Here is a 115343-nt window from a genome sequence, read left to right as displayed (position 1 = left end):
TGAGATTAGCCAACAGAAACAAACGATCACTAATAATCAAGCTGCTCTACCGGGTCTTCAAGCTCAATTAACCCAAGCTAAGCAACAAACCGCTGGTGACGTTAATAAGTTAAACGACGCTAAAGATACCTTACAAAAGGCAACTACCACTAATCAACAAGCACAAAGTGCTTTAACTACGGCTAAACAAGATTTAGCTAATAAACAACAAGCACTCGTACAAGCCCAACAACAGCTAAAAGATGATCAAGCTAAGTTGGCTGCTTTAAAGCAACAATTAAGCGATTACCAAAATGCTGGTCCTAACTTAGCTGCCGCTAAAGATAAATTGGCAGAGGATCAAGCTAAATTAGCTGATTTGCAGAAACAAAGTGACGCTGACCAAGCTGCTTTACAACAAGCCCAAGACGCTTTGAACCAAGCTAAAGCTACTCTTGCTGACAAACAAGCTGATCTTTCAAAGGCACAAGCTGAATTAGCACAGGCAGAAAAAGCTGAAAACCAAGCTGAAGCTGACAAGGCAGCTAAAGAAGCCGCTAAGAAAGCACATGATCAAGCTATTAACCACGCAATTGATAACGCTCAACAAGGCACTCAACCACGGGCTGCTTACGGCAACCAACAAGGAACCGTTGCTACCGGTAACGTTATTCCTCAAACTTTCAAAGGTGTTAGTCAATTAAATAATGGCACTTACAGTTTTGATAACGGTAAGATTGTAGTTAATGCTAACGGTGACGTGATCAAACTTAATGGTCAAAACGTTTCTGGTTTGAAACTCTTGACTAACGGTGAAATTGTCAACGCCAATGGCAAGGTAGTTGCTACTATTGCCACTACCTCTTCCTCTAATTTTAAATTTTTAATTAATAATAAAAATTTACAAAAAAATCAAAGTATAAATAACAAAGTGTTACCACAAACTGGACAATCAGATACAACGTGGATGACAATTGTTGGATTACTAGCAACTATTATAGGAATATTTGGATTTGCAGATAACAGACGCAGATTTACAAAATAATAGCTAAATAATTATAATAAGTTTTATAATCATATTATAAATATATGGGTTCTAAATCAGTTAGTTGTGCCTAACTGTTTGGAACCCATTATTTTTGATAAAGTAAAGTTCTATTACTACTAAAAATTAATTTATCATTATACGCAATGGAATTAAAAAGGTGTTTTAACTGCTTCCATACTAGTGTATTGGAGTAAATGTAGTAAGGAGGTGATGACTATGGCCTCTAAAAACAACAAAAGACTTAGATTAACGGCATTTGAAATCAGCTTCAAATTGCCTTCTCTAAGTCTCACATTTGTCTTTAGTATTAAATAGTCAACCATAAGGAGCGATTTGCGCTCGCTCCTTACTACATTTTTAGTATAACACACTATCATCAATTACATATGGGAGGTATGACATGAAAACTAGAGAATGGAAAATTGGAAAGCACATAATCATCACGATGACACCACATCGGCCAACGTATAAAGACTGGCTCGGATTAGCCTTAATCGTCTTAATCATCGCTTTGATTATTTGGTGGCTCGTTTAACTTTAAACCAGCGCTTTACGCGCTGGTTTTTATTTATTGAAATAAGACCAACTCACATAATTATCATTTTTTACTTAAAACAATTGTATTATAAAAGTCCTTATAGTATTATCAATTATGTAAAATAATTTATAAGCAGAAAGGACTTATGTTATGAGTAAATTTATTAAGCATGATAATTGTAAGGTGTCAAAAGATGATAGTCATCAGTCGCACGTGAATCCAGTAAGGCTACATAAACGTTGGCTAAGGATTACTACTAGAAGCGCTTTAGTAGCGTCGGGAGTGTTTGCAGTGGGAGTATTCAACAATGCTGCTAGTGCAAACGTCCAGACGCAACCCACTAGTCAACAACAAAATGGCACGTCTAATGCCGTCTCAACTGATCAAAACCAGGTCAACCATGACAAGACGGCTGTAGACACCGACCAAAAGAACGTCGACTCCGACTCTCAAGCCATAAGTAATCAACAAGGCGTGGTGAATAAAGACCAAGCGGCCGTGGACAAGGCCCAAAAAGAAGCGGCCGATGCCACTCCCGAAAACATCAAAAAGACTCAGGACCAAATTAATCAGACCGATAACGACATTAAAAAGGATCAAAGTCAAGTTAATAACGATCAAAAAGCCGAAAATGACGCCCAGGCGACCGTGGAGAAAGATGAAAAGAACGCTGATAATACTCAACAGGATCAAAACCAAGCCCAAAATGACGTTAACAATGACCAGAATCAGTTAAACCACGATACTGACGCACAAAATCAGGCGCAAAGTGCCGTTGACAACAACGAACAGAGCACCAAGGATGCCCAACAAAAACAAGATCAGGCTAAGCAACAAAAAGCGGATACCCAAACCACGCTTGACAACTTAGATAAGTGGCAAGCTGCCACTAAGAAAAAGCATGACGAGGCCGAAAACAACGTTAAACACGACCAAGCTGCCGTCAACAAAACGAACCAAGCAATTAGTAACGCGCAAGATGACATTAGTTCGTGGAACTCAACTCTTAGTGACGCGCAAAGTACCTTAAACGACGAGAAACAGTCTGAGAGTGCCTTTGAGCAAAGCATTCACATTCCCGCTGGCATGACCTTACAGGGCTTTCAGCAATGGAAGCAACAACATCCAAACGAAAACGCATCCGACTGGTTCAACCAGTTTGATAATGCGGCAATGGCCGCCAACCACTACCAACCGAGTGACATTGCGAAACAGGATTATGTCCAGGTTGGGACTAACAGTAATGGCCAGGAAACCCCGCAATTCACCAATAATCAAAAACTCGAAATGGCAGAATACGTCCAATGGCTCATTAATCAAATCCACAAACAGTTTGGTACCACGGACATTGCAATCGGTGGTTATAGTATGGACTACTTTATTGACAACTTGATGAACGCTTATAACCAAGATGATTGGAACATTAGTAACAAAAATGGTTATGACGTCAACGCCATCAACAACTTGGCAGCCAAGTATGGGCTGAAAGTTTACCCCGGAGCGGACGGTTATGAAATCGTTACCCCTGGTGACATGACCTTTGACAATTACACCACCATGGATACCATCTACTCCAAACTTTACAGTATAATTATGAACTTGCTGTTTAATGACGGTAAGGCATCGGATGCCCACGAGATGAGTCTTTTAGGTCTCGACCCGCAGACCGGAAACGTCAATAATGACAAGTACCTTGGCATCGGCGTTGATAACTATGGTCAAGTTCACTTGGTCTTGATTAGCCCAAGTCAAATTCAGGATTCGACTAAGTTTAGTGTAACTGATACAGGCATCGTGACTCCCGAAACACTGGAACGCCAAATTGATGACACGCTCGAATTAATCTCAGATTGTAAAGGAGCAATCAAACGTGCCCAACAAACGCTAGAAAACTCACAAAACAAGCTGGGACGCCTGACCAACCAATTAGGTAACGATGAAAAGCAAGTTACCCAGTATAATCCAGATAAATGGTCCGCTAACATTCACAAAGCCAAGACCGAAATCAACGACTTAAACAAACAGATTGCCCAGCAGCAACAAATCATCGACCATAACAACGCTGCCCTTCCTGGCTTGCAGAACAAGTTAGCTCAGAACAAACAACGGGTCGCAAACGACGCCAACCAACTCCATAACGATCAAAACAAGTTACAAAAGGCAACTACCGCAAATGAACAGGCCCAAAATAATTTAGACAAGGCCACCCAAGACCTCATCAATAAGCAAAAAGCCCTTGAACAAGCAGAAAAGCAACTTCAAGATGACCAAGCTAAACTGGCCGCCTTACAAAAACAACTGATTAATTACCAAAATGAAGCCAATAACTTAGCTAACGCCAAGGCCAAACTTGCCAACGATCAGGCAAAGTTAGCCGACCTCGAAAAACAAGCGGCCGCCGAACAAGCCGCTCTGGACAAGGCAAAGAGTGACCTAGCAAAGGACCAAGCCGAATTGGCTCATGACGAGCAGGCTGCTAACCAAGCTCATGGTCAAAACACGACCAAAAAGGCGCACGCCCAAATCATCAACCATGCCATTGACCACGCGCAACGGACCACGAAACCACGGGCAGCTTACATCAACCGCTCGGAAACGGTTCGTCCTGAAAGCGTCCAGACGACCAATGAGTCCGGCGTAACTTCGTTAACCGAAGTTAAGTATCGCATCAGTAAACAAGCCGGTAATCATTTGACCACCTCACCGCTTGCTTATCGTCAATCTGTCAAGGTTGATAAGCTGACGAGTAAGAAGCAGGGAACTTCAAATGTGACCCTTCCTCAAACCGGTCAATCAAATACTAGTTGGTTGTCAATCGTTGGACTTCTTACAGCTCTGATGGGCATCTTTGGATTAGCTGATAAGCGCCGTAAATACCTCAAATAATCTTTCACACATTGATATCCTAATAAACCCTAGTGATCATCACTAGGGTTTATTTTTTAATCGTGCTAATTGGATTTTATTTTAAATAATCGAAATTCATGAAAAATTGCTCCCTAAAGTGCGTATCTAAATAATGAACAAACAAAAAAGGAGAGATATCATGGAACTAAATGAATTACCACTGAATCTATGTGAACCACTTAAGCGAAAGATGCGCAACGAATTCGCGGTCGACATCAACTCGATTTTACCGTCACAGGTGAACCGGAAACTAACCACCTACACCATCAATTGGAATTCGGTCCTGTTGCTCATCAATTTAAAGGACGCCCACAACCAATTTGATTCCCTCGTCGTCGACCGTGTCTCGGGTTTTACGCTCGTGAAGCAAACCACCAACGTCTTGATGAAGGAGCTGTGGCAAAAGAACCGCCTGTCCCTTGCGAAAATCAAAACGCTGGCGAGTCACTGTCAGATTAACAAGAACATCCCGTACGTCAGAAATGACGTCCAACTCCTGCGCTTAAAGCCCATTGACCACTGCAAGCGCAACACGTCGTGGATCGCCTATCACAACCTCAATCATGTGATTCGCAAGGGCGACGACCGCCTGGAACTATACTTCAACGACATCGTCACTCCGATCTATCTGGACGGCTCTTTTCCCTTTATCAAGAAACAGGAGGAGTATTCATACAAAATCAGAAGTTTGGAGGAAAAAATATCCAGACTGGTAAATAACTTGTTTGGCTGTCAAGATAAGGGAAATTCTAACTATCACGGTCCGATTTCAGGTGGATCCAGCTGGGAAGACTTAAGTAATCTATTGAAATAATTTAGTAGTCTTTAACGTATCGAAACTCACAATGATACTTGCGACCAGCTAACTTCTGTGCTAGTTGCTTATTGCGATAGAAATGACCACCCTCGTTCATGTTAACGATTGGGTTCACCCCGTTGTTCACGTACGTCAGCATGTCAACGTGGTAATCGTCGACTTTTTGGCGCCGCTCTTGGAGATAAATCCCGTCACCAGTGGATTGCGTCCAACCGTACAGATTAACGGTGGCCGCCTTTCCCTTTGGACCTGATTGCCACGGAATGTAACTCATGTTGCGTAATAACGACCAATTTTCGGTCTTTTTGATGTAACTGTTACTTAGTTTTGTGCGGTTGCCAATTTCCTTAAAATGGGGCTTATACTTGGTTTGATGGATCGTGACACGATATGTATCTGGTTTGGAATTGACATCGTAAATAGTCGCTGAACTCGTCCTTTTCGTGTTGCGGATGATGCTGTACCGATTGGTTTTAGTTGAATAGGAATACCAGTTCCCGCGGAACTTCGCTGGAAAACTAGCCATGCTCATGCCCTTACTGATCTGTTTCTTGTGATGATGGTGCAACGCAGCAAAACCCACTCCAGCTAAGACGATCACTAACAGTATTAATACTCCAGTAATGATGAAATAATTTTGCTTTTTCATGGTCCCCTCCTGATTAAAGTCAAGTAATTAATATCAAGGAATAATCATTATAGTTTAAGCATAGATCATTGCGTGGTAAGGTGCCAGATGAAATCGTTATTATCCAAATCCTTGAAGGAGGACTTATTAATGAAACTTAGAAAAGTTGGAAATAAAAGTGTAATTACGATTCCAAAACAATTTAACTATCCTGAAGGCACGGACTTTGACGTCAAAAAAGAAAGTGATGGGTCGTTAAAGTTAACACCTAAACATCGAAATCCATTTGAAGGAACATGGTATCTAGATGGACTAGATGAAAAGCAAAGGAAAGATTTTAGGCAAAAGGAAGAGTCGGGGAAAGTGATGGGAAGGGAGATAAACAATTAGGTAATATTATTACAGCAAAAAATAAATATAATTGTTGACAATGATTTCATTTATCGGATAATTTAGCTAGCAAAAATTACAAATGAATTCGAAAGATGCCCACAGTTAATTTGATTTCATCTTCGTCGATCGAATAACTGATTTTACAATCGTAAAGCAGACCAACAACATCATGATGAAAGAATTATGTAAAAAACAAATAGTTATTCCTTGCTAAACTAAAATCAAAATAAGAAGTTTGGCGTAAATGATATGCTGGCAAGTGAATAATTCGTTTGGGTATAAGAGAGACAATAGTGTTGACTATAAAACTGCAATTTCATATGGAAAAGACAAAATCTGTTACTACAGTAAACTGATTTTATCTTATGCTAATAAAAAGTCATGATATAAAAATATCATGACTTTTTAAATGGAAATTGATTATATATTTAGTAAAGTGCACCTTTAAAAGTAATAGTATCATCTCCATTAACCAAAAACTGAGAAAACTTTAATTCTTTCTTTTCCAGAAAACTGATGTTATACAACACATTATTAAAACAATCAGGGATGAAATTATACTTTCCCACTTTAATTAAATCTAGCAATTTTTCTGCAATGTCAAATTCATTAATAAAACCAATTGAATATTCTTGTTTAATTTTATCCATATTATTAACAATCGAATCAGTTTCTTCATTGTTCCAAATTAGTACATCAAGATGACCTTTAAAGTTACTAATGTCCATACCACATTTATTTTTTGGATCAAATTTATCAAGCACATCAGAAATAAATGATGAACTTTCTTTCAAAAAGCTTTCCCATCCCGATGTCTCTATATATGGATTACTTTCTTCTGAGTTTTTTTCATCCTCTTCCTCTTTATTTTTTCCGTCTTCTTCTTTTTTCTGTTTATAAAAGTTAGAAATTATACTTTTACTATTTATATCAAATAGATCAACTGAATTTACAAACAAGTCACCAGACAAACCAAAAACTAATTTAGATGGATAAAAATCATCAGAAAATCCCTTTGAATCAAATGTTTGTAAAATTTTAAAAGCGTATAAAAATTCTAACAATTGATTAGAGTTATCAATTGACATACTATCAACTTCAACCATATTAAACTTCCTCCCAACAAATTATGCTTATCACAAGCATACATCCATAAAGTATTCTGACAATTATTAATTAATTGTTTAAATATCCTCCAAACTTACATTATCTTCTCAGAATTTCAAATATTTTTTTAATACATTTCTTAGTATATAAGCTTTTACTTTATTAAGAATTTCATTGAAAGTTCGGGCTAATTATGAAATAATCGGAACATTCACAATATAACCATACGATAGTAAAATCGGCTGGAGGAATACCATTGACAAATGAGTTTTTAGAAACAATTTCTATCTTAATAACAGGTAAGAAATGTAACCCATTAATAAAAATTTATCAACTTTATATGAAAAATCCAAAAAGAGACCCATTACAATTCATAAAACTTTTAAATAAAGCCTTTGATAAATATCAATTGATTACCAATCCTAAAGATATAAATACTTACCTAGGTACAGATAGTGAAAAGAATGATTACATTGAGTTAATGGAAGAATTAGATTTGTTAAATGTAAGAATACACGTTTATTTACTACTTACCATGCTCATAAATAAAGAAGATCTTTTACAAATCAATAAATTTTTAAAAGCATTTCGTAGTTTAGCTATTATATATTTATTTTTTTCAAATAAAAATCCTAATAAACTAATGAAAGAATCACCATCTGCAAAAGATAAAGTCATTTCAATACCTGATTTAACAAATAAATTATATAATCACAAGATTTCAATTAATAATGTTATAAATGACATACATGATACAATTAAAACCATTGATGAAGAAAAACTCAAAGGGAATATTTTCAATACCAAAATTAACAATAACAACGAAATAAGAAAAATAACATGTGTTTTAATGATAATTTATAATCTTAAACTAAGAGATGCAAAATCAAATCGATACCCTTGGGAGCTTGAACATATCTTGCCTCAAAGCATTGAAGACAAACCAACCTGGATCAAATGGTTTACAAATAAAGACTCGAAATTGCAATACAAAGAATATATGCAATCTATTGGAAATCTTACAATTTTATCAAAAACTGATAATGTAAATGCTAGTAATAGTGAATTTTGTGAAAAGAAAAAGATTTATAAATCAAGTAAAATTAAAGAAAACACAGAAATTGCTAAAAATTCAAAATGGACTCCTAGAGAAATCAATAATAGATCTAAAGAGTTGTCCAATTTAATCGTTAAAACGTTTATGAAATAATATCAAAAATGCAGTAATACATGATTAAATCATGTATCATTGCATTTTTATTTTAATTAAATTTTAAGATGTATGCTTCTACTTTTTACACCAAAAGGCTGTGAAACATTATTGTGAAAATATTTATTAATTTTTTATAATCAAAGCGCTCACGTTCATTGGCAGCGATAATATTATTTAATAATCCAATAAGTTGACTTATTTTTTCTTGTTCTGATCTATATGGAAATTTAATTTTAATTTCACTCATAACATTATTCATTAATTTAGGATTTCCAACATGCGAAACAAATTTAAATGCAATTCTATTTAAAATTTCAGCCATAGCATAATTTGCTTCCCCCTTTTTTGAGATTAAAACTCCATTCACATTTGTACTGTAAAACTTTCCAGATCTATATTTTACTGTTCCTGCATTAGCACCATCAGTTGTCCAAGTTATTGCATTTTCGAATAAATATTTTGAATAATATCCTAATAAACCATTATTAGAAGTTTGCGAAGAATAAACAGGATAGATATTAGTAGAAGTTTTAAATGATGAAACTTTATTTTTAGATAATACATCTCCACGTGTAACTCTAAATATTTCATTAACCTTACGCTGCTCCCAAACTAAAGCGCATATTTGCTTTGTGTATTTAGCTTACTTTTGGGAGCAGCGTGAGCTTGGAGAATTATCAAATATTTACAGAGGTGCATCTCCACGACCGATTAAAGATAAGAAATGGTTTTCTACTGATAGTAAAGTTGGATGGTTAAGGATATCTGATGTAACTAGTCAAAACGGTTTAATTTATTTTACTTCTCAGCATTTGTCTAAAATTGGAATGGAAAAAACAAGAGTTTTAAATGATCCACATTTAATTCTGAGTATTGCTGCAAGTGTAGGGAAACCAGTAATTAATTTTATATCTATTGGAATTCATGATGGATTTATTGTATTTGAAAATCCAAGGTTTGATATTTACTTTATGTTTCAACTATTAAATGAAAATAAAGATATGTGGGTAAAATATGGTCAGCCTGGATCTCAAGTTAATTTAAATTCAGACATCGTACGTAGGCAGAAATTTTATATTCCAAAATTCTCAGAACAACAAAGAATTGCTACTTCAATGGAAAAGATTGATCATGTTATCGCTGCCAATGAACTTAAGCAAAAAAGCATTCATACTGTAAAATATGAATGCTTTTTTAAATTTTTAGCTATTTAATTTCACAATCTAGATCAAACTAGCCAAATGTTTCATGACTTTATCATTATCCTGATTTTCTAACTCCTGAATAATATGAAGATATGTTTGTTGTGTTGTCGTCATATTAGAATGTCCCAGTCTTCTTGCTACCGAAGCAACGCTAACACCAGCATACAATAACAAAGATGCATGCGTATGACGTAGTCCATGGATCGATATAACTGGAATATTAACTTTTTTACACAGTCGTTCTAACTTGTGATTAATCGTATCATTATAAACCTTGCCATGAACGAAAACTGGCTTATCTTGCGGTAAATTCTTCGTTAGCTGAGAAAATTGGATTACTGTTTGCCAATCTAAGGGTATCTTTCTGACTGAAGATCGATTTTTTGTTGGTGCATAGCCACCTTCAGCTGACTTATAATTCCATGTTTTACTTATATTAAGTGTCTGATGAGCAAAATCAAAGTCCTCTGGAGTAACTCCTAGAGCCTCAGCAAACCTTAATCCCGTCTTAGTTATCAATAGAATAAAGTAATCCCAATTAACTTCAGACCCTAAATCTAATGAGTTTAAAAGTGCCTGTAACTCATATTGATGTAAATACTTAGTCTTGTGTTTCCGTTGTTTAACACCCTTAATAATCGCCTTTCTAGTTGGATCACGATCAATGAAATCCTCTTCTAATGCATCAATCAATGATCCCTTTAAATGCCGATGAAAGTCCATCGTTGTCTGTCGTTCATGACTTTCAGCATAATCGTTTAAAAGTTGTTGATACGATAATCTACTAAGGTCTGACAACAATAGTTCTGGTGCCAGTTTTACCAACTGTTTATGAGTCATAATGTACTTTTCATAAGTAACATCCCTCACCGCATCTAACTTATACAACCTCATCCATTGATAAAAATATTCGTGAAACTTTACATCCTGTGCCATTAAAGCACCTCCATAAAAAATAAGTCGTTAGAAAGCTAACGACTTATTTTATCTTAAAGGTCTCACTCATCAGGATCGTAATTCACATTTTTTTGACATTTATACGTATTTTTTAAACAAACATGTTTTGCATCAAGTATTTCTTCAAATTTTTGAGTTCATCGATCCTACGTTCATTGGCAGCGATAAGTTTGGTAGAATACTCTAATATTTCCCCAATGTCATCCTGTTCAATTTTTTTAGGCATATTAAACTGTATGTCGTTAAATTTATCCATATCTAAATTTCGTCTAACAACACTAGCTCCCTGGATTGAAGATTCTTTATATTCGTATTGCATCTTAGGTAATTTTATTAAATATGACACAAATTTGTTTTCAGCATTTTTTATATTAAATGTTTTATATGATGGAGATACTAATCCATTCTTAAAAGAATCATTATAATTTATATTTCCTAACCATAAATTTTGCGGAGAAAGTACTATTTGACCTAACTGTAAAATTTTATAACCCTTATTAGTGCTTGAGAAACTTCTTCCATTTCTTAACTCTATCCCACTGTTTGTTGAACTAAGAATAGGATATTGATTATCTATAATAGACTTATTAACTGATTCATCTAAGACATCTTTTAACTTACGCTGCTCCCAAGGGTCAGTAAATCCCTTAAATCTCCAATTTTGACTAAAAATTCGTTGCATTAACAACTTTTTTAGTTGTTTTAGCTGCTTCAATTTACGTTCATTGGCAGCGATAAGTGAATCAATATCAGAAAGAAAAATACCGATCTTTAATTGTTCTTCTATAGTTTTTGGCATACTAGTTACTATTTTTTTTAAGTTTTTTTGACTTATTCCTTTGGCCGTTCCACCAGAAGATATTTTCATAATTTGTCGTTGGAATAAGTTAGATCTTAAGTATTGTTCAAAAAACTCATTATTCACTTTGAATTTATTTGTTTTAAATGCAATTATTCTCTGACTTAATATATATTTTTTATTATCAGGAACCAATGTGACATTTCCAGCTGGGGCTTCTGTAGTAAGAAGAACATCACCAGCATTAAGTTCTTTGTCCCCCATCCATTTTTTATAAAGATCATCATCAGCAAAATGTGCATCTACTAAGTTATCAATATATCCATTTTTTACATTTAAAGCTGAAAGAGCAAGAATATTACCATTATCACTCCATTCCAATCCAATCTTTTTTGGTGTCTTACCTCGATGATCCAAGACATCGTCTAAATTGTCATAGAATTTACGCTGCTCCCAAGGGTCAGTAAATCCCTTAAATCTAATTTTTGGAGTCATTTCTTCATTTTTCATTTAAACAGCCCCTTAATTTGCTCAAGCTGCTGTTGAGCGACAGCATCCTGACCCACAAGATCGTCTAACATCCCTGATATATCAGTTTCTAACCCACTAATTTCTTTATCAGTAGATTGAATATCTGATACTAATTTATCAACATCGACAGGAGGTTCTTCCTCAAAAGTATCAACATAACGCGGAATATTAAGGTTAAATTCATTCTCCTTAATTTCGTCTAAGTCAGCCTTATGAGCGTATTTATCTACGTCTTCGCGTTTCTTATAAGTTTCAACAATCTTATCAATGTCTTGTTGACGTAAAACATTTTGATTCTTGCCCTTTTCAAAATCACTTGAAGCGTCAATAAAGAAGATATCTTTATTACTACGATGCTTAGAGAATACCAAGACAACCGTCGGAATTGAAGTTGAATAGAAAAGTTTTGCTGGAAGCCCAACAACAGCATCTAAATAATTTTTTTCAATCAAAGTTTTTCTAATGGTACCTTCAGCTCCACCACGAAATAAAACACCATGTGGTAAAACGATCGCCATTTTACCTTCGTTGGATAAATGATAAATAGCATGCAGAACAAAAGCAAAGTCAGCTTTCGATTTAGGTGCTAAACGACCAAAATCTCTGAACCGTGGATCTTTCATCTTGCGTTCATTATTGTCCCAATTTGCAGAGTAAGGTGGATTAGCAACCACAGCATCAAAGTTTCGCGGATGATCGACACCGTCACTGTCCATTCCGTCTGGCCAATCCATTTCTAGTGTATCGGCGTTTCGTAGATCCATATTTTGATACTCCACACCATGCATCATAAGATTCATTCGTGCCAAATTATAAGTTGTCGTATTTAACTCTTGTCCAAAGAAACTAACTCGTCCTTCATAACCCTTATGTTTTAACACATCTTGAACGGTCAAAAGAAGCGAACCAGAACCCATGGCCGGATCATAAACCGTAAACTGATGATCAATTCCATTAAAGTCAGAAGTGGCTAATTCTGCTAACAATTTGGAAACTTCATGAGGAGTATAGAATTCACCAGCTTTTTTACCTGAACTACTAGCGAATTTAGCAATTAAATACTCATAAACATCCCCAAGAATATCGTGCCCATCTGCATCATTATAGTTAAATTTATTAACCATTTTAACGATATTGTTAAGAGCACGGGCTCTAGAACTCATGTTATTACCTAGACGAGAATTGTTAAGATTCATATCAGTAAAGATGCCACTGAAATCTTGGCGAGCTTCTTTATTAATTTGAGCGTTTCGGTTAAAATCATCAAACATTTCTTGAAAGTCAGTGGCAGTAATAGTGCCATCTTCAACTTTTTGATTAATCGTAGCCCAGGTATATTGAGGTGCAATGGCATATCCAAGTGAATCAGCAGCGTCTTCCAAATAATCTTTTAAACTATCATGATCTTCTTTAACAGCTTTTACATATGCGTCATTGATGGTTTCACCATCTTGTAAATCAAATAAATCAGCATTTTTTTGGTATTGTTCTTGACGTTCAGATAAATAACGGTAGAACATAAAACCCAGGATATAATTCCGGTATTCACTAGCATCCATATTCCCACGAAGTTCATTCGCCATCGCCCATAGTTCAGAAGTTATATCTTGTGCTTCTTTTGTTTGTTTTTCAGCCATTATTTAGTTCCTTCTCCATTTTTAATATTCTTGAGTTAATTTATCTGCGAATTTTTCTACCGCTTTACGTAAATTTATTCTGTATTTAATCCTTGGAAGTGACTTAACTTCTGGATCAATGGCATCTTGATGATAATAATTTTGAGCTAGATTAATGATCTTTTTTAATTCTCCATTGTTATCAAGGTCATCATTACCATAGATATGACGATCTAAGATTTTATTAAATAAATCCTTGGTCCCATCAGCATCAACAAATCCATACTTCTGGCGAAATTTTAAGATCTCACTTCGTCGTGATAGGTCTTCCTGATTATCCATTAAGTCTTTCATGTCATCACCGTTTAATGGATATGAACCAAGTTTAGATTTATCGATTTCATCATTTTTAATTGCTTCAGCAGTTCGCTTAATTTTTTGTGCATACTTCTCTTCAACTTGATCAGCAAGTTCATTTAACTTGTTATATGTTTCGACAGCACCATCTTCGTCCTCATCATTAACCTGATTGGCAAGTCGAGCCAATAGTTCTCTTAGGTAATCATAATCGACATCAATTTCATTAATGTGTTCCATTTTAAAATCAATGTCAAAATCAGGATCATCTTTTTTAAACGTATTCTTTAGTTCCCGTTGGATTTTAGTGGTTAATGCAACCTCTTGGTCCTCAGAAATTCCTAATTTGTCTAATAAATCATTTGGATGATCATAATCATATTCGTCGTATTGTTTCAGAGCTACAACATTATTATTGTAAGTTCTGAGTAACTTCAAGGTTTCCTTATCTTCATCACGGCTAGGTGAAATGTATTGAAACCCATGTGTTAGTGTATCTAGTTTATCAACTACTTCAGCTGTTTCCGAAATCTTGTCACGAAAGTCAGGTTGGATGACATCATCATCTGAATCCTGCCCAATTGGAAGTTTCGTTTGATAATTAGCAGAATCTTTGTTGGCATAAACCGCCAAAGCATCATTCATCAAATCTTCAGATAATTTCGGCCAACGATAATTAATAATTCGGCCAAACCGTTTATAGTTTGAATCCTGAATTCGGTTAGTTCGTGAATATGCTTGAATTAAATTAGCTCCGTGCAAAGTTCTATCCACATATAACGTATTTAATGTAGGAGCGTCGAATCCGGTCAAAAGTTGATCGACTACAATTACTAGGTCAAGATAATTTTTATCCGGGTTACTTCGGTTCAGCCGTGACATGACGTCTTCACGATATTCTTTAAGAGTAGTGTCATCAAAATTTGTCCCAAACGTTTGATTATATTGTTTTACTGCTTCCCGTAAATTTTTATTGGTTTCTATCATATTATCGCCATTAGAAGTATCATTGCTAAAAGTCACTGCAACTTTTAAAGGATGATCAGAATTAGCTGTTTTTTTAGTAATAGTATCATAGTACATTTTGGCCATTTTAGATGACGAAGCCATCCCACCAACATGAGTGGTCAAAATGGCACTATACTTATAATTCACAGAACGATTCTTCCATTTTAAAAGAATATCATCAACTACTTTATTAATGTGATCTTCATTATAATCATAAACACTACTTGATACCTGATCATCCATATCAGCTTGAGTTAGATTATCAATCTTATTATTAATTTTTTCTTGCGACCATTTGGGATACTTCTGTCGATAAAATTCAGGTAAATACTGGGTTCTTAAAATTGATTCTGGCAAGGTCGTGTTGAAGTCCACTTTAAATCCAAGCACATTATGGTCGGCAATTGCCTGACGAATGGTATAAGCATGAAGCAAATCACCAAAAATTTCTCGAGTCGTGGGTCCATCACTTTTACCATTTTTATCAGCAAATTTTGGTGTCCCTGTATATCCAACCCATTCAGAATGTGAAAATGCATCTTTAGCACGTTGCAACATATCACCACTAGTGGAACGATGAGCTTCATCGACGATAAACAAAATGTTTTTATCAGGTAATTTGGTTTTTCTTTGAACTAATTTATCTAGCTTTTGAATCGATGTTACAACAATTCCATTACCGTTACTTTTCAACTTTTTAGCTAAATCTCTGACGTTGGCAGTATTATCAACTACCCCATTTTTATTATTATCATCACTATCAGGATCATAAGCGGAATAACTTTCAGCCGTTTGTTGCGTTAAAGCGCGTCGGTCAACTATAAAGACTACTTTATCAACATTAGGAAGACGTGATGCTAGCCAAGCTGTTTTAAAACTACTAATAGTCTTACCCGATCCTGTGGTATGCCAAATATACCCTAATTTTTGATCTGCCTTTTCAAAGGTAGCTGTTTTTAACTTATTAATGACTCGTTTAGTGGCATAAACTTGATAGGGACGCATGACCTTAATACTTTGATGTCCCCTAGATCCGTCTAAAATCATATAATTAGTTGCCATTTCGTGCGCCATAGGAATGGATAACACCCGATTACTAAAATCACGCCAGTTTGATACTGGTTCATTATTACTTTCTTTCTCCCATTGAAAAGCAAAATCAGTATTGAAATCATCATAAGGAGTATTAGCCATGTAACGTGTTTCATTTGGTGTCATCCCAACCAAAATCTGAAGAGTTGAAAAAATATCAGTATATTGGCCCTCTTCAATGTATTTTTGCATTTGATTAAGAGCTTCTTTAGCTGGATGGTCTGCACGCTTTTCTTCAATTTGAATAATAGGTAGACCATTAATTAACATGGTTACATCAAACCTACAACTCTTCATTCCAGAAATCTTAGCAGGTCTCTCAATTTGATTAACTATTTGATAAATATTATCTCCCGCACCAATTTGATCCTGTTTAAAAACTGTCAAAATGGCTTGCTTTCCATTATCCAGATCAACACTTACTTCTGACTGGCCATTAAAACCATACAAAAAACGACCTGCCAAATATGGAGTATGGAGATCTTCAATTTGTCGTCTAACCTGAGCAAATTCGTTAGTGCTGAGCGGTTTTTCTAATTTATCTTGATTGTGCTGTTCAAGAATCGTTTTGAAATTAGTCCATAATTGGTCAGTTGTTTTTATATTTGGCTCATATTGCCACTGTTTATCGTTTCCAATTTTAGTTAAATGATCGATTAATTCGTCTTCAAATCCTAGTTCTGATTTCATAAATATAATTCCAGCCTATCCCTATTTAACTTATTACTATTAATAAGTTAATAATATCACTAATCTAAGTAAGGAAAAAGAGAGCAATTAAAAGAGACTATCCAAATGGGTAGCCTCTTTTAATTTATTTAAATTTTATATAAATGCCTGTAAAAGTAAACACTATTCGATAATATACTTGCTAATATTTTTGTGTGCTTTGCAAAGTACATCAATCATAACTCTAAGTGTGTCATCGTCCATACGAACCCCCTGCCAAGCGTTCTCATTTAAAACCCATGTTTTTGTAAAATTATAGGGCACTAATTTAATTGTTGTATTCCCGTTATCCTCTTTAACCTGTCTAAATAACCAATAATCAGCGGTGTCGCCATTGCATTTTATCCAATTAAAACCGGTGTAGTGGTCAAAACTATAATAGACGTCTCCCAGATATAAACTGGGTATATCTGTTTGAATGTCTAGTGTATAAATACTCTGGGGAGTACCAAACACACTAATTTCCGCCGTATGTGTTGCGTTGTCATCGTCTAAACCGCTATCGAAAAAGATGAATTCTTTAACGCTGTTATCATCAATCATAGTTTTACCGTCTCCGTCCACGTCAATCATTGCCGGGAAGGCTAAATTTCCAACTTCTTTAATTTCTGGAATGCTCATTTTTTCCGCGTCACTCTTTGGATAAATTAAAGCCATTTTTTCTCTTCCTTTCTTATTTATAAAATAGTTATCTATACATCGCCCAAAACATGAACGGGTAACCAACGCCACTCATAATAATGCCAAAAAAGATAACTTGGAAAAAAGTGGGAAATATCACAAAGCTTACTAACATGGCAATGGCGAAAGTCGTCCAAAAGGTTTTAACCCTCTTATGATGTAATTCACTTTTTTGGTAAACGATTTTTTTACTCCGTTGTTGTTGTTTGATAAAATCTTGTTTATTCATTTTTAATCACTTCTCTTTGCATTAATTAACATATTTAATTGTGAATAATCTAATTTTATCATTTTTTATAAATTATTTTAAGAAGAACTTCTAAAAAGCTATGATTCGATTAAAATCATGGCTTTTTAATTTATTTTATCTTATATACTTTACTCTCATACGCCCTCAACTTCTTACCAACATCATCGACGTAATTTCCAATCAATTCTTCCGCATCATCAGGCACATCATAGTCACGTTCCACCTCGTGGTCAGCGAAATTACTGATAACCAACAAAGTTTCACCTTGATAATGACGCTTATAGGCAAAAACTTCCTCATCGTCTGGGTCTAACAGTTCAAAGTCTCCTTCGATGATAATTGGGTTATTCTTCCGTAGTTCAATTAACTTCTGGTAATAAGCAAAGACCGAATTTGGATCATCAACTTCATCCTTCGCATTAATTTCTTTATAGTTCTTATTTACCGCAAACCACGGTGTTCCAGTAGTAAAACCAGCTTTTTTGGAAGTATCCCACTGCATGGGCGTTCTGGCATTATCACGAGACATATTAGCGAGATACTTCATCATCTTCGTTGGTGAAACGATTTTCTCCTGTTTTACATATTGATTGTAGGCGTTAATCGCCTCGATATCCTCATACTGAGTCAAATCTTCTTTGTGGGCATTCGTCATCCCCAGCTCTTCACCCTCAAAAATGTACGGCGTTCCTTGCATCATATGAAGCGTGGTACCAAGCATTTTAGCAGCCAACTTCCGATACTCTGGTTTATCAGTCGCAAATCGACTAACAGCTCGTGGTTGGTCATGATTACTCCAGTAAAGTGAATTCCATCCCTTATCGTGCAACTTAGTTTGCCAATTATTGAAGACCCGCTTCAAATCAGTCAATTTTACGGGCTGGTCGTTCCATTTATTCAGTCGTGTGTCAGGATTGGGTGTCAATTCAACGTGTTCAAATTGAAAGACCATGTTAAGTTCGTGTGCGTCAAAACCAGTGTATTCCAATGCTTGTTCTGGATTAGTACCTGACATTTCACCGACCGTCATGATGTCATATTTCGATAAGACATCGGTATTCAATTCACGCAAAAATTCGTTCAGCCGTGGTCCGTTCAACACCCCTGCACCAGGAGCGGAATATTTCGCATTCTCAGATTTGGGCATGTTGGGTAATCCTTTAGGCTTTGAAATCAGGTTAATGGCGTCCATTCGAAAACCGTCGACACCCTTATCCAACCAAAACTTCATCAGACTCTTGACTTCTTCTCTGACTTTGGGGTTCTCCCAGTTCAAATCGGGTTGTCCGTCCGCAAAGAGATGCAAGTAGTACTGACCAGTGGTTTCATCGTACTTCCACGTTGAACCATTGAAAAAGGAACCCCAGTCGTTTGGAGCATGACCGTCAACTGGATCACGCCAGTAGTAGTAATCACGGTATGGATTGTCTTTGGATTTGCGACTTTCCTTAAACCACTGGTGTTGATCGGATGTGTGATTAACAACTAAGTCCATCACAATTTTAATGCCCAGTTCATGAGCTCGGTCTAACAATTTTTGAAATGACTTCATGTCGCCGTACTTGGGATTAATTTTGCGATAATCGGCAATATCATAACCGTTATCTTCTTCTGGTGACTCGTAAATTGGATTAAGCCAGATGACGTTGGCTCCTAACTTTTTAATGTATGGCAATCGTTCCCTAATGCCGTCTAAGTCGCCGACCCCATCACCGTTACTGTCCTGAAAACTTTGCGGATAGACCTGATACACCACTGCTTTTTTCCACCATTGCTCTTTTTTCATTCCTTTTCACCCCACAAATCTGAATATCGTTATCATTTATTTCAGATTACCATACAACTTCCACTTGTTCAGCCTTTCGGTAACAATTAAATCAAATAATTATTTCACAGAATAAAAAGTCTTGCTTTAATATTTGAAAACGCTTACTCTTAAAATAGAAATCATTTTAAACAAAGTGATTGATAAGGAGATGTCTGATATGACTGAAAAAGTAACTTCAACGAACAAGATTATCAGTAACTTAACCAGTAAATTTCAGGATTTATTTAAACAAAAACCGACGAAAGCGTACTTCGCACCCGGACGGATCAACCTAATTGGTGAACACACCGACTACAACGGTGGACACGTCTTCCCATGTGCCATCAGCCTTGGAACGTACGCGTTAGTGACACCGACGAACGATAAACAGGTCAACATTTATTCAGAAAACTTCCCCGACACGGGCGTGAACTCGTTTGACCTTGACGACCTGAACATCAACAAAGACGACGGCTGGATTAACTACCCCAAAGGGATGTTTAAGGCCTTTTCTGACAAAGGTCACCAACTGGACCACGGTTTCAATATTGTAATTTATGGAACTTTACCCGATGAGTCGGGCCTATCATCTTCCGCTTCCATTGAGATGTTGTTTGGCAAAATCCTAAACGACCAGTTCAATGACGTCTTCTCTGGACCAGAACTAGCCAAACTCGGCCAACACGTGGAAAACACCGACATCGGTGTGAATTCCGGCATCATGGACCAGTACGCCGTTGAGATGGGCAAAAAGGACACGGCCATTCTGCTGGACACCAACACGATGAAGAGCGAGTTCGTGCCGATTAAACTCGGAAACGACAAAATCGTCATCATGAACACCAACAAGAAGCGGGGTCTTAAAGATTCCAAGTACAACGAACGCCGGCAAGAGTGTGAGGACGCCCTAAAACTCGTTAATCAGGTGGCCGACTTCTCCTCGTTTGGAGCCATGTCAAACGACGAGTTTGATGAATACACCTACACCATCAATAACGCGACCCTGTTGAAACGAGCCCGACATGCTGTTTCGGAAAATCAACGAACCTTAAGGGCCGTTAAAGCCTTGCGCAACAATGCCATTGCTGAATTTGGTCGCTTGGTGAACGCTTCTCACATTTCCCTTGAATACGACTACGAAGTTACGGGACCCAACCTTGACACCCTCGTGCACGAAGCATGGAAGAACGGTGCGATTGGTGCCCGAATGATCGGGGCTGGTTTTGGTGGTTGTGCAATTGCCATCGTGCCCGCTGACCAGGTTGACAGCTTCACCAAGAACGTTGGCGACACCTACAGTTACCGCTTCGGCTACGACGCCGATTTCTACATCGCCAACATCTCGGACGGTCCAAAGGAAATTCAGATTTAGGTAGGTAAACACGATGAAAAACTTAGTTAAACACTATGCGGACCAGGTCATTGCGACTGGTCAGACATACCGACCAATGGACCGCACGTATCTGATAAATTACCTGTATCACCTGGTGGGCGAAAAGAACGTAACCAGTTCCAACTCGTCCGACCAGCTGCTTAAGACGGTCAACCAGTTAATCGACGTCGCCATTCGGAACGGTCAGATTGACGACACCCTTAAAAACCGTGAACTATTAGAGGCGGAACTAACCAATCTCTACACGCCACTTCCAAGTGTCGTCAACAACCACTTCTGGAACCTGTATCATGACGCACCAGAACGAGCCACGGACTATTTCTACAATCTAAGTCAACAAAATAACTACATTAAGACCGCTCGCATCAAGAAGAACCTGCACTGGGACATCGACACCAAGTTTGGCGACCTAGAAATCACAATTAACCTGTCGAAACCGGAGAAGGATCCTAAAGACATTGCCAAGGCCGGTCAGAACACCCACTTTGGTTATCCGGAGTGCAACTTGTGCGCCCAAACCGAGGGTTACTACGGCAACTCACAAATTCCAGTACGGGTCAATCACCGCATTATCGACGTCCTAATTGGCGGGAAACCGTGGGGCTTTCAGTACTCGCCCTATGCCTACTTCGACCAGCACTGCATCTTTTTAGATGACGTCCACGAACCGATGAAGATTAGCGCGCAGACTTTTTCAAATTTAATTGAAATCGTTTCAATGTTTCCTGCGTACTTTGTCGGGAGTAACGCGGACCTACCAATTGTGGGTGGTTCAATTCTGAGTCACGAACACTACCAGGGTGGCTATCACACCTTCCCGATGATGAAAGCACAGACCCGTTTCGCCTTTGACCTGGACCAGTATCCAGACGTTAAGGCCGAAGTCTTAAACTGGCCGATGTCGACGATTCGACTGACGGGAGCTAACGAACAGGATTTGATTGACTTTGCTAGCCACATTTTAAAGAAATGGCGCAAATACTCGGACCCATCAGTTGACGTGCGCGCTGAAACGAACGGGACACTGCACCACACGGTCACACCGATTGTTCGCATGAACGAAGAGGGGAAGTTTGAGGTCTACGTGGTCCTGCGTGATAACCAGACGTCAAAGAAATATCCCGATGGGATTTTTCATCCCCACGCCGAATACCAGCACATCAAAAAGGAAAACATTGGCCTGATTGAGGTGATGGGACGTGCCATCTTGCCCGCTCGTCTGAAATCTGAACTGGCTGAGGTCAAGAAGTATCTACTTGGTCAACCTAACGACATCGCGGATTATCACGTTGCTTGGGCCAACCAGATCAAACAAAGTTACCAACTCAATCCCGACAACGTCCAGGACGTGATTGACAAAAAAGTCGGGATTACCTTTATGCACGTCTTGGAAAACGCCGGGGTCTTCAAGCTTGATGACCAGGGGACCGCAGCGTTTCAAAAATTCATTCACACACTTTAGGAGGTTATTATTATGAATTGGCTAGCGATATTAATTGGTTTAGGACCAATGGTCGGTTGGGGACTTTTCCCAACGATTGCTTCGAAGGTTGGTGGAAAACCCGCCAACCAAATCTTAGGTGCCACCCTTGGAACCTTAGTCTTTGCGGTCGTCCTGTTTTTCATTGAAGGATTAGCCCTTCCCGGCTGGATCAGTACCACTTTTGGAATTATTTCTGGACTTGGCTGGGGCTTTGGTCAGATCATGCAGTTCAAGGGTTTTAAGTTAGTTGGATCATCACGAGTAATGCCGATTACCACGGCCTTTCAGCTGATCCTGACGTCGCTTTGGGGAGTCTTTGTTCTAGGCGACTGGACTGGCATTATCGGAAAAGTCTTAGGATTTACTGCCCTAGTTATCGTAATCCTTGGTGCGACTCTCACCGCTTGGGTCCAAAACCCAGAATCCACCAATAAGGGTGCTTTAAAGAAAGCTACGATCTTCCAACTGATTGGTGCCCTGGGATACTTAGTTTACTCAGCCGCTCCACAAGTGGTCATCATGCCATCAATGAAGGCTTTATTGCCAAACATGCAAGCCATGGACGGGAACCATGCGTTTCTTCCCCAGGCCATCGGAATGGTACTATGTGCCGTGATTTACGATTTGTGGAACCTAAAAGACGAAAATGTCTTCATTCAATCCGTTTCATACAAGAACATTCTCGCTGGATTATCGCAAGGCTTTGGTATGTTAATGTATTTAATCTCAGCTCAACCTGACATGAACGGATTGGCAACTGCTAACGTTCTGGGTCAATTAGCCGTCCTTGTTTCCACTTTGACTGGGATTTACTTCTTGCACCAGAAGAAGACGCCAAAGGAAATGACCCTGACCTACCTCGGGTTAGTTCTCATTGTCTTTGCTTCCGCCATTACGGCATTTATTTAATTAAATTGAAATGGTATTATAGAAGTAACGAGGCTCCCTGCGTTAGTGGGAATGGCACCATCTTGTCAATGTCTCCACATTAGCGAGACCTATAGTACCAAAAAGGCTGGAACCAATTGGGGTTTCAGCCTTTTTATGTGTGGATTGGTGGATAAAAAAAGAGTTCATCAGCGATAAGCCGACGAACTCTTGATCATCAATCCTACTAAAAATCGATGATCCCATGAACTACTTACATCTATTAGTATAACTTAATCGAATAAAAATAGTTCATCACTTATAAAATGATGAACTATTCCTACCAAAAATCCAAATATTTCTACTGGTGAGAAGTCATCAATCCTACCAAAAATCGGTGACCATGTGTTATTTACACTTATTATTATACAACATAATTATTTCAAATGATTCGTTTTTCCATTTTTCGACTGCTTATTCGAATGTTCCAAGAATTTCAAATTCTCACCATTTCCTAAGACAAACAGATTCTCAATCATGCTATCATATTTCTTTTTTGAAACGAGCACCGCCGAATCACCATTCTCACAATGAATGGTAACCTCTTCATCGTCCTTCATAGCTTGATCCATGTACGTTTCAAAGTTCACTTTGAAATTATTACAATTAACCACTTTCATGTAGTATCATCTCTCTTCGTACGTAAAAATGAAATTTTTTATAGTGATGATTATACCATATAGAATAAAAAGTAAAACTAAAAAGAATGTCTTTAAAAAAGACACTCTCAATAATTGTTAAACGCTGACTAAAATTAATATTCTCTTTTAATCTTAAATCTCGTTCTTAGACTTACCCGTCGTCAACATTTCATGAAAATTGTCGTAACTAACGGTAATCATGTCCGTCAAAGCCGGTTCCGTAAACGAACCAACGTGTGGCGTCACAATTGCGTTAGGATACTTTTTCATCAAGCTAACGACTTCCTGATTCTTGATGTTGTTGATCCCTTTGAATTCGTGACCAAAAATGTTGGCTTCATCAATTAACACATCAGCACCGTATCCACCTAATGTGCTGGAAGCAAGAGCATTATCGACGGCTTTTAAGTCCACCACTTGACCACGAGCCGTATTAACCAAAATGGCATCGTCTTTCATTAAATTGATTTGGTCGGTACTGATTAAGTTATCAGTTTCACCTTTAATGTAGGGAACGTGCAGTGAAACAATGTCAGACCGCTTCAATAATTCAGCAATGGGGACGTATTCATCGATTTCAGGAGCGTCAACCTTGTGACCGTCGTTAGCGAGCACGGTTGCACCCATTCCACTGTACAAACTAGCTTCAGCCCGACCAATGTGACCCGCACCGATAATTCCAACGGTACTAGAATGAATCTCACGACTAAAGTACGAATCATTGACGATAAAATCACCAGCGTGAGTGGCGTTGATTTCAGAAGCAACTTTGCGAAACAGACTCATTCCGAGAGTCATTGCCAGTTCAGCCACAGCATATGGCGAATATCCGGGAACGCGAGCGACCTTGATGCCAAGTTCTTTGGCAGCCTTCAAGTCAATGTGGTCGTAACCAACCGTACGCGTGAAGACATACTTAATACCCCAGTCGGCAAATTTCTGTAAATTTTCCCTGTCAGCCAGACAGTTTCCGCGAACTAACACTCCGTCTGACCCCTTGGAATCGATGGCGTTGTCGTGATTTAACATTTCAGAAACTAAGTTCAATTCATAATCGTATTTATTTAAATCTTTGAAATAACTGACTTCAACGGGACGCACCCCATACGCAGTAATTTTGAACATTTTATCACCCATTATTTGATAATCCCCGAGTTATTGATGACTTCAAGCAGCGCAATCCAAATCGGCATCATAATCACTGACAGAATGGTCGACAAGAACGACGCGTTGGAAGCCAAAACTGGATCACGATTGAAGCTAATTGCGTATGCTGAAGCAACCGTGGCTGTTGGGGTTGCCATCATGATGACAATCGTTGCGATAGCTACGTAGCTCATTGGCATGATGCCTAGCATTGAGAGTGCAGTCAACGCAATCAGGTTGAACAACGGCACGATGATGACCTTATTCCAACTATAATACCATGACAGCTTGTTGGAAGCGGCCTGCTTGAATGAAATGGAACCAAGCGTAACACCGATTGATAACCAAGCAAGTGGAGATGATAGTTGAGCTAAGTAGTTCAACGGTTTCCAGAGCCACAAGGCGGTTTGGTCAATTCGGTAGAAGGCCACACTACTCGTACCTTTGCCAGGAATTCCATTTAACATCGTTTGGACTGTTACATGTGGAACATAATTTTGTCCCAACCACAGGAAAAGTCCGAGGAAAGTTGCAATTACAACAGGATTAAGGAACATTTTCTTGATGTTCTTCATTTCCATCTTCAAACCTGACATTCTGATGTAGGCGTATGAATAAAGGAAAACCCGGTAACCAATATTGAAAATGGAACTGTACATGATTCCCTTCGGTCCAAAGACCGCCCCGACAATCGGAATTCCAAAGAAAGTCGTGGAACCAAACGTGGTTAAAATTCCCATCACTTCTTTTTTATCCTTATCTTGTTTGGGATAAAGCAGTGGCGCAACGAAAATCAAGATGATGTAAATGATGAAACCCCACAGGAGGACATTCATCCCCTCTTTTAGGGTATCATCGTTGATTGGCTGCATGAATGAGTTCAGTGCCAAAGCTGGAATGGCGACGGTCAGGACGACCCTTGACAACATCTTCCCGAATTTATCGGTAAAAATGTTCTTCTTACGTAAAAAGAAACCAAGTAAAATAATGAAAATCGTTGAGGTGATCGAACTAATGATTCCCGCATTAGTGACGGTCTTCTCAATTGCTTGCATAACGTTCATGAACGTTAACCTCCAAGTAGAATATTATCGTACGCACAGTAAAGTACGTAAAAATGAAATTTTTCACGATAATAATCTTACCATAGGGAATAAATGGAGAACAAGGAAGAATTTTTAACGAATAATTAATTAATATTACATCATAAAATTCAGCTAATTAGTAATATTCCAATATTTATAGATATTCATTTAATTTTAATTTTTTTATTGTATATTTAACAAAATGCGGCATAAGAAAATAAAGTGATATAAAAAGTAAACATTCACCTATTACAAATAAAACCCAACCTTTCTCAGTAATAAAACTCAACAATCTCGAATTAAGACGGAAATTACATACACTTAAAATAATCATTGGAACCGCTAAAATTATAGTTTCATTGCAAAACATACCAAAAATATGTAGTTTGTTTTTTGTTGAAGAATTATTATCTGAGCCATGCATGAAATTTGCTACAGTTGAAAAACTAGTAAATATTCTTTTTAAAAAATACTCATTTCCTTGAACAATAAAAATTATTAACGTAGCAAAGAAAAAAACATAATAAATAAAATCTTTATTCGAAACAAGGGCAATAATAATTCCCATTAATGCTAAAATTCCCTCTAATCCATTAAGTAACTTAACTAAATTAGAATATCCGAACTTTAGATATTCACGCTGAGTTATTAAATTATTCATTGTATCGTAATCTAATTTTTCATTTTCCATGTTCTTTCCACCTTTAATTTTGGTTATCATTCTATAAAACAAAAGGACCTTTTTCAAGGCCCTTTCTTTACTTATTTCATTTCCGCTTTCTTATCCTTCTTCTCCATTCTCATCTTTTCCTTGTGCGTCTTCTTATGCTTCATCTGGAGATGTGAAGTGATTTCTCGATGATGCAACATATCCAACTGGTTGTTTGATGAGCAGTAGAACGCGATGAAGAAGATCAAAGTCGCAAGTAGTGCATACACGGCTCTTCTAAAGTATTTCAGAAAAACGGTCTGATCCCAGCTGTATCCTTTACCTAAAGCAGCCATAAAGTAACGAACCAAGTAGTAAACAAACAGGACAAAGGCAATCACGAAACCAGCAACCGACACAATGTTTCTGGTGGCGACAGCAAAAGTTACAACAGCAACCAGCATACATACAACAAAGAAGCAGTACGTCCAGCTCTTGATATAACTTTTATCGTCAGCCCGACCGCGATTCGTCCAATACAAATAACAGGCAATGATTAAGGCAATCACTGCGATAATCAATAAAATTGGTTTAAACATCTAATTCCTCCTTTAAATTTTATCTCCCAGGACACAATTTAAACTGTGAATCAGCATTCCGATCACCATCATATACATTGATACCATACTGAAGCCCATGGCTAACACCACGAAAGTCACGATCCAAAAAACAACTAAAAACCAATTAACAAATCCTTTAAAACTCATTATATTTCATCTCCGATATCCTCTTGTGATTACTTTCATCATACCATTAAATCGCCGTGAGCTGAGGAATTTGCTCAAGTTTTTACATCCTCTATTTGCCCACAAAAAAGAGCTCTCAATGAGAGCTCTTTTTCTTACTTATTAAAGTTGAACATCGTATTTGTCGAAGAAGTCTTTAAGTGGTAACAAGCCTTCGCCACCATATTCTGCGAAGAATTCTGGCAATGTGTAAGTCTTGTTGTCATTTTTGTCCTTCTTGTAGTTTGGACTGATGGTCTCAACGATTTGACCATTTTCAATCTTAACAATCAAATCTTCAACTGGAAGTCCACGGTCTTGGTTAATCTTTGCGTCAATCAAGAATGGGTGACCAGCTTTGGTAACCTTAACGGCTTTGTCAAATGCAGCAGGAAGTTCAGAAACGTTGTGAACCGTTGTAGCGTCAATTCCCATTCCCTTAGCGATCAATTCAAAGCTTTGACCTTGAAGTTGAAGGCCGAAGAATTGCATTGGTAAGTCTTCTTGTTCACCTTCGATGAAGCCTAAGTCTTCGTTTGAAGTAACCACGTTAATAACTGGAAGTTGGTACTTCGTCAAAGTTACTAAGTCTTGGATAACCATTGAAAGGGCACCGTCACCAGCAATGTTGAAGACTTGGCGATCTGGGTAAGCTTTCTTAGCCGCAATGGCACCAGGAAGTCCAGAACCCATCGTTGCGAACAATGCGGAAATGACCCACTTGTTAGTTGGTTGAATGTCCAAGTATCTGAAACTGTTGATGATGTTGTCACCAACGTCGATTGAGAAGACAGCATCTTTGTCGGCTACTCGGTTAATTTGTTTGTAGATTGGGGCAACTGGCATGGTTGAGTTAGCGTTAGTCATGGTGTCCTTCAAGTGCTTACCAAAGTCCTTGAATTCTTCCATGAAACTACCATTACTCTGGTCGGTTTCGTCACTGCCAATGTTTAACATCTTGTGAATGTACTCCATCCAGTTAGCTTGGTCAGCAACGGCAGCCTTGTAGAATGGACTTGGAGCAACTTTTTCGCTTTGAGCCAATGCCTTGTCAACAAATGAACCCGCGTCAGACCAGATTGGGAGGTCAACTTCGTGGTGACGACCAAGTTGGATTTGAGAGTCATCAACTTGGATGTAAGCGAATTTGTGACTTGCATAAACTGATTTAGCGAATGGGAAGTCTCCACCGATAGCGATAACTAGGTCGGCAGTACTTAAGATTTCGTCAGCGGCCTTTGATGCGGCACGGTTGGCGGTTCCAAGGTTAGCTTCGTAGTTGGCGTCAACGTAGCCTAAAGCTAAGCCGTCCATAATAACTGGAATCTGGAGTTTCTTTGAAAGTTCGATTAACTTGTCGCCGTTGCCCTTGATTCCACGACCAACGTGAAGCACTGGACGTTTAGCATTTTTAATCATCTTAAGGGCTTGACTTACTTCGTCATCAGTTGCAACTGGTTCTGGAGCTGGCTTGTCATAAGTCTTTGATGCAGAACTGTATGGAACATCTGGGATTTCGTCAAAACCGAAGTCATTTGGAATGACAACTACGGCAACACCTTTCTTTGCGTATGCTTCGTGAATCGCACGGTCAACAACGTGTGGCAAACTTTCAGGAGTCATTACGATCCGGTCATAAACCGAAACATCAGAGAACATTGGGGTCTCTGGAAATTCTTGGAAGTAATTGTAGTTCATGTTGTCATGACCAACTTGGCCAACGATGGCAAGAACTGGAGCGTGGTCTTCTTTAGCGTCATACAAGCCGTTTAATAAGTTGACCGCACCAGGACCAGCGGAGCCAAAGGCAACTCCGATTTTACCAGTTAGTTTAGCGTGAGCAGCGGCCGTTAGTGCCCCAACCTGTTCATGTCGAATTTGTACGTAATTAATGTTATCTTTTTCTTGATCGAGCGCAGCAAGCGTTGAGTTAATGGAACCACCAGGGTATCCATAAACGTCCTTAACGCCATATGATTCAATAACTTTAAGCATTGCTACTGCTGCAGGAATTTTCTTTACATCTGTCATAATTTCTTCCTCCCAAAAGTACTTAATTCTTTTGTTGACCCTAATATACTCCCATATGAAAACGGTTGCAATAAAAACGCTTGCTTAATTTATTAAGTCTTTTTAATGTAAATCACGAAATTAACAAAGGGCAATAAATTCCCAATTTAACGGCAATTTGAGCGTGTTATTAGTTATCTTTTGACGCGTCATATGTAATAATACTAGTGAGGAGGTGAAAAACATGAACTTTTCTGGATTAGTTGAAACTGGCGATGGTCGTTTGATTAACGTGAACAACGTGAACTCAATCCATCCCCGCGAATCAGAAGGTAACATCATTTCATACCAAGTTACTTTCAACAACAATACTACTGAAGAAATCGATATCGATGCTTTTGAAGCCCTTAAGAACATCGCTTTGAACAAAGATAACAAGTAGGATTGGTAATACTTAGTAAAAAAAACAGGTCAACTGTGAGGTTGACCTGTTTTTGTGTGTAGACTTAATTATATTAGCAAAACATAGTTATGCATTTAATAATTATTATTATCATCTTCTTTTTTGCTTTCTACATCGCCTTCATGATTAACGGAGTATCCGGTAAGAGTTTTTGTCTCACCATCTTTTGTTTCTACAATTTTAACCTTGTTCGGGGTATTGAGTAACTGTAAATACCATTTAGTTACACCTTCTGGATAATCATCTTTATATACTTTTAACTTATTTCTAAACCTTTTGTAATGAACCGGCATTTCTTCTCCATAATCAAATACATCGCCTAGTTCCATTTCATTTTTGTCAAGATTATAGTCATCATCTTCAAACGTAAGAATCTCATCCTTATCCTGTCCTGATGAAGTTCTATCAACAAATTGATCTTTAGAAACTTCCTTTGCAATTTTTGCATAATCATCAGTTGAATTAGCACCAGATACGCTGGTACTATTTCCACATCCTGAAATAAAAATCATCCCAAATGATAATAATGATATCAATAATACCTTACGAATTAATTTACGTTTAATAAAAATCTCCTCCAAAAAATTACTTATTATCTAGTAGTAGAATAATCTTTAGGTGGCATATAATCGAGTGGTTTATAACTTCCGCCATCCAAAGTGCCGAACTCTTCATGAATATTGACATTATTTCCATTGGTTGTAAAAGTTAGATGGTCTTCACCTTTAGCGCCCACATAGCCTGAAACTGTTGTAGTGTTCCCATTACTACTTGTCACAACTGCATCACTTGGCCACTCTCCACCTACTTTACTAATTAATTGTTCTGCCTCAGATAATGTTATGGGAGAACTATTATTAGTTTCTTTAGTACTGGAATCAGATGAATTTTTGTTTTTAGAAGTATCCTCAGAGGTCTTACTATTAGAAGTACTTTTACCAGGTTTTGATGATTCTTGCATACTTTCTGAACTATCGTTTTTAGATTTCTTTTTGTCTCTTTTTACTACAACTTCTTTTCTAACTTCCTTAGGTTTTGCACTACGACTGCTCATAGTACCAATAATATAGGCGGCTCCCATTAAAATTATTACTACTAAAATAATAATTATTATCCATAATCCCATTCTGCCCTTACTTTTCTTCATCCTTAATACTCCTTAATTAATTTATATATTAATTATATTACTATGTTAATCAACGCACAATTTAAATTTATGACTTATATCAAGCAAATATCCATAGTAAATTTTTAATTTAAAATGAAAATAAGTTTCACGTGAAACAAAAAAACCTCCAAACATTTGGAGGTTTTTATCGTATTTTTAGACACAGTGTTCAATTATTTCTCAGGAATTTCCCACTCATGGTCCTGATTGTGTTTCTTCATGTAATTCATGAACTGTTTGGAGTTGTAAGCCTTCTTGACGTCCTGAGCCCACTTGGTGTGCTCATTCTTTTTGTTTACAACGGCTAGTAGCATATACTGACTCTGTGGATTTTCACGCAGAAGCATTGAACTTGCTGGAATCTTAGCCCCGTAAGTGTCAGAACCAGGGATAATGGCATAGTCCACGCTGTTTCTGGAACGTGGTTCATTGGCCGAATCCATTTCATCAAATTTCAGGTCATACTTGTTGTCGATGATGTCATTTTTAGTGGCCTTGATGGGATCCACGCCCTTCTTCAACTTAATCCAACCAGCTTTTTCCATTACTAGAAAAGCCCGTGACATGTTGGATGGATCGTTCGGAATGGCGACCGTGTCACCCTTCTTGACGTCTTTTAAGCTGTGCTTTTTTGCGGGGTAAATCCCGGTTGGAATCGTTGGCACCTTGGTTAAGGAAACCAAGTTCCCGTGATTTTCCTTGTTAAAGTTGTTCATGTAAGCGCCGTGTTGTTCAACGTTTAAGTCAACCTGACCCTGGTTTAATGCCATGTCGGCATTCAGCAAGACGGAGAATGATTTATTTTTTACCTTGTACCCGTCTTTTTCAAGAATGGGTTTGATGCCCTTCATAAACAGGTCACTGTAAGGACCGGGTGAACTTGCTAAAGTGATGGTTTTCTTGTTTGACTGTGGTGCATGGGCCTTCTGATACGGCCGATACACAAACGTATATCCAAATAAAATCACGATAATTGCGACTAAAGCGGTAATCCAATATCTTTTCTTCATCCTATTTCTCCCTTTCAACTAAATAATCCTGTAACCTTAAAGCTGAGTTATAAAACCATCTCACACCCGTCATCAAACCGTCGTCATCAACGACCAAGTTAGAATGATGGAGGCCAACGTTTGCGCCACTGCCGACTTCCGCAAAGACACTGGGAATTTTGTCGGTGTAAAACGCAAAGTCCTCACCACCAGGGGTTGGCGGCACATTAACCAATTTGGCGTAACCTTGGGCGTCATCTGCCAGGACTTCGGCCAATTCTTCGTCATTCTTAAGGACGCGGGGACCCTCAATCCACTCAATGTCTACGTCTAACCCGTAAGTCGTAGCTTGGCCCTTAACGATTTGGTAGAACTTCGACTTCGCCATCTGGGCGTCATCTTCAGAAAACGTCCGCAACGTCCCTTCAAACCAAGCTTCATCGGGAATGGCGTTCCACGTGGAACCACTCTCGATGTGAGTGACCGACAGAACGCTGGGCTGTAGCGGGTTGATGTTACGACTAACAATCGTCTGAAGTGACGTAATCGTGTTCGCTAGTCCAACGATTGGGTCCACGTCCTGGTCGGGATGAGCGGCGTGACCACCGACTCCCTTAAAGGTTACCTTGAACTGGTCGACAGCGGCATCCTGAACACCACCACTGACACTGATTTCTCCCGCCTGAATGCTGGGCTCATTGTGAAAACCAACTATGACGTCAACTCCATCTAAGGCACCCGACTCCAGCACCTCTTGGGCACCGACGTGGGTTTCCTCGGCCGGCTGAAAGACCAACCGTATTCGACTGGTCAATTGCGACTGGTGTTTTGCTAGTAGGACGGCCGCTCCGAGCAGGGACGCCATATGGAAGTCATGACCACAGGCGTGCATCACCCCGACGTTTTCAGACGCAAAGTCCAGGTCAGTTTCTTCATTAATCGGTAACGCGTCAATATCAGAACGGAGCGCGATTACCCGTTCAGCGTTTCTGGGTCCGATTTCCGCAATCACGCCCGTTTTCAGACTACTCGGTGTAACAACGCGATATCCTAATTGGTCCAAAAAGTTGGTGATGAACTTAGTGGTCTCAAACTCTTGGTCCGACAGCTCGGGATGACGATGCAGAAAGTGCCGAATTTCCTTTAACTGACTAAGTAACGTGGGACTTTTAATTTTACTCTTCATTTCGCAATCTCCTACCTACATAAATAATGTAATAAAAAAGGACCAGTTGGACTATCATCAAGTTAGCCTAGCTGATCCTTTTTCTCCACGTAAATAGAGTAGATTAGTATATTCGATTGAGGTGGAATTCACCAATCTCAGTTAGACTAACAAAATGTTGTATCTAACTGAGCACAAAAATTACTACACTTAGATACAGGCGTTTGATCAACACCCGCATCTAAAACTACGAACGCTGACCTACATGTAACAAGTACAGCAACAGTAAGTATTTTGATAGTTCGTAGTAATCGTTGTCATTGGTTTCATCCCTTTCGTATTTTTATTAATTTAAACACAGAAATCGCGAGTTGTAAAGGGTGAACTACACAAGCTTAAAAGCCTGTGCTTCTGGGAACAACGTTTACTTGCAACTAAACTAAAGTAACCTTTCGGTTATTAATTAATTGTAGTGGTTGCGTCTTTTTACCAAAGCTCGTACCGAGCTTTTATATTATGATTAAACGGAAGCTAAGATGTTTTTAGCAGCGTTAATGTCTCTTACATGATGTGTTTTACATTTAGGGCAAGTCCATTCTCGATCCTTAAGAGTTAACCTATGTGTTTTATCAGGTAAATATCCACAAATAGAACACTGTTGCGTAGTATTTTTAGCAGGAACTTTGACAAAAGATTTACCATACCAATCACATTTATACGCTAACATAGTTTCTAATTGATACCATCCTTGATTGCTGATAGCCCGAGCTAATTTATGATTACGTAGCATGTTTTTGGTTTTCAAACTTTCTACTACAATTTTATCGTTAGTCTTAACTAATTCAGTACTTAATTTTTGTAAATAGTCAGTACGTTGATTGCGTTCTTTTTCAGCATATTTAGCTACCATTATGCGAGCTTTTTCCACATTTTTAAAATCACTAATTTGTAAATCCCTATTTTGATAATGCTTAGCCATAGCAATCTCTTTTTTAGCTGCAAGACGTCGTCTTGCCAACTTACGTTGCCATTTATGTTTCTTCTTGGCTAAATTTTTGTCAAAACGAATAGTAGGAATAATCAATCCATTCGAAATGGCACACAAATTGTTAATGTTACGATCGATTCCAATTGCTTGTTTGGTTTTCACGAGCAAGGTAGTAACTTGTTCCACTAAAATAGTGGCGTAAAATTTTCCAGTTGCAGAAATTCTCAAGGTTACACGTTTGATGGTACCTTTAATTTGACAACCATTACGGTAATAGACAGTCCCAAGTTTAGGCAATTTTAAATGATGATTATCAAAAACCTGAATATTATGGTTAGTGCATTTGCTGGTATAACTTTGTTTGGGAGATTTTTTAGATTTAAAACGTGGAAATCTATTTTGTTTCTTAAAGAAACGAGTAAAAGCATCACTAACATCACGGCTAACTTGTTGTAATGAGGTCGATTCAGCCTGCTTAAGCCATGGATACTCCATTTTTAAAGCTTTAATACAATAATTCATGCCGAATTCATTAACAAAATTTCCGCCATTTTCCTTACGTTGGATTTGCATAGCGAGTAATTGGTTAAATACAAACCGACATTGCCCAAAATTAATTAACATCTGGTTAATTTGAGTATCCGTAGGATACAAACGAAGTTTGATTGCTTTTAAAACTTTACTTTCAGCCATTGATAATCACCTTCTCTCTATTTTTTCTTTTGGTCGTCGATATATTTGGCAATTGCATCACTATTGGTAGTGCCAATGGTTTCTACGTAATAGCTCGGAGACCACAAATGACGAAGTCCTTGTTGTTTCCAGTAACTTGATTGTAATTCCGGACACATTCTAAAAAGACGTAGTCCACTAATTCCTTTAAGCCAACTCACTATTTTAGTTATTGATAGTTTTGGTGGAGCCGATACTAACAAATGTACATGATCTTGCTTGCCAATTTCCATGTGGTCAATTTTAAATCCCTTATTTTGGGCAATATTTAAAAGTTCTCGTTTTAAAGTTATTTCAACTTTTCCTTTCAAAATTTTATTACGGTATTTAGTACACCAAATGATATGGTAATTAACATTGTAGACAGATGTTCTACCGTGCGTAAGTCTTTGAGTTTTATTCATATATATATTTTACCATTTAATTAAAACAAGTGTATGTAGCTAAATTTAGCAAAAGAAAAAAGCGATTCATCACGTCTCTGAAGGAACGAGTTTTCTCGCTTAATTCTCATAAATGAAGTGAAGCATATTTAAGATTCTTAGCAGCATTTGAAGTTATCTTAAAATATTTATACATAACGATTACCTCCTAAATATACTACGCATTAAACTCTAACTAATTTCATCTTATCATTATTTATCGATAAAAATATAACTTTTAAAATTAAAAGGATCCTCACACGTGTGGGAATCCCTTGCCTATTATGCTTTATTTGCTTTCTTCAACTTGCGATGCTTCAAATACAACATCACCGCAATGGTCACGGGAATGGTCAACACCACCCCAATTGCCGAAATCAACGTCATGATTAACTCTGACGCAAAGATCTTATCGTTCATGACCATGCCAATGCTGTAGTGCAAACGCGCAAACCAGATGAACAAACCAACTAGCTCCCCGTAGAAACTAAAGAACAAGGTGTTAAAGGCCGTTCCAACAATTTCTTTTCCAATCGAAACCCCGATATAACTGAAGTCCTTATCAGAAATCTTGATGTTATGGTCCTGAATCTCGACTAAACCAGTGGCCATGGCAACGGCCGCTTCGGCCACTGCTCCCAGACAACTCAGAATCGTCATTGCACACGAAACGTTTAGGAATTTCACGCCGATTAAGAGTGACATCCCCTCTAAATCCTCGGTATTCTCGGGTCCAAAACCTTGCACCTGCGCCCAGTGTTCCACCGGAATGATCAACGCAATTACGATTGCCACCACGATTAACGAGGTCACAAACGCTACGTCGGCGTTTCGTCCTTGCTCATTACCGAAATAAATCGTGATGACGAGGATAATGACGGCGTTAACCAGTGTTACCCAGAGGTACGGAATGCCAAACGCAATCAAAACGACGGACATGAAGACCAAACCAAAGTTACATAGTAACCCAATGAAGGCCACGAAACCTTTGGAGCCCCCTGCCAGTAGCATTGCGAAAAAGAGAATGATTAATAAGACGGTCATGGTACTCATTTAATCACCTTCATTTCACAAAGTGCACTCGCAATCAGGCTGGTAATTGGCACCGTCAGTGTAATCCCAATCGCACTAATCAGGCTTTGAATAATCCCAAGTGACATAATCATTGAGAACGAATAGCCCCAACTATTGCCGTTCCTTAAAAACAGCACCATCATCGGAAAAGTTCCGGCCACGAAAATGAGGAACAAGACGTTAATCAACGGTCCCATGATTGACCGTCCGATGTTTTGCCCATTCTTTAAGAGCTTCAAGAACGAAAGACTGTGGTCTTCTTCATAAACCGCAAACAGACTGGACGTGATGTCGGCTGAGAGGTCCATGATGGCCCCCAGCGACCCAATCATACAACCGACGAAGTAGATTGGTAGTCGTTGTTGGGTCACATAGTCCATCATCTCAAAGTTCATGCCCCGCTCGTGCGTGACTGACAGGACAATGAACGCAATCAGAATCGCGACCGCGGTCCCTAGAATCGTGGACGAAATCGTCACGACCGTCTCCTTTGACACCCCAAAAATCAGAATGGCGGTGACAATCGTGAAAATGACCGACAAGATGGCAAATAAAACAAACGGATTGAAGCTCGTTCCCACGTCAATTGAAACCGCCAAAAAGAACAGGATGGCGTTAATGATGATACTCAAAAGCGCCATGGAGCCACTAAACTTCAGAATCACCAGCAACAGCATCACCGTTAGCCAGATTAAGAAGACGACCGCGGTGTCCCGCTTAAAGCCGTTGATCAGAATCGACGAGGGCTTTAGGTTCTTGTTGGCGACGTGGATAAAGACCTGTTGGCCAGCATGATACTTCATGTCGGTCGCCCCGGAACCAGAATACTGGTTGTTGGCGGTAATTGTCTTCCCCTTGTACTCCCCGTTTAAAACTTTCAGCGTCAGTTTCTGGTTTTCTTGGTAGTCATGATTCTTAAATTCATCAGTTTGTGAAGTGCGACCATAGTTGTGCACGTTTACGACTCGAGCCACCGTCTGTTTGTACATCGGTGCGTCGAAATGGGTGAACGTCACGGCGACGATCCCCGAGATTAGCACCAAAACGATGGCGAGCCAACGAATCTTTAGCTTTGGATGGATTCGTTTCAAATTCTCATCCCCTAATTATTTACGTTCAGTGTATCATACTAAAATTAAGTTTCGCTAAACTTACGTATTTATAACTAGACAACAAAAAACACCTCTGAATTAAATCAGAAGTGTCATGAATTTTATTTAATAATTACCAAACGAATAATCCAACGATTCCAGCCGAGAGTAATGATACCAAGATTCCGGATAAGATTAAGTATCCAACGTTTCTGGAAATAACGTCGTTCTTTTCACGGCTGACTAAGCCCTTCAGACATCCAATGACCATGCCAACGGTACTGAAGTTGGCAAATGAAGTCAAGAAGACACAGAGTTGAGCCTGGTAGTGAGCTGGGAAGATGTGTAAGTTGTTGATATGGGGAGCAATGGCACCCATGACCACGAATTCGTTAGTTACTAACTTGGTTCCCATGTACTGAGCAAACTGGAAGGCGTGGTTAACGTCCATCCCCATCAGCCATGCAAATGGGAACATTACGATTCCAAGTAAGTGTTGAAGTGACAACCAAGGATTAATGAGTCCCAGTAACTTACTGATTAAGTTAGCAAGGGCCACGAAGGCAATGACGTTAGCAGCGATGATTAATACCAGTTTACCGGCACCTAAGATTGAATCACCCAAAAATGAGAAGAATGGTTCTTTCTTGGGTTTTTCCGGCTTGTCAGCAACTGTCTCTTCGGCCACTTGTTCTGAAGGTTCCGTCATCGTCGCAATTGTGTCTTCTTCAGGCGTAACGTGAACTGGATTCAGTAGTGAAGTCACGATGATGGCGTTCAAGATGTTAAGCGGGATTGCGGTTAAAACGTATTGCCCCGGAATCATCTGGGTGTACGAACCAACGATCGCAGCGGTGATACACGACATCGACATCATGGCGACGGTCAAGAGTCGTTCACTGGATAATTTCTTGAGTTGCAGACTAGAAACGGCTAGGGCTTCCGTGTTTCCAAGGAACATCATTTCAACGGCGTAAAATGATTCGAACTTTGGTTGTCCCGTGACCTTTGATAACGCAATTCCGATCCATTTAATGATAAATGGCAAGATCCCAAAGTATGTAAGGATATCAAACAACGGAACAATCATTAGGATTGGAAGCAGTGCTGAAGTAACAAAGTTCATCTGTTTGACGTGCACCCAGTTGGGAAGTGCGAAGGCAATCCCAGTGTAGGCAACCTGGACAATCCAGTTGAATCCTTCAGCGGCCCCCTTGACGGCGTCTCGACCCCAACTAAAGCGAGTAAGGAGAAACGCGATGACTAGGTTTAAGACTAAAACGACGATGACCGATCGCCAGTTGACGTGCTTGTGATCCTTAGAAAACAAAAAGGCAATTCCGAGGAACACGGCGACCCCAATGATGTTAATGATTAGATAGTAATTCATCGAACTTTCTCCTCCATTTTATATGCAATGTTCGGATATTGTCAGATAACAAAATTCGAACAACCTGTTTTTTATAATAATAGTATTAAATATTAACAATTTCAACCTTCATCGCGGAAATGGTTCACGGATTGGTTAATTTTCCCGTAAAAAAAGACTAATTATCGGTTAAAACCAACAACTAGTCTAATTAATTTATTTCTTTTCTCGTCGTTTATCAATGCGTTCGTCGTACCACGTAAAAATCAGGAGCAGCCCAATCATAATCAGATTGACAATCGACTGCAGGACTTGATCTGGAACTAGTCCATACATTAAAACGGTAATCAAAAACAGCACCAGGTACTTAGCCGAACGCAAATACTCCTGGGTGTAGACGTAGCGCGCAAACTGCATGATTGACAGGATGGCGATGATTAAAAACGAACCATCCCGTAGAACGTGCTTTGACACATCTAGTTTCATATGCGTTAACCCTAAACCTGATCGGTTGGTCGAATCACGATTTCGTTGACCGAGGCATCCTTGGGCATGTCAATGGCGTACAGGATGGATTGCGCAATCCGTTTGGGACTAAGCGGCGTCAAATCGTATGACTCAAACTGCTTCTTGATGTCTGGATCGGTAATGTGATTGGGCAATTCGGTAGCGACCGCACCGGGTGAAATCATAGTCACCCGAATACCAGACTTGGCTTTAGCCTCTTCCTCTCTAAGAGAATCACTAATCATCTTAACGGCCGCCTTTGTGGCACTGTACACCCCACTGTTAATTCCAGAAGTGTGGGCCGCAACCGAAGCGGTGTTGATGTACTGACCACCACCTTGACCACGCATCGTATCAAGGGAAGCGGTAATGCCGTACAAAACACCCCTGATATTGACGTCAATCATGAGGTTCCAACCCTTGACATCACCCTTAATCAGTGGTGATTGGGGCATCACACCAGCATTGTTCATCCAAACGTCGATGCGACCAAACTGGTCAACCGCAGCGGACGCCAGGTTTCTGACCTCGTCGAGTTTAGTAACGTCGGTCTTCTGAATGGCAGCCACGCCACCGTCAGCTTCAATATCTTCCTGAATCGCACGTAAGCGGTCCTCTCTTCTAGCGCCTAACACGACCTTGGCGCCGTTTTTTGCCAACAACTTGGCGGTCGCTTCACCAATTCCACTAGAAGCTCCCGTAATTACAACTACTTTATCTTTAACAGCCATCTTAATTCTCCCTAACTATTTTAAATTGTTAAGTGCGGTTTCGATACTCATGTCGCCACTGTGCATGACGATGACTTTGTCAAAGGCATGCTGGTTATCTAAAACGTCAAACAAGACCTGCGAAACGTCGTTGATTGAATTTGAACCGGGTTGGTCATCATTAAAGGTTACTTCGCCGGTTCCAGGGGTCTCAAGCAAGGAGCCCGGCTGTAAAATGGTGTAATTCAGGTCCGTATCGTGAATTAACCAGTGGTCGGCCATGAACTTAGCAGCCTGGTAATCCTGCAACTTGGCGTAGTGTTTCTTTCCTTCCCATTGGTCTGGTTGAAGCGCAAAGGCTGAACTGAGCATAATGTAACGTTTGACGCCGGCTTTTTCGGCGGCCTGCATGGTCTTGATGGCTCCGTAACTGTCAACTAGGACCACGTTGTGTCCACCAGATCCAGCGGTGAAGTAGATGGCATCAAAGCCCTTCATTGCGTCGGCCATTTCGTTAACGCTCATGTCGACGATGCTAAACTTCATGGTGTTAATTTTGGGACGTTCCTCAACGGTGTCCACAAACTTGACTTCTTCGGGATGACGAGCCGCAATGGTAACCGAATCGTCAGTGTTTTTTTGAAATTGTTTTACTAGGTCAGAACCGACTCTTCCGGTTCCACCAATAATCATAATCTTCATAATTGAAACCTCCTATATACGTCTAAAGCATAACAAATTCAACTAAACGTTAATAGCGATATGCATGTGAAGTTTATGTTAAAGCCAGCGTTAATCGTGCCACCGTTCAATCACATAAAATAAATAAAGATAGACATTTTTATCATGTATGATATACTATGTTTGTACCGCGTAGGCGGTAGTTTTCAAACAAGATGCACTACTCCTTTCTATTTGATGGTTATGACCCACAAGTACCATGAAGTTCCCTTGCAACTATTTTTGATAGCTGCAAGGGAACTTTTTGTTTTAAAGACTAATCACGACATTGGATTACCTCTAACTAGATAAGAATAATCTTTGACATTTCGTTCTTAAATGCTAATATCAAATTGGAAAAATGGTTATAGTCCCGTTGAATCACTTAATAACAACTAAAAATCACCCAAAGACTAGTTCATAGTCATCGGGTGATTTCTTCAGTCGTTATTTTTTAATGACCGTTGCTCGACCATTTTCCTCAAAATCGGCAACGTTGTCTAATGACGTAATCACGGCTTCCCTGCCGGTGTTTTTCACAAACTGCATCGCCGCTTGAATCTTGGGTTCCATTGAACCCTTACCAAACTGACCTTGTTTTAGATACATGTCCAGTTCGTCAAGCGACACGTGTCCCAGTTCTCTTTGATTAGGCCGTCCGAAATTAATGGCCGCCTGGTCAATGCCCGTCAGGATAATTAACTGGTCGGCGTTCACCATTTGTCCGATTAGTGAAGCCGTAAAGTCTTTATCAATCACGGCTTCCACGCCTTCGACGTCCCCGTCATCGGTCATGACGACCGGAACGCCACCTCCCCCGCCAGCAATGACAGTGAACCCACTGTCAACCAGGGTGCTAATTTGCTTCGCCTCTAAAATGCTGATGGGATGAGGCGATGGAACGACCCGCCTGAATCCGCGTCCGGAGTCTTCGGCGAATTTCCAGTCCGGATGTTTCATTAAGACGGAATTAACGTCCGCGTAAAACGGACCGATGGGCTTGGTTGGATCCTTAAACGCTGGATCATTGGGATTGACTAATACCCGCGTGACAATGGTTGAACTAGTCATATCATTGTCTGAGAGGGCATCCCCAATCCACAGTCCTAACTCACCTTGAGTCATCGCTCCAACCACGTCAAGTGGCATTGGCGGATTTTCCTTCGTGCTACCGTTTAGTTCTTGGAGTAACAAGTTTCCAACCTGCGGTCCATTGCCGTGAGTAATCACTAACTGAAGGTTCTCAGTTGAATTACGCACGAACTTCACGATTTTTTTCGTGGTTTTTTTTAAAGCTTCTCTTTGCCCTTTTGCAGTTGGATCATCGGTTAAAATCGCATTGCCACCTAGAGCTATCACGATTCTCTTCATTTACGACACTCCTATCTTTCCCATAAATAGAGCAATGACCGCCCCAATGGCGGCAATCGTTATCAATGCCATCATGATCCATTCAAAGGGTGTGATTTTACGTCCTTGATTCTTGATTGCCTTGATGTAGAAACCAAAGCCTAGAACGTATGCAATTGAACATAACCACAAGAATTGTAGTCCCGCCACTGCGATTCCGACAACTTCAAACAATAGAGCTAGGATTCCCGGCATCATTTTCTTGACCGAATGAGCCTGTACGCCAGCCTTAATTTGATCGGCACCAACCAGCGCGTAACAAATCACAATCGCTGCCGTACACAACGAAATTGCCAGGTTGTACGCCTGATCGGTAAATAGTAACGAAATCAAAACAATTTGTACCAAAATCTGAGTTAACCATAATGAGTGTGAAGGTGAATTGTGCTTGTTTAAGTAACCGAACCACCGGGGTAGTAGCTTCTGATCAGCTAGTTGTGACGTCGCTTCAACCGGAAGCATGGTCCATGACAGGAGGGCACCGACCATGGTGATTATAAGTGAGATACTGACAAAAGCCGCACCTATTGGTCCAATCATATCTTTAACAACATAGGTCAGGGCCGGGTTACTCAACTTAGCTAGTTTGGCTTGGGGTAAGTAGCCATATGGTAGCATCGCAATCACGATGTTGATGATCAAGAGTGAGATGGTGCCAATAATGGTCGCCTTGGCCGCATCAGAACGCTTCTTGGCGCGTCCTGCCATCATCGTGGCTCCTTCAATCCCAATGAAGATCCACATGGTAGTGATGATACAGCCCTTGACTTGATCAAATACCCCCATTGCCGTCGCCGGACTATACGTGAAGTTAGTACTAAAATTAGCCCAGAAGTGGGCGGTGAAAACGTTAGCTTTGAATAAGACAATTCCTAAGATTGCGAAAGCAACCAAGGGAATTATTTTTATTACGGTGATAATGGTATTGATGAAAGCCGCGTTCTCAATCCCCATCGTTACTAACCACGTGAGTAGCCACGTGAATACCGACGCAATGATTACCGCTTGAATTGAGTTGCCTGATCGAAAAACCGGAAAGAAATAACCGATCGCTGACATCATCATGGTGGCAAACGCAATGTTACCAAGCCATGCCGATAGCCAGTATCCCCAGCCCGATAGAAATCCAGCAAAATCACCAAATCCATCTCTGGCAAAATCGGAAATTCCAGTCAGTTCTGGTTTATCCTCACTTAGAGACTTCAAACTCATTGCTAGTGCAAAAATTCCGACTCCAGTAATAATCCACGCAACGAGCGCGGGTCCCGGAGTGGCCGCTGCCGCAATCTGTTCACTGGCATTATAAATTCCAGCGCCAATCGCGGAACTAATGACCAGCATGATTAATCCAAATAATGAAACTCCCTTTTTATTTCCCATATAATTTACGCAATCCTCTCAAATCCTAATTTAGGACATGATTGTATCATTGATAATCCTATTTATGCTTTAGTAAAATTTAATTTTCGTTGTACATACTTAAGTCGCCTAAAGTGGCGGCCATAATTGCCATGATCGAGTGCTTGCGGTTGCCAGCTTCAACAAACTGGCGCCCGTAAGGACTTCTAAAGACCTCGTCGGTTACTTCCATTTCGGGACTGTTTAGGCCCTTGTATTTTTTAACTGCCTCTTTAGCAGTGGTGGTGTTGCCGTCATGAAAGGCTGGCAGACAGTGCATGAAAATCAATTCATCGTCAGGGGTGCCCGTCTTCTTCATTAAGTCCATGTTGACTTGGTATGGTAGTAGTTGGTCAATTCGTTGTTGCCAGTTGTTTTCACCCATTGAGACCCAGACGTCGGTGTAGATGATGTTTGATCCTTTGACCCCCTTGTCGATATCAGAGGTAATCATGAAGTGTGCTCCTGATTCCTTGGCGTACTTTTCCGCTAAGTCAACCACTGATTTTTCGGGGTGCAGTTCGTCTGGAGCCACGATGTGAACGTTCACACCCAGCATCGAACCGGTCACCAGTAAAGAATTAGCCACGTTATTTCGCCCGTCACCAACAAAGGTCAACGTGAGCCCCTTTAAGTGACCGAAGTTTTCCTTCACGGTCATGAAGTCCGCAATCATTTGAGTGGGATGCCACTCGTTTGAAAGACCGTTCCAAACGGGAACTCCCGAGTACTTGGCCATGATTTCCATGTCGGATTGTTCAAAGCCCCGGTACTCAATTCCGTCAGCCAGTTCGCCAAAGACTCGTGCGGAGTCTTCCACCGATTCCTTTTTGCCGAACTGACTTGAGGTTGGATCAATGTAGGCCGTGTTTCCGCCTAAGTCGTCACCACCAAGTTCAAACGAAAGTCTGGTTCTGGTCGAAGTCTTTTGAAACAAGAGGACGAGGTCCTTGTCGTGTAAATACTTGGTCACCTTGCCATACTTCTTGTGTTCGTTTTTCAAGTTAATGGCAAAATCAATCAAAGCTTCAATCTGGGCTGGTGTAAAATCAGACTCCTTTAAAAAAGAACGTCCCTGCATTGATTTTAATTCCTCTAGTAATGTACTCATTTAATTTGCTCCCCCTCTAATTATTTTTATCAAGTGGTTCACGAATGATTGGTTGTGACATACAACGAGCTCCACCACGGCCACGCGATAGTTCTGAAGACAAAATCTCGTAAACGGTAATACCGTGTTTTCGCATCACATCAATCGTGACCGTGTTGCGATCGTATGTGACCACTTCCCCAGGGGCAATTGCCAAGTTGTTTGACCCATCGTTCCACTGTTCACGTGGAGCGGCAACTGGGTCACCATCGCCGGTCTCCATCATGTCAATCTCAGATAATCCAAGAACTTCCTTGAGTGTATCCGGCAGACTTTCACGATGTTCCATGTTGATGGTATTGTTTTTTCCGGGATGAAGGATGTTAATATTCATCTTACCACCGTTCATGATCCCTGGATATACGGTAAATTGGTCGTAGTTGACCATGGTGAAGACCGTATCTAGATGCATCATGGCATGGTTATGCGGAATTTGAACCGCCACGATTGTGTCAAAATGTGACGTGGGATCTTCAAAAAGTTTGTGAGCCAGTTTTTCAATCGAACGAGTTGAGGTTCGTTGCGAACAACCAATTGCCATGACGTGATCGTTTAAAACGAGTTCGTCACCACCCTCAATCCGAGCATCATTATAGCGGTCCAGCCAAACGTCAACTTTTCCGGCAAACCGTGGATGATACTTCATCACGTACTCCGTGATGAGTGACTCCGGACGCCGCGCCTCAAAAGTCATGTGGTTAATCGTTAAACCAGATCCCATCGAAGCTTGCGGATCCCTGGTAAAGTACGCATTTGGTAGTGGATCCAGCAGGAAGGGATCAAAAGCGTTCGTCCCGGCCACATCATGCAAACTTGGGTGAGTAAAATGAATCTTGTCTCGTCTTAGACCGGCATAAATCGTACTGACCAGGTCGTGAATCGAGAGACTCTCAAAGTAGCGCTTGATGTCCTCTGCCGAACTACCCGTGTAGTAGTGTTCATTTAGATAAGTTGACTCAAAATCATCCCTTACGTCATCTTTTTTTAAGATGTCTTCCAACAAATCCTCGATGTACACAACCTCCACTCCATGATCACGGAGTAGATTGGTGAAATAATCGTGCTCTTTGTCAGCGATTTTTTGATACGGAATGTCATCAAACAACATCTGCTTCATGGTATCCGGAATGACATTTTCAATCTCTTTTCCGGGCCTGTGCATTAAGACAGACTTCAGCTGCCCAATTTCAGAGTTCACTTCAATTGCAGATTTCATAATAATCCTCCTTAAGATTGTTATTCATGCTTATGGTTAAACGATTTAACCACCCATATCGTACGGGGTTTCGCAATTTATAACAAGCATTTTAACCGACTAGAAAAAGTTTCCTAGTCGTACGTCAATAATGATAACTGTTTCACAAATTTTGTCAAATCGTTCAAAGACTGATAATTTGTAAAAGCGGATATGTGTTGATAAACTGGGAAAATTAACCGTTTTTGCCAAATTTTAACTAACTTTTTAATAGTTACATGTTTAACAATCATCGCATCAGAAAAATCCTCGAACGTAATATAACTTGGCTCTTAATTAATTAACTTTGTTGAATGTACTGACTAATGATAATCCATTATTAGTTGATACTTAGACCGTTTAAATCAGCCTTAATCGCCAGTACTTGTCAATCATCTAAAATAATTAAAAATAATCTCGCTTTTGTTTTAACGCAATGGTATAATTAGTTCGGTAATGAGAAGTACCAATCAATCTCTTTTGCCATTTTAAAAACATACCTGTGCACCAAATCTATTGAGAGACCTCCACGTCTACTCGGATTTGGTGTTTTTAGTAAAACAGAAAGGGGGTTACTTGAATTGACAGTCTTTAAGGAATTACTTGAACTCGTGATTTTGGTGTTACTAATGGTCTTAACCTTTTTTCATCCCAATCCATGGGTGGGAATTGGTCTAAACGTCCTTTTAATCTTAATCTTGTGGCTCTTCCCCGAGGGAAGTAATAAGATTAACAAGCTCTTCAAGTACATAATCACAGCGGTCTTCTTGATCTCGATTATCCTGATCGTCCTGCAGATGATTTTTCAATAAAAAAAAGGAGCACTTCAAAAAAATGAAGTGCTCCTTTTACGTATTTACTTATAGTGCTAATTACCTAAAAGTTTGGTGTAAGAAGCAATGTCACTTACGGCATCCTTTAACTGTTTGGAATAGTATTCTTCTGATGGCGCATTACTTACAAAATTGCCATCCTTTTCAAAGTTGTCGTCAATGTGACCAATCATGGTCATGTGTGGCAACATTACCATTCCCAACATGGATAAAGTGGGAAGAATGCCTAAAGCGGAAGCTTGCCCAGACAAGGCACTGCTAGAATACGAAACAATTCGGGCAGGCTTGTCAGCCGTTTCAAAGCCGATGTAATCAAGGGCGTTCTTAAACGCGCCAGAAAGACCGTTGTCATAGACTGGTTCAATAAATAGATAACCGTCTCCAGCCTTGATGTTATCAATCCACTTCTTGGGGGCCCCCGTTAGTTTCCGGTCAGGATCACCCATTGGTGGGAGTGGTTCATTGAAGATTGGTAAGTCTAAATCACCAATGTCAATAAAGTTCAACTTGACCTCGTTATCAGACTCAAGTTCTTTTGCGTTCTTCTTTAAAAAGTTAAAAATTCCGGCACCACTAGAATTGGATCGGGCACTACCTAAAATTACGTCAACTGTTTTCATTTAATCTCTCTCCCTTTACTCACAAAAAGTAAGCTAATACGTACTTTAATTCTATTTAATTTCCGAAACAAAAGCAAGCAAAAAGCCCGCTTCGTAGTTGGCCTATCACAATTCTTTATAAATTAGTTAACTTTCATTACAATCAAAACTCACTATACTATAATAAGGTGAGAAGTAGATGAGGGGGAAGTAACATGAAGAATTGGCTTAATAAGATTCTCAAATCAGTCCATGGCGATTCTGACAAGAAGTCATCGGATCATGCCGAGAATAAAAATCAAAACACTCCAAATGAAGCAAAAAACAGTGATAGTAAGCAAACCACTGAACAAAACCAAGATCCAAAACAAATCAAAAATGATAAGTTACTTGGAACAAGCAACGCCATTGATAAGTGATTCTTAAGCAAGATGATTGTGATTGATTCAGTTGAACACTATACTTTAGTTAGTAGATAATTTGTAGGAGGTACTAAAATGACGAAAAAAATGGAAGTCCAAGTTTGGTCCGATATTGCATGTCCATTCTGTTACATCGGACGAGCCCACTTCAAGTCCGCACTAAGTGATTTTGACCATAAGGACGACGTTGAGGTTCATTACAATAGTTTTGAACTTGATCCCAACGCATCTGGTGAACCAGAAACCATGGCTGACCACATGAGTAAGGAAAAGGGGATGTCAAGGGAAAAAGTTTCCGAGTTTCTATCAACCATCACCGAACTGGCAAACGAAGCTGGTTTAAAGATGGATACCGGAAAGATTAAGGTGGTTAATACTTTAAAAGCACACCGCTTGCTTCACTTTGCGGGAACCAAGGGCAAAGAATCCGAACTGATGGACAAGTTATTCGAGGCTTACTTCGCCGACGGTCTAAACGTTGACGACAACTCCGTTTTAGTTGATCTTGCCATGAGCGTTGGTTTAAATCAAGACGAAGTCAAATCAGTCCTAGACAGTGATAAATTCAAAGACGACGTCAGAGCTGACGAAGCCGCCGCTCAACAAGTTGGAATTAACGGGGTTCCGTTCTACATCTTCAACAAGAAGTACGCCGTTTCTGGTGCTCAACCAGTAAAAGTCTTCAAGTCTGCTTTAGACAAGGCTTGGGCTAGCTTTCAACCAATTGAAATGGTTGGTGGCGATGATGACCAGCAAAAGGGTGCTAACTGTGAAGGCGGAAGCTGCAGCGTTGACCCAAATGATAATAAAAATTAGTTAAACTAAACGGTCCGTTGGAATAATCCAGCGGACCGTTTTTTATTTAATCAGATGGAGGTGTCTGCCCCAGAGTTCCACAAATGGACCCGAACACAACGAAATGATGACCGTCATAATTCCAATTGGACCAGAGACGAGGAACGCCAAAAACATGAAAAGCACATCCTGAATCACCCGCACTGACCAGTACGGCATGTGCAATCTTTGAGAGAAAATGGGCGCAATCGCGTCATACGAGGACACCCCGAACTTGGCCGACATGTACACGGCAATTCCTACCGTGAATATCAGGAATCCAAGGACAGCAAACAACAATTTCAACCAAAAGTTATCGAACACCAAGTAGGCACCGAACCAGAGCGTGAAATACTGAACCCCGTAACCCACCAGCATGTTAATCAAAGTCCCAAAGCCAATCTGATGGTAATCCAAAATCAGCACGATGACTAACAGAATCATGTAGTCGATGAACTGGATGTTACCCAAGCCAAGCGGTAAATGGTGCGATAATCCGACACTTAACGCGGTAAAGGCGTCCATTCCGAGGTTTTCCTTTCGCATCAGGGTCATTCCCAAAGCGATAATCGCCGTTCCAATAGCGGTAATTAGAACTTGAACCAGAAAACGCAGCATCCGATGCGAATTTAAAATTTTCATTATTAATAACATCCTTTCGGCGTGTACGTGTAATTGAAGAAAATATCCATATTTTACAAATAAAATAATAAAAAAAGCTAATCATAACTGATTAGCTTCACCACAGTAACCGCACCTAACTTGCGAACATGGAAGAGATGATACCAGCATCTCTTCCCTTTTAAATCCATAATTATTATAATCTTAGTTTCTAATCAAAGTCAATCAGCCTATTTATGGTACGGACTCCCGCTATTAATCATGAAAGCCCGATAGATTTGTTCGGTCAACACCAAGCGCATCAGCTGGTGCGGTAGCGTAAAACGACCAAATGACAGTTCAAAGTTAGCCCGCTTCAAGACCTTAGGAGCAAGTCCCAACGACCCACCAATCACAAAGGTAATGTCCGAGTGACCGTACGTTGCGAGATCCTTGATTTTCTTCGCAAAGGCTTTAGAGGTCAGTTCATCGCCTTGAATTGCCAAAGCAATCACATACTCGCGGTCTTTAATTTTAGCCAAAATTCGGGCTCCTTCTTGCTCCATCACCTCGTCCATTTCCGCTTGACTAAGGTTCTCAGGCGCCTTTTCGTCGGGAACCTGAACAATCTTAAACTTGCAAAAACGAGAAAGTCGTTTGACGTACTCATTAATTCCATCTTTGAAGTATTTTTCCTTCAATTTTCCAACTACCACCAATTTAATGTTCATAAGTCGACTCCTTTAAACAGACTATCCACAAAGTTATCCACAGGCACCTTCACAAACTATCACGTTTCTGGAGAATTTAAAGACCTGTTAATATTTCGATTTTGTCAACAACATTTTTATTTATCCACAGAAATAAACAAGACATATGTTCGTTAACGCAATTTTCGTTGTTGTGATATCAACGTTTATCGCGTTCTTTTTTTAATAAAATTTTGTTACATAAACTTATGCACACTGCCTGTGGATAACTTCTCGATACTTTTCCACTATCATTTAAAGCCTAAATTACAGCTTTTGTGTTTTCACAATGAGTTTATCCCCAAAGTTATGCACAGACTTTTACCACTTGACATTTCCAACCACGTATTTTCTGATTATTAATTTTTTTTAAACCAATTTTGTTCGGAGTTTACCGTCAATCCCTCTATCACGGAATTCATAAGTATCGTTACAATCATCACAACTAAAATTCAGGCTTTAAACGGACAATTGCTTCAATTATCGCATTAAGCTATCCGAATGTCAGTTCACTCTTTTCAAACAAAAAATGTTCGCCGCATTTACTCTACGACGAACATTTTTTAAATTACTGCTGTTTTGCTTGCTGATCTAGCGTAATCTCAGACGTTTTCATTTGTCCATTATGATAATAGATAACGGAAATCTTGTCGCCAACGTTATGCTCATACAGGATGTCACGCAACTTACCCTGATTGGTAATGTCTTTTCCAGCCAACTTGGTAATCACGTCATTTTTCTTGAGACCCGCATTAGCGGCTGGTGAGCTACCCCTAACGTCCATTACTACAACTCCATTGGTAACGTTTGAAGGAAGCTTTAAAATCGATTTCTGTTGCTTAACCGAGATGTTAGCTAGGTCCACGTACTTAATGCCTAGTTCGGGACGAATTACCTTTCCGTTCTTAATGAGCTGGTTGATAATCCGTACGACCTCGTTACTTGGAATGGCAAAACCCATCCCTTCAACACTGGTACCGGAACTATCCTTCGACAGTTTCATTGAGTTAATCCCAACGACCTGTCCGGCACTATTTAGGAGTGGTCCACCCGAGTTTCCGGGATTAATGGCGGCATCGGTCTGAATAACCGTAGCGTCACCGGCACTGGCGTTCTGCTGACCGTTCTCGGTGCTAGCCTGCGGCACTTCCCGCTTCTTTGCGGAAATGATTCCCTCAGTCAGAGACGAAGCGTACTCAGAGCCAAGTGGTGATCCAATCGCAAGGGCGGTTTGACCCACCTTGATGTCGTCAGAATTACCGAAGTTAGCCACCTTATTGACACCATCGCCGTTAATCTTAAGAACGGCAAGGTCGGTTACGGCATCATGGCCAATTAGCTTAGCTTCCTTTTTCTGGCCGTTACTCAAGATGACTTCCAGGTTGGACGAACCAGACACCACGTGATTGTTGGTCACAATGTACGCTGAGCCGTTATCCTTATTGTAGACAACTCCAGAACCCTCACTAATCTGTTGCTGATCCTTTTGGTCTTGACCGCCATTGTCTCCGCCATTTCCTCCGAACACGCCACCAAACATACCCTGAAGTGGATCAGAGTCACTGGACTTGGTCTTCTCGGTGTTAATCACCGAAACAACGGTATCCTTGTTGTCCTTAAAGACTTTTTCCGCCTGATTAGAGGCATTCACCCTTACATTCTCAACTTTTGCGGTTCCGCCACGATTGGAACCCGCAGGGACGGATTGAGTTCCTAGAGACATTCCGCCGTTATACCACGAAATCCCACCATAGGCAATTCCACCGCCCAATAGACCGGCTACTAGTGCCACGATGGCAACTGTTAGTAGCGGATGTGTTCTCTTCATATTTACACCCCATTTAATATTATTCTATCAAATAGTTTTTAAAAAAGTATCAATTATTCTCAAAGAGTTATTAAATCGGATGGTTTTTCAACATCGGTGTCAAACAAATTAAAGTCATGACCAACCCCAAAGTCTTCGTTTTCAAGCATGGAAGCGACGGTAAGATGAGCCAGTGACTTCATGTTGTTATGATGACTGCGGTGCCCGATGAAGATGTTCTTGGTGTCACGTCCGATGATTTTCATCATGGCGTCCGCCCCGTCTTCATTTGACAAATGACCCTCATCACTCATGATGCGTTGCTTGGTTGGCCACGAATAGTCGCCGTTTCTCAGCATTTCCACGTCATGATTACACTCTAGAACGTACGCGTTGGCGTCTCTTATGACTCCTTCAATGTGATCAGAGACGTAGCCTGTATCAGTCAAAACCACAAAGCTCTTATCGCCGTCGTGAAAATTGTAGAACTGAGCGTCAGCAGCATCGTGGGACACACTGAAACTTTCAACGTCCAAGTCCCCAAACGATTTGGTAGTATCGGGATCGAAAATAAACTTCTGTTCCTCCGGAAATTTTCCGATCTTGTTACCCATCGCGTTCCAGGTCTTCTCGTTCGCGTAGACCTGCATGTTGTACTTTCTCGCCAAGATACCCACCGATTTAGCGTGATCGGTGTGTTCATGGGTCACAAATAATTTATCAACGTCGGTCAAACTCCGTCCAATTGAATTCATGAGGTTCTCAATTTTTTTACCCGACAGTCCGGCATCAAGTAAGACCTTGTGCTGGTTCGTCTCAATATAAGTAACGTTGCCGCCACTTCCGCTCGACAATACACTGATTTTCATTGGATCTTCGCTCAACTTATTCCCAGCTTTCTAATTATCTTCTGTCCCACTTGTGATTTTATTTTTAAAGTTCTCCTGAACGTTTTCGGTCTTTAAGACCGACCCAGTGAAGGCGTTAATCCGCCTTACGGAAACGTCCTTGGAGTTGCGGGTCTGGATGGCAATGACCCAAGTAGGGATGTAGACCCCATTATTATTAATGTTTAACAATTTAGTGTATGATCTTCTGGTCCAAAGCACCCTGGAGTTGTTGGGAATTTCATTGTACTGGTAGAGCCAGATCAGTGCCCGTTCTTCCGAAATGGTCTCAGAACTCTCGTGTAAAATCTTGATGTTATTAAGTGCCGTTTGCGTATAACTCTTAATATTACCGTCGTCATCTAAATAGAAGATGATTCTGGCATTATTGTCCATCAAATTACTCGTCAGCGCCTTCTGAATGTAGACAATCTTACTTGAATTGGACTGGTTTTGGTCATACTCATAATCCTCACCGTTAATCACAAAACTCTTTCTTTTCATGAGCGGGTCCAGCGTGTTCTGTGGGTTCCGATTATCAATGTCAATTGGCGTCCGCAACGTACTTACGACAGCGCCATTTTCAAAGCGCGCGTCCTGATTTTTCAAGTTACCCATCTCATTTGCGAGATTACCATCATTAGAAGCGGAAATGTAGTAACCGTTAGAGCGCTTATTTGAGAGCTTCCCAACGGAAATTTCATCCCTGCGCATCTCTTTGATAATGGTGGAGTTCGCACTGTTTTGACTCGTGTTCTCGGACTGCATGTTTTGGTTTTGAACAATCATTAGGACCAAGAAGACGTCCAAAATAATGAAAGCCAGCAAGAAGATCTCTTGAATTCGCTTAAAATTCATTAGAAGCTCTCCTTTCCGGTCCCATTGCCAATCAACTGGGAGTTAATCCAGGTGCCGTCGTAATTAACGAACCATGATGGCTGCAAGGTGATTAACTGCTTATTGTTCTTTTCGGGAACAACTTGGTAACCAAGGGTGATGGATCTGACCTTCTTCATGTCAATTCCCTGAGCGGATAGTTGGTTTAAGATTGTTCCAGTACTTGGAAGGGTAGTACTTTCGGCGTTCGTGGGAATTGGGATTTGAAAACTTAAAAGTGAAAATTCGTAACGATTGGCTCCACCATTTCCCATCTTAAACGAACACGTTCCCAGTCGCTTCTGATTGAAGACGGGATAACCCTCCACAAACGTCCGGTAAGTGACGGTGTTTTTGACCGGATTATAGCTGTCAAAACGAGCATTATCCAGTGGAATCCCCAGCTTAGTAGCGTAGCGATAAGCCGAGTTCAACACTTCCTCGTAACTGTGGCCCCGCTTACTTTGCTGGTAGTCCTGATAAATAACGTTGTCCTCATTGTCAAAGTTTAATGACTGGTCCCGACTACTGTAGGTCGTACTCTTCTTTCGGTGCTTAACGCTGGTATCCGTCGTATTACCTAGTACCCGATTAATGTAAGCCGTCTGGGACTGTTCTGCGAGTAAGTACCCGTAATTACGCATCTTGACCTGACTTGGGTAGAAGAGAAACGGGCGATCGTTTAACGTCCGCATCTGAACGTCCACACTTTGAACTTTCGTAGTAAGAATGTTCTGTAACTTGGCTAAATTCCGCTTTTTAGTGGTGACCTGGTACACGTGGTAACCGTCATCGCCTAGCAGGTAAAAGTGGGTACTGTCATTTAGTGGAATGACCATGCGATCAACGTTGAAATCATTCTTTTTCACCTTGTGATTAAAAATCTTACTTAACAAATTAACTGGAACTTCGCCACCATAATTCAGCATCAGCGAATTTTCAGAGTTAAGGGTATCGATATACCGCTTTTGATTATCCTTTGAGACCTCTTTGATTGACTTGACCTGATAGGTCTTGATGTTTTTGACGATTTCACCGGTCAAACTCGTGGTCTCACTTGTGAGCGACTTCTGTTTCCCACTCCTAGTGGTAGTAATAACCTCGGTGGGAGAATAGATATCATAACGATTCTTCGAAGAAACTTCGCTTTTAAGCGTAGCTGATTTATCCTGATGCATTCGACTCCCAAAGCGAGCTGGATTGACCAGTAGTGCCACGATGAGCACCAAACTGACTAGTACGGCAATACACAGTGAAACCGGTAAAATATAAGGTTTAAGCTTCTCCTTCATCCCAAAGATCCTCCTCGACTGGTTCGTTTGGTAGTGAAATATAGAACGTTGAACCCTTTCCTTCAATACTATCGACCCAAATATGGCCGCCAAAGGCTTCCACAATTTCCTTAGAGATTGCGAGCCCAAGTCCACTTCCACCTTGAGCCCGTGAACGAGCTTTATCGACTCGATAGAAACGATCGAAAATGTGTTTAATGGCTTTTCGTGGCATTCCTAGTCCCTGATCAGAAATACTCATGATGATGCGGTTGTTCTGTTCGTACAGCCGACAGGTAATGACGCCACCGTCTGGTGAATATTTGATCGCATTATTCATAATGTTATCAATGACCTGGGTAAAACGGTCGGTATCGATGTCAGCCCACAGATCCTGCTTAGTAAAGTCCCGTTTAATGGAATAATTCTTCTTTTTCGGATCGTCATCGGTCTTAATGATCATGTCAAAACGATCCAAGATGTAGTTAAAGAGCTTGTTGATGTTAACTAGTTCCGTATCATACTTCTGGGTCCCAGAATCCATCCGCGATAGTGTCAAAAGGTCGTTGATCATTCGAATCATTCGATCGGTCTCGTCCTGAGTGACCTTCAAAAATTTGGGTGCCAACTTTTTATCCTTCCAGGCCCCATCCTGCAAGGCTTCAATGTAGGAATGAACACTGGTTAAGGGCGTTCTTAGTTCGTGTGAAACATTGGATACAAACTGCTTCCGATCGTCATCAATCTTTTGTTGCAAGGTGATGTCATGGAACACGCAAACAAGCCCATTAATAAAGCCGGATTCACGCTGAATCAACGAAAAATGAGCTGATAAAATCAGCTTATGGTCGTGATCAGAAAAATCCAAGTTGACCTGTCCTGGGTCTTCAATCAAGTTTTTAAGGGTGAACCGGTCGCGTAAATGCAAGACATCTAGGATGGACTTACCGATGACCTGTTGCTTACTAACGCCTAGAAAACTAAGTGCCTCATCGTTAATGATGATGACGTTTCCGCGACGATCCGTGGCAACCACACCGTCGGTCATGTTATCTAAGACCGAATCCAGACGCCTTCGCTCTGACTCGGTTGACTCTTGAGACTCTTCAACCCGCACTGACAGGTTGTTGACGGCCTTCGCTAGTTGACCCAACTCGTCATTTCCGTAGACCTTAACGTGCCCCGAATAATTTCCGCGAGCAATCTGTTCCGTCTGCTTCTTCATCGCGTCGATTGGCTTCGTAATGGCCCGAGAAATGATGAACGTTAAAAGCAAGCCCAAGATGATGGCAACGATCGCCGCAAACAGGTAGATTAAGGTGATACTGTTGATGTTTTGGTAAACCGGATTCAGATTAGCACGAACGTAAACGACCCCTTCCATGTTGTTTTCGTTGCCCTGACTGTTAATCAAGGGTGTAATCATGGTGTAGTAACGGTTCCCATCACTGTAGGTGTTTTTCTCGATGGTTTTACCGTTATTTAAGGCATTCTTGATGTCATTGTCGGTGGTTTTTTGCCCCACTAACGATTGGTCGCTACTCTGATTGGTTCCACGAATGTTTCCTCTGGAATCCACCACCAGAATATCATCAGAATTGTTGGTATCAACGTCTTCAAGGATCGTCTGAATCTGCTTATTAGCCTTGGTTTGGTTCTTTTTGGCTAACTGCTTTTTAAGGGATGTATTAACGTAGGGCTTCAGTTGAATGGAGTCCTTAAACGTATTCAAATTTTGGTACTCGAGTTGACGCACAAAAACGGCACCCACTACTTCCAAGGTAATGATCATCATTAAGGCGAAAACTAACGCAATCTTAAAATGAATGGACCTTAAAAAGTGCCAACGTCTTTTCTTCTTCATTACATGAATACCTCTAAACTAATCAATTTGGGTTATTCTTCCTTTTCGGAATCCCGCAGGTAATAACCAACCCCACGTCTGGTTACTAACCACTTGGGGTGACTTGAATCATCTTCAATTTTTTCTCGTAAACGACGTACGGTCACGTCGACGGTGCGAACGTCACCGAAGTAATCGTAGCCCCAAACCGTCTGAAGAAAGTGCTCTCTGGTCATCACTTGACCAATGTGTTGGGCTAGATAATGAAGAAGTTCGAATTCTCGGTGGGTAAGATCCACGCCTTTCCCGCGTTTAGTAACGGAGTAAGAATCGGGATGAATCACCAGGTCTCCAATTTCAATGTCGTGATTATCGTCCTTGCCTTCACCAGCTGAGCCAGTGATATTCTGCCGTCTCAAGTTGGCCTTAACCCGGGCAACAAGTTCACGGTTAGAAAATGGTTTGGTAACGTAGTCATCGGCACCAAGCTCCAGTCCGAGCACCTTATCAAGTTCGGAATCCTTGGCGGTTACCATGATAATTGGCATGTTGTGGGTCTTTCGAACTTCCTTGGCAACTTCTAAGCCATCGACCTTTGGCAACATGAGATCAAGAATAATGAGATCGGGTGTATTACTATCAACCTTATCAAGGGCCTCTTGCCCATCGTGTGCGACGTCAACGTCAAATCCTTCTTTGGTTAAACTAAATTTTTCAATGTCTGTAATTGGTTTTTCATCATCGACAACTAGAATTTTTTTCTTCATAATATTATTTGTCTCCTTTGAACTGCTGGCAGTCCCTATATCAATCAAGTTTGGAATCAAGGCTTATTTTACGCTCAATCCTAGTTAAATTGTAACACATCAAATTACTCGCTTCACGTTATTCAACAACTGTTGTTAATTAATAACAGCTCTTTTCAGTATTTCTTCCGTATCTGCAATTTCGCCTTTTTTTGTAAATTAGTGTTGCATGGGGTTTTGCGGTATGCTATTATAATAAATGTACTTTTGATTTGGGCAGTTAGCTCAGCTGGCAGAGCAACGGACTCTTAATCCGTGGGTCCAGGGTTCGATCCCCTGACTGCCCATCACATATCATGATCATGGTTAACGCCATGATCTTTTTTTATATCATTAATTTCACTAAAAAAAGGAAAGACCATCTTCGTTAATTGCGAAGGATCCTTCCTTTTTTATTTTTTAATTGCTAAAATCTCGGTTAAAATTGCTAAAACAGCACAAAAGCCGGCCATCGCCAGACCAATCCAAATCAAGCTTTGATCCTCAATAAACGGAACGAGGATCAAAAACATTGCCGCCAAAAAGGCCAAGATTAACGATAGGACATGTTGCTTCTTCACGCTTAACACCTCTAATCCTTGAACACCATGGGATTACATCAATTGTTTCACGTGGAACAATTATCATTTAAAACAGTGAAACCTGTTGGTAGGCAACTTCATCTAATTCTTTCAACTGATTAATCACAACTTGGACACCTTTGGTGGTAAAAGCCGCGTTTACGTATAGTTTATCCGCTCCACATGGTTGAGGCAAGTTAAAATGACCAATTTTTGGTACCATTAAATGCTTTTTCACACTCAAGTCACTGGGGCTATTATTTCCCTTGAGCCATTTGATGGTGTAGTGATGGGCTCTTAAGAACTGGTAAAACTCACGTTTCGTCATTTCCATCCCACTTACGTGTAACTCACCGTAAACGTCATCAATTGATTTAGTGATCTGATTCTGCTTTAAACTATTTCCGTAACGCAACACGATTGGTTTTACCTGCTGCTGAATCCAGCGCATTAGTCGGTCAGCACGTGGATAATTACTAAGGGAAGCAAGACGACACGTTCCCGCCACGGTTAATTGGTTAACTCCATTTTCATCAGTCACTAGTTCACTGTCTGAAAGTGAAACGATTTTGGGCTTCAATAAATTAATTACATCTAAGTAGTCAAAATAGACGTTCAACCCATCGAAACTAACGGTCAGTGGATGCCCCCGAAAACCACCTACATCAATTACCTGCACGTTCTCACCTCCAACTAGTCTTTAATGTCGTTTAAGATCCATACTGAGATTGCCGCCAAAACCATGGTAACCGCCGCAATCGCAAAGATGTTAGCAATGGATCCAATTGCCATCACAACTAGTGGACTAGCAAGTGAAGCCACAATTTGGGGAATACAAATTTGAACGTTAAACAGTCCCATGTACACGCCAATGTACTTTCCTGGAATCTCACGGGTTACAAAAGTCAACGGGTAGACCGAAACGCCAGCCCATCCAATGCCAATCAAAATAAACGCAAGCACCTGCAAGAAAACGGTGTGGGAGAATGCTGACATCAAAAAGCCGACTCCGCCAATTACCAAACTAATTGAAAAGAGCAACTTGTACTTTCGTTGGGGAATTCTTGATAGTAAAAGTGAAAAAATAACAGCTGATAAAGCATAAACGGCCGATAAAATTCCAAATAAATTACCACCGGACTGATAACCACTGCTCATCGGATTGGTTGTGTTGAAAACGTTTTTGGCAATGATACTCGTCCCGTACATCCACATGTAGGCAAAGCCAATGTAGGCAAAAAGTTGGATAATGGATACCACCCAGAAAACGCGTGGAGCATCTTTTAAAAGCATCCACGTACTCTTTTTGGCCCGTTCATCATTCTGCTCCAGTCCATGATAGTCATTAAACTGTTTAGGGGGATACTCATTAACCTTCATGACAGTAATAAACGTACAGAAGATTAAAACAACCACCGCAACATAGAACGAAAAAATGACTGAATTAGGAATCATCCCTTTACTAGCGGTGTTACTGACCCCGAGCTTGGTGAAAACCCACGGCGATAAACACGCTAACACACTCCCAATGTTTAAGAAAAAACTCTGAATTGAGTAAGCAAACCCACTCTGACGTTGATTAACCATGTCACCAATCAACATCTTGTAGGGTTGCACACACATATTGAACGCAATCATCAAAACCAACGTGATGACGGCGGCCAGTGAGATCGTAATGATGCTCGGCCAGCCAAAATCACCAACGTTTGGTAAAAGAAACAGGGTAACGGCGGAAGCAACGGTTCCAATAATGAGGTAGGGAATTCTTCTTCCCCATTTTGGCACCCAGGTTCGATCGGACCACGCTCCCACTAACGGTTGGACAAATAATCCCGCAATTGGGGGAATAATAAACAGAAGCCCTAAAAGACTCGGAGAAGTCCCGAGGGTCTGAAAAATTCTTCCCAGTTGCGAATTCATTAAGCCAAACGCCATTTGGACTCCAAGAATTCCAAAGGATAGAAACCAGATTGCGGCCGTGGTAAGTTTTGGCAACCCTTGTGTCTTTTCATTGTTATTCATTGAAAATCCTCTCAATCATTCTTAATTTTAATAAAAAGACCACTTACTCTGTAAGTGGCCTTTTACTGTACACCATCGTTTGAAGCGTATGAAATCGATGAAAACTTATTATACGATTTAATAAAGAGCAGTTTAACCGTTCCACGTGGACCCGAACGGTTCTTTTCGATAATAACTTCAACTTCGCCAACGTTATCATCATCATTTTCAACATCGGAACGTGGATCTTGGTCATCATCATCTGAATCGTGTTCATAATAATCCTCTCGGTATAAGAATGCAACAATGTCAGCATCCTGTTCGATTGACCCCGATTCACGGATATCAGACAGCACCGGACGCTTGTCCTGACGCTGTTCCACTCCACGCGAAAGCTGAGATAACGCAATCACTGGCACCTGTAATTCATTGGCTAGCTTTTTAAGTTGTCTGGAAATCTCAGACACTTCCTGTTGCCGGTTTTCTTTATTACCACCCTCAATTAACTGGAGGTAGTCGACCACAATCAGCCCTAAGTTCCCCGTTTGTTTTGCCAAACGACGACAGTTAGCCCGAATTCCAGCCATTTTATTGCCGGGAGTATCATCAATGTAAATGTGGGCCTTAGAAAGACTGCCCATCGCAATGACTAGATTTTGCCACTCCTCTTCGGTCAACTGACCCGTTCTAAGGTGATTGGCGTCAATGCTACCTTCGGCACACAACATTCGGTTCACTAACGATTCGGCACTCATTTCCAAACTGAAAATGGCCACCGTCTTGTCGGTCTTGGTTCCCACGTTTTGCGCAATGTTTAGCGCAAAGGCGGTTTTACCAACGGCCGGTCTGGCGGCTAGAATCATCAATTCGCCGGGATGAAGTCCGGTCGTCATCTTATCGAGCTCGTGATAACCAGTCGCAAGGCCCGTAATGTCGTCGCCACCATTTTGAGAAAGTTGGTCAATCTTTGTAAATGATTCGTTTAAAACGTCCTTGATGTTCTTAAATCCCGACTGATTACGGTCCTCAGAGACGTTCATAATGTCACGTTCGGCATTATCTAAGAGGTCTTCGACGTCTTCGGACTGTTCATATCCCTGAGTGGCAATGTTAGTAGCCGTCTGAATCAAGCGCCTGAGCACGGCCTTATTTCTTACAATTTTCGCGTAGTAGACCAAGTTAGCGGCCGTTGGCACGGCGTTGGTCAGATCAATGATGTAAGGCACACCACCAACGTCTTCCAGCTGGTCACGCTGCTTCAAAAGATCGGTCACGGTCACGGCATCAATGCCCTGATCGTCATCATTTAGATCCAACATCGCCTTAAAAATTAATTGATGCGCCCGCTTATAGAAGTCATCTGGATTCAGATATTCCATCGCGTCAACTAAACCGTCGGTACTCAGAAAAATGGAACCCAAAACGGCCTTTTCGGCCTCAATATTTTGTGGTGGCGTGTGATCATTTAAAGTATCGTTGTTCATTATCGACTCTTTTCTAACTGCAACTTACGACTATTTTTCGCTGACGTGAACCCGAATTTGAGCGGAAACCTGGGGATGGACCTTAACGGGAACATCGGTGTACCCCATGGTCTTGATTGGCTCACTTAATTCAATCTTCCGTTTATCCAATTTAATGTTGTATTGATCCAAAAGTCCCTGGGCAATCTGTTTACTGGTAATCGAACCGAACAAGCGACCGTCAGACCCAGCCTTGGCTTTCAACTCAACGACGGTTTTGTCATTTTCAAGTTCTTTTTTTAGTTTCTTGGAATCTGCTAGTTCCTCTTGCTCGTGCTCCTGTTCAACGTGTTGTTGAGCCTTTAATTCACTGATAGCCTGCTTGGTAGCTTCTTTAGCCAAGCCCTTCTTAATCAAAAAGTTGTTAGCATACCCAGATGGCATGTCCTTAACGTCGCCCCGGTTGCCCTTGCCTTTAACATCGCTTAAAAAGATTACTTTCATTTTAAATCCCTCCTTGTTTACTAATAATTTAACAGATTTAAACTAATTCTGCTATTGGTCGGTTTTATCATCGTTATTAACGATTTTATCAATGGCACCTAGCAGTGTCTTCTTAACCTCTGAAACACTTTCGTCGGGAATTTGCGTAGCTCCCGCTGATAAGTGGCCACCTCCACCAAGTGCTTCCATAATCAACTGAACGTTAATGTTACCATTACTTCGCGCCGAGATTCCAATGTTCCCGTTCGTCCGCTTAAAGACGATAAACGAGGCTTCCACTCCGTCAATCGTCAGTAGCGAATCAACGGCTTGTGCGGCAATGACCGAATCATATTCCTTATCATCTTCAGCGGTAATCAGGGCCATGTTCTCATCAATCTGTTCCATCATGGAAATCAGGTGGTTTCGGGCCATGTAATTATTGATACTTTCCTTCATAAAGTCGGCCATTTCGTCAGCGTTGGCACCGGCTGACCGCAGATAACTCGCCGCATCAAACGTTCTCGTTCCCGTTCTAATCGTAAAGGATTGGGTGTCAACCACAATCCCACTCAGCATGGCGGTCGCCTCTAACTGGTTGATTGGATCGGCGTCCTGAGACTGGTACTCAAACATCTCGGTAATCAGTTCGCAGGCTGACGAAGCGTAGGGTTCAATGTAAACCAGGATCGGATTCTCAGGAAAGTCCTCACCACGCCGGTGATGGTCGATGATGACCACGCGGTTCTTTAAGCGTTTGTAAAGATCCCCAGAAACACCCATGTCCGGTTTGGAATGATCAACCATAATCAGCAAACTGTTGTCAGTTGCCTTTTTCAACGCCTTATCTGGAGTAATAATTGACTCTTTAATGTCTGGATAATCATCAATCGCGTTTAATAACCGCTTGATGTCTGAGTGCGGTTCTTCGTCATCCATCACAATCCAACACTGCTTCCCGTTCATCTGGGCAATCCGTCTGATTCCCATGGCGGCTCCCATCGCGTCCATGTCAGGTTGAGCATGACCCTGAACGAAAATCTGATCCGATTCTTTCATTAACTCTTGTAAAGCGTGAGAAATCATCCGCGCCCGGACCCGAGTTCGTTTCTCCATTGGGTTCGTCTTTCCACCATAGTAGCGGGCTTCTTTGTCCTTGGCCTTAACGACGACCTGATCGCCACCACGACCGAGGGCTAAATCAAGGTTACTCTGAGCCTGGTCGGCTAAGTTGTTCAGGTTATTATCATCGTATGAAATCCCGATACTAAGGGTCAAAGGAAGGTTCTGTTTCGAGGTATCTTCTCGAATCACGTCTAAAATCTTAAATTTATCCGCCTCAATTTGATTCAACGCGGAAACGTACAACAGGATAAAGTAATGATCCGCATCAATTCGCTTTAGAAAAATTCCGTATTCCTGCGCCCACGAGCTCAGTTCGTTGGTGATGTAGTTTCTAAGGTTAGAGACGTCCTGGTCGCTCATTGACTGCGTAATTTCGTCAAAGTTATCCAGAAAAATCTGGCCGACCGCAATTTTACCGTTTTCGTACTTCTTTTCAATCTCAGCATAGCGGGTAATGTCCATCATGTAGACGGTGTTGTACTCTCTTTGAATCAACATATCGAACATGTGACCGCGCCAGGTGACCTCAATTGGCTTGGTCTGGTCAAGGTTTGCCTGAATGATGTCAAAGAGGTCTGGAGCAGAATGGTCAAGTGGATATCCGACCACCTCCGTACTATCAAAGTATGGCTGTAAATATGGATTAATCCACTCCACCACGTGGTTATCATCAAGGATTAAGATCCCAATCGGCATCTCAAGTAGTGACTCCTGTTGTCCGCGCATGATTTGATAGGACAAATCGTTGATGTACTTATCGGATTCTTCACCCACGCGGTTCATCGTGTTAATGGTATAGACGAGCCCCACACAAGCAATCAGTAAAAGAACGATTCCGATAAAGAAGTTGTAGAGAAAGGCAATTACTAGTCCCAAAATCAATGAAATTGCAATAAAAATCGTAATTTTTCTTAATCGTGTATTTTTTAAAAATGGCGGCAACGTCATTTGTGAAAAGAATTTCTTCATAGTAACTCCCATCTTTGCTCCATTATAGCTTCTATTTTATCACATTGAGGCAACCCAATAATCGGATAAAAAAAAGACCTAACTAAATTAGTTAAGTCTCAAATTCTTAATTAGTCACCAACTACGAATGGCATTAAGCCCATGATGCGGGCACGCTTGATCGCAATGGTCAACTTACGTTGGTTTTTAGCGCTTGTTCCGGTAACTCGACGAGGTAAAATCTTACCACGTTCTGATACGAAACGTCTTAACAAATCAACGTCTTTGTAATCAATGTATTCAATGTGATTAGCGGCGATAAAGTCAACCTTACGGCGACGATGGCCACCTCTTCTTTGTTGAGCCATGTGTAATTCCCTCCTAAAACATTAATCAAATCGTTCCATTAAAATGGAAGATCGTCATCGGAAATATCAATCTGGTCTCCAGAGTTAGCAAACGGATCCTTCGAATTGTCGTTACCTTTACTATTGTTAGGAGTGGCCTGACCACTCGTCTTTGGAGTTCCAAATGGATTTTCGCTAGGAGCGTGATTGCCACCGTTGTTAACTTGACCCTGACCATTTCCGTTCTGTGAACGTGGTTCAAGGAGAGTGAAGTTCTCAACGACTACTTCGGTAACATAAACCCGTTGACCCTGCTTGTTTTCGTAATTTCGGGTCTGAATTCGACCTTCAATTCCAACCAGGGAACCCTTATGCACGAAGTTGGCAAAGTTTTCAGCTGATTTGCGCCAAATGACACAGTTGACGAAGTCAGCTTCCCGATCACCATTTGAGTTAGTGAAACGACGGTCAACAGCTAGCGTAAAAGTACCCACTGCTGCGCCGTTTTGGGTGTATCGCAAATCAACGTCTCGTGTTAAGCGTCCAGTAAGAACTACTGTATTAATCATACTGAAAAACTCCTTTCATTCTAATTATTTGTCGTCTCTTCTTACGATCATATGACGTAAGATGTCTTTGTTAAACTTAGCAAGACGGTCAAACTCGTCTAGACCTTGGTCGTTGTCGCCTTCTTCAACGTTAACAATGTGGTAAGTACCTTCATTGTAACCGCCGATTTCGTAAGCAAGACGACGTTTTTGCCAGTCTTTTGAATCGATTACGTTTGCACCGTTATCAGTCAAGATCTTATCGAAGCGGTTGACCAAGTCAGTCTTGGCAGCATCGTCGATATCTGGTCTGATGATGTAAGTAATTTCGTATTTGTTTTCCATGAATTACACCTCCTTGTGGACTGTCGGCTCTCCAGTGATTTGGAGAGCAAGGGGAGTCAATTAAAATCTAATTAAACTCACAACGATTGATTATATCATTGATTGTTTTTTACTTCAACAGGACATTTGAGACGTTGACTTGCGATACATGATTAAATACGAAGCTTTTTTAAATCTTTTTTTAATCACCATTATAAATTGAATTTTTTACGACCACGTAATCAACTTTTCTAATGGCATCAATGTCTTTTCCACCAGCATAAGAAATTGATGACTGCAAATCTTCTTGCATCTCCCGTAAGGTGTCGTAGATGCTGCCCTTAAACGGAACCAGCAACTTCTTACCCTCGACGTTCTTGTAAGCACCCTTTTGAAATTGCGATGCGGAACCAAAGTACTCTTTGTATTCCTTACCGTCTTTTTCAACGTTTTTACCGGGCGACTCTTCGTGGCCCGCAAACATCGATCCAATCATGCACATTGTAGCACCAAAGCGAATTGATTTCGCAATATCACCATCGGTCCGAATCCCACCGTCAGCGATGATGGGCTTTCTGGCACCCTTCGCACAATACCGAATGGCAGCTAATTGCCATCCTCCCGTTCCAAAGCCGGTCTTAATCTTGGTAATGCAGGCTTTCCCGGGTCCAATTCCAACCTTGGTAGCGTCCGCTCCGGCATTTTCAAGTGCCCGCACGGCTTCTGGCGTTCCAACGTTTCCAGCAATCAGGAAAGTGTCAGGCATCTGTTCTTTGACGAATTTAATCATATTGATAACCGAGTCCGAGTATCCGTGAGCAATGTCAATCGTAACGTATTCAGGAAGCTGGTTGGCTTTGACCAACTCTTTAATGAAGTCATACTCGCCAGGCTTGACCCCAATGCTGATAGAGGCAAAGACCCCGTCAGCGTGCATCTTTTTAACAAAATCAAGTCGTTTCTCAGGTTGAAAACGGTGCATGACGTAAAAATAACCGTTTTTTGCAAGGCTTTCGGCTAAATCAGCATTAATGACCGTTTGCATGTTGGCGGGTACGACCGGAATCTTGAACTTACGGCCACCAAATTCCACGGAAGTATCACACTCACTTCTAGAATTGACCACACACTTATTCGGAATCAGTTGAATATCTTCGTAATCAAACACGTCCATCTTCATAACTCTCCTTGATTATTTTACGAACTATTTTGTCAAATTTAGTTTAAATGTTTCAAACACAACCAATATCATAATCGAATTGCACCATTTAATCAATATGAAAGTGCCAATTTACGAATGTTAACCATAAATTTAGGCAAAAAAATAGCACTACCGTTAACGTAGTGTTATTTTTAACCATTATTCTTCGGATTGATCAGTAGATGAAGCTGGTTCATTGACCTTTGATTCGTTTTCTTCATCCTTTGCAACGACTGCCATCGTAGCAACCTTAGCATTATCGTCGACTCGGATTAAATGAACTCCAAGGGTGGCACGGCCGGTTTCAGAAACGTTATTAACCGCAAACCGAATCATAACACCCATGTTAGTGATTAACATGATGTCTTCATCACCAGTCACGGTACTTAATCCCACTAGGGGACCATTTTTCTTAGTAACGTTTGACGTCTTGATTCCTTTACCACCGCGACCCTTGATCGGGTAGTCGGAAGCTTTCGTGCGTTTCCCATATCCATTTTCAGAAATGACAAACACGTCACTGTCACGTGTCAAGATGGCCGCTCCAACCACATAGTCATTTGGTCTGAGTCGAACTCCTCTCACTCCTGAAGCCGAACGTCCCATAGAGCGAACGTCATCAGCTCTAAAGCTAACGGCGTATCCCAAATGAGTTCCAATGATCATGTTGTCGCCGTTATCCACGATGGATACGCCAATCACTTCATCATTATCGTGTAAGTGAATGGCCTTTAAACCATTCTTTCGAATGTTCAAGAAGTCAGAGACTGGGGTTCGTTTAACCGTTCCCAGTTTCGTTGTAAAGAACAGGTACTTGTCCTCGTCATTATGCTGGGACGAAATACTGATAACCGTTTGAATCTTCTCATTTTGACCCAAGTTTAAGAGGTTAACAATTGGAATTCCCTTCGCGGATCGTCCGTACTCTGGGACTTCGTAAGCTTTCATACTATAAACTTTGCCAGCGTTCGTGAAGAACAAGAGTCGATCATGGGTTGCCGTTGACAGGAGATGTTCAATGAAATCGTCCTTATTGACACCCATTCCTTGAATTCCACGACCTCCACGATTTTGGGCCTTGAACTCGTCGGTTGGTAGTCGTTTAATGTAACCGTTGTGGGTCAAAGTAATTACGACGTTTTCCTCTTCAATTAAATCTTCGTCCTCAATACTGGTAATTTCACCAACCAGTAATTCGGTCCGCCGTTTGTCACCAAACTTCTTCTGAATCTCAAGGAGTTCATCGTAAATAATGCCGTTGATCCGATCTCGACTGTTTAAAATGTCTTTGTAATCTTTAATGTTAGCCAGTAATTTATTATGCTCGTCGGTAATCTTGCCACGTTCCAGTCCGGTTAATCGAACCAGCCGCATGTCTAAGATGGCCTGCGCTTGCTTGTCGTCTAAATCAAAATTGCTAATCAGTTCGTTTTTGGCGATATCGCCAGTCGCGGAATTACGAATAATCTTGATGACGGCGTCAATGTTGTCAAGAGCAACCAGTAACCCTTCCAGAATGTGAGCTCGAGCCTGAGCCTTACGTAAGTCAAACTTCGTTCTTCTGGTAATAACTTCCACCTGATACTCCAGGTAGTACTGCAGAATTTGTTTCAGACTCAAGACTTTCGGCGCACCATCAACGATGGCTAGCATGTTGAAACTAAAGGAGGTTTGCATCAGGGTTAACTTGTACAAATTGTTCAAGATAACTTCAGCTGAAGCATCCCGTTTGACATCAATCACAACCCGCATCCCGTCCTTATCGGACTCATCGTTAATGGCGGTAATACCTTCAATTCGTTTGTCCCTTACTAGTTCAGCAATCCGTTCGATTAACTTAGCCTTGTTGACCATGTACGGCAATTCAGTCGCAATAATGCGCTGTTTGCCGTTTTTTTGTTCCTCAATGTCAACCTTAGCCCGAACAATGATACTACCACGACCCGTTTCGTAGGCTCTTCTGATTCCAGATTTACCCATGACCACTCCCCCAGTAGGGAAGTCAGGTCCGGGCAGAGCTTCCATCAGATCATTGGTGGTAGCGTCTGGATTTCTCATCAAAATGTGAATTGCACTAATTACTTCGCTTAAATTGTGAGGTGGAATGTTAGTGGCCATTCCAACCGCAATCCCAGAAGCTCCATTTAAAAGGAGGTTCGGAATTCTAGCCGGTAAGACCACTGGTTCACGTTCGGTGCCATCGTAGTTGGGCTGAAAATCAACGGTGTCCTTGTTGATGTCTCGCAACATTTCCATCGCAATCTTGGAGAGTCGTACCTCGGTGTAACGCATGGCAGCGGCACCATCACCATCGACGGAACCAAAGTTTCCGTGTCCGTCAACTAACATGTAACGATAACTAAATTCCTGAGCCATTCGAACCATGGCCTCATACACGGAACTGTCACCGTGAGGATGAAACTTTCCTAGAACATCCCCAACAATTCGCGCGGATTTCTTGTAAGGCTTATCCGGTGTAACTCCTAGTTCGTGCATATCGTACAGGATTCGACGATGAACCGGTTTTAAGCCGTCACGAACGTCAGGAAGCGCACGGGACACAATCACACTCATTGCATAATCCAAGAATGATGATCTCATCTTCTTCGATAATTCAATGTTTTGAACTCGACTTGGTTTATTATTTTCTTCATTTACCAAGAGATTTTGCCTCCATTCCTTGTTAAATCAGTCAATTAACCTAATTGTTTCACGTGAAACAATTTATACATCTAGGTTTTCAACAAAGGTTGCGTTGTCTTCAATAAACTTCCGTCTTGGAGCCACCTTTTCACCCATTAACATGGTGAAGGCTTCTTGAGCAGCCGAAGCATCATCAGAAGTAACCCTTAGAAGCCGACGATGATCTGGATTCATGGTGGTGTCCCACAACTGCGAGGCATCCATTTCGCCTAAACCTTTGTATCGTTGAATTTGTGGTTTTGGTGAAGCCGGAAGTTGGGCTAACAACTCCTGAAGTTCCTCATCAGAATCAACGTATCGTTGGAATTTGTTTCCCTGACGAACTCGGTACAACGGTGGCTGGGCAATGTAGACGTATCCAGCATCAATCATTGGACGCATGTAGTTATAAATTAAGGTTAGAAGCAAAATCTGAATGTGGGCCCCATCAACATCGGCATCGGTCATGATGATTAACTTGTGGTAGTTAACCTTACTAATGTCGAAGTCACTGCCAAAGCCAGTCCCCATCGCGGTAAACAAAGAACGAATTTCTTCGTTAGCCAGAATTTTTTCCATCGTGGCCTTTTCAACGTTTAAAATCTTGCCACGAATTGGCAGGATGGCCTGCGTCAGTCTAGAACGACCCTGTTTAGCAGAACCACCAGCCGAATCACCTTCGACAATGAACAATTCGGAGACTTTCGGGTCCTTACTGGTGTTGTTAGCCAACTTCCCGGGTAAACTGTTGATTTCAAGTCCGCTTCGTTTTCTGGTTACTTCACGAGCTCTTTTTGCTGCGGCTCGCGCTTTAGAGGCCACGGAACCCTTTTCAACAATCTGTTCCGCGATCTGAGGATGTTCCATCATGAACTTGGAAAATTCCTGACCAAAAATGTGATTCGTAGCGGTTCTCGCATCAGAGTTACCAAGTTTGGTCTTGGTCTGCCCCTCAAATTGAGGATCGGGATGCTTAACCGAAACGACCGCGGTCATTCCTTCTCGAACATCGTCACCAGAAAGGTTTGGCTCGCTATCCTTAATTAAATTGTTATTTCTCCCATAGTTATTAATAATTCGGGTCAAAGCTTGCTTAAACCCTTCTTCGTGGGTTCCACCCTCATAGGTATTGATGTTATTAGTAAACGTCAAAAGGGTACTGTGATAATCATTCGTATACTGAATTGAAACTTCGACCGTGATGCCATTTTCCTGACCCTCAATGTAGATGGGATCCTTGAAGATTGGAGTGCGACCCCGATCGAGGAATTCAACGTAGTGCCGAATTCCACCTTCGTAGAAGAAATCGTGTTCCACGGGTTTTTCGGGGCGATCATCTCTAATTGTGATTCTTAACCCCTTGTTTAAAAAGGCCAGTTCTCTGACACGCGTGGTCAAAGTCTTCATGTTAAAGGTCGTGGTCTCGGTAAAGATGTCTGGATCGGGAACAAAGTGAACCTTAGTTCCGTGAGCATCCCTGGGTGCGTCCCCAATGACCTTCATTGGCGTCTTGACGTGACCCCTTTCAAAATCCATGTAGTACCGCTTGCCACCTTTAGTAACAACAACGTCCAGTTCCTTTGACAAGGCGTTTACCACTGAGGCTCCAACTCCGTGAAGTCCACCGGAAACTTTGTATCCGCCACCACCGAATTTACCACCAGCGTGGAGGATGGTGAAGACGGTTTCTAGTGCCGACTTACCGGTATCTTTTTGGGTGTCGACGGGAATCCCACGACCGTTATCAACGACCGTAATACTGTTATCCTTTTCCACGGTAACGTTGATTTCGTCAGCAAAACCCGCCAACGCTTCGTCAATTCCGTTATCGATAATTTCCCAAACTAAGTGATGGAGTCCCTGTTCGTTAGTGGCTCCAATGTACATTCCAGGACGTTTTCTGACCGCTTCTAGTCCCTTTAGGACTTGGATTTGACTAGCGTCGTACTCCCCTGCCCGTTCTCTTTTTGCTTCTTTTTCTTGATCAGTCACTACAATTCCTCCTCAACTACGTTACTCGGATACAATGACTCCCTTTTCAATGTGAAAAGTCTTGGGATTGTTGATTAAATCAGATGCGACCCCACTCATACTTGTGGTGGTTAGAAAGGTTTGAACCCGATCCTGAATGGCAGTCAGCAAGTGGGTCTGCCGACTTTCATCAAGTTCAGACAAAACATCATCAAGTAGTAAAACCGGGTACTCGCCGGTTTCTTCTTTCATTAAATCGATCTCGGCCAACTTCGTGGATAATGCCGCCGTTCGCTGTTGACCCTGTGAACCAAAGGTGGAGACATCCTTGCCGTTAACCATGAAGTGTAAATCGTCACGATGCGGCCCAAAGATCGTCGTTCCTTGCCTCACTTCTTTATCTCGATTGGCCTTAAATTTAGCCAGCAGACTCTGATAGATTCGTTCCACCGATGTTAAATCGGTCTTTTTTAGCGTGGTGACGTATTTAAATCGCAACGTTTCCTTTTGTTGTGAAATTTCGTAATGGATGGCCGAAGACCATTTCTGTAATTTGGCAATCAGTTGGATGCGTTGAAAAATAATCTCGGCCGCATACGCTGAAAGCTGGTCTGACAATACATCCAGGTAGACCAGATCACTCTGTTTGTGAAGTAATAGTTCACGTAAATAGGCGTTTCGTTGTTTCAAAATTCGACGGTACTGGGTCATGTTGTATAAATAGCGATTACTCATCTGGCCAAACTCCATGTCCATAAAGTGCCTTCTAATCTGAGGCGAACCCTTTACAATCGACAAATCTTCGGGAGCAAACAAAATCACGTTCAGCTGCCCGACGTAAGACGATAGCTTGGGCTGCTCAATGTGATTGACCTTGGCTCGCTTGCCATTTTTACCAAAATCAAGCTCTAGTTCAGTGGTAGTATGGTTCTTTTTAACTCGACCCCACAATTGCGCATGGTTCTCCTCCCAATTAATCAAATCACGATTGGTGGTGGTCCGATGACTTTTGGTAAGTGCGAGCGCGTAAATTGCTTCAAGTAGATTGGTTTTGCCCTGGGCGTTTTGTCCAAGTAACACGTTCACTCCATCTGAGAAATGAACGTCAGCATCTTTATAATTACGAAAATTGCGTAATTTCAATTCTTCTAGCTGCATGCTTAACCCTACTTTGTCTTAATAAAAAACATCCCTACGTCTGGAATTGAGACCGTATCACCCTGGTAGAGTTTCTTGCCACGTCGATTCTCAGGCTCATCGTTTAGATACACCATATTTTCCTTTAGGTACCACTTCGCTTTGCCACCTGATTCAACAATGTTCTCTTCTTTTAAGAGTTGCCCTAAAGTTATGTACGGAGTCGTTATGAAAATGTCTTTTTTCATGAATTCACCCACTTTCAATCTATTTCTATTATACGCTAAAATTTGGTAAAAGTACATAAATCGGGCGATTTTATGCGTTTTATGCGCGTGTACGCATTTCTAGACAAAAATGCCTCAAATGATCTAAAAAGCTCATATTCGTAAATAAATGGAAATATGAGCTTTTTTAATATTTTGAGGTCTTTGGTAAATATAATTTGGTTTCATTTTAAAGACATAAAAAAAACGACCTCAAAATGAAGGTCGTTAATAATCATTCTTAATTAAAAGGTTCGAACTGGGGTAATCAATTGGATGAAATCTTCTTTATTTTCGGTTGGAACCAGCGTGAACGGACGAAGAGCTGAAGTAAACGCAATCTCAATGTCAGTTTGCCCAAAAACTCTGAGAGCTTCCTTCATGTAATCGGGGTTAAACGAAATTTCAAGGTCATCGCCCTCTGAAGTCTTTGGCTTTAAATCCTCTTCAACGGTTCCAACGTCAGGAGAATTCCCCGAAATGGTAACAACCTGGTCGGTTGGTTTAATCGTCAACTTAATGACGTTATTTCGCGATTCATGTGACAACAGCGAAGCCCGCTCGATTGCGGCGAGCAAGTCACCGGCCGCAAACTCCATCTTGGTACTTGAGGTCTTTGGAATCAGACGCGAAGTATCCGGATAATTGCCCTCAAGTAAACGTGAGTAGAACCGGGTGTCGCCGAGGGTAAAGAGGACCTGATTCTCTGACAGGTTCATCTGGATGTTTTGATCGATTCCGTCAAGCATGTGTGAGAGTTCTTTTAAACTGTCACCTGGGATGACCACGTCAAACTTACCGTCGTCATCAGCTGGAAGACTAACTCTTCGTTGGCTTAAACGGTGACTGTCGGTTGCAACCGCAAGCAACTTATTGTTAGCAAGCGTGAAGTGCACCCCGGTCAAGATTGGCCGACTTTCCTGTTTTGAAACCGCAATGACCGTCTGTCCGATAACCTGTCTGAAAATATCAGCCGCTAAATCAACCGTATTCTCGGAATCAATTTCAGGTAGATGTGGGTAACCGTTCGCATCAAGACCGTTGATCGTAAATTCTGAGTTACCTGACTTAATCGTGGTCTGAAAGTTGTCACCAACTTCTAATGACATGGTTTTGTCGGGTAACTTTTTAACGATCTCACTAAAAAAACGGGCTGGTAAGACGATGCTACCAGTTGAGTTAATCGTGAGTTCATTATCCGGGTTAGAAGCTTGAATGCTAGTTTGAATTGAAACGTCAGCGTTACTACCAGTTAGTAGAATGTCACTTTCTGATACGTCTAATTTTAAACCCGTCAAAATTGGAATGGTCGTTTTTGATGAGATTGCTCTTGATACGGTATTTAGTGCTTTGATGAAAGCATTACGGTTAATTACGAATTTCATTGCCAAATTTCCCCCTCAAAATGTGGTGCATGTTTATTTACTTAATTAAAAAGATAAAAAACAGTAGAAGCAGTAGGTACTGTTAATACTGTGGATAACTCAATGATTAGTTACGGAATAAAAGTTATCAACTGTGGATAACTTTGTGGGTAAATCAACGGTTAAATTCCCGTTTATCCACACCCGTCATTATAACATTTTTAAACCGAGCAACGCTTAGTGCTGGAGTTCCGTCTTGATGTCTGAGATTTGCTTACTCAGATCAGAGTCATTTGCGGCCATTTTACTAATCTTGTCGTAGGCGTGAATGACGGTAGTGTGATCCTTACCACCGAATTCGTCGCCAATCTTTGGAAGCGAATTGTCGGTCATTTCACGTGACAGGTACATGGCAACCTGTCTAGGAACCACGATGGCTTTGACCCGTTTGGTGCCCTTAATTTCCTTTACACTAATGTGATAGTAAGAGGCGACTTTCGAGATAATGTCAGACACGGTCAGAGCCGAGCGCGCCTTGGCCAACTTCAGCGGCCTTAGGGCGTTTGCCACTAGTTCAGTATCAATGGGGGCGTTATTGAGTTTGGAAAAAGCCTGCACCCTTGATAACGCTCCCTCCAGTTCTCTGACGTTAGACTCAATTTGACTCGCGATGTAGCCTAATGCGTCCGCTGGAATGTTCATGTTGTCAGCTTTGGCCTTGGCCCTAAGGATAGCGGTTCGTGTCTCTAAATCGGGAGCGGTAATGTCAACGGACAGGCCCCACGCAAACCGGGAGACCAACCGGTCTTTTAGTTTTGGCACTTCGTTTGGCAAACGGTCAGACGTTAGCACAATCTGCTTGTGATTGGAATATAACGCTTGAAAGGTGTTAAAAAACTCATCCTGAGTTCCTTCTTTATTACCAAAAAACTGGATGTCATCAACTAAGAGGACGTCGACGTTTCGGTAAACGTTTCTGAAATCATCCATCTTATTGTTTTGGATGGCACCGATAAAGTCGTTGGCGAATTTCTCACTTGTAACGTACATCACCCGCTGACTCGGGTCGTGTTTGATAATGTTGTTGCCAATCGCGTGCATCAAGTGGGTCTTACCTAGACCAACTCCACCATATAAGAAGAGTGGATTGTACAATTTTCCGGGTGACTCACTGACCGCTAGCGCTGCGGCCTGAGCCATCTTGTTACCCTGTCCAATCACGAAGGTTTCAAAGGTGTAATTGGGCTCCAAGTGCGTGTCGGTGTAACTATATGACTTTTCGCTCTCGTCTTCCGGTGTAGGAGCTGGGGTTTGCTTCTTTTTTAATTCTTCTTCTAGAACAAATTTTGGTGAAATGTTCTTGTAAGTAATGGCATAAGCGTACTCAACCAGCTGACTTTTAAGCATTTTCTCCCAGTAGTCACGGTGAAGCGAGGATGGTAATTCGAGTGTTAGGGTATCGCCATCATATGAGATTGGGTTCACGGTGGCGATCCATGTATCATATGTCGTTCCCTCAAATTTCGGATCCGCTTTAAATTTACTTTTAATTTTGTTCCATAATTCGTTTTGATCCATTGAGAGTGACTCCTTGTGTTTAAATTATGAATGTATAATATCATTTTTAAAAAAAGTTTTCCACAGAAAAAACAGGGTGTGGACAAATGTTTCACACCCTGTTTACTGTTTATCCACAGTACTGTTAATAAATATCAAAATCACGCGAATATTTTAGGTAATTAACACGAAAATGTGGACAACTAATTATTAATGTGACGGGGATGTCAGCGTGATTATTGATTTTATCCACAGATTGTGGTTAACGTTGTTAACATGCTGTGTTTTTGTTTAAAAACGTGTTGAATTCGTGTTAATTACGGGATGAGTTATCCACAATAATCCACAAGTAAATTTTATGAAACTTTTTTGAATCGAACGGAGTGTTACCTATGAATTTAAAATCTCTATTTGAAGATTGGTCGATTTGTGATACTATAAGTTAGAAAAGCTATTGAATAAACAATTTAATATAGGCGATTAATTAGTTAGGAGGGTTAGTAATGAAAAGAACTTACCAACCAAAGAAACGTCGTAGAAACCGTGTTCACGGATTTAGAAAACGTATGAGCACTGGCAAAGGTCGCAAAGTGTTAGCACATCGACGTCAAAAAGGTAGAAAAGTATTATCGGCATAGGCCACTGACCATTCAGTGGTCTTTTTCATTATTTTTTGAAAATACTTGGAGATTATTCATGAGAAAATCGTACCGTGTCAAAAAAGAAGCTGACTTTCAAAAGGTTTTCGAAAAACATGATTCAGTTGCTAATCGACAGTTTGTCGTGTATCAACTGGAAAAGCCGGGACAAAAACATTTCCGCATCGGGATTTCCGTTGGAAAGAAGATTGGAAATGCCGTGCATCGCAACTGGGTTAAACGTAGAATTCGCCAGTCGATCACCGAATTAAAGCCAGACCTAAAAACGGACGTTGATTTTTTAATCATTGCGAGACCGAGAGCGGATGCGATGTCACAAAAAGACGTTAAGGCAAGTCTAATTCATGTTTTAAAGTTAGCTCATTTACTAGATTCTGATTATAGCGAGGAATAAAATTGAAAAAACTTAAACGAATCGCTACTACACTTGCAATTGCCAGTATTGGTCTGGTGCTTACGGCATGTAGTAACGCCCCAATTACTAGTCATAGTAAAGGAATTTGGGATGGCTTAGTTGTCTTGAATTTCTCAAGAGTGATTATTTGGTTATCAAAGTTCTTTGGCGATAACTATGGAATTGGAATTATCCTCTTCACCATTTTGGTTAGAATTATTCTTCTTCCGTTAATGATGTATCAGACCAAGAGTATGAAGAAGACCCAGGAAATTCAGCCCCAATTGAAGGCCCTGCAAAAGAAGTACTCCAGTAAAGATTCAGAGACCATGGAAAAACTGCAGACTGAGCAGCAAAAGCTCTATAAGGAAGCAGGAATTAATCCATGGGCCGGCTGTTTGCCAATGGTAGTTCAGTTGCCAGTGATCTTCGCCTTGTATCAAGCCATCTGGCGAACTCACATCCTTCGAACTGGTCACTTCTTGTGGTTACAGCTGGGAACTCCAGATCCGTACTACATCCTGCCAGTTTTGGCCGCTGTGTTCACGTTCCTTAGTTCGTGGCTGTCAATGAAGGGGCAACCCGAATCAAACGGAATGACCACGATGATGACGATTGGGATGCCAATCATTATCTTCTTCACCGCGTTAAACGTGCCATCAGCTTTGTCACTATACTGGGTGGTAACCAATGCGTTCCAAGTAGTTCAAACGTTATTGATTCAGAACCCTTGGAAGATTAATCGTGAACGTGAAGAAAAAGAACGTGAAAAGCGTCAACACGATCGCGCCGTTAAAAAGGCCATTCGAAAGGCCAAGCAGAGTAAACATCACAAATAGATTACTAAACAAAAAGCAGACGTTGGTCTGCTTTTTTTATTTTTGTGACAAATGTAATATTACATCTCTAAAATCCTATTCCAACAGCTATTTAATTTGTGCTAAGATTAATAGCGTTAGACGTTTACAAAAATAGGAGAACAATAATGACGAAATACACCGGAGCCACCATCGAAGAAGCCGTTAAAAATGGCTTAAAATCACTTGATACTAATCGAAATAATGTTGAAATTAAAGTTATTAAAACCGCAAGTAAGGGATTTTTCGGACTTTTTAAACATCCCGCAGAAGTTGAAATGGAATTGAAATCATCTTCTCCAGACCCAAAACCAGCAGGTGGCAAGTTAAAAATTAAAAGAGAAGCGAGCACGGCGGTTGCTAATCCAGTTCAAACAGAGGATCGTCACGCTAGAAACGTTGAAGCTATTAGTGGACTAATTAAATATTTACAAGCAATTACTGATCAGATGGGGATTGAGGCCGAACTAAGTTATGAGATGCCCAACAATCGGCACGTGATCATTAATTTTGATACGCCCAAAGAGGGTCTTTTGATTGGCAAACACGGTCGGACCATCAATGCCTTACAGGAGTTAAGTGGGATTTATCTAAATAACATGGGGATTAGCTACCTTGAAGTTGAGCTGGATACGGCTAATTATCGCAGTCGTCGCCTTCAGATCCTTACCAGTCTAGCTGAGCGAACCGCAAGAGAGGTTTCCGCCACCGGCAAGCCGGTCTATTTGGACCCGATGCCATCTTTTGAGCGCAAACAGATTCACGTGACGCTGGAAGATAACCCCTACGTGATGACATATTCGGCAGGACGGGAACCCCATCGTTCAATCGTAGTAGCTCCACGGTAAAATGATTGACAAAATAAAACTTTCGTCCTATTATGTGTAGGATTGTAAATTCGAATAGGTAAAGTAGTGAAAGTACTTTATCCACGCAACGGGCGTGGCTTAAGTACTTTTTTTATGCGATTAAAAATAAGAAAGGAGTTTTCAAAATGGCACTGACAACGACTGATTACGATACTATTGCGGCAATTTCGACCCCACCTGGTGAAGGTGGCATTTCGATTGTCCGGGTTAGTGGATCGGATGCAATGAAAGTGGCTGAAAAGATTTATCGGGGCAAGAACCTCGAAAAGGTGGCATCGAACACGATTAACTATGGTCACATTGTTGATCCAGCAGACCACAACAGTGAAGTTGATGAAGTGATGGTCTCGGTCATGAGAGCACCCAAGACGTATACCAAGGAAGATATTATTGAGATTAACTGTCACGGTGGAATTGTGGCAACCAACAAGATTTTGCAGTTGGCTTTAAGTAACGGTGCCAGAATGGCGGAGCCGGGTGAATTCACTAAGCGAGCCTTTTTAAACGGACGTCTGGACCTTTCACAATCGGAAGCCGTGATGGGTCTGATTGAAGCGAAGACTGACGAATCGATGAAAGCGGCTTTAAATCAGCTCGATGGGAACCTTTCTCATTTAATTAAGCACCTGCGTCAAGACATCTTAGACGTGCTGGCTCAGGTCGAAGTCAACATTGACTACCCTGAGTACGATGACGTGGAGACGATGACGTCGAAGCTTTTAATGGATAAGTCCAAGGAACTAAAGGCGCAGATTGACCAATTGCTAAAAACGGCTAAACAGGGAAAAGTCTTACGAGATGGTTTAAACACCGCCATCATTGGACGTCCGAACGTGGGCAAGTCGAGTTTGTTGAACCGACTCTTACACGAAGACAAGGCGATTGTGACCGACGTTCCGGGTACCACGCGGGATGTTTTAGACGAATACGTGAACGTTTCTGGCGTTCCCTTGCACCTGGTTGATACCGCTGGGATTCGTGATACTAACGATAAAGTTGAAAAAATTGGAGTCGATCGTTCCAGAAAAGCCATCAAACAGGCTGATTTGGTACTACTAGTGTTAAACGCTAGTGAACCGTTGACTGATGAAGATCGGGAACTTTTGGATCTGACGCAGCACAGTAAGCGCATTATCCTATTGAATAAAACGGATTTACCAGAAAAAATTGATGTTGATGAGTTAAAGAACCGCTATCATGCTGATAACGTGATTAAGACCCAAGCCGTAAAGGATAACGGAACCAAATCCTTAGAGGATACGATTTCGAAGATGTTCTTTACTGGTGGCATTAAGAGTTCTCAAAACGACGTTATGGTCACCAATGCCAGGCATATCAGTCTCTTACAACAGGCCAGTGATTCCCTTCAGTCCGTTGAAAATGGGTTAAATAACGGGATGCCCGTTGATTTAGTTCAAATTGACATGACGAACGCTTGGGATTTACTTGGTGAAATTACCGGTGATAGTTACGATGGCGAATTATTGGATCAATTATTTAGTCAGTTCTGTTTGGGGAAATAAGACTTTGACTCAATGGAGGTTTTTAAATGAATAAAATGATACAGCAAGAAGTGAAGCAGACTTACAACGGTGGCGATTACGACGTCATCGTCGTTGGAGCCGGCCACGCTGGCTGTGAAGCTGCACTAGCCGCTGCCCGCATGGGTCAAAAAACACTTCTTGTGACAATTAATCTTGATATGGTGGCGTTTATGCCATGTAATCCGTCGGTTGGTGGCCCCGCTAAGGGAACGGTCGTAAGAGAAATCGACGCCCTTGGTGGTGAGATGGGGAAAAACATCGACAAGACCTACATTCAGATGCGGATGTTAAACACCGGGAAGGGTCCCGCCGTCAGAGCTTTACGGGCGCAAGCTGATAAGCACGCCTACCACCATGAAATGAAAAACACCCTGGAAAAAGAGCCCAATTTGACGCTCCGCCAGGGAATCGTAGAACGTCTGATCGTGAAAGACGGTCAGGTTGAGGGTGTGGTTACCAATACGGGTGCCAAATATCACTCCAAAGCCGTGGTCATCTGTGCTGGTACGGCCGCTCGTGGTAAGATCATTATTGGTGAACTGATGTATTCCTCGGGCCCAAACAACTCAATTCCAGCCATTCATCTTTCAGAAAACCTGGAAGATTTGGGCTTTGAACTGAAGCGCTTTAAGACTGGGACTCCACCGCGTGTCAACGGTGAGACCATTCACTACGATGAAGCGGAGGAGCAACCGGGCGACGAAACGCCCCATCATTTCAGTTACACCACTCCGTATGCCGATTATTTACCGGTTTCAAAGCAGATTTCGTGCTGGTTGACGTACACTAATGAAGAAACCCATCAGATTATCAAGGATAATTTGGATCGCGCCCCGATGTTTACTGGGGTCATCGAAGGGGTCGGTCCCCGTTACTGTCCATCAATTGAGGACAAGGTCGTTCGTTTTGCGGACAAAAAGCGCCATCAGGTCTTCTTGGAACCGGAAGGACGTCACAACGAAGAGTGGTACGTCGATGGGATGTCTACCTCCCTTCCAGAAGAAGTCCAGCAACAGATGCTGCACTCCGTGAAGGGTCTCGAGGACGCTAAGATGATGCGTCCCGGTTATGCGATTGAGTATGACATTATCTCTCCATATCAATTGAAGCCAACGCTTGAAACCAAGAAAGTTAGTGGATTATTTAGCGCGGGTCAAACCAACGGAACTTCGGGATACGAAGAGGCCGCGGGACAAGGCTTGATCGCTGGAATTAATGCCGCTCTAAAGATTCAAGGGAAAGACCCGTTGATTTTGCAGCGGGACCAAGGATACATTGGCGTTCTAATCGATGACCTAGTTACAAAAGGAACCAACGAACCGTACCGACTCCTAACGAGTCGGGCTGAATATCGACTCCTGCTTAGAAACGACAATGCTGATATGCGGCTGACACCAATTGGTCACCAGTTGGGTCTGATTTCAGATGAACGTTATGACAAGTTTGTTGAAAAACGTAATGCCGTTGAGGATGAAATCAAGCGTTTGAACACCGTACGGATTAAACCAAGTGAAAAGGTCAACCAGTTCGTTGAAGCTCAGGGTGATAAACCGTTAAAAGACGGCATCATCGCAGCCCAGTTCTTACGTCGGCCGTATGTAAATTACGAAAAGTTACTTGATTTTATTCCGGGACCCGACGAAAAATTGGATCCAGAAGTGGTTGAACAAGTTGAAATCAGAACGAAGTACGCTGGCTATATCAAAAAAGAAGAGGATAAGGTCGCCCGCATGAAGAAAATGGAATCCAAAAAGATTCCTGATCACATTGATTACTCCGTAATTGATGGGATCGCAACTGAGGGTCGCCAAAAATTGGAGAAAATCCAACCGGAGACGATCGCACAGGCTGCCCGAATCAGTGGAGTCAATCCTTCTGACATTGCCATTCTCTCCGTTTACATTCAACAGGGTAAAATTGCGAAGAAAAAATAAGATCAAGCTGGACTACGTGAATAGTCCAGCTTTTTGTTATTTCTAAGTTAAGTTTTTAACAATTTTTGTAGTAAACTATTGCAATCAATATGTAAGCGCTTTATACTATTAACAATAAACGATACAAAAAAATGGCAAAGGGGATCATTTTTATGCGATATGGAAGTATTGAAGCAGGTGGAACAAAGTTCGTTTGTGCGGTTGGTGATGACGATTTCAATATTGTTGATAGTGTCCACATTCCAACTACGACACCAGAAGAAACGTTAGCAAAGGTCGTTGAGTACTTTAAGAAGTTTGATCACATTGATGCATTTGGGATTGCATCATTTGGACCAATCGACGTTCGAAAAGACTCTGACAAATACGGTTGGATTATTAAAACCCCTAAAAAGGGTTGGAGTAACGTCAACTTTGTTGGAACCATGAAACGTGAATTTGGGGTTCCAATTTACTGGACGACGGACGTTAACGGTTCAGCTTACGGTGAATACATCAAACGTAAACAGGCTAATAAAAATATTGAAGCCGTTAGTTACATCACTGATGGAACTGGGATTGGTGCTGGAACCGTCATTAAAGATGAATTCTTAGGGGTTCGTGGAACTCCTGAATTTGGTCATATTCGTGTTAAGAGACACCAAGATGACATGAACTTTCCTGGAATTTGTCCTTATCACGGTGACTGTCTTGAAGGAGTTGCTTCTGGTCCGACTTTTGAAGCTCGAAACAACATTAAGGGTCAAGATACCCCACCAGATGATCCAGTTTGGAACATCATTGCGTACTACATTGCCCAAGGGGTTATCAGTTTAACGGTTAACTTCCGTCCTGACCAAATTGTGCTTGGTGGAGGTGTATGTACTCCTCAATTTGTTCAAAAGGTTAGAGACCAATTCAATCTGTTGTTTGATAACTATCTTGACGTTGGTCCCCTTGACGAATACATTAGTCGTCCAGTCGTACCACACAACGGTTCCGCTACCTTTGGTGATTTCGTATTAGCTAAAAAAGCTCTAGATGAATCAAAGAAATAATTAATTAAATTGTTTAAAGAGATGCCTGCGGGTGTCTCTTTTTTTGTGTCAATTGTCATTTATGGTATCTTAAAAATAAGGAGGATTAATCATGATGTTTATTAGTAATTCACAAATTCGTTTTAAAGTAGATGCTGAAACAAAAAAACAATTTGATGCTCCAAATGAACGTTTAACTAAAGCAATTAAAAGTAATGATTATAAGAAGTTTGATAATCCTGATGAAGGGTTGAAGTGGCTAAATGAGTGAAAATGCCTATGTTTATAAACTTGCTATTGAAAACAAGTTTAAAAAACATCATTTTAGCTAAATCTATATACAACTATTTCCCGCAATGATATGATATATATAATGAAAGCGGTTGCAAATAGGGGAGGCAGTAAAATGAGTAAAAAAGTTGTTGTGATTGGGTCTACCAACGTTGATAAGGTTCTAAACGTTGATAAGTATGCGTTGCCAGGTGAAACCCTGGCGGTGAAAAACCACCAAGAATCTCATGGTGGCGGAAAGGGTGCCAATCAGGCAATTGCTGCGGCAAGATCTGGTGCCGATACGACTTTTATCACTAAGTTAGGTGATGACGAAGACGCTAAGTTCATGATTGAAGGATTTAAAAAGGACGGGATGAACCTTGATTCCGTGATTACTACGGAGAAGCAACAGACTGGACAGGCTTACATTACCGTTGATAGTACGGGTCAGAATTCCATCTATGTTTATGGGGGCGCCAACATGGCCATGACACCGGAGGACGTTGACCAACACGAAGATGCCATTAAGAATGCGGACCGTGCGATTGCGCAACTAGAAATTCCAGTACCAACGATTATCGAAGCATTTAAGATTGCGAAGAAAAATGAAGTTCAAACCATTTTGAATCCTGCACCAGCCAAGAAGTTACCAGAAGAATTACTTCAATTGACTGACATTATTACCCCTAACGAGACTGAAGCAGAGGCCCTCACGGGGATTAAGGTGATTGACGACGATTCCATGATGAAGAACGCGGAGTACTTCTTTAAATTAGGAATCAGAATGGTGATCATCACCGTTGGTGACAAGGGTTCGTTCTACGCAACCCCAGCCAGTCATGCCTTCATTCCAGCCTTTAAGGTCAAAGCTGTTGACACAACCGCTGCTGGTGATACTTTCATCGGAGCCTTGGCATCACGTTTGGATTTAAACAGTGCTAACATCAAGGATGCGATGTTGTACGCTAACCACGCCTCATCACTAACGGTTCAGGTGGCGGGAGCACAAAACTCCATTCCTTATGAAAAAGACGTCTTGGATGTCATCAGCAAGACTTCCAAGACTAAAGAAGTGATCGAAAAAGAGAAGAAACAAGCTGCTGAATACGCCGCTGCTCGAGTTCCAAATCACATTGTGCTAGGTCTTGGATCTGGTAGTACGGCTGCCTACTTCGTCAAAGCTATTAACGAACGAATCAAAAAAGAAGGCTTAGACGTTCAATGCGTCGCCACTTCAGTTGGCACCGAGAAATTAGCCGAAAGTCTTGGCATGCCGATGCTTGACGTTAATACCATTGATCGGGTGGATTTGACGGTTGATGGCGCCGACGCCGTTGACGACAAGCTCAACGGAATCAAGGGTGGAGGAGCTGCATTACTCTTTGAGAAGTTGGTCGCAACCATGTCAGACAAGAACGTTTGGATCGTTGATTCGACCAAGTATCACAAGACCTTAGCTGGGCAGAAGTTGCCAGTTGAAGTCATTCCGTTCGGTGGAATGGGTGTCTTCCGCTACTTAAATGAAGCTGGATACAAACCAGAGTTCCGCTTCAGAGATGACGGTGATATTCTTCAAACTGACTCAGGAAACTACCTAATCGACATTACAATTCCAGAAGATGCTGACTTACAAAAGTTAGCTCACAACTTGAAGAACTACACCGGAGTTGTTGAACACGGTCTGTTCTTAAATATTTGTGATCAGTTAATTATCGGTGGCAATAAGGTTAAGGTAATTGATCGTCCGAAAGAAGAAGCTAAGAAATAGTTGATAAGTAAATTTCCGGATTGGCGATAAAGCTGGTTCGGTTTTTTATTTTGATTTTAAAGGTATAATGATTAGAAAATGAGTTGAGGTGATGTTTAATGACAATTAACGTTATTTTGAGTAGTTCAAGAAAGGCCAGTCTGGGACGTCGGATCTTTAAGTACTTACGTAATCGACAGGGTGATTTTGAGCGGGTTAATGATGCTGATTTCAATTTTATTAGTTTGGCGGACTACGATTTGCCGTTTTTTTATGAAGATGTTGCGCCAATGGACAACCCAAACCGGATTTTAAAACCTAATGAACAAAAATGGGTGGATGACATGAAGAAAGCGGATGGTTATCTCTTTTTGGTCCCCGAGTATAATCATTCGTTTCCAGCCGTCCTAAAGAATGCGCTCGACTTCTTGGCGTTTGAAGCCAAGGGTAAACCGGCCAAGATTGTTACCTATTCTAATAATTCACGAGGTGGCCAATCTTCCTATCCAGCGTTGTTACCAACGCTTGGACAACTGGGCCTATTTACCCTGCCAAAGCCAACTTTAATTCGAAAGGTCGATAAAAATTTTGCTGGCGATGGGAGTTTTCTAAAAGACGCTCCCGGTAAAACCGTGGACATAAAGAAATTGAATCGAGCTTTTTCCGAAATCGCGTTTTACAGTCAGTTATTTAGGGACCATCCCTTTAAATATGATGCCAGTATTTATGATAAATAAGCAAAATTAAGATAGTTTATTTGTTTTGTATATTAACTTTTTTATGTATAATTATAATATGCAATATTTATAAATGTATATGGTAAGAAGTGTGGATATTATTGATTTGTATATTGATGAATCTGGAAATTTAGGTGCACAGGGACGTTATTTTACGATAGCTGGAATATGGTGTGAGAATAGACAACAAAGTAAAAAATTAAAAAATAAGATTAAAAAATGCAGTAGAAAAGCTAAGGAAAAATTTAACAATTGTTATACTAATAATGGGGAAGTTAAATCTGCTGAATGTAACATAATAGTTAAAGATTATTATTATCGAAGTATAAGTAATATCATTTCAAGTATTTATTATGTTGTAGTTGATTTAGAACAAGTTTATGGGAATTTAAGAGATCATCAGAATATTTTGTATAATTATTTATTATCTTTTTTAGTGAGAGATATATTAAAGGACTATGATAATTTATCTAACTTAAAAATTCATCTTGATAATAGGACTATAAAAGTTGGTCATGAAAAAACATTTGATGAGTATATAAAACAAAAAGTATGGGGAGATTTTAATAGGCCATTCGTAAATATTGATGTTGAATATGTCGACTCTCAAAGAAATTACAAAATTCAAGCTGCTGATTTTGTTGTAAATAATATTAATTCTCATTACTTATACGGTAAAAATATAGATTCAAATTTAACAAAAGTGATAAAAAAGAAATGCAAATTTCCATACAAAACTTTTGGTAAATAGTTTACTATTATAATAAATTAAGATACTATTATAATAGTATCTGGGCGAGTAAGACTCGAAATAGTGTGTTACTTTATTTATGACATAAGCTGCTTTTTGCAAGCCATATTTTAAGCATCGTCCATTAGGACCTCGTTGCATTATGCAACGAGGTTTTCTTATATTATGAGCATAAAAAATAACTTTTTTGTTTCACATGAAACAATTTGCCAAAGCACCTGTTACTACTGGCTTGAAGTGACGTGGTACATTAATTAATCAGTATTATGATTTCTGAAGATGATGATTGATTGTCTAAGAAAAAAAGCAGAACTTAAAACATAAAAAGATCCAAATCTATTTCAATAAAGATTCGGATCTTTTTATGTTTTAAGTTAAATATTATCATAAAGAATTTCATTAATAATATTTATTGGTCTTTCAATTTTGTTATTATTATTATTCTTAATTTCGTTAAAAACTTTTGTAAGTTCTATTAAATCCGCATTCTTTAGACTACATTCATTATATAAACGTATTATGGCCCAACACCATTTAGAATAAATGATTGTATCTTTCCACCTATAATTGTAATTTGAATTTCTTGATGGTTTTACATCATCTTTCTTACACTCCTTATCGTAAGAATCAATTATATAGTTTAATATTTTGTGGTTTAAATTTTTATCGTTTTTTGAATTTATGAATGTTAATAATACAAGAGGATTTATATCAGATTTATCGTCTTTTTGTAGTTGACAAAAAAATTTATTTTTGCTTTTATTCAATTCTTCATTGCTTTTGTTACTGTCTATTAACTTATTTAGAGTATAATAGTGCCAAGTTTGTACAATCGTTCCATTATAGTTTTCATTAACATATTCTTGTGTATCACTTAAAATATTTATTATTTGATTTTTATACAACTCTGTAGATTGATTAATAATCAACTTATAGCAATTTACAGTTAATGAAGGACATGAAAAACCTAATTTTAAAATAAAATCTATAAATATCTTAAGGAACTTATTATCTGGTTGAGATATTATTCTCTTTTTATGTTTTAGGATGGTTAGCAACGCTTTAGATGTACTTAATTTGTTTTCAGTTAAATGATTTTTGAAAAAAGATTTTAAATCTAAAAATGTATTGATATCTATAATAAATTCTTTTTGATTTATAGAAGGTAAATTGATTTTTATATCATTGAGACTAGCATGTTTTGGTATATAAATTCCTTCAGATATATTTAATTTATTTTTTTGTAGATTTAGTTTATAGTTTTGTAATGTTTTTTCAATCTGAAATAAATCTTTTTTTAAAGTATCTTTACTAGATGAAAATATGACAGTATCGTCTACATACCGTGATAAAGAAATACTACTTGTATCTATTTTAGTCAAAATATTATAATAAATAGCAAGACTAAATAGTTCACTTGTTATTCTCGATGAAATAGGTCCTGTAATAATTCCTTTTGTTTGAGCGCCATTACTTTGGCTATTAAATGTATCTAATTGATTGAAATATTCTTTTATTAATTTTTCATTAGCTTTATCTTTAGACTTATTTTCACTTTTAGACTCGAAAAACTTTGAATTACCAATTCTTGACATATAATGAGTATATATATTTTGGAAAAAACTTTCTATATCAACAGTTAAATAGTACATATTAAATGTTTCAGAAAGAGATTTGTTTATTAAACCCTTTGAAAAATCCGCATTGTCTGCTTTAGAGGTATTAGATTCGAATGGATATTTATTAGACACAAAAATTTTGTCTTTCATAAATGGTGAGCTAGACATCTTAATTGTTTCTTTTTTAATTTTATCATTACCATTATATTCATATAACAATTGATTAAATAAGATATTTGATATTTTATTTGTGTTATATATGAATGTTATATACAATAACGGATTTATTATACCCATCTTTCTAAAAGTACCATTATTTTTAAATTCATAGTATGCCAATTCTTCGGTTCCTTTGAATATATATTCTGGGTATTGGTGTTTCTTTAAGTATATGAATCCTTTGTCATTTATTTCAAAGGGCATACAAATGTTTTCTGTATTATTTTTATTTATTTTTAAAAATAGAGAGATTACGTTTTCAGTAATATTAGTATTATCCCAATTAGGTAATATAAGATCAAAGGGAATGTCATCTGGAATCATTCCAATTATTAAAGCACTTATGTTTTCTTTATAAATATTGTTTTTATATGAATTATTGAACTGATTAAGCCATTCTTTAAATGTCATAAGGTTATCTTCTTTATAGTTTTATTGGTAGTATTTTATCACATTTGTTTAAGATAGTTTCACGTGAAACTATTTACCAAAACACTTGTTAATACTGACTTGAAATAGAGTGGTACACTACTTAATGTAAAAATAAATTGAAATGAGGAAATTAAAATATGAAAGCAGTTGCAGTATTTTGTGGTGCGGCTCCTGGTAATGATCCGGCATACCAAGAAGCCACCAAGAAATTGGCGAAATGGTTGGTTAACCATGACCTGACACTAGTCTATGGTGGCGGCGGAGTTGGTCTCATGGGATTTCTTGCCAAGACGGTTCTAGAACTTGGTGGAGTGGTTCATGGCATCATGCCAAAGGAGTTAGTTGACCGTGGTGCAAGCATGGACGGCCTTACTAGTTTAGAGGTAGTTTCCAACATGGATATTCGCAAACAGAAAATGTTGACTCAATCGGATGGTTGTATTGCACTTCCCGGTGGTCCTGGAACCTTGGAAGAGATTTCTGAAGCTTTTTCATGGGCTCGAATTGGCGACAATGATGATCCATGTGTGTTGTATAACGTTCAGGGTTACTACGATCCGCTTAAACAAATGTTTGATGAAATGACCGAAAAGGAATTTTTGACGGTGGAAGATTGCAAAAAGTTACTTTTTTCGGATTCGTTGTCTGAAATCTATGAATTTATGACCACATACACAGCACCAAAGATTAGAACCTACACAAAATAAGATACGAAAAAACATCTTCACTTTTTTTAAGTGGGGATGTTTTTTGAGTTTTATTCAATTATTAATAATAAATAATGTGTATATCATGTTTTCATTGTTTACATAATGCCTTACTATTGATTTAAGGGGATGGACATTATGATAAGAAGAAAAGCTGAAAGTAATATACGCGATGATAAAGATACTTTAGCAAATATTCAAGCTAGAAATGATGCTCTTAACGGCAAAACTAATAAAATTGGAAATATTGATGACTTCGATAAGTGGGCAGATAACTTATGATAAATATTGAAACCACTTATTTATTTGTTACATCCAACGGCTTATTCAACTTATCCGCTAAATTTACCACCACGATAATGATGAATAATACTAGTGCAAACCAGAAGACGTTGTGAAATGCACCGAGTAGAATCTGATTAATATCATTAATAATGTTAGCTGGAAGATGAACTCCAGCCGAATTTTTCGATGAAATGATACCGTTTAGAAGTTTGCTGTTAATGGCAGGATAACGATTGTGACCTAGATTGATTGATAGATTAAAGATAAATCCGAATACACCAGTCATAACGGTTTGTCCAAGTGTCCTCCCCAAAGTAATCATTGAGGAAGCAACGCCGACGTTGTCTTTGGGCACGATTGCTTGCGCAACCACCGTGTTCATCGTGATTACGATTCCTAGTCCAGCACCAGTGACACCTGAAATGATGTAGAACCAAATCATTGGTAGGGAGACGGAACTGAATACCAGAATGAGGTAAAATGCAAATTGAATAATCACAATCGGAATGGTAACGAACTTTGGAGCGAAACGCTTAATCAGCGCTCCAACGAAGAACGATGTAATTAACCAGGCAACGGGACTGGGTGTAATTGCCAAGCCTGCGATTGTTGCTGAGACCCGGTAGATGGACTGTAACCACATTGGGAAATAAATTTGAAAGCCAAATTGAATCCCGCTCAGTAGTAAAGCCGTTAAGATTTGGGCGGAAAAAGTCGATGATTTAAATAGTTTCAGCGGAATAACAGGGTCGCTGGCTTTTCTTTCGGCATGAATGAACAGGATAAATGATGTAGTAATAATGACCAATCCAATAATAATTACGACAAAGTTGATTTTTTGTTCACCCAAAAATTGAAGGGTAACTAACAGTGATACTAGAAACAAGGCCAAGTAAGTGCTACCAAGATAGTCCATTTTGAGGGAGGTTTTCTTGGTAATAGGATCTGCGTATCCAAAGTAGATTAGAATGAATACAATGATGCCCAGTGGAACGTTGATGAAGAAAATCCAATGCCAGCTGAGTTGGTCAACGATAAAACCACCAATGATGGGACCAATTAAGGCCGAAATTCCCCACGCCGTATTATTCCATGCCATCATGTTAGAACGTTCTTCTAGTGGAAACGTGTCGGCAATTAAGGTAAACGTGATTGGCATAATGGCTCCTGCACCGAGGCCTTGAAGGGCTCTCGCCGCAATCAACAAGCCGATATTCGTTGAGAGTCCACAAGCCATCGATCCAATCGTGAAAACTGCTAATCCGAAGAGAAAAATGGGCTTCCTGCCAATTCGATCACTCAATTTACCGTAAATGGGTGTGCTTAGTGTTGTAGTTAATAGATATGTAGCGAACACCCAACTTTGAAAAGCCAGTCCGTGCAAACTGCTCAATATTGAGGGCAGAGCCGTAGTGACAATGGTGGTCTCAACCGACGTCATGAACGTGGCGATTAACACTGAAATGATGATGAGGACTTTTTTCTTGGTCCATTTCTTCTTTTTCTTCAAGGTAATTCCTCCTAATTAGTAAAATGTATTTCGATAGATATCGAAATTATAATTAGAATAGTCTCATCTCGAATTGGATGCAAGTATCTTTATAGCAAAATAAAAACAGAAGTCTAATTATGGCTTCTGTTCAATAACGTTATTTAAATGAATTTTGTTAATTAAATCCTGGTTGACGGACAAGTATTTGGTTTGGCCATCTTTTCTCATATTGGTTAAACCGGCGTGTCTGAGGATTTTGAAATGATAGGAGACGGTTGATAAGGATAGATTGAGATGGGAACTGACTTCGCCACATGTCATTTCATTCTTGTTTTCCATTAGGATTCTGAGGATTTTGATCCGATTTGGTTCAGAAAGAGCTTTGAAAATGCTGGCTAATTGTTGTTCGTTAGGATTATCCAAGAAACTTTCTCCTTTCACTTCATTTTAAAAATTAACCATTCCATTATCTGGAATAATTAGGTATGATTACATATAGAGCGATAATTGATTTGATCACCAATTGGAGCTTTAGTAGGTTTATTGTGTTGGGCTCATCTCCACCTTAATAATTAATGAAGAGGTGAGTCGCTTGAATACAGAAGAAACTAGGTTATTGGGATTGTACCACTAGCAGTAGTGGTTCTTATTCGACCGTTAATTGTGCTAAGTCATACGCGATAATAAAAAAGCTAACCGCAAAGATTAGCTTTTTACCCAAATAACACATAAATCTGCGCGGGAAGGGATGGTAACGACATCTCTTCCTTTTTTATTACTCTTTAATTCTATTTTATATGAGTGAATTTGTCAATTATTTATCATAAAAAGTTGGATGCTTTTACTAAAGCCTTTTTATATGTTCTATCTTAGAATTTCCTACATTATATTTTTCAATTATTTTATTATTTTTCATCCAATTTAAATAATTTCTATTTATCTGAGTATTTTCAAGTTTTATATTACCAATGTTATTGTTTGGGTTCATAATCTTAACAAGTCTTTCAAATTGTCCTTTTAAGTTATCGGATAGAGAACTAGATTTATCTTTTAAATAATCATTTACTTTTTTATTCGAGGAAAGTAGGTCCAAATTACTTGAAACTAATATTATACTTTTATAATCATTTCTGGCTACTAATTCATCCATAATGTGTAGATTTTTAAATTTATTATTTTGAGACAAATTCAAAATATAACTAATGATTTCATATTTATTCATAAAACCGGAAGGTATTGTAATGTCATTATTAATGATAAAATCTTTTGCGTCATCATTAATATTTAATAAATCAAAATCCACTAATACTTGAATTTTATCAATGCTAGTATTTTTATCTAGAATACTATTAAATTCAATACTTATATTTTTTGGACAATATTTTAATAATTCTTTATATCTTTTTGTTTTTAATGAAGTTGTTTTTGCTACAGATATAAAAAATTGATCATTTATATTTTTATTATTTTCCATATCTATTTCATTATTATTTAGGAAGGTAAGTAGAGTATTGTTAATTGAATTGTCGTTAGACTTAAAGTAATAAAGTACATTAGTAATGGTGGGTTTGATCTTATTCTTTTTTAAGAGTTCATCTTTGAACAGTAGATCCCCCTTTAAATCTTTAAAGTTAATAGGTTTCAAGCATTCCTGAATTATGTTATATTTTATCTTTTCATTTATATCATTATTATTAATAAATTCAATTAATGTTTCATTTTTATACGATTTAAGATTATTAATGATAATGTTAAAATTAGCTTTAGTGTCTTCATATCTATTATTTTGAATAATATCTTTTAGGTGATTATTAATATCATTAAAATAAGCTAGATTGAATTTTATGTCTGGTTTAAAATTAACTAATTTTAAATAATCTCTATCATCTTGATTAATTACTTTTTCTAAAAATCCAGGACTTTCAATAGCTGTTTTAATCATTATTTCTAGTTTTTTTTCATTTTTTAGAGATTGAGTGTTTAATAGATGATTAATTAAACTTATATTTAAACTTTGTTGTTTTTTTAATTGATCATTATTAAGTTCAATTAGGACATTATTATAATCAAAAAGTTGTAAATTTTGCATATCTTCACTGGAATCACTTAGTATATTATTAATAAAATATCCGTCATTTTTATTACCATAAAAATTATTAATAACGTTTAGATAATTTTCATTAATATATCCTTCCTTTATTAGTATATATATAAATTCAAATTTTTTTTGATTTGTAGATATGGATCTAAAGATTAAGTCTTTACTTGACGACGATAATCTGTTTTTTCTTAACTGTTTGAGTGTGGCATTTATTTTATTTAACTCTTTGTTATAGTGAATAATAGGATTTGATTTATACGTATAATAGTCATTTTCGTCTTTAAACCTACTGTATTTTATACGATTATGGTTTGGAAAAGTAATTTCTAGATCATTCTTAATGATTTTACTAGTGTCTGCTGTGTTTTTTATTTCTTTTTTGGTATACTGGTCAAAATAAAATGCGTTATTATTTCTAGCCCATACTAGTAAGAATTCTGATTCATCATTTAATGAAGTTTCATTTCTTCTTTTAGTTAATTCTTTTATTTTTTCCTCTTTTTCTTTAATTTGTTTGTTTATATCATCTTTATAGTCTTTGACTATATTTCCTAAAATACCCTCCCCATTTTGAATATCATCAAAATCATCTGGATAAAGGTTTTTATATGCAATTAAGGCTACTAGTTCATTTTTATCAATTTTGTTTGTTTTATTAGATATATTATTTGAATTAAAAAATAATAAATATTCATTTTTTATATTTGCTAGTATTCTAAAGTCGTCTATATAATTACTTAAATAGTGTAAAAGGTTTCTGTCAATGTCTTTATCTTTAAACAGTTCTTTAAGTTTATAAAATGAGTTACTAGTAGTAATGAATGGAATTACTGGGATTATTTGATCAAAAAATTTAACTCTTTCTTTTCCATCTATAAAGATATCGTCCCGCATCAAATATAAAAATATCCAATGATGCTTATTTTTACTATTTTTAGACTTATTATTTAGCTTTATATTTAATTCTCTTAATTTTTCAAATATGATTATACTTTTAAATCTATCCAAATCTTCAATAATTAAAATGCATGGCTCATTATTACTCTTATCTTTAGCAAATTGTGTAAACAAATATATAACTTCGTCAATATATTTTTCAAATAAATCATCATTATTTAAATCAATTTCAGATTCAATATTTTTTACTTTAATTTTTGTTTTGAATAATTCATTTGAATCTAAGAAATGTAAAAGAATTAATATACTGAAAATGATTAATCCGATCAACGTAATTAGAAAAATATAGGAAGGAAATGATGAATGAAATATTGCAAGAATTAATAATATAATTTCAACTGAATAAAACCATTTTAATTTTGTTGGTACGGGTCTTTTTACTTTAAAGTGAGTTAAGGGTATTGTGTCAATATCAATTTGGTATATGATTTGATTAATAATATTTAAAGCAATATTATTATCCATTTTTTGTGTTTCCTTACCTTTTTCAGCATTAGGATCTTTAAAAGTTGCAAAGCTAACTCTAAGATAATTGTTTTTGTTTTTTAAGTATGTATCGATTATGGAGGATTTACCACTTCCATATTTACCAGAAAGTGCAACATTATTATTCTCTTTACATAGTGCTTCATCTAAGTATTTTTTGTATAGCTCATAATGTTTTTTATTATTTTTGTTTGTGTCTGAATCTAAGTTTTTATTTGAAGAAAGGGAAATTAACTTTTGATCTTGTTCTTTTTTTACTAGATTTTCCCTTCGAGTATTTTTTGATTGATTTTTTTCACCATTTTTATTGTACATATAAGAATCTCCCATATTTAAATGCTTTTCATTATGTTTGCAGCAAATCGTTTGTGAACAATTTTATAATATTGTGTCAAAATTTATACGAATTGTCAATATTATCACTGATATAGGAAGTTTTTTGTTATACAAACAATTTCACAAGTACTCGTTTGTATGTATTATATTAATAATTAAGAAGTATTAATAGTTTCACGTGAAATAAAAAATAATTTTATCTACCAAAATTTTTTTAAGGACAACTCGTACTTATTAGTGTTGCCCTTTTTGATTACTCTAATTACATTGATTATCAATATTCGTTAATTAATTAATATATTGGAAAACAAAGAATATATTGAGTGCATATTTAAATAAAATACGAACAATCAAAAGATATTTATTGAAAATTGTATGTATCATGATATGATTAATTTGTCTGGTACAACAATTTTTTGGGAGGGACTCGTAATGAAACTCAAGCAAGCTTTGAAATGGATCACAGCAGGTGCTGCCATTACATTTTTGTCGGTTGGATTAGTTGGATGTGGGAAACAGTCAAGTAACTACAAACCAAAGAAATTAACGGTTGGTTTTACGCCGTCAGTGAATGCTGGTCAGGCCAATGCTGAGGCCAAGCCACTCGCCAAGCAGTTAGAAAAACAGCTCCATATTCCAGTCACGGTCAAGGTTTCAACTGACGGGAACTCGCTTATTCAGGCCATGGGTTCAAAGACGTTGGATGTTTCTGAAATGAACCCCGGGGACTTTGTCTTAGCACAAAAGAATTATAAAGTGGTTCCTCTCGTTCAAGCAACGCGTCAAGCACGCGATCTGAAGACTTTGCAACTCACTAACAAGTCATCAGATCACTTCTATTCCACGATTGTTGTCAGAAAAGACAGTGGTATCAACAATATCAACGATTTAAAGGGCAAAAAGATTGCCACTGGTACCACGAATTCAACGGCGGGTTATATTTACCCGGTCGTTGAGCTTATGAAGCACGGAATTAATATTAATAAGGATGGCATCAAGACTGACGTTATCAACGGTTACGATCAGGCCGTGCTGTCCGTTTTAAACAAAAATAACGATGCTGCCTTCACTTTCCAGGGTGCTCAAACCTTAGTCCAAAAGGATAATCCGAACGTTATGAAGGACACTAAGGTCATTTATACGACTAAGGCTATTCCAAATGACGTGGTTGCTTGTCGAAGCGATATGTCGAAGTCATGGCAGAAAAAGATTGCCAAAGCCTACGAGAACATGGCGAAGACTAAAGAAGGTCATGACGTTATCTTCAAGATTTATCAAGAAGAGGGATATGTTCCGTACAAGAAGTCAGAATTTAAACAACTTCATTCGTACATGGACCAAGCCAACAAGATTAGTAAAACCAAAGAATAGGCGAGAGGGATTAAATTGAGCGATTCGGATATTTTACAGGTTAATCATGTTACCAAAACTTATCCTAGTGGTATTAAAGGATTAGATGATATTAGTTTTAACGTCAAACGCGGTGAATTCATCGCTGTCGTTGGACTTTCAGGTGCGGGGAAAAGCACCCTGTTTCGTTCCCTTAATCGGATGCAAGATATCAGCGACGGCAAAATTATCATCAACGGGACTGATATTTCTAAATTGAAGGGGAAAGCGCTCCGTCACTTTCGCCGAAAAATTGGAATGATTTTTCAAAGTTTCAACTTAGTGAACCGGCTTACGGTTCAAAAAAACGTTTTAAGTGGAAGAGTTGGTTACTATCCAGTCTGGAAAACACTTCTCGGTTTGTATAGTAGAGAAGACAAGGAAAAGGCGGTTCGATCACTGGACCATGTTAACATGCTCAAAAAATTATACGATCGGGCGGACTCCCTTTCTGGAGGACAGATGCAACGGGTTGCCATCGCACGAACAATGATGCAGGAACCTGATTTGGTTCTGGCTGACGAACCAGTTGCCTCGCTTGACCCCAAGACCAGTCACGGAGTTATGCAGGATTTGAAGAATTTAAACGTCAAGGATCACGATACTGTTCTGGTGAACCTCCATTCAGTTGGACTAGCACTTGAATTTGCGGACCGAATTATTGGAATTCGGGACGGAAAATTGGTGTTCGACAAACCGGCGGCTGACTCGACTCCAGAAGATTTGAAGGCGATTTACGAAGGAGGCAATAGCTAATGCACACTAGCGACATGCCGAAGATGTCCTTTGTCAAAAAGTATCACGTTAAGGGCATCATCGTAATTGCCATTCTGATAATTCTGTTCGTTTACTCCATGAAAATTTGTGGGGTTGATCCCAGCTTGTTTATCTCGAACATCGCCCAGTTTGGGGTTCTGATTGGTCAAATGAGTAACCCAGACTGGTCGTACTTCAGTTTTATTTGGGACCCACTGGTTCAGACCGTTCAAATGGCAATCCTTGGAACTACGATTGGAACCGTCTTTGCGATTCCAGCTGCATTTCTGGCCGCGCGGAATCTTGACCACAGTAAGGTTATTCACGGCACGTCTCGGTTCGTACTGGACATCGTCAGAACGTTACCATCACTGCTGTTAGCTGCTATCCTGGTTGCCATCTTTGGGATTGGTCCAACGACTGGAACCATCACGCTTGCCATTTTCTCGTTTGGGATGATTTCCAAACTGTTCTATGAAGTATTAGAGACAGTCGATATGGGGCCAGCTGAAGCCATGAAAGCTTCCGGTGCCAGCATCCTCCAAATTATTCGTTTGGCCATTATTCCCCAGATTGCAGGTCAATTTTGTAGTTTCTTCCTGTACACCCTAGAAGTTAACGTTCGTTCATCAACCGTTTTAGGATACGTTGGTGCTGGAGGCCTTGGGTTGTATCTTCAACAAACCATCGATGAATTTAACTACTCCGAGACGGCGGTTGTAATTCTTGCAACCTTCGTAACGGTTCTGGTGATTGACATCCTTAGTAATTACTTGAGGAGGAAACTACAGTGACCCTTCCAAAAATTAACGAAAAACAAAAACGATGGGACCGCTACAGCTGGATCGTTTGGGCAATCATCATCATTTTGATTTATGGCTGGTGTTTCTCTGACATGAAATTTAGTCAGATTCAGGAATCGGCTGGCACGGTTTCCAAGTCCATCTTCATGGGACTGATCCATCCTGATTGGTCCTATATCTACAATGGTAGTGGAGAAGACCTGATCTCCCAGTTGATTATGACACTTGCCATTGCATTTTTGGGGACCATCATTGCTGCCGTTATCAGTGTCCCGTTTGCCTTCTTTGCCGCTCATAGTAAGAGTAGCAAGTACAACGTAACATCTAAGGTGGGAACCTTCCTTTTGACCGCCATTCGAGCTTTCCCCGAAATCGTTTTAGCCATTATGTTCATTAAAGCAGTGGGACCCGGTAGTTTTGCCGGAGTCATGGCACTTGGGATTCACTCCATCGGGATGCTAGGGAAACTCTTTTCAGAATCCATTGAGGAAATGAATCACAGTTCGGAGTACTCTATCGTGGCTGCAGGTGGCAGTAAGCCGCAGGTCTTCGCACTATCGACGTGGCCGACCATCCTGCCGGCTTTGATTTCATACACTTTGTACAGCTTTGAAATTTCAGTTCGAGCTGCCTCAATCCTTGGTTTGGTTGGTGCTGGCGGAATTGGGGCGCCAATGATTATGGCGTTGAACACGCGCAATTGGTCCAGAGTGGGGATCATCTTATTGGGGATCGTCATCATGGTCATGGTGATTGATGGCTGTTCCGGATACATTAGAAGGAAATTAATTTAATTAATAGTGTAAAATACCAACTAATTCCAAATGGGAGTTAGTTGGTATTTTTTTCGTTTATAGTATAATTTACCTAAGGATTGAATTTAATTGAAAGAAGAGTGTCTACATGCGATTTCTTAAGTCATTAGGTAAGTTTATCTTGGCACCATTGCTTTCGGCTTTGATTGTTTTCGGTAGTTTTCCTGAATTGTTTGCGGTTATAAACATTAAGACTAGCCTCACCCTTAGTCCCGCCATGTTTTGGATTATTTTAATCTACGGAATGGTGGTGTTTGCTGTGGTTTACGCTTTGTTTTATAACGTTCTGTTTAAAAAGGATAAGCCAAGTTCAACTAAATACAGTAAGTACGCCTCGGTCGGGATGCTTATCGTCAACCTGATTTATGTGGTTTCCGCGTTGCTGCTTGGTTTGATCATGATTGGAATGAAAATGCCGCAATTTATTGATCCCATTGTGAGTGGCTTTACGATAATTGGGTTGCCCATTATCCTAATTCTAAACTTAATCGATTTCTTGTGTTATCCAACCAAGAAAACGTACGTAATTAATGGAATTTTCTTTGCGTTTGCCACTATTGTTTATGTGATGTTGTGGTGGAACTAATTATCAATATTGAATAACGAAATATTTTGATTGAGCTAGTCAGTGATGATTGGCTTTTTATTTTTAATGGCATATTTTGATTATTTTATTAATTTAGTACAATAGACGTATAAGTGTTATCTACAAAAAATATCATTTAATAAAAAGAGGTCATTTGATTTTGAAAAGTAAAAAACATCAATTACTGACGCTGAGCGTAATATTTTCGCTGGTGTTTTTAATCATGCCGCTGATCTTCAATCCTAGTACGGTCGATGCTAGTAACAAACAGCCGCCCATTTCACAGAATGAAATTAACATAAAGGCCAAAAGTGCCATTGCCGTTGATGCCACCAGCGGCCAGATCATTTATAGCAAAAACGCTAACCAAGAGTTGCCGATTGCGTCCGTTAGTAAACTCATCACTACATATATTGTGTTAAACCAAATAAAAGCAAAAAAGATCTCGTGGGACAGCAAGGTCAAAATTAGCCCTGGGGTTGCTAATTTGAGTCAGAAACGTGATTTTACTAACGTTCCGTTGAAAGCTGGTCAATCATACACGGTTAAACAACTGTACGACGCGAGTCTGGTTTGTTCTGCTAACGGTGCTGCCATGGCACTTGGCGAATATTTGGCAGGTCCTAACCACGACTTCGGTCAAATGATGAATCAAGAAGTCAAAAAATTGGGAATTAAGAATGGGCAATTCTATAACGCATGTGGATTGGCTAATCACGATTTAGGCGCGCTAAAGAATCCTAAATTAAGTGATGACGCTGAGAATACGATGTCAGCTGGGGAATTAGCTCAATTAGCACAGAAATTAATTACTCAATACCCGCAAATCTTAAAGACTACCTCAATGACCACATTGGAATGGGATGGAAATACGCACAAGAACACTAACTTACTTCTGGGCCAAACTAATCCATTCAAGATTGATGGATTAAAGACGGGGACCAGTAATACCGCGGGTGAGAATTTTGTGGGAACTGGTACCAGCAACAACGACCGTGTGATTACCGTCGTTTTGGGAGCGCCCAAGGAACAGCGCTTCACCCAAACTCAATTAATGCTCAATCAAATCAGTCAGAGCCTGGAACCAATTACGATTGGTGACAACGTGATTAAAAATAAAACCGTCAACGTTGTTAACGGACAAAATCCTAAAACTAAAATTGGCTTGACGGCACCTCAAACGTACTGGTTACCGCAGGGTGAAAAATTAAAGACAGACTTTGTCTCTACCAACCACTCTAGGGTTTTCAAAACGCCACTTGCTCCAATTACGAACGGCGAGAGGGTTGGAACGGTTAACATCCAGGCGTCTCAAAATGAATTAGACTTATTACCAAACAGTTCCATGAGTGTCCCCGTTGTTTACAAGTCAGCTAATCCAGTAAATGTGATGAAAATGATCATGGGCGCGATTGAATTACTGGTTATCCTTCTGTTGTTAATCTACTTAATTCTTCAAATCAGGAAGTTTAATCGACATCGTCACTAGTAATTAAAATTATGAAGTTTTCATTAATCGACCGCAAAAAGTGTTGTCGAACGCGCTAATATGCATTATACTGGTAAATGTAATTGAGTTTTGCTTGCGAGCGGCTAGCTCAACTTGTTAGAGCAACGAATTCTTTATTCGTGAGATTGAGGTTCAAGTCCTTGGCTGCTCATATAAATGTAAAATAAAATGATTGCCTGGTGGGGCAATCATTTTTTTATGGATTCGATTTAAATTGACATCCAACTATTTATTCCATATAATAAAAACGAGAAGAAATCTCTAACTTTTTTCTCATCGCAAGTTGGATGCGATTATCATAGTTCAGTTAGTCCACTATGATTGGCTTTTTTTATTATTACGTCTGCTGTGGCGATTTTAATTGCTGACAGTACTAAAACACACCGTAACTGCTAGAAAATCTAGTGGTTACGGTGTGTTTGTGTTTTAACTGTATTTTTCAACGTTCTTTTTGATAAAGTTGGCGGAAGCCTGGAGTTTATCTTTCTCTTCATCGGTTAAATCAAGTGGGACATCTTCGATTACGCCGTCTCTTCCAACTACAACTGGATAGGAAAAGTATACGCCATAGTCAGAACGGTAGTTTGAGACTGGCAAAACGGTGCGGGCATCAGAGAGAACGGTGTTGGCGAGTCGTACTGCGGCACTGGCAACTCCGTAACTGGTGTAACCCTTACCTTGCATTACTCTAAAACCGCCGTGGCGTGCTTCCTGGTCTAAAGTGTCGAGGTCAAGATGACGACTTTTGGCTAACTTTTCAATTGGTTGGTCAAGAGCCCGAACGGTCGACCATGCGGTAAACTGGGAGTTACCGTGCTCGCCAAGGTTGTAACCAGTGACTGAGCGTGAATCAATTCCTAGTTTTTCACCAACGGCACGTTTCATTCTGGCAGAATCTAGGAGTGTTCCCGTTCCAATAACGTGCTTTTTTGGTAAACCAGTAATTTGTTGGTACAACTGGGTAATCACGTCCACCGGGTTGGTAATGGCAATTAGAACGCCATTAAAACCAGAGTCACGAATCTTGGGTGCGACTTCTTTGACCTGTTCAATGTTATAAGATAATTCGGCAAAACGATTGTCGCTGTCGTTATTTGATAGTTTAATCTTACCAAGGGCCGAGATAACAACGTCGGCGTCCTTTAGGGCGGCGTAATCATTTACAATGATATTGGTGTGAAAGGGTAAATTAGGCATGCCCTCCCGAAAATCAATGGCGTCAGCGTTGACCTTGGCGTCGTTTTTATCAATCATTACTAAGTCATCGGCGAACCCACTTACAACAATGTAGTTTGCCACCGTTGATCCAACGTGACCGTCACCAATGATTCCAATTTTTCTAGTCATAATATGCCTCCCATTAATTATTTGGTTTCAGTTTAACAGATTGAGGTTGATTGGGAGTAAAAAAAGTTGGATTGACATTTATGCGTTTATCACATACAATAATAGTGTAATAAAAAAAGGAAGAGATATTGCGCATCTCTTCCAAGCGCGTATTTCAGGTGCGTTAATTTGGGTAAGCTAATCAGTGATGATTAGCTTTTTTTATTATATATGGATATTAAAGTGACCCGTTAATTTATCGTTTAAAATAATCAACTTTATTTGTATTTATTAATTAGCTTATTAGGATTATTTAATTCGTTAAATTCATTTTGATTTAAGTGGATAACGCCATTTCCAATCATTGGAATTCCGCTCACTTTTGCGATCTTATAATTTGAATATACGGTCAAAGAGGTTTTAATATTGTGTTTTCTTTCATGACTTACATATTTATAGCTTACTTTAGCATCCTTAGGAACCTTTTCTTTCTTTACTGAATTATAGTTTTTATCTATTTTTGAAAGAATATCAGTGCTTTTATGACCATTTGCCGTTTCAATAACTTTGTTATTTGCATCATATACTTTTAAATAATCTTTCCCAGAGCTATTTAACGAGAAATTCTTACATCCACTTAGAATAAACAACATTGTTACGCAAAGAATTGGAATTATAAACTTTTTAGATAAATTCATAACTTCCTCCTTGTTTTTTAATAATTTTACCGAAGTTAGAATAATTGTCAATATTAAGTTAATTTGGTACCTCACGATCAAAAAATATTATTCGGCAAAATAAAAGAGCTAGCGTATTCGTATCTAAATATGCTAGTTCTTTGTTTCCTAAATTTTATCAAACGCCTGTTTCAAATCGTCCAGTAAATCTTCCTTATCCTCAATCCCAACTGACAAACGAATCAGACCGTCAGCAATTCCGTCCTTTAAACGTTCTGCTCTTGGAACGGAACCGTGGGTCATGACCGCTGGAACTTCAATCAGGCTTTCCACGCCACCAAGGCTTTCAGCCAGGGTGATAATTTTCAAACTTTCGACAAAGGTCTTCGCCGATAGTCCTGGTTGGAGTTCAAACGAAATCATGGGACCAAAGTTACGCATCTGTTTCTTTGCCACTTCGTAGTTCGGATTGTCAGGATCACCAGGATAGTAAACCTTCGCAACTTTGGGTTCATTTTTGAGAAAATCAAGAATCGCATTGGTGTTATCCTGGTGAACCCGCATGCGAGCACCCAGCGTCTTAATGCCACGTTGAACCAACCAACTGTCATCTGGTCCAAGCGTACTACCGATGGAATTCTGCAGGAAGGCCAACTGTTCGGCAATCTGGTCATCGTTAGTAACGGCAACGCCCGCCACCACGTCACTGTGTCCGCCGAGATATTTGGTGGCGGAGTGTACCACCACGTCTGCACCTAAATCCAATGGGTTCTGATTATAAGGGGTCGCAAAGGTGTTATCAACGATGGTTTTGGCACTGTGTTTTTTCGCCATTTCGGATAATTTATGAATGTCGGCTACCGTCAGCAGTGGGTTTGTAGGAGTCTCAAAGTAAATGGCCTTGGTGTTGGGCTGAAAAGCAGCCTTGACGGCGTCTACATCTTGCATGTCAACGGCCGTGAATTCTAGCCCGAAGCGTTTCATCACCTGATTAATCAGACGAATCGTCCCGCCGTACAAGTCTTGTCCGACGATGATGTGATCGCCTTTGGAGTACATCGAGAGGATGGTGTTGATGGCAGCGGTCCCCGAACTAAAGGCAAAACCAGCGGTTCCGTTTTCGAGTTCTGCCATCTGGGTTTCAAGGGCGTACCGGGTCGGGTTGCTCGTCCGTGAGTATTCCCAGCGTGGATTCCCGCCAAGCTTAGTTTGTTTGAAAGTTGAGGCGCGATAGACCGGGACGGAAACGGCTCCCGTTTCCTTGTCACCAGTGATTCCGCCGTGAATTAATTTTGTGTCAATGTGCAAAGTAAAAACCTCCTTGAATGTGACTATTAGGATTGATTATAGACTAGTGGTAAAAGTTAGAAAAGAAATGGCATTATGGAATTTAATTTTGTAAAATCGGTTTTATCGTTTCGTGACATGTGTTAGAATTTCCCTATTCAATTAACGTTAGGGGTAGTTTATCATCATTAAAAAATTAGAAAACAAGAAAATCGTATACTGTCTTTTAGCGATTATTGTTGTTATTGGATTAGTGATTCTGTTTAAAGATTATTTTCCACAGATTCGGATGTTTTTTGATCCGAGTCAGCGGGGCATGGCCGTCAAAGAAATTCATGAACATGGGTTTATCGATGCGGCTCTATTTTTAATTGTTTTAACGTTTGCGACGTTGTTACCGTTTGTTCCTTATCAAGTAATCTGTGTGTTAGCCGGCATTTGTTTCGGGAACGTTTTGGGCTTTTTTATTAATTTAATTGGGTTAACCCTTGGTGGACTATGCAGTGTTAAGTTGATTAAGTCCGTCCGTAATATCGCAAGTAATTATCGAGATAAAGAATTGAGTTTTAGTAACGTTAAGCATCCCTTTATCATTCTGTGTATTGGTTATGCCATCCCGTTCTTCCCCGTTTATTTAATTAGTTACGCGGCTTCACGGTTCAAAATATCACGCAAACTACTGGTTCTAGCGGTTGTGATTGGGTCAATCCCACAGTCAATTATTTATATCGTTGGTGGGATGTACATCATTAACGGTAGTTTGAAGCGAATTGTCGGCGTCCTAGTTGGTGCCATTCTGTTTATTATTGTTTTACACATGGTTATTAATCACTTTACAAATAAAGATAGTTCTAAGACTAAGCATCAAGAAACAGCGAAAGATAGTCAAAGCAAATCGAACTAGATTAATTAGGCAATCCATCCGGGTTGTCTTTTTTTACGTTCAAAATTTGGCTTCTAGTAATGATAATGGTGTTATAATCAAGCCGTTCAATTGTTTGTAACAAAAAACTAAATAACGAGGGTTGCTTCCGATACGCCTCGCTAAAAACAATGAGGAGATGTTCATAATGTTACATGCATTAGCAAAAAGTCGATGGTTTGACCTAGTTGGAGTCGCAATCGTGGTAATTGCGTCGATTGCGAGTGGTTATCTGACGGAGAATCTGGCAGACGTCACGCACTGGGGTTCCTGGGCGGTCTTTGTTCCGTTTGGAATTATTTCGATTGTAAACGCCGTCCTCTCCATTTATTCAACGCGTTTAACTGGGAGAATGAATAACCTCGGCAATGTGATTGGCATCATTAACGTAGTGTTGTCCGGCTTTATTGACTACGTTTTAGGTAATAAAGCGGCGGTTGTGACCTATCCGGTGACTTTCATCATCTACACGTTTGCGATTAACAAGTGGATGAAGACCGCTAAGTACAAGGCGACCAAACCGTATACGGGCGTCAAGAAGTGGGTTGTCATGACCAGCATTTTACTTTTGAGTCTGGTATTTTCGTTTGCGGCTAATTTAGTGGGCTGGCCTAATGGTTACACGCATTTGTTATTCTGGATTGTTGTGATTGCGTTTGATTTGTCGCTTTCGGCGAACATTTTAAACGCGATGAAACTGACCGTTCAGTGGAAGTACTGGTTCGTCTACAATCTGATCCAGTTACTAAAAGCCATCGTGCAGGGTAACTTTGCAAACGTTGGCAAATACATCTATTACATTATTAACTCGATTTGTGCGCTTGATTTCTGGGAGAAGCCAATCTTGAATCCAGCAAAAATTAAATAATTAAGTAAGGGGAATCCATTTATTTGGGTTCTCTTTTTTATACATAATTAAAGTTTATTCCATCACAATATTGGGGAATTTTTTTGGCTTTTGACTCTACTAGAAACACAAGGGTTTGAAAGGATAATTTCTTAGATAATTATGATTTTGATGTGTTATAACTTGAATTTTTTTAGAAGACGAGTATAACAATCTGTAAGCGGTTACAGATCAAACCAATCATTTCGAAAATTCCAATCCTGTTTAATAGAAAAGAGTTTAAAAAATCAATTGTTGATTAATGAAATCAGCTTTTTCTTTGATCATAATTGCTCAATAATTAACAATTTTACATTATGGGAGGGTTTACTTATGAAGATTGAAGCAGCGGTCGTTAATAAGAAAAATGGCAAGTTCGAAATTAAAGATGATGTCGAATTAGCCAAAATGCAACCAGATGATTTACAAGTTCACATGGTTGCGACCGGAATTTGTCACTCAGATGAAGCTTTAAGAAAGGGCACGGCTGAGATTGGTTATCCGATTATTCTTGGTCATGAAGGTTCTGGGATTGTCGAAAAGGTTGGTTCGGAAGTAAAAGACTTTAAGCCCGGCGATCACGTCGTTCTGTCATTTTATGGTTGTGGAAACTGCATTAACTGTTTAAGGGGAATTCCCACTCAATGTTTAAACTACGCGGCCAATAACCTATCGGGGGTTCGTCCCGACGGCAGTGCGCACTTTACCGAAAATGGGCACGATGTTGCCGACATGTTTGACCAATCATCGTTTACCACGACCACGGTGGTTCGTGAACGAAACGCCGTTAAGGTCTCAAAGGACCTTGATTTAAGAAAGCTTGGTCCCTTAGGTTGTGGCTATGTCACGGGCAGTGGCACGGTTTTTAACACCTTAAAGCCTGAACCAGGCTCAACGATTGCGGTCTTTGGGACTGGAGCCGTTGGGTTAGCTGCCATGATGGCTGGTCGGATTGCTGGATGTACCAGTGTGATTGCCGTTGACATCGTTCCCTCACGTTTGAAGTTGGCCAAGGAACTTGGCGCCACTGATGCTATCAACAGTAAGGACGAGGATCCCGTTGAAGCCATCAAGAAATTAACTAATGGGCACGGAGTCGACTATGCCGTTGATACGACTGGCGTTAAACAGGTCATGGAAAGTTCGATTCAAGCCTTGGCTCAAGGTGGAACAACGGCTACGATTGCCGTAACCGACCAGCACATTAACTTGGATACTTGGAACGACCTTTGTACCAGTGATCGCAAGGTTGTCGGTGTTAACATGGGTGATTCGATCCCGCAAGTCGACGTTCCACGTTTAATTCGTTTTTACCAATTAGGCATGTTCGACTTTGATAAGACCGAGAAGTTCTACCCATTTGATGAAATCAACGAAGCCAATGCTGATTCCATCAGCGGAAAGACGATTAAACCGGTATTAGTAATTGATAAGGACTACCAACCTGGCAAATAAGGTTGATTAAATCACTTTAACATGATTGTTGAAATTAAACGTTATTGAAAGGAAGCATCATATTATGGCTGAATTAAAACATTACCAAATGTACATTAATGGAGAATTTAAAGATTCAGATTCAGGAAAAGTATTAACGGTGCTCAATCCAGCGACGGGACAGGCAATCTCAACCGTTCCTAGTGCTAGTAAGGAAGAGACGAAAGCGGCCATCGATGCCGCAGCTAAAGCCGAAGAATCATGGAAGAAGGTTCCGGCTGCCACCCGTGGCCAGTATTTGCACGCGGTCGCAAACGAAGTTCGTAAACAAAAAGACCATTTGATTTACATGCTTCAAGAAGAACAGGGCAAGATTAAGTCACTTGCCACCACTGAGATCCTGTTCTCAGCCGATTACTTTGACTACATGGGAAGTGCCAGTCGAACCTATGAGGGAGAAATCCTTCAATCTGATAACGAAGACGAAAGTATCATGATTGAAAAACAACCAATTGGCGTTGCGGCCGGCATCTTACCATGGAACTTCCCGTTCTTCTTAATTGCCAGAAAGATGGGTCCAGCACTAGTCACCGGGAACACCATTGTGATGAAACCAAGTTCTGACACTCCTAACTTAGCGCTCGAATTCGCTAAGATCGTTGAAAAAGTTGGCATTCCTAAGGGCGTTGTCAACATTGTCACGGGACCTGGTTCGGTCGTTGGCGACGAATTGTCAAAGAATAAAAAGGTCGGCATCATTAGTCTGACTGGTTCGGTTGAATCAGGGAAACGAGTCATGACGAGTGCCGCTACCCATTTGGCCAAAGTGTCACTTGAACTTGGTGGAAAAGCTCCCGCCATTGTATGTAAGGATGCTGATATTGACTTGGCGGTTCAATCCATCATTGATTCCCGAGTTGATAATAACGGTCAGATCTGTAATAACTGTGAACGAGTATACGTCCAAGAAGACGTGGCCGACGAATTCATCAAGAAATTATCGAAGAAAATGTCAGAAATCACGGTTGGCGATCCGATGAAGGACGAAAACGTTGGGATGGGTCCACTGATTAACCAAGGAGCTTTGGATAAAGTTTCAAAGATGGTTGACCGAGCCGTTGAAGCTGGCGGCAAGGTTACCGCTGGTGGTCACAAGTTGAACATCGAAGGTGGCTTTTACTATGAACCAACGGTCATCACGAACGTCAAACAGGATTCTGAGATTATTCAGGATGAAATCTTTGGACCGGTTCTCCCAATTGTGACCTTCAAGACCCTAAGTGATGCCATCAAGATGGCTAACGATAGTGACTTTGGGCTTACTTCATCAATCTTTACCGAGAATCTGGATAACGCTCATCGAGCCGCAAACGAACTCGAAGACGGTGAAACCTACATTAACCGTTACAACTTTGAAGCCATTAATGGTTCACATTCTGGTTGGAAAGAATCTGGAATTGGTGGTGACGATGGTAAACATGGAATTGATGAATTCTTAAACACTCACACCATCTACTTGCAGGGACACCCTGATAAAGCAAAATGATAATCAATATTAATAATTAGAAACGGGATGAACTCATAGAGTCGGATCAAAAGTCGACTTTATGGGTTCATTTGTTTTAGTTCTGTTTCTTCTTCATAAATTGTCAAAGTGAATAAAGATTGATAAGATTTAGGCACTAATTAAAAGACAACCGAGGAATAATTAATGAAATTACGTGCTTTAGAGAAAACTGATTTACCCAAACTCCATGAACTGTTTAATGATAAACGCGCCATGGACTACTGGTTCACCGAATCGTATCTTTCTATGTCGTCCCTTAACGAAAGATACGAACGTGAGAACAATGATCCGGCCGTTCGCAATTTTGCGATTGACGTCAAGGGCAAGTTCGCTGGAATCGTGGCATTGATTGATATTAATCCACGCGATCGAAACGCTGAGATTGAGATTGCGCTTGGCGACGAATTCGTTGGTAATGGCATTGCCCAGGCGGCGTTTGACGCTTGTGTGAACTATGGATTTGAGACGTTAAACCTCCACAAGATTTTCTTATACGTTGACGTGCAAAACAAACCCGCCGTTCACATTTACGAAAAGTTTGGGTTTAAGATTGAAGGAACGCTCAAAGACCAGTTTTACGTTAACGGAAGTTACCATGACGTGTACTGGATGGCAAAATTTGAAGATGACTCGGTTTAAGACAACCAATCTTTGGTTGTTTTTTTCTTTTCTACAAAACGCTTTACTTGCATTCAAGTCCAAGTAAAGGTGTAAATTATGGGGTAGTTAATAAATAACTAATAAGGAGAGTTATCATGGAATACTTTACATTAAATGACGGTAACCAAATGCCCGCAACTGGTTTTGGGACCTTTCAAATCACCAACCCAGAAGAGGCCGAACAATCGGTCATCGACGCCATCGCATCGGGTTATCGTTTAATCGATACGGCTCAATACTACCAAAATGAAGAGGCTGTGGGTCGTGGTCTCAAGAAGTCTGGCGTAAAACGCGAGGATTTATTTGTCACCTCTAAGGTCTGGTTCACTGACAGTGGTTACGACAAAACCATGAACATGTTTGAAACCAGCCTCAAAAAATTGGGACTGGATTACCTTGATTTATATCTGATTCACCAGCCTTACGGCGACACCTTCGGTTCATGGCGGGCCCTTGAAGAACTTCAAAAAGCGGGCAAAATTAAGTCCATTGGGGTTTCCAACTTCTACGATGATCAGATTACCAATTTGGCACTATTTAACGACGTTAAACCCGCCGTTAATCAGATTGAGATTAATCCTTGGGAACAACAAAAGACCGCCGTCGACTATCTGGAATCATTTGATGTTCGTCCAGAAGCTTGGGCTCCATTTGCGGAAGGCAAACACGCTATCTTTAACAATGAAACCCTGAAAGCAATCGGTGACAAGTACGATAAGAGTGTCGGTCAGGTCATCTTACGTTGGGAATTTCAACGTGGGATCGTGACCCTGGCTAAATCAACTCATAAGAATCGGATGGAAGAAAATATCGATATCTTCGACTTTGAATTAAGTGACGATGATATGAGTCAAATCGCTAAGTTGGACAAGGGTGAAAGCCAGTTCTTTGACCACCGTGACCCAAAGACCATTCAAAACTTCGTTAAATAATGAGAATGCGAAAGGCATAATTCATGAAGAAAATTTTAATTATTGGAGCGACCGGAAACGTCGGTCAAGAGGTCAGAAAGAACCTGTTGGAAAAGACCGATGATTTTTTGACACTCTTTTCAAGAAGTGCAGGTCAAAGGTTTAGTGATGACAGTCGAGAGCGGGCCGAGAGCGGCAACGTAAATGACTTATCTGACCTTGAAAAAATAGTGCATGGTCAGGACGAAGTGTTTGTGGCGCTTAGTGGCAATTTACCAGAAATGGCCAGGAACATTGTGGCCGCCATGGATGATGAAAACGTCAAACGCCTGGTCTTCATTACGTCAATGGGCATCTATAATGAGGTCCCTGAAGAAATTTCGGCAAGCGGAAACCTGAAGAACAATCCGCGACTGGCACCGTATCGTGAGGCGGCCGATGTGATTGAAGGTTCTGATTTAGATTACACGTTAATTCGACCGGGATGGTTTGATAACGGCAGTAGTGAATACGAAATTACGTATAAAGGTCAAGATGTTAGCGGTAATCGGGTAGCCGTTGCCAGTATTGCTGACCTAGCGACGCGCCTGCTACAAGATGACCAGCTGGATGTAAGAGAAAGTTTAGGAATTAATCGAAAAGCTTAGTTAAATGAATGTGAGGAATTGAAATGAAAGCAACGGAATTTATCAAACCGGGCGATGTTGAACTCGTTGACACGCCCAAACCCAAGATTGAAAAACCAACCGATGCCATTATCAAGGTAGTCAGGGCCAGTGTTTGTGGATCCGACCTCTGGTGGTATCGTGGCATTGACGAACGAAAACGCGATACCTTTGTGGGCCACGAAGCCATTGGAATTGTGGATTCAGTTGGATCAGACGTCAAGGACGTTCAACCCGGAGATTTTGTGATTGCCCCATTTACCCATGGTTGTGGTCACTGTGCCGCTTGTTTGGCGGGTTTTGACGGTAACTGTATGAATCAGGAAAAGGGTGCCAACATTGGTTATCAAGCCCAGTACTTCAGATACATCAACGCGAACTGGGGGCTTGTCAAGATTCCCGGTCAACCATCGGACTATTCAGACGAAATGTTGAAGTCACTGGTTACCCTTTCTGACGTCATGGCAACGGGTTATCATGCCGCCGCTAGCGCCGAAGTGAAGGACGGTGACACCGTTGTCGTCATGGGTGACGGTGCCGTTGGCCTTTGTGGTGTAATTGCGGCCAAGTTGCGTGGCGCAAAACGAATCATTGCCATGAGTCGTCACGAGGACCGCCAAAAGTTAGCCAAGGAGTTTGGCGCCACTGACATTGTCCCAGAACGTGGGGATGAAGCGGTTAAGCATGTGATGGAGCTAACCGACGGTGCTGGCGCTGATGCCATCCTTGAATGTGTTGGAACCGAGCAGTCGGTGGATACGGCAACTAAGGTTGCTAGACCAGGTGCTGTCGTTGGTCGAGTGGGCATTCCGCAAAAAGCCGAAATGAACACCAACAACTTGTTCTATAACAATACCGGTTTGCGTGGTGGCATTGCGCCCGTTACTACCTACGACCGTGATGTATTGCTGAAAGCGGTTCTTGACGGCAAGATTAATCCCGGAAAAGTTTTTACCAAGGAATTTGATTTAGACCATGTCAAGGATGCTTACGCTGCCATGGATAAGCGGGAAGCCATTAAATCGTTGTTGATTGTTGATAAGGATTAATTATGTTTGACTGAACAATAGTTTAATGAAATTAGAATGACTAGTTTTCCAAAAAAATGAGCCCTTACTCGATTTGAGTAAGGGCTTATTTGGTATATTCACTTACACATCCTGGTCGGTTGGACGAACCAAGACTTCGTTAATATCAACGTTTTCTGGTTGACTCATCATGAAGACCGCGATTTCCGCGATGTTTTCGGGACTCAACCAGCCATGCTTGTCAGCTTCAATCTGTTTTTTAATCTTGTCATCGTTGATGGTGTTCATCAGGTTCGTGTCGACAAAGCCGGGTGAGACAATCCCAGTCCGAATTCCATTTTGGTGTTGTTCCTGACGGAGACCTTCCATGATGGCTTTGACGGCGTACTTGGAACCGTTATAAACGGCGGAATTAGAGTAAACTACGTGACCAGCGACGGAATCGGTGGCCATGATTAAACCTTGACCCTGTTGTTTCATTTGTGGGACCGCAGCCACAATCCCGTTTAAAACGCCCATGATGTTGGTGTCAATGGCTTTTTTCCAATCGGCTAAACGATCCGGGTCATCGACAGGTCCCTGTGGCATAATGCCAGCGTTGTTATACATGACGTCTAGCTGGCCGTACTTGTCGATTGCCATGCCGGTCAGTTCCTGAACGTCTTCTTTCTTAGTAACATCCGTAATTTTGTAAGAAAAGTTTTTTGGATTATCAACTTCGGTGGAAAGCTCTTCAAGTTGTTCCTCGTTTCTAGCACCGACGACCACTTTGGCTCCCCTAGACAAAGCTAACTTGGCGGTGGCAGCTCCCATCCCAGAACTACCACCGGTGATAACTACAACTTTATTTTCGATTGTCATAATAAAACCCCTCTTCCAACTTATGACTTCCAATACGAGATCATTTAACGCTAAATTTAGTCCTGATTCAAGTAAATGGGTTTCAAAATTGATTAAGATTCTGTGACAAAAAACTCCTACTCATTGAGTAGGAGTCAAATCAAAGTTTTATTAGATGTTTTGGTCGGTTGGGCGAACCAGGACTTCGTTAATGTCAACATTTTCTGGTTGACTCATCATGAAGACGGCAATTTCTGCGATGTCGTCAGGTTCTAACCAGCCATACTTGGTGTTGTTATTTTGTTCAATACTCTTTTGGATTTTATCGTCGTGAACGGTTGACATCAGGTTGGTATCAACAGCGCCGGGTGACACAATCCCGGTCTTGATGCCGTTTTGGTGTTGTTCCTGACGCAACCCTTCCATGATGGCTTTGACGGCGTACTTGGAACCATTGTAGACGGCTGACCCAGGGTAAACCACGTGACCAGCGACCGAGTCGGTGGCCATGATTAAACCATGACCTTGCTTCTTCATTTGAGGAACCGCGGACACAATGCCGTTCAATACTCCCATAATATTGGTATTTAAAATATCCTGCCATTCGCTCAATTTAGCTGGATCGTCAACCATTCCCTGCGGCATGATGCCAGCGTTGTTATAAATTACGTCGAGCTTGCCAAACTTTTTGATGGCTAAATCGACTAAGGATTGCACCTCGTCTTTTTTCGTAACGTCAGTTTGTTGGTAGGCAAAGTTTTCGGGATGGTCAACTTCATCGGCCATTCGTTCTAATTTTTCTTCATTTCGTGATCCAACGACCACTTTGGCACCTCTTTTGAGGGCCAACTTAGCGGTTGCTTCTCCCATTCCAGAAGAGCCACCGGTGATGACAACTACTTTATCTTTAACAGACATCATAACAACTCCCTTCTTAATACAGGTAAAGGGTAAACCCTCATATGGCGTAAACGTCAAGAAAGGCGACTTGATGAAACTTTTCCGTCTTTCATGTAACGTTTTGAGACATTAAACCTGTTCAAATGAGAATTAAAGCCTAGACTATTGGTATACTAAATTGATGAACGGGCGTGACTTACATGGCAGCAAACGAGGTTTTTGTATTTATTTGTACGATTTTGGTGTTCTTCATGACACCAGGACTGGCGTTTTTCTACGCCGGGATGGTTTCAAGAAAAAACGTGGTGAACACCCTGATGTCGGTTTTCATCATGTGCAGCATCCCCGTTCTTTTGTGGGTCATCATTGGCTACTCGCTCTCGTTTTCGGGGAACTACTTCAACGTTATCGGTGGGATGCATGATTTCATGTTACATAATTTCAACTTTACCGCCCCAGCAACTGCCGGTCCCATCTCCAACGGTTCATACATGCTGTTTCAGATGATGTTTGCCATCATTACGCCAGCCCTTTGGATTGGTGGAATCGTTGGCCGGATGAAGTTTAAGTTCCTAATCCTGTTCACGATTGCCTGGTGTATCTTGATTTACTATCCACTCGTTCACATCGTATGGGGTGGGGGATTTTTACAACAGATGGGAGTCTTGGACTTTGCTGGTGGAACGGTCATTCACATTAACGCTGGGATTACCGCCCTGGTTCTGGCCATCATGCTTGGACGACACAAGCGCGGCAAAAACGACAAGGCTTATAACCTGACCTGGGTCTTTTTGGGAACGGTCATCTTGTGGCTTGGTTGGTACGGTTTTAACTGTGGGTCGGCACTCGCCATTAATCACATTGCGTTTCAGGCGATGCTGACGACCACGATTGCTACGGCAACCTCGATGTTAACGTGGATTATTTTGGACGTCTTCATCCTAGGCGCACCATCCCTGATGGGCGCATGTACCGGAACTTTGTGTGGCCTGGTTGCCATCACTCCGGCCTGTGGGTTTGTTGGAATTGGAAGTGCGATTGCGATTGGCATCATTGCCACGTTATGTAGTTACACCTTCATTAAATACTTA

109 protein-coding genes and 2 tRNA genes (2 of these 111 cut by a window edge) are annotated in these 115343 nt (G+C 40.2%); 44 read left to right on the top strand and 67 right to left on the bottom strand.

What is annotated here, in order from left to right:
* The 4 genes from AC6UD0_RS02535 to AC6UD0_RS02520 all read left to right on the top strand — a co-directional run.
* A protein-coding gene (locus tag AC6UD0_RS02535; protein ID WP_500708042.1) for an SEC10/PgrA surface exclusion domain-containing protein crosses the window boundary here: on the top strand, positions 1 to 1024 show its final stretch. The gene continues 1178 nt to the left of window position 1, outside the view; only the last 1024 of its 2202 coding nucleotides appear in the window; its start codon lies beyond the left edge, outside the window; it ends in the stop codon at positions 1022 to 1024.
* A 403-nt stretch (positions 1025 to 1427) separates the two neighbouring features.
* A complete protein-coding gene (locus AC6UD0_RS02530; protein ID WP_500708041.1) occupies positions 1428 to 1562 on the top strand; it encodes a hypothetical protein in 135 nt (44 codons plus the stop codon).
* A 153-nt stretch (positions 1563 to 1715) separates the two neighbouring features.
* A complete protein-coding gene (locus tag AC6UD0_RS02525; protein ID WP_500708040.1) occupies positions 1716 to 4451 on the top strand; it encodes an SEC10/PgrA surface exclusion domain-containing protein in 2736 nt (911 codons plus the stop codon).
* 211 nt (positions 4452 to 4662) lie between these two features.
* On the top strand, positions 4663 to 5286 hold the full coding sequence (locus AC6UD0_RS02520) for a hypothetical protein (RefSeq protein ID WP_500708038.1): 624 nt from the start codon (positions 4663 to 4665) through the stop codon (positions 5284 to 5286).
* Position 5287: 1 nt separating this feature from the next.
* Here AC6UD0_RS02520 and AC6UD0_RS02515 read toward each other — a convergent pair whose 3' ends face one another.
* The gene (locus AC6UD0_RS02515; RefSeq protein WP_500708037.1) at positions 5288 to 5938 is read right to left on the bottom strand and encodes a hypothetical protein; all 651 of its coding nucleotides are present in this window, start codon (positions 5936 to 5938) and stop codon (positions 5288 to 5290) included.
* 129 nt (positions 5939 to 6067) lie between these two features.
* Between AC6UD0_RS02515 and mazE the strand changes: the two genes are divergently transcribed.
* On the top strand, positions 6068 to 6307 hold the full coding sequence (mazE, locus tag AC6UD0_RS02510) for a type II toxin-antitoxin system PemI/MazE family antitoxin (protein WP_500708034.1): 240 nt from the start codon (positions 6068 to 6070) through the stop codon (positions 6305 to 6307).
* 431 nt (positions 6308 to 6738) lie between these two features.
* Here the strand turns inward: mazE and AC6UD0_RS02505 are convergent, their stop codons facing one another.
* Complete coding sequence (locus AC6UD0_RS02505) at positions 6739 to 7416, bottom strand: hypothetical protein (RefSeq protein WP_500708032.1); 678 nt, start codon at positions 7414 to 7416, stop codon at positions 6739 to 6741.
* A gap of 257 nt (positions 7417 to 7673) precedes the next feature.
* Between AC6UD0_RS02505 and AC6UD0_RS02500 the strand changes: the two genes are divergently transcribed.
* The gene (locus AC6UD0_RS02500; protein WP_500708030.1) at positions 7674 to 8627 is read left to right on the top strand and encodes an HNH endonuclease family protein; all 954 of its coding nucleotides are present in this window, start codon (positions 7674 to 7676) and stop codon (positions 8625 to 8627) included.
* A gap of 85 nt (positions 8628 to 8712) precedes the next feature.
* On the opposite strand, the gene AC6UD0_RS02495 is transcribed toward AC6UD0_RS02500, so the two are convergent.
* The gene (locus tag AC6UD0_RS02495) at positions 8713 to 9255 is read right to left on the bottom strand and encodes a restriction endonuclease subunit S (protein WP_500708068.1); all 543 of its coding nucleotides are present in this window, start codon (positions 9253 to 9255) and stop codon (positions 8713 to 8715) included.
* A gap of 7 nt (positions 9256 to 9262) precedes the next feature.
* Here AC6UD0_RS02495 and AC6UD0_RS02490 point away from each other — a divergent pair, with 7 nt between their 5' ends.
* The gene (locus tag AC6UD0_RS02490) at positions 9263 to 9844 is read left to right on the top strand and encodes a restriction endonuclease subunit S (protein WP_500708027.1); all 582 of its coding nucleotides are present in this window, start codon (positions 9263 to 9265) and stop codon (positions 9842 to 9844) included.
* Between the two features lie 9 nt (positions 9845 to 9853).
* Here AC6UD0_RS02490 and AC6UD0_RS02485 read toward each other — a convergent pair whose 3' ends face one another.
* From AC6UD0_RS02485 to AC6UD0_RS02455, 7 genes are all read right to left on the bottom strand, one after another.
* A complete protein-coding gene (locus tag AC6UD0_RS02485) occupies positions 9854 to 10771 on the bottom strand; it encodes a site-specific integrase (protein ID WP_500708025.1) in 918 nt (305 codons plus the stop codon).
* A gap of 112 nt (positions 10772 to 10883) precedes the next feature.
* The gene (locus tag AC6UD0_RS02480; protein WP_500708023.1) at positions 10884 to 12101 is read right to left on the bottom strand and encodes a restriction endonuclease subunit S; all 1218 of its coding nucleotides are present in this window, start codon (positions 12099 to 12101) and stop codon (positions 10884 to 10886) included.
* The gene (locus AC6UD0_RS02475; protein ID WP_500708022.1) at positions 12098 to 13759 is read right to left on the bottom strand and encodes a type I restriction-modification system subunit M; all 1662 of its coding nucleotides are present in this window, start codon (positions 13757 to 13759) and stop codon (positions 12098 to 12100) included. The genes AC6UD0_RS02480 and AC6UD0_RS02475 overlap by 4 nt, the downstream gene beginning before the upstream one ends.
* 21 nt (positions 13760 to 13780) lie before the next feature.
* The gene (locus AC6UD0_RS02470) at positions 13781 to 16885 is read right to left on the bottom strand and encodes a type I restriction endonuclease subunit R (protein ID WP_500708021.1); all 3105 of its coding nucleotides are present in this window, start codon (positions 16883 to 16885) and stop codon (positions 13781 to 13783) included.
* Between the two features lie 162 nt (positions 16886 to 17047).
* Entirely contained in the window at positions 17048 to 17581 is a 534-nt protein-coding gene (locus tag AC6UD0_RS02465; RefSeq protein WP_500708019.1) for a hypothetical protein, read from the bottom strand.
* 31 nt (positions 17582 to 17612) lie between these two features.
* Positions 17613 to 17834 (bottom strand): hypothetical protein, encoded by a 222-nt coding sequence (locus AC6UD0_RS02460; RefSeq protein WP_500708018.1) that lies wholly within the window; start codon positions 17832 to 17834, stop codon positions 17613 to 17615.
* Between the two features lie 130 nt (positions 17835 to 17964).
* Positions 17965 to 19641, bottom strand: coding sequence for a glycoside hydrolase family 13 protein (locus AC6UD0_RS02455; RefSeq protein WP_500708017.1), 1677 nt, complete (start codon positions 19639 to 19641; stop codon positions 17965 to 17967).
* Between the two features lie 199 nt (positions 19642 to 19840).
* Here AC6UD0_RS02455 and AC6UD0_RS02450 point away from each other — a divergent pair, with 199 nt between their 5' ends.
* The 3 genes from AC6UD0_RS02450 to rbsU are packed head-to-tail and all read left to right on the top strand — an operon-like array spanning position 19841 to position 23447.
* The gene (locus AC6UD0_RS02450) at positions 19841 to 21034 is read left to right on the top strand and encodes a galactokinase (protein WP_500708016.1); all 1194 of its coding nucleotides are present in this window, start codon (positions 19841 to 19843) and stop codon (positions 21032 to 21034) included.
* Between the two features lie 13 nt (positions 21035 to 21047).
* Positions 21048 to 22517, top strand: coding sequence for a UDP-glucose--hexose-1-phosphate uridylyltransferase (galT, locus tag AC6UD0_RS02445; protein ID WP_500708015.1), 1470 nt, complete (start codon positions 21048 to 21050; stop codon positions 22515 to 22517).
* 12 nt (positions 22518 to 22529) lie between these two features.
* Positions 22530 to 23447: a ribose/proton symporter RbsU gene (gene rbsU, locus AC6UD0_RS02440; protein ID WP_500695984.1), complete on the top strand. Its 918-nt coding sequence runs from the start codon at positions 22530 to 22532 to the stop codon at positions 23445 to 23447.
* Between the two features lie 395 nt (positions 23448 to 23842).
* Here rbsU and AC6UD0_RS02435 read toward each other — a convergent pair whose 3' ends face one another.
* The 7 genes from AC6UD0_RS02435 to AC6UD0_RS02405 form a co-directional block, all read right to left on the bottom strand.
* A complete protein-coding gene (locus AC6UD0_RS02435; RefSeq protein ID WP_500708014.1) occupies positions 23843 to 24085 on the bottom strand; it encodes a type II toxin-antitoxin system Phd/YefM family antitoxin in 243 nt (80 codons plus the stop codon).
* Between the two features lie 153 nt (positions 24086 to 24238).
* A complete protein-coding gene (locus tag AC6UD0_RS02430) occupies positions 24239 to 25231 on the bottom strand; it encodes an NAD(P)-dependent oxidoreductase (protein ID WP_500708067.1) in 993 nt (330 codons plus the stop codon).
* 11 nt (positions 25232 to 25242) lie between these two features.
* Positions 25243 to 26316, bottom strand: a complete 1074-nt coding sequence (locus AC6UD0_RS02425; protein ID WP_500708012.1) for an AEC family transporter — start codon at positions 26314 to 26316, stop codon at positions 25243 to 25245.
* 175 nt (positions 26317 to 26491) lie between these two features.
* Positions 26492 to 27028: a hypothetical protein gene (locus tag AC6UD0_RS02420; protein WP_500708010.1), complete on the bottom strand. Its 537-nt coding sequence runs from the start codon at positions 27026 to 27028 to the stop codon at positions 26492 to 26494.
* A gap of 71 nt (positions 27029 to 27099) precedes the next feature.
* Positions 27100 to 27585 carry a hypothetical protein gene (locus tag AC6UD0_RS02415; protein ID WP_500708009.1) on the bottom strand — a complete coding sequence of 162 codons (486 nt, stop codon included), beginning with the start codon at positions 27583 to 27585 and terminating at the stop codon, positions 27100 to 27102.
* A 12-nt stretch (positions 27586 to 27597) separates the two neighbouring features.
* The gene (locus AC6UD0_RS02410; protein WP_500694168.1) at positions 27598 to 27753 is read right to left on the bottom strand and encodes a hypothetical protein; all 156 of its coding nucleotides are present in this window, start codon (positions 27751 to 27753) and stop codon (positions 27598 to 27600) included.
* A gap of 141 nt (positions 27754 to 27894) precedes the next feature.
* Positions 27895 to 29802: a thiamine pyrophosphate-dependent enzyme gene (locus AC6UD0_RS02405; RefSeq protein WP_500708007.1), complete on the bottom strand. Its 1908-nt coding sequence runs from the start codon at positions 29800 to 29802 to the stop codon at positions 27895 to 27897.
* A gap of 223 nt (positions 29803 to 30025) precedes the next feature.
* Here AC6UD0_RS02405 and AC6UD0_RS02400 point away from each other — a divergent pair, with 223 nt between their 5' ends.
* A complete protein-coding gene (locus tag AC6UD0_RS02400; RefSeq protein WP_500694170.1) occupies positions 30026 to 30223 on the top strand; it encodes a hypothetical protein in 198 nt (65 codons plus the stop codon).
* Positions 30224 to 30318: 95 nt separating this feature from the next.
* On the opposite strand, the gene AC6UD0_RS02395 is transcribed toward AC6UD0_RS02400, so the two are convergent.
* The 16 genes from AC6UD0_RS02395 to AC6UD0_RS02320 form a co-directional block, all read right to left on the bottom strand.
* Entirely contained in the window at positions 30319 to 30756 is a 438-nt protein-coding gene (locus AC6UD0_RS02395; RefSeq protein ID WP_500708005.1) for a hypothetical protein, read from the bottom strand.
* An 80-nt stretch (positions 30757 to 30836) separates the two neighbouring features.
* The gene (locus tag AC6UD0_RS02390) at positions 30837 to 31391 is read right to left on the bottom strand and encodes a hypothetical protein (RefSeq protein ID WP_500708004.1); all 555 of its coding nucleotides are present in this window, start codon (positions 31389 to 31391) and stop codon (positions 30837 to 30839) included.
* A 194-nt stretch (positions 31392 to 31585) separates the two neighbouring features.
* Positions 31586 to 32422: a MetQ/NlpA family ABC transporter substrate-binding protein gene (locus tag AC6UD0_RS02385; RefSeq protein ID WP_500708003.1), complete on the bottom strand. Its 837-nt coding sequence runs from the start codon at positions 32420 to 32422 to the stop codon at positions 31586 to 31588.
* A gap of 1 nt (position 32423) precedes the next feature.
* Positions 32424 to 33587: an amidohydrolase gene (locus AC6UD0_RS02380; RefSeq protein WP_500708001.1), complete on the bottom strand. Its 1164-nt coding sequence runs from the start codon at positions 33585 to 33587 to the stop codon at positions 32424 to 32426.
* 499 nt (positions 33588 to 34086) lie between these two features.
* A complete protein-coding gene (locus AC6UD0_RS02375; protein ID WP_500708000.1) occupies positions 34087 to 35247 on the bottom strand; it encodes an RNA-guided endonuclease TnpB family protein in 1161 nt (386 codons plus the stop codon).
* A 17-nt stretch (positions 35248 to 35264) separates the two neighbouring features.
* Complete coding sequence (gene tnpA / locus AC6UD0_RS02370) at positions 35265 to 35690, bottom strand: IS200/IS605 family transposase (protein ID WP_500707998.1); 426 nt, start codon at positions 35688 to 35690, stop codon at positions 35265 to 35267.
* Positions 35691 to 35990: 300 nt separating this feature from the next.
* Complete coding sequence (locus AC6UD0_RS02365) at positions 35991 to 36761, bottom strand: YibE/F family protein (protein WP_500699683.1); 771 nt, start codon at positions 36759 to 36761, stop codon at positions 35991 to 35993.
* Positions 36758 to 37873, bottom strand: coding sequence for a YibE/F family protein (locus AC6UD0_RS02360; protein WP_500707997.1), 1116 nt, complete (start codon positions 37871 to 37873; stop codon positions 36758 to 36760). Before AC6UD0_RS02360 ends, AC6UD0_RS02365 begins: the two co-directional genes overlap by 4 nt.
* A 133-nt stretch (positions 37874 to 38006) precedes the next feature.
* Positions 38007 to 39263, bottom strand: a complete 1257-nt coding sequence (locus AC6UD0_RS02355; RefSeq protein ID WP_500695972.1) for a NupC/NupG family nucleoside CNT transporter — start codon at positions 39261 to 39263, stop codon at positions 38007 to 38009.
* 195 nt (positions 39264 to 39458) lie between these two features.
* The gene (locus tag AC6UD0_RS02350; RefSeq protein ID WP_500695971.1) at positions 39459 to 39728 is read right to left on the bottom strand and encodes a hypothetical protein; all 270 of its coding nucleotides are present in this window, start codon (positions 39726 to 39728) and stop codon (positions 39459 to 39461) included.
* 11 nt (positions 39729 to 39739) lie between these two features.
* Entirely contained in the window at positions 39740 to 40480 is a 741-nt protein-coding gene (locus AC6UD0_RS02345) for an SDR family oxidoreductase (protein WP_500706095.1), read from the bottom strand.
* A gap of 15 nt (positions 40481 to 40495) precedes the next feature.
* Positions 40496 to 41161, bottom strand: a complete 666-nt coding sequence (locus AC6UD0_RS02340; protein ID WP_500696275.1) for an SDR family oxidoreductase — start codon at positions 41159 to 41161, stop codon at positions 40496 to 40498.
* A 465-nt stretch (positions 41162 to 41626) separates the two neighbouring features.
* The gene (arcC, locus tag AC6UD0_RS02335; RefSeq protein ID WP_500707995.1) at positions 41627 to 42550 is read right to left on the bottom strand and encodes a carbamate kinase; all 924 of its coding nucleotides are present in this window, start codon (positions 42548 to 42550) and stop codon (positions 41627 to 41629) included.
* Positions 42551 to 43969, bottom strand: a complete 1419-nt coding sequence (locus AC6UD0_RS02330; RefSeq protein ID WP_500707994.1) for a basic amino acid/polyamine antiporter — start codon at positions 43967 to 43969, stop codon at positions 42551 to 42553.
* A gap of 79 nt (positions 43970 to 44048) precedes the next feature.
* Positions 44049 to 45098 carry an ornithine carbamoyltransferase gene (argF, locus tag AC6UD0_RS02325; RefSeq protein ID WP_500695966.1) on the bottom strand — a complete coding sequence of 350 codons (1050 nt, stop codon included), beginning with the start codon at positions 45096 to 45098 and terminating at the stop codon, positions 44049 to 44051.
* 16 nt (positions 45099 to 45114) lie between these two features.
* Positions 45115 to 46353: an arginine deiminase gene (locus AC6UD0_RS02320; RefSeq protein WP_500707993.1), complete on the bottom strand. Its 1239-nt coding sequence runs from the start codon at positions 46351 to 46353 to the stop codon at positions 45115 to 45117.
* A gap of 599 nt (positions 46354 to 46952) precedes the next feature.
* Here AC6UD0_RS02320 and AC6UD0_RS02315 point away from each other — a divergent pair.
* Complete coding sequence (locus tag AC6UD0_RS02315) at positions 46953 to 47183, top strand: hypothetical protein (protein ID WP_500694182.1); 231 nt, start codon at positions 46953 to 46955, stop codon at positions 47181 to 47183.
* 56 nt (positions 47184 to 47239) lie between these two features.
* Here AC6UD0_RS02315 and AC6UD0_RS02310 read toward each other — a convergent pair whose 3' ends face one another.
* Entirely contained in the window at positions 47240 to 47824 is a 585-nt protein-coding gene (locus AC6UD0_RS02310; protein ID WP_500706091.1) for an NADPH-dependent FMN reductase, read from the bottom strand.
* Positions 47825 to 48018: 194 nt separating this feature from the next.
* Here AC6UD0_RS02310 and AC6UD0_RS02305 point away from each other — a divergent pair, with 194 nt between their 5' ends.
* Positions 48019 to 48222, top strand: coding sequence for a hypothetical protein (locus tag AC6UD0_RS02305; protein ID WP_500694184.1), 204 nt, complete (start codon positions 48019 to 48021; stop codon positions 48220 to 48222).
* Positions 48223 to 48300: 78 nt separating this feature from the next.
* Positions 48301 to 49041, top strand: a complete 741-nt coding sequence (locus tag AC6UD0_RS02300) for a DsbA family oxidoreductase (protein WP_500707992.1) — start codon at positions 48301 to 48303, stop codon at positions 49039 to 49041.
* Between the two features lie 42 nt (positions 49042 to 49083).
* Here AC6UD0_RS02300 and AC6UD0_RS02295 read toward each other — a convergent pair whose 3' ends face one another.
* The 8 genes from AC6UD0_RS02295 to yycF all read right to left on the bottom strand — a co-directional run bounded on the left by AC6UD0_RS02295 (position 49084) and on the right by yycF (position 57859).
* A complete protein-coding gene (locus AC6UD0_RS02295) occupies positions 49084 to 49701 on the bottom strand; it encodes a YczE/YyaS/YitT family protein (RefSeq protein ID WP_500707991.1) in 618 nt (205 codons plus the stop codon).
* A gap of 209 nt (positions 49702 to 49910) precedes the next feature.
* Positions 49911 to 50390, bottom strand: coding sequence for a 23S rRNA (pseudouridine(1915)-N(3))-methyltransferase RlmH (rlmH, locus tag AC6UD0_RS02290; RefSeq protein WP_500707989.1), 480 nt, complete (start codon positions 50388 to 50390; stop codon positions 49911 to 49913).
* Positions 50391 to 50976: 586 nt separating this feature from the next.
* The gene (locus AC6UD0_RS02285) at positions 50977 to 52236 is read right to left on the bottom strand and encodes a S1C family serine protease (protein WP_500707988.1); all 1260 of its coding nucleotides are present in this window, start codon (positions 52234 to 52236) and stop codon (positions 50977 to 50979) included.
* Positions 52237 to 52295: 59 nt separating this feature from the next.
* Positions 52296 to 53084, bottom strand: a complete 789-nt coding sequence (locus AC6UD0_RS02280; protein WP_500708066.1) for an MBL fold metallo-hydrolase — start codon at positions 53082 to 53084, stop codon at positions 52296 to 52298.
* A 30-nt stretch (positions 53085 to 53114) separates the two neighbouring features.
* Positions 53115 to 53960, bottom strand: a complete 846-nt coding sequence (locus AC6UD0_RS02275; RefSeq protein ID WP_500707516.1) for a two-component system regulatory protein YycI — start codon at positions 53958 to 53960, stop codon at positions 53115 to 53117.
* Positions 53960 to 55270, bottom strand: a complete 1311-nt coding sequence (locus tag AC6UD0_RS02270; RefSeq protein ID WP_500696263.1) for a YycH family regulatory protein — start codon at positions 55268 to 55270, stop codon at positions 53960 to 53962. Before AC6UD0_RS02270 ends, AC6UD0_RS02275 begins: the two co-directional genes overlap by 1 nt.
* Positions 55254 to 57113, bottom strand: a complete 1860-nt coding sequence (gene walK, locus AC6UD0_RS02265; protein ID WP_500694192.1) for a cell wall metabolism sensor histidine kinase WalK — start codon at positions 57111 to 57113, stop codon at positions 55254 to 55256. Before walK ends, AC6UD0_RS02270 begins: the two co-directional genes overlap by 17 nt.
* 32 nt (positions 57114 to 57145) lie before the next feature.
* A complete protein-coding gene (gene yycF, locus AC6UD0_RS02260) occupies positions 57146 to 57859 on the bottom strand; it encodes a response regulator YycF (protein ID WP_500707987.1) in 714 nt (237 codons plus the stop codon).
* A 253-nt stretch (positions 57860 to 58112) separates the two neighbouring features.
* Between yycF and AC6UD0_RS02255 the strand changes: the two genes are divergently transcribed.
* A tRNA-Lys gene (locus AC6UD0_RS02255) sits at positions 58113 to 58185 on the top strand.
* A gap of 105 nt (positions 58186 to 58290) precedes the next feature.
* On the opposite strand, the gene AC6UD0_RS02250 is transcribed toward AC6UD0_RS02255, so the two are convergent.
* The 16 genes from AC6UD0_RS02250 to dnaA form a co-directional block, all read right to left on the bottom strand.
* Positions 58291 to 58458 (bottom strand): hypothetical protein, encoded by a 168-nt coding sequence (locus AC6UD0_RS02250; protein WP_500695955.1) that lies wholly within the window; start codon positions 58456 to 58458, stop codon positions 58291 to 58293.
* A gap of 67 nt (positions 58459 to 58525) precedes the next feature.
* Complete coding sequence (locus tag AC6UD0_RS02245; protein WP_500707986.1) at positions 58526 to 59137, bottom strand: hypothetical protein; 612 nt, start codon at positions 59135 to 59137, stop codon at positions 58526 to 58528.
* 14 nt (positions 59138 to 59151) lie between these two features.
* Complete coding sequence (locus AC6UD0_RS02240) at positions 59152 to 60480, bottom strand: MFS transporter (RefSeq protein ID WP_500707984.1); 1329 nt, start codon at positions 60478 to 60480, stop codon at positions 59152 to 59154.
* 62 nt (positions 60481 to 60542) lie between these two features.
* Complete coding sequence (dnaB, locus tag AC6UD0_RS02235) at positions 60543 to 61943, bottom strand: replicative DNA helicase (RefSeq protein ID WP_500695952.1); 1401 nt, start codon at positions 61941 to 61943, stop codon at positions 60543 to 60545.
* Positions 61944 to 61973: 30 nt separating this feature from the next.
* Complete coding sequence (rplI, locus tag AC6UD0_RS02230) at positions 61974 to 62426, bottom strand: 50S ribosomal protein L9 (protein WP_500694197.1); 453 nt, start codon at positions 62424 to 62426, stop codon at positions 61974 to 61976.
* 51 nt (positions 62427 to 62477) lie between these two features.
* Positions 62478 to 64499, bottom strand: a complete 2022-nt coding sequence (locus AC6UD0_RS02225) for a DHH family phosphoesterase (RefSeq protein WP_500695951.1) — start codon at positions 64497 to 64499, stop codon at positions 62478 to 62480.
* 110 nt (positions 64500 to 64609) lie between these two features.
* Entirely contained in the window at positions 64610 to 64846 is a 237-nt protein-coding gene (rpsR, locus tag AC6UD0_RS02220; protein ID WP_010022194.1) for a 30S ribosomal protein S18, read from the bottom strand.
* Between the two features lie 38 nt (positions 64847 to 64884).
* A complete protein-coding gene (gene ssb, locus AC6UD0_RS02215; RefSeq protein ID WP_500694199.1) occupies positions 64885 to 65394 on the bottom strand; it encodes a single-stranded DNA-binding protein in 510 nt (169 codons plus the stop codon).
* A 24-nt stretch (positions 65395 to 65418) separates the two neighbouring features.
* Positions 65419 to 65718 (bottom strand): 30S ribosomal protein S6, encoded by a 300-nt coding sequence (gene rpsF / locus AC6UD0_RS02210; protein ID WP_500694200.1) that lies wholly within the window; start codon positions 65716 to 65718, stop codon positions 65419 to 65421.
* Positions 65719 to 65899: 181 nt separating this feature from the next.
* A complete protein-coding gene (locus tag AC6UD0_RS02205) occupies positions 65900 to 66871 on the bottom strand; it encodes a GMP reductase (RefSeq protein ID WP_500699700.1) in 972 nt (323 codons plus the stop codon).
* Between the two features lie 186 nt (positions 66872 to 67057).
* The gene (gene gyrA / locus AC6UD0_RS02200; RefSeq protein WP_500708065.1) at positions 67058 to 69499 is read right to left on the bottom strand and encodes a DNA gyrase subunit A; all 2442 of its coding nucleotides are present in this window, start codon (positions 69497 to 69499) and stop codon (positions 67058 to 67060) included.
* Positions 69500 to 69622: 123 nt separating this feature from the next.
* Positions 69623 to 71572, bottom strand: coding sequence for a DNA topoisomerase (ATP-hydrolyzing) subunit B (gene gyrB, locus AC6UD0_RS02195; RefSeq protein ID WP_500694202.1), 1950 nt, complete (start codon positions 71570 to 71572; stop codon positions 69623 to 69625).
* Between the two features lie 21 nt (positions 71573 to 71593).
* Positions 71594 to 72709 carry a DNA replication/repair protein RecF gene (gene recF, locus AC6UD0_RS02190; protein WP_500707982.1) on the bottom strand — a complete coding sequence of 372 codons (1116 nt, stop codon included), beginning with the start codon at positions 72707 to 72709 and terminating at the stop codon, positions 71594 to 71596.
* An 8-nt stretch (positions 72710 to 72717) separates the two neighbouring features.
* The gene (gene yaaA, locus AC6UD0_RS02185; RefSeq protein ID WP_500694205.1) at positions 72718 to 72936 is read right to left on the bottom strand and encodes a S4 domain-containing protein YaaA; all 219 of its coding nucleotides are present in this window, start codon (positions 72934 to 72936) and stop codon (positions 72718 to 72720) included.
* A gap of 263 nt (positions 72937 to 73199) precedes the next feature.
* Entirely contained in the window at positions 73200 to 74339 is a 1140-nt protein-coding gene (gene dnaN / locus AC6UD0_RS02180) for a DNA polymerase III subunit beta (protein ID WP_500694206.1), read from the bottom strand.
* A gap of 216 nt (positions 74340 to 74555) precedes the next feature.
* The gene (dnaA, locus tag AC6UD0_RS02175) at positions 74556 to 75896 is read right to left on the bottom strand and encodes a chromosomal replication initiator protein DnaA (protein WP_500707981.1); all 1341 of its coding nucleotides are present in this window, start codon (positions 75894 to 75896) and stop codon (positions 74556 to 74558) included.
* Between the two features lie 482 nt (positions 75897 to 76378).
* Between dnaA and rpmH the strand changes: the two genes are divergently transcribed.
* The 11 genes from rpmH (at position 76379) to AC6UD0_RS02120 (ending at position 86656) form a co-directional block, all read left to right on the top strand.
* Positions 76379 to 76513: a 50S ribosomal protein L34 gene (rpmH, locus tag AC6UD0_RS02170; RefSeq protein ID WP_500694208.1), complete on the top strand. Its 135-nt coding sequence runs from the start codon at positions 76379 to 76381 to the stop codon at positions 76511 to 76513.
* 58 nt (positions 76514 to 76571) lie between these two features.
* Positions 76572 to 76928 carry a ribonuclease P protein component gene (rnpA, locus tag AC6UD0_RS02165; RefSeq protein ID WP_500695946.1) on the top strand — a complete coding sequence of 119 codons (357 nt, stop codon included), beginning with the start codon at positions 76572 to 76574 and terminating at the stop codon, positions 76926 to 76928.
* A gap of 2 nt (positions 76929 to 76930) precedes the next feature.
* On the top strand, positions 76931 to 77767 hold the full coding sequence (locus AC6UD0_RS02160; RefSeq protein WP_500696254.1) for a YidC/Oxa1 family membrane protein insertase: 837 nt from the start codon (positions 76931 to 76933) through the stop codon (positions 77765 to 77767).
* Between the two features lie 146 nt (positions 77768 to 77913).
* Positions 77914 to 78633 (top strand): RNA-binding cell elongation regulator Jag/EloR, encoded by a 720-nt coding sequence (jag, locus tag AC6UD0_RS02155; RefSeq protein WP_500707980.1) that lies wholly within the window; start codon positions 77914 to 77916, stop codon positions 78631 to 78633.
* Between the two features lie 146 nt (positions 78634 to 78779).
* A complete protein-coding gene (gene mnmE, locus AC6UD0_RS02150; protein WP_500707979.1) occupies positions 78780 to 80177 on the top strand; it encodes a tRNA uridine-5-carboxymethylaminomethyl(34) synthesis GTPase MnmE in 1398 nt (465 codons plus the stop codon).
* Positions 80178 to 80203: 26 nt separating this feature from the next.
* On the top strand, positions 80204 to 82132 hold the full coding sequence (mnmG, locus tag AC6UD0_RS02145; protein ID WP_500696252.1) for a tRNA uridine-5-carboxymethylaminomethyl(34) synthesis enzyme MnmG: 1929 nt from the start codon (positions 80204 to 80206) through the stop codon (positions 82130 to 82132).
* A 152-nt stretch (positions 82133 to 82284) separates the two neighbouring features.
* Entirely contained in the window at positions 82285 to 83169 is an 885-nt protein-coding gene (locus AC6UD0_RS02140; RefSeq protein ID WP_500694214.1) for an ROK family protein, read from the top strand.
* A gap of 91 nt (positions 83170 to 83260) precedes the next feature.
* Positions 83261 to 83419, top strand: a complete 159-nt coding sequence (locus AC6UD0_RS02135; RefSeq protein ID WP_500701435.1) for a hypothetical protein — start codon at positions 83261 to 83263, stop codon at positions 83417 to 83419.
* 135 nt (positions 83420 to 83554) lie between these two features.
* Complete coding sequence (gene rbsK / locus AC6UD0_RS02130) at positions 83555 to 85189, top strand: ribokinase (protein ID WP_500707977.1); 1635 nt, start codon at positions 83555 to 83557, stop codon at positions 85187 to 85189.
* Between the two features lie 98 nt (positions 85190 to 85287).
* Positions 85288 to 85905, top strand: a complete 618-nt coding sequence (locus tag AC6UD0_RS02125; RefSeq protein WP_500707976.1) for an NADPH-dependent FMN reductase — start codon at positions 85288 to 85290, stop codon at positions 85903 to 85905.
* Positions 85906 to 85996: 91 nt separating this feature from the next.
* A complete protein-coding gene (locus AC6UD0_RS02120; RefSeq protein WP_500707975.1) occupies positions 85997 to 86656 on the top strand; it encodes a DUF3800 domain-containing protein in 660 nt (219 codons plus the stop codon).
* A 374-nt stretch (positions 86657 to 87030) separates the two neighbouring features.
* On the opposite strand, the gene AC6UD0_RS02115 is transcribed toward AC6UD0_RS02120, so the two are convergent.
* Complete coding sequence (locus AC6UD0_RS02115) at positions 87031 to 88905, bottom strand: RNA-directed DNA polymerase (protein ID WP_500707973.1); 1875 nt, start codon at positions 88903 to 88905, stop codon at positions 87031 to 87033.
* Positions 88906 to 89063: 158 nt separating this feature from the next.
* Here AC6UD0_RS02115 and AC6UD0_RS02110 point away from each other — a divergent pair, with 158 nt between their 5' ends.
* Positions 89064 to 89633: an LOG family protein gene (locus tag AC6UD0_RS02110; RefSeq protein ID WP_500707972.1), complete on the top strand. Its 570-nt coding sequence runs from the start codon at positions 89064 to 89066 to the stop codon at positions 89631 to 89633.
* 138 nt (positions 89634 to 89771) lie between these two features.
* Complete coding sequence (locus AC6UD0_RS02105) at positions 89772 to 89915, top strand: hypothetical protein (protein WP_500694218.1); 144 nt, start codon at positions 89772 to 89774, stop codon at positions 89913 to 89915.
* Between the two features lie 16 nt (positions 89916 to 89931).
* On the opposite strand, the gene AC6UD0_RS02100 is transcribed toward AC6UD0_RS02105, so the two are convergent.
* The 3 genes from AC6UD0_RS02100 to AC6UD0_RS02090 all read right to left on the bottom strand — a co-directional run bounded on the left by AC6UD0_RS02100 (position 89932) and on the right by AC6UD0_RS02090 (position 95269).
* The gene (locus tag AC6UD0_RS02100; protein ID WP_500707970.1) at positions 89932 to 91428 is read right to left on the bottom strand and encodes an MFS transporter; all 1497 of its coding nucleotides are present in this window, start codon (positions 91426 to 91428) and stop codon (positions 89932 to 89934) included.
* 117 nt (positions 91429 to 91545) lie between these two features.
* The gene (locus AC6UD0_RS02095) at positions 91546 to 91833 is read right to left on the bottom strand and encodes an ArsR/SmtB family transcription factor (protein ID WP_500707969.1); all 288 of its coding nucleotides are present in this window, start codon (positions 91831 to 91833) and stop codon (positions 91546 to 91548) included.
* Between the two features lie 421 nt (positions 91834 to 92254).
* On the bottom strand, positions 92255 to 95269 hold the full coding sequence (locus AC6UD0_RS02090; protein ID WP_500707968.1) for a YobI family P-loop NTPase: 3015 nt from the start codon (positions 95267 to 95269) through the stop codon (positions 92255 to 92257).
* A 453-nt stretch (positions 95270 to 95722) separates the two neighbouring features.
* Here AC6UD0_RS02090 and AC6UD0_RS02085 point away from each other — a divergent pair, with 453 nt between their 5' ends.
* The 7 genes from AC6UD0_RS02085 (at position 95723) to AC6UD0_RS02055 (ending at position 101300) form a co-directional block, all read left to right on the top strand.
* Positions 95723 to 96661 (top strand): phosphate/phosphite/phosphonate ABC transporter substrate-binding protein, encoded by a 939-nt coding sequence (locus tag AC6UD0_RS02085; protein ID WP_500707966.1) that lies wholly within the window; start codon positions 95723 to 95725, stop codon positions 96659 to 96661.
* 9 nt (positions 96662 to 96670) lie between these two features.
* The gene (phnC, locus tag AC6UD0_RS02080) at positions 96671 to 97435 is read left to right on the top strand and encodes a phosphonate ABC transporter ATP-binding protein (RefSeq protein ID WP_500708064.1); all 765 of its coding nucleotides are present in this window, start codon (positions 96671 to 96673) and stop codon (positions 97433 to 97435) included.
* Positions 97435 to 98229: a phosphonate ABC transporter, permease protein PhnE gene (gene phnE, locus AC6UD0_RS02075; RefSeq protein WP_500701441.1), complete on the top strand. Its 795-nt coding sequence runs from the start codon at positions 97435 to 97437 to the stop codon at positions 98227 to 98229. The genes phnC and phnE (AC6UD0_RS02075) overlap by 1 nt, the downstream gene beginning before the upstream one ends.
* Positions 98226 to 99032: a phosphonate ABC transporter, permease protein PhnE gene (gene phnE, locus AC6UD0_RS02070; RefSeq protein ID WP_500707531.1), complete on the top strand. Its 807-nt coding sequence runs from the start codon at positions 98226 to 98228 to the stop codon at positions 99030 to 99032. The genes phnE (AC6UD0_RS02075) and phnE (AC6UD0_RS02070) overlap by 4 nt, the downstream gene beginning before the upstream one ends.
* A 109-nt stretch (positions 99033 to 99141) precedes the next feature.
* Positions 99142 to 99639, top strand: a complete 498-nt coding sequence (locus tag AC6UD0_RS02065; protein ID WP_500707965.1) for a hypothetical protein — start codon at positions 99142 to 99144, stop codon at positions 99637 to 99639.
* A 160-nt stretch (positions 99640 to 99799) separates the two neighbouring features.
* Positions 99800 to 101128 (top strand): D-alanyl-D-alanine carboxypeptidase family protein, encoded by a 1329-nt coding sequence (locus AC6UD0_RS02060; RefSeq protein WP_500707963.1) that lies wholly within the window; start codon positions 99800 to 99802, stop codon positions 101126 to 101128.
* A 98-nt stretch (positions 101129 to 101226) separates the two neighbouring features.
* Positions 101227 to 101300: transfer RNA gene (locus AC6UD0_RS02055), tRNA-Lys, on the top strand.
* A gap of 275 nt (positions 101301 to 101575) precedes the next feature.
* Here the strand turns inward: AC6UD0_RS02055 and AC6UD0_RS02050 are convergent.
* The 3 genes from AC6UD0_RS02050 to AC6UD0_RS02040 form a co-directional block, all read right to left on the bottom strand.
* Positions 101576 to 102496 carry an L-lactate dehydrogenase gene (locus tag AC6UD0_RS02050; protein ID WP_500707961.1) on the bottom strand — a complete coding sequence of 307 codons (921 nt, stop codon included), beginning with the start codon at positions 102494 to 102496 and terminating at the stop codon, positions 101576 to 101578.
* A gap of 257 nt (positions 102497 to 102753) precedes the next feature.
* Positions 102754 to 103173: a hypothetical protein gene (locus tag AC6UD0_RS02045; protein ID WP_500695926.1), complete on the bottom strand. Its 420-nt coding sequence runs from the start codon at positions 103171 to 103173 to the stop codon at positions 102754 to 102756.
* A gap of 147 nt (positions 103174 to 103320) precedes the next feature.
* Complete coding sequence (locus AC6UD0_RS02040) at positions 103321 to 104460, bottom strand: trans-sulfuration enzyme family protein (protein ID WP_500707959.1); 1140 nt, start codon at positions 104458 to 104460, stop codon at positions 103321 to 103323.
* A 232-nt stretch (positions 104461 to 104692) separates the two neighbouring features.
* Here AC6UD0_RS02040 and AC6UD0_RS02035 point away from each other — a divergent pair, with 232 nt between their 5' ends.
* The 8 genes from AC6UD0_RS02035 (at position 104693) to AC6UD0_RS02000 (ending at position 112533) form a co-directional block, all read left to right on the top strand.
* Entirely contained in the window at positions 104693 to 105343 is a 651-nt protein-coding gene (locus AC6UD0_RS02035; RefSeq protein ID WP_500707958.1) for a TVP38/TMEM64 family protein, read from the top strand.
* 166 nt (positions 105344 to 105509) lie between these two features.
* Positions 105510 to 106229, top strand: a complete 720-nt coding sequence (locus AC6UD0_RS02030) for a nicotinamide mononucleotide transporter (protein ID WP_500707537.1) — start codon at positions 105510 to 105512, stop codon at positions 106227 to 106229.
* Between the two features lie 351 nt (positions 106230 to 106580).
* Positions 106581 to 107702 (top strand): NAD(P)-dependent alcohol dehydrogenase, encoded by a 1122-nt coding sequence (locus AC6UD0_RS02025; protein ID WP_500701455.1) that lies wholly within the window; start codon positions 106581 to 106583, stop codon positions 107700 to 107702.
* A gap of 64 nt (positions 107703 to 107766) precedes the next feature.
* On the top strand, positions 107767 to 109227 hold the full coding sequence (aldA, locus tag AC6UD0_RS02020) for an aldehyde dehydrogenase (RefSeq protein ID WP_500694229.1): 1461 nt from the start codon (positions 107767 to 107769) through the stop codon (positions 109225 to 109227).
* A gap of 165 nt (positions 109228 to 109392) precedes the next feature.
* Positions 109393 to 109887, top strand: a complete 495-nt coding sequence (locus AC6UD0_RS02015) for a GNAT family N-acetyltransferase (RefSeq protein ID WP_500707538.1) — start codon at positions 109393 to 109395, stop codon at positions 109885 to 109887.
* 116 nt (positions 109888 to 110003) lie between these two features.
* Complete coding sequence (locus tag AC6UD0_RS02010; protein ID WP_500707539.1) at positions 110004 to 110840, top strand: aldo/keto reductase; 837 nt, start codon at positions 110004 to 110006, stop codon at positions 110838 to 110840.
* 23 nt (positions 110841 to 110863) lie between these two features.
* Entirely contained in the window at positions 110864 to 111466 is a 603-nt protein-coding gene (locus AC6UD0_RS02005) for an NAD(P)H-binding protein (protein WP_500707540.1), read from the top strand.
* Positions 111467 to 111489: 23 nt separating this feature from the next.
* Positions 111490 to 112533: a zinc-dependent alcohol dehydrogenase family protein gene (locus AC6UD0_RS02000; protein WP_500707541.1), complete on the top strand. Its 1044-nt coding sequence runs from the start codon at positions 111490 to 111492 to the stop codon at positions 112531 to 112533.
* 102 nt (positions 112534 to 112635) lie between these two features.
* Here AC6UD0_RS02000 and AC6UD0_RS01995 read toward each other — a convergent pair whose 3' ends face one another.
* Positions 112636 to 113373 carry an SDR family oxidoreductase gene (locus tag AC6UD0_RS01995; RefSeq protein WP_500707542.1) on the bottom strand — a complete coding sequence of 246 codons (738 nt, stop codon included), beginning with the start codon at positions 113371 to 113373 and terminating at the stop codon, positions 112636 to 112638.
* Positions 113374 to 113523: 150 nt separating this feature from the next.
* Positions 113524 to 114270, bottom strand: a complete 747-nt coding sequence (locus AC6UD0_RS01990; RefSeq protein ID WP_500707543.1) for an SDR family oxidoreductase — start codon at positions 114268 to 114270, stop codon at positions 113524 to 113526.
* A 182-nt stretch (positions 114271 to 114452) separates the two neighbouring features.
* Between AC6UD0_RS01990 and AC6UD0_RS01985 the strand changes: the two genes are divergently transcribed.
* On the top strand, positions 114453 to 115343 hold the 5' portion of the coding sequence (locus AC6UD0_RS01985) for an ammonium transporter (RefSeq protein WP_500695913.1). The gene runs 336 nt beyond the window's last position; the window shows 891 of its 1227 coding nt (coding positions 1–891); its start codon is at positions 114453 to 114455; its stop codon lies off the right edge, out of view.

This window comes from Fructilactobacillus sp. X7R9C1 (assembly GCF_059901005.1).
The sequence above is the reverse complement of the archived record's forward strand: the minus strand, read 5'-3'. Positions and strand labels throughout refer to the sequence as shown.

Excerpts from the sequence above, each read along its gene's own strand:
- AC6UD0_RS01990 (WP_500707543.1), bottom strand. The coding sequence starts at position 114,270 with ATGTCTGTTAAAGATAAAGTAGTTGTCATCACCGGTGGCTCTTCTGGA.
- aldA (WP_500694229.1), top strand. The coding sequence starts at position 107,767 with ATGGCTGAATTAAAACATTACCAAATGTACATTAATGGAGAATTTAAA.
- AC6UD0_RS02435 (WP_500708014.1), bottom strand. The coding sequence starts at position 24,085 with ATGAAAGTGGTTAATTGTAATAATTTCAAAGTGAACTTTGAAACGTAC.
- AC6UD0_RS02000 (WP_500707541.1), top strand. The coding sequence starts at position 111,490 with ATGAAAGCAACGGAATTTATCAAACCGGGCGATGTTGAACTCGTTGAC.
- AC6UD0_RS02225 (WP_500695951.1), bottom strand. The coding sequence starts at position 64,499 with ATGAAGAAATTCTTTTCACAAATGACGTTGCCGCCATTTTTAAAAAAT.
- AC6UD0_RS02125 (WP_500707976.1), top strand. The coding sequence starts at position 85,288 with ATGACAATTAACGTTATTTTGAGTAGTTCAAGAAAGGCCAGTCTGGGA.
- rpsR (WP_010022194.1), bottom strand. The coding sequence starts at position 64,846 with ATGGCTCAACAAAGAAGAGGTGGCCATCGTCGCCGTAAGGTTGACTTT.
- AC6UD0_RS02340 (WP_500696275.1), bottom strand. The coding sequence starts at position 41,161 with ATGAAGATTATGATTATTGGTGGAACCGGAAGAGTCGGTTCTGACCTA.
- AC6UD0_RS02065 (WP_500707965.1), top strand. The coding sequence starts at position 99,142 with ATGCGATTTCTTAAGTCATTAGGTAAGTTTATCTTGGCACCATTGCTT.
- AC6UD0_RS02010 (WP_500707539.1), top strand. The coding sequence starts at position 110,004 with ATGGAATACTTTACATTAAATGACGGTAACCAAATGCCCGCAACTGGT.
- yycF (WP_500707987.1), bottom strand. The coding sequence starts at position 57,859 with ATGAAGAAAAAAATTCTAGTTGTCGATGATGAAAAACCAATTACAGAC.
- AC6UD0_RS02475 (WP_500708022.1), bottom strand. The coding sequence starts at position 13,759 with ATGGCTGAAAAACAAACAAAAGAAGCACAAGATATAACTTCTGAACTA.
- AC6UD0_RS02455 (WP_500708017.1), bottom strand. The coding sequence starts at position 19,641 with ATGAAAAAAGAGCAATGGTGGAAAAAAGCAGTGGTGTATCAGGTCTAT.
- AC6UD0_RS02305 (WP_500694184.1), top strand. The coding sequence starts at position 48,019 with ATGAAGAATTGGCTTAATAAGATTCTCAAATCAGTCCATGGCGATTCT.
- gyrA (WP_500708065.1), bottom strand. The coding sequence starts at position 69,499 with ATGAGATCATCATTCTTGGATTATGCAATGAGTGTGATTGTGTCCCGT.
- rnpA (WP_500695946.1), top strand. The coding sequence starts at position 76,572 with ATGAGAAAATCGTACCGTGTCAAAAAAGAAGCTGACTTTCAAAAGGTT.
- AC6UD0_RS02410 (WP_500694168.1), bottom strand. The coding sequence starts at position 27,753 with ATGAGTTTTAAAGGATTTGTTAATTGGTTTTTAGTTGTTTTTTGGATC.
- AC6UD0_RS02090 (WP_500707968.1), bottom strand. The coding sequence starts at position 95,269 with ATGTACAATAAAAATGGTGAAAAAAATCAATCAAAAAATACTCGAAGG.
- AC6UD0_RS02515 (WP_500708037.1), bottom strand. The coding sequence starts at position 5,938 with ATGAAAAAGCAAAATTATTTCATCATTACTGGAGTATTAATACTGTTA.
- AC6UD0_RS02380 (WP_500708001.1), bottom strand. The coding sequence starts at position 33,587 with ATGAAGAGTAAAATTAAAAGTCCCACGTTACTTAGTCAGTTAAAGGAA.
- rpmH (WP_500694208.1), top strand. The coding sequence starts at position 76,379 with ATGAAAAGAACTTACCAACCAAAGAAACGTCGTAGAAACCGTGTTCAC.
- AC6UD0_RS02375 (WP_500708000.1), bottom strand. The coding sequence starts at position 35,247 with ATGGCTGAAAGTAAAGTTTTAAAAGCAATCAAACTTCGTTTGTATCCT.
- argF (WP_500695966.1), bottom strand. The coding sequence starts at position 45,098 with ATGAGTACATTACTAGAGGAATTAAAATCAATGCAGGGACGTTCTTTT.
- AC6UD0_RS02485 (WP_500708025.1), bottom strand. The coding sequence starts at position 10,771 with ATGGCACAGGATGTAAAGTTTCACGAATATTTTTATCAATGGATGAGG.
- AC6UD0_RS02420 (WP_500708010.1), bottom strand. The coding sequence starts at position 27,028 with ATGGAAAATGAAAAATTAGATTACGATACAATGAATAATTTAATAACT.
- AC6UD0_RS02345 (WP_500706095.1), bottom strand. The coding sequence starts at position 40,480 with ATGGCTGTTAAAGATAAAGTAGTTGTAATTACGGGAGCTTCTAGTGGA.
- walK (WP_500694192.1), bottom strand. The coding sequence starts at position 57,113 with ATGAAGAAGAAAAGACGTTGGCACTTTTTAAGGTCCATTCATTTTAAG.
- ssb (WP_500694199.1), bottom strand. The coding sequence starts at position 65,394 with ATGATTAATACAGTAGTTCTTACTGGACGCTTAACACGAGACGTTGAT.
- yaaA (WP_500694205.1), bottom strand. The coding sequence starts at position 72,936 with ATGAAAAAAGACATTTTCATAACGACTCCGTACATAACTTTAGGGCAA.
- AC6UD0_RS02115 (WP_500707973.1), bottom strand. The coding sequence starts at position 88,905 with ATGACATTTAAAGAATGGCTTAATCAGTTCAATAATTCATATAAAAAC.
- AC6UD0_RS02355 (WP_500695972.1), bottom strand. The coding sequence starts at position 39,263 with ATGAATTACTATCTAATCATTAACATCATTGGGGTCGCCGTGTTCCTC.
- AC6UD0_RS02470 (WP_500708021.1), bottom strand. The coding sequence starts at position 16,885 with ATGAAATCAGAACTAGGATTTGAAGACGAATTAATCGATCATTTAACT.
- AC6UD0_RS01995 (WP_500707542.1), bottom strand. The coding sequence starts at position 113,373 with ATGACAATCGAAAATAAAGTTGTAGTTATCACCGGTGGTAGTTCTGGG.
- AC6UD0_RS02450 (WP_500708016.1), top strand. The coding sequence starts at position 19,841 with ATGACTGAAAAAGTAACTTCAACGAACAAGATTATCAGTAACTTAACC.
- AC6UD0_RS02140 (WP_500694214.1), top strand. The coding sequence starts at position 82,285 with ATGCGATATGGAAGTATTGAAGCAGGTGGAACAAAGTTCGTTTGTGCG.
- AC6UD0_RS02465 (WP_500708019.1), bottom strand. The coding sequence starts at position 17,581 with ATGGCTTTAATTTATCCAAAGAGTGACGCGGAAAAAATGAGCATTCCA.
- rbsU (WP_500695984.1), top strand. The coding sequence starts at position 22,530 with ATGAATTGGCTAGCGATATTAATTGGTTTAGGACCAATGGTCGGTTGG.
- jag (WP_500707980.1), top strand. The coding sequence starts at position 77,914 with ATGACGAAATACACCGGAGCCACCATCGAAGAAGCCGTTAAAAATGGC.
- AC6UD0_RS02270 (WP_500696263.1), bottom strand. The coding sequence starts at position 55,270 with ATGAAGGAGAAGCTTAAACCTTATATTTTACCGGTTTCACTGTGTATT.
- AC6UD0_RS02030 (WP_500707537.1), top strand. The coding sequence starts at position 105,510 with ATGTTACATGCATTAGCAAAAAGTCGATGGTTTGACCTAGTTGGAGTC.
- rpsF (WP_500694200.1), bottom strand. The coding sequence starts at position 65,718 with ATGGAAAACAAATACGAAATTACTTACATCATCAGACCAGATATCGAC.
- AC6UD0_RS02385 (WP_500708003.1), bottom strand. The coding sequence starts at position 32,422 with ATGAAGAAAAGATATTGGATTACCGCTTTAGTCGCAATTATCGTGATT.
- rlmH (WP_500707989.1), bottom strand. The coding sequence starts at position 50,390 with ATGAACATTAAATTGGTGGTAGTTGGAAAATTGAAGGAAAAATACTTC.
- AC6UD0_RS02110 (WP_500707972.1), top strand. The coding sequence starts at position 89,064 with ATGAAAGCAGTTGCAGTATTTTGTGGTGCGGCTCCTGGTAATGATCCG.
- AC6UD0_RS02275 (WP_500707516.1), bottom strand. The coding sequence starts at position 53,960 with ATGAATTTTAAGCGAATTCAAGAGATCTTCTTGCTGGCTTTCATTATT.
- AC6UD0_RS02400 (WP_500694170.1), top strand. The coding sequence starts at position 30,026 with ATGAACTTTTCTGGATTAGTTGAAACTGGCGATGGTCGTTTGATTAAC.
- AC6UD0_RS02390 (WP_500708004.1), bottom strand. The coding sequence starts at position 31,391 with ATGAAGAAAAGTAAGGGCAGAATGGGATTATGGATAATAATTATTATT.
- AC6UD0_RS02480 (WP_500708023.1), bottom strand. The coding sequence starts at position 12,101 with ATGAAAAATGAAGAAATGACTCCAAAAATTAGATTTAAGGGATTTACT.
- AC6UD0_RS02085 (WP_500707966.1), top strand. The coding sequence starts at position 95,723 with ATGAAACTCAAGCAAGCTTTGAAATGGATCACAGCAGGTGCTGCCATT.
- rplI (WP_500694197.1), bottom strand. The coding sequence starts at position 62,426 with ATGAAAGTAATCTTTTTAAGCGATGTTAAAGGCAAGGGCAACCGGGGC.
- AC6UD0_RS02205 (WP_500699700.1), bottom strand. The coding sequence starts at position 66,871 with ATGGACGTGTTTGATTACGAAGATATTCAACTGATTCCGAATAAGTGT.
- AC6UD0_RS02050 (WP_500707961.1), bottom strand. The coding sequence starts at position 102,496 with ATGACTAGAAAAATTGGAATCATTGGTGACGGTCACGTTGGATCAACG.
- AC6UD0_RS02240 (WP_500707984.1), bottom strand. The coding sequence starts at position 60,480 with ATGAATAACAATGAAAAGACACAAGGGTTGCCAAAACTTACCACGGCC.
- AC6UD0_RS02460 (WP_500708018.1), bottom strand. The coding sequence starts at position 17,834 with ATGAATAAACAAGATTTTATCAAACAACAACAACGGAGTAAAAAAATC.
- AC6UD0_RS02025 (WP_500701455.1), top strand. The coding sequence starts at position 106,581 with ATGAAGATTGAAGCAGCGGTCGTTAATAAGAAAAATGGCAAGTTCGAA.
- AC6UD0_RS02430 (WP_500708067.1), bottom strand. The coding sequence starts at position 25,231 with ATGTTCAAAATTACTGCGTATGGGGTGCGTCCCGTTGAAGTCAGTTAT.
- AC6UD0_RS02105 (WP_500694218.1), top strand. The coding sequence starts at position 89,772 with ATGATAAGAAGAAAAGCTGAAAGTAATATACGCGATGATAAAGATACT.
- AC6UD0_RS02005 (WP_500707540.1), top strand. The coding sequence starts at position 110,864 with ATGAAGAAAATTTTAATTATTGGAGCGACCGGAAACGTCGGTCAAGAG.
- AC6UD0_RS02530 (WP_500708041.1), top strand. The coding sequence starts at position 1,428 with ATGAAAACTAGAGAATGGAAAATTGGAAAGCACATAATCATCACGATG.
- AC6UD0_RS02015 (WP_500707538.1), top strand. The coding sequence starts at position 109,393 with ATGAAATTACGTGCTTTAGAGAAAACTGATTTACCCAAACTCCATGAA.
- AC6UD0_RS02350 (WP_500695971.1), bottom strand. The coding sequence starts at position 39,728 with ATGAAACTAGATGTGTCAAAGCACGTTCTACGGGATGGTTCGTTTTTA.
- dnaB (WP_500695952.1), bottom strand. The coding sequence starts at position 61,943 with ATGAACAACGATACTTTAAATGATCACACGCCACCACAAAATATTGAG.
- AC6UD0_RS02280 (WP_500708066.1), bottom strand. The coding sequence starts at position 53,084 with ATGAAAATCAGTGTATTGTCGAGCGGAAGTGGCGGCAACGTTACTTAT.
- AC6UD0_RS02525 (WP_500708040.1), top strand. The coding sequence starts at position 1,716 with ATGAGTAAATTTATTAAGCATGATAATTGTAAGGTGTCAAAAGATGAT.
- galT (WP_500708015.1), top strand. The coding sequence starts at position 21,048 with ATGAAAAACTTAGTTAAACACTATGCGGACCAGGTCATTGCGACTGGT.
- AC6UD0_RS02425 (WP_500708012.1), bottom strand. The coding sequence starts at position 26,316 with ATGAACGTTATGCAAGCAATTGAGAAGACCGTCACTAATGCGGGAATC.
- mnmG (WP_500696252.1), top strand. The coding sequence starts at position 80,204 with ATGAATAAAATGATACAGCAAGAAGTGAAGCAGACTTACAACGGTGGC.
- recF (WP_500707982.1), bottom strand. The coding sequence starts at position 72,709 with ATGCAGCTAGAAGAATTGAAATTACGCAATTTTCGTAATTATAAAGAT.
- AC6UD0_RS02045 (WP_500695926.1), bottom strand. The coding sequence starts at position 103,173 with ATGAATTTATCTAAAAAGTTTATAATTCCAATTCTTTGCGTAACAATG.
- AC6UD0_RS02415 (WP_500708009.1), bottom strand. The coding sequence starts at position 27,585 with ATGTTTAAACCAATTTTATTGATTATCGCAGTGATTGCCTTAATCATT.
- AC6UD0_RS02505 (WP_500708032.1), bottom strand. The coding sequence starts at position 7,416 with ATGGTTGAAGTTGATAGTATGTCAATTGATAACTCTAATCAATTGTTA.
- AC6UD0_RS02330 (WP_500707994.1), bottom strand. The coding sequence starts at position 43,969 with ATGGGAAATAAAAAGGGAGTTTCATTATTTGGATTAATCATGCTGGTC.
- rbsK (WP_500707977.1), top strand. The coding sequence starts at position 83,555 with ATGAGTAAAAAAGTTGTTGTGATTGGGTCTACCAACGTTGATAAGGTT.
- AC6UD0_RS02365 (WP_500699683.1), bottom strand. The coding sequence starts at position 36,761 with ATGAGTACCATGACCGTCTTATTAATCATTCTCTTTTTCGCAATGCTA.
- AC6UD0_RS02310 (WP_500706091.1), bottom strand. The coding sequence starts at position 47,824 with ATGAAAACAGTTGACGTAATTTTAGGTAGTGCCCGATCCAATTCTAGT.
- tnpA (WP_500707998.1), bottom strand. The coding sequence starts at position 35,690 with ATGAATAAAACTCAAAGACTTACGCACGGTAGAACATCTGTCTACAAT.
- AC6UD0_RS02395 (WP_500708005.1), bottom strand. The coding sequence starts at position 30,756 with ATGATTTTTATTTCAGGATGTGGAAATAGTACCAGCGTATCTGGTGCT.
- AC6UD0_RS02320 (WP_500707993.1), bottom strand. The coding sequence starts at position 46,353 with ATGAAATCTGCAATTGAAGTGAACTCTGAAATTGGGCAGCTGAAGTCT.
- mazE (WP_500708034.1), top strand. The coding sequence starts at position 6,068 with ATGAAACTTAGAAAAGTTGGAAATAAAAGTGTAATTACGATTCCAAAA.
- AC6UD0_RS02285 (WP_500707988.1), bottom strand. The coding sequence starts at position 52,236 with ATGAAGAGAACACATCCGCTACTAACAGTTGCCATCGTGGCACTAGTA.
- AC6UD0_RS02295 (WP_500707991.1), bottom strand. The coding sequence starts at position 49,701 with ATGAAAATTTTAAATTCGCATCGGATGCTGCGTTTTCTGGTTCAAGTT.
- AC6UD0_RS02405 (WP_500708007.1), bottom strand. The coding sequence starts at position 29,802 with ATGACAGATGTAAAGAAAATTCCTGCAGCAGTAGCAATGCTTAAAGTT.
- arcC (WP_500707995.1), bottom strand. The coding sequence starts at position 42,550 with ATGAAGAGAATCGTGATAGCTCTAGGTGGCAATGCGATTTTAACCGAT.
- AC6UD0_RS02135 (WP_500701435.1), top strand. The coding sequence starts at position 83,261 with ATGATGTTTATTAGTAATTCACAAATTCGTTTTAAAGTAGATGCTGAA.
- dnaA (WP_500707981.1), bottom strand. The coding sequence starts at position 75,896 with ATGGATCAAAACGAATTATGGAACAAAATTAAAAGTAAATTTAAAGCG.
- dnaN (WP_500694206.1), bottom strand. The coding sequence starts at position 74,339 with ATGAAATTCGTAATTAACCGTAATGCTTTCATCAAAGCACTAAATACC.
- AC6UD0_RS02300 (WP_500707992.1), top strand. The coding sequence starts at position 48,301 with ATGACGAAAAAAATGGAAGTCCAAGTTTGGTCCGATATTGCATGTCCA.
- mnmE (WP_500707979.1), top strand. The coding sequence starts at position 78,780 with ATGGCACTGACAACGACTGATTACGATACTATTGCGGCAATTTCGACC.
- AC6UD0_RS02520 (WP_500708038.1), top strand. The coding sequence starts at position 4,663 with ATGCGCAACGAATTCGCGGTCGACATCAACTCGATTTTACCGTCACAG.
- phnE (WP_500701441.1), top strand. The coding sequence starts at position 97,435 with ATGCACACTAGCGACATGCCGAAGATGTCCTTTGTCAAAAAGTATCAC.